This is a genomic window from Gloeocapsopsis sp. IPPAS B-1203, assembly GCF_002749975.1.
GTDB lineage: Bacteria > Cyanobacteriota > Cyanobacteriia > Cyanobacteriales > Chroococcidiopsidaceae > Gloeocapsopsis.
Map to the genome: position 1 here is coordinate 1 of NZ_PEIG01000003.1, position 115,343 is coordinate 115,343.

100 protein-coding genes, 1 tRNA gene, 4 pseudogenes and 1 riboswitch (1 of these 106 running past the window's edge) are annotated in these 115,343 nt (G+C 41.6%); of the genes and pseudogenes, 56 read left to right on the forward strand and 49 right to left on the reverse strand.

Annotation, left to right across the window (positions count from 1 at the left end; genetic code table 11):
* On the reverse strand, positions 1-937 hold a 937-nt coding region (gene nadA / locus CSQ79_RS06100; protein WP_099700313.1), incomplete at its 3' end, for a quinolinate synthase NadA.
* 167 nt (positions 938-1,104) lie between these two features.
* Here nadA and CSQ79_RS06105 point away from each other — a divergent pair.
* The 3 genes from CSQ79_RS06105 (at position 1,105) to CSQ79_RS06115 (ending at position 3,505) form a co-directional block, all read left to right on the forward strand.
* Positions 1,105-2,025, forward strand: coding sequence for a TIGR04168 family protein (locus CSQ79_RS06105; RefSeq protein ID WP_099700314.1), 921 nt, complete (start codon positions 1,105-1,107; stop codon positions 2,023-2,025).
* 47 nt (positions 2,026-2,072) lie between these two features.
* Positions 2,073-2,157, forward strand: a tRNA-Ser gene (locus CSQ79_RS06110).
* A 190-nt stretch (positions 2,158-2,347) separates the two neighbouring features.
* Complete coding sequence (locus tag CSQ79_RS06115) at positions 2,348-3,505, forward strand: NAD(P)/FAD-dependent oxidoreductase (protein ID WP_099700315.1); 1,158 nt, start codon at positions 2,348-2,350, stop codon at positions 3,503-3,505.
* A 201-nt stretch (positions 3,506-3,706) separates the two neighbouring features.
* Here CSQ79_RS06115 and CSQ79_RS06120 read toward each other — a convergent pair whose 3' ends face one another.
* The 3 genes from CSQ79_RS06120 to CSQ79_RS06130 all read right to left on the reverse strand — a co-directional run bounded on the left by CSQ79_RS06120 (position 3,707) and on the right by CSQ79_RS06130 (position 6,599).
* The gene (locus CSQ79_RS06120; protein ID WP_099700316.1) at positions 3,707-4,102 is read right to left on the reverse strand and encodes a YybH family protein; all 396 of its coding nucleotides are present in this window, start codon (positions 4,100-4,102) and stop codon (positions 3,707-3,709) included.
* A gap of 80 nt (positions 4,103-4,182) precedes the next feature.
* The gene (locus CSQ79_RS06125; RefSeq protein ID WP_099700317.1) at positions 4,183-4,524 is read right to left on the reverse strand and encodes a DOPA 4,5-dioxygenase family protein; all 342 of its coding nucleotides are present in this window, start codon (positions 4,522-4,524) and stop codon (positions 4,183-4,185) included.
* 80 nt (positions 4,525-4,604) lie between these two features.
* Positions 4,605-6,599 carry a protein-arginine deiminase family protein gene (locus CSQ79_RS06130; RefSeq protein WP_099700318.1) on the reverse strand — a complete coding sequence of 665 codons (1,995 nt, stop codon included), beginning with the start codon at positions 6,597-6,599 and terminating at the stop codon, positions 4,605-4,607.
* 586 nt (positions 6,600-7,185) lie between these two features.
* Here CSQ79_RS06130 and CSQ79_RS06135 point away from each other — a divergent pair.
* The 6 genes and pseudogenes from CSQ79_RS06135 (at position 7,186) to CSQ79_RS06160 (ending at position 12,954) form a co-directional block, all read left to right on the forward strand.
* Complete coding sequence (locus CSQ79_RS06135) at positions 7,186-8,259, forward strand: bifunctional transcriptional activator/DNA repair enzyme AdaA (protein ID WP_289500677.1); 1,074 nt, start codon at positions 7,186-7,188, stop codon at positions 8,257-8,259.
* A gap of 16 nt (positions 8,260-8,275) precedes the next feature.
* Positions 8,276-9,136: a DMT family transporter gene (locus tag CSQ79_RS06140; RefSeq protein WP_099700320.1), complete on the forward strand. Its 861-nt coding sequence runs from the start codon at positions 8,276-8,278 to the stop codon at positions 9,134-9,136.
* Between the two features lie 74 nt (positions 9,137-9,210).
* Positions 9,211-10,599, forward strand: a pseudogene (locus CSQ79_RS06145) (ISKra4 family transposase).
* A 356-nt stretch (positions 10,600-10,955) separates the two neighbouring features.
* The gene (locus CSQ79_RS06150) at positions 10,956-11,354 is read left to right on the forward strand and encodes a VOC family protein (RefSeq protein ID WP_099700321.1); all 399 of its coding nucleotides are present in this window, start codon (positions 10,956-10,958) and stop codon (positions 11,352-11,354) included.
* 70 nt (positions 11,355-11,424) lie between these two features.
* Positions 11,425-11,907 carry a DUF1579 domain-containing protein gene (locus CSQ79_RS06155; protein WP_099700322.1) on the forward strand — a complete coding sequence of 161 codons (483 nt, stop codon included), beginning with the start codon at positions 11,425-11,427 and terminating at the stop codon, positions 11,905-11,907.
* A gap of 132 nt (positions 11,908-12,039) precedes the next feature.
* Complete coding sequence (locus CSQ79_RS06160) at positions 12,040-12,954, forward strand: SDR family oxidoreductase (RefSeq protein WP_289500681.1); 915 nt, start codon at positions 12,040-12,042, stop codon at positions 12,952-12,954.
* A 244-nt stretch (positions 12,955-13,198) separates the two neighbouring features.
* Here the strand turns inward: CSQ79_RS06160 and CSQ79_RS06165 are convergent, their stop codons facing one another.
* The 3 genes from CSQ79_RS06165 to CSQ79_RS06175 form a co-directional block, all read right to left on the reverse strand.
* Positions 13,199-13,738: a DUF6022 family protein gene (locus CSQ79_RS06165; protein ID WP_099700323.1), complete on the reverse strand. Its 540-nt coding sequence runs from the start codon at positions 13,736-13,738 to the stop codon at positions 13,199-13,201.
* 73 nt (positions 13,739-13,811) lie between these two features.
* Positions 13,812-14,624, reverse strand: coding sequence for a helix-turn-helix transcriptional regulator (locus CSQ79_RS06170; protein WP_099700324.1), 813 nt, complete (start codon positions 14,622-14,624; stop codon positions 13,812-13,814).
* A gap of 67 nt (positions 14,625-14,691) precedes the next feature.
* A complete protein-coding gene (locus CSQ79_RS06175; protein WP_099700325.1) occupies positions 14,692-15,765 on the reverse strand; it encodes a DUF3616 domain-containing protein in 1,074 nt (357 codons plus the stop codon).
* A 353-nt stretch (positions 15,766-16,118) separates the two neighbouring features.
* Between CSQ79_RS06175 and CSQ79_RS06180 the strand changes: the two genes are divergently transcribed.
* Together CSQ79_RS06180 and CSQ79_RS06185 are read left to right on the forward strand one after the other, a co-directional pair.
* Complete coding sequence (locus tag CSQ79_RS06180; RefSeq protein ID WP_099700326.1) at positions 16,119-16,883, forward strand: hypothetical protein; 765 nt, start codon at positions 16,119-16,121, stop codon at positions 16,881-16,883.
* A 97-nt stretch (positions 16,884-16,980) separates the two neighbouring features.
* Positions 16,981-17,955 (forward strand): CHAD domain-containing protein, encoded by a 975-nt coding sequence (locus CSQ79_RS06185; RefSeq protein ID WP_099700327.1) that lies wholly within the window; start codon positions 16,981-16,983, stop codon positions 17,953-17,955.
* Between the two features lie 184 nt (positions 17,956-18,139).
* On the opposite strand, the gene CSQ79_RS06190 is transcribed toward CSQ79_RS06185, so the two are convergent.
* From CSQ79_RS06190 to CSQ79_RS06225, 8 genes and pseudogenes are all read right to left on the reverse strand, one after another.
* Complete coding sequence (locus CSQ79_RS06190; RefSeq protein WP_099700328.1) at positions 18,140-19,534, reverse strand: ferredoxin:protochlorophyllide reductase (ATP-dependent) subunit N; 1,395 nt, start codon at positions 19,532-19,534, stop codon at positions 18,140-18,142.
* 365 nt (positions 19,535-19,899) lie between these two features.
* Positions 19,900-20,179: pseudogene (locus CSQ79_RS28820) on the reverse strand (DUF5331 domain-containing protein); the annotation flags it as partial.
* A gap of 205 nt (positions 20,180-20,384) precedes the next feature.
* Entirely contained in the window at positions 20,385-21,251 is an 867-nt protein-coding gene (gene bchL, locus CSQ79_RS06200; protein WP_099700329.1) for a ferredoxin:protochlorophyllide reductase (ATP-dependent) iron-sulfur ATP-binding protein, read from the reverse strand.
* A 522-nt stretch (positions 21,252-21,773) separates the two neighbouring features.
* Positions 21,774-25,703, reverse strand: coding sequence for an ATP-binding protein (locus CSQ79_RS06205; protein WP_099700330.1), 3,930 nt, complete (start codon positions 25,701-25,703; stop codon positions 21,774-21,776).
* The gene (locus CSQ79_RS06210; protein ID WP_099700331.1) at positions 25,700-26,254 is read right to left on the reverse strand and encodes a PAS domain-containing protein; all 555 of its coding nucleotides are present in this window, start codon (positions 26,252-26,254) and stop codon (positions 25,700-25,702) included. Before CSQ79_RS06210 ends, CSQ79_RS06205 begins: the two co-directional genes overlap by 4 nt.
* 9 nt (positions 26,255-26,263) lie before the next feature.
* Positions 26,264-26,488 carry a helix-turn-helix domain-containing protein gene (locus CSQ79_RS06215; RefSeq protein WP_289500686.1) on the reverse strand — a complete coding sequence of 75 codons (225 nt, stop codon included), beginning with the start codon at positions 26,486-26,488 and terminating at the stop codon, positions 26,264-26,266.
* A gap of 366 nt (positions 26,489-26,854) precedes the next feature.
* Entirely contained in the window at positions 26,855-29,491 is a 2,637-nt protein-coding gene (locus CSQ79_RS06220; protein WP_099700332.1) for a bifunctional diguanylate cyclase/phosphodiesterase, read from the reverse strand.
* Between the two features lie 252 nt (positions 29,492-29,743).
* A complete protein-coding gene (locus CSQ79_RS06225) occupies positions 29,744-30,010 on the reverse strand; it encodes a TIGR02450 family Trp-rich protein (RefSeq protein WP_099700663.1) in 267 nt (88 codons plus the stop codon).
* Positions 30,011-30,289: 279 nt separating this feature from the next.
* Between CSQ79_RS06225 and clpB the strand changes: the two genes are divergently transcribed.
* Positions 30,290-32,908, forward strand: a complete 2,619-nt coding sequence (clpB, locus tag CSQ79_RS06230; RefSeq protein WP_099700333.1) for an ATP-dependent chaperone ClpB — start codon at positions 30,290-30,292, stop codon at positions 32,906-32,908.
* A gap of 120 nt (positions 32,909-33,028) precedes the next feature.
* On the opposite strand, the gene CSQ79_RS06235 is transcribed toward clpB, so the two are convergent.
* Positions 33,029-33,577: an SRPBCC family protein gene (locus tag CSQ79_RS06235; protein ID WP_099700334.1), complete on the reverse strand. Its 549-nt coding sequence runs from the start codon at positions 33,575-33,577 to the stop codon at positions 33,029-33,031.
* Positions 33,578-34,040: 463 nt separating this feature from the next.
* Between CSQ79_RS06235 and CSQ79_RS06240 the strand changes: the two genes are divergently transcribed.
* From CSQ79_RS06240 to rd, 3 genes are all read left to right on the forward strand, one after another.
* Positions 34,041-34,229 (forward strand): hypothetical protein, encoded by a 189-nt coding sequence (locus CSQ79_RS06240; RefSeq protein WP_099700335.1) that lies wholly within the window; start codon positions 34,041-34,043, stop codon positions 34,227-34,229.
* A 221-nt stretch (positions 34,230-34,450) separates the two neighbouring features.
* Positions 34,451-35,242, forward strand: coding sequence for a ChaB family protein (locus CSQ79_RS06245; protein WP_289500692.1), 792 nt, complete (start codon positions 34,451-34,453; stop codon positions 35,240-35,242).
* Between the two features lie 340 nt (positions 35,243-35,582).
* On the forward strand, positions 35,583-35,744 hold the full coding sequence (gene rd, locus CSQ79_RS06250) for a rubredoxin (RefSeq protein WP_099700336.1): 162 nt from the start codon (positions 35,583-35,585) through the stop codon (positions 35,742-35,744).
* A gap of 114 nt (positions 35,745-35,858) precedes the next feature.
* Here rd and CSQ79_RS06255 read toward each other — a convergent pair whose 3' ends face one another.
* Together CSQ79_RS06255 and CSQ79_RS06260 are read right to left on the reverse strand one after the other, a co-directional pair.
* Positions 35,859-36,248, reverse strand: a complete 390-nt coding sequence (locus CSQ79_RS06255; RefSeq protein ID WP_099700337.1) for a type II toxin-antitoxin system VapC family toxin — start codon at positions 36,246-36,248, stop codon at positions 35,859-35,861.
* Entirely contained in the window at positions 36,235-36,498 is a 264-nt protein-coding gene (locus tag CSQ79_RS06260; protein ID WP_099700338.1) for an AbrB/MazE/SpoVT family DNA-binding domain-containing protein, read from the reverse strand. The genes CSQ79_RS06255 and CSQ79_RS06260 overlap by 14 nt, the downstream gene beginning before the upstream one ends.
* A 181-nt stretch (positions 36,499-36,679) precedes the next feature.
* Here CSQ79_RS06260 and CSQ79_RS06265 point away from each other — a divergent pair, with 181 nt between their 5' ends.
* From CSQ79_RS06265 to CSQ79_RS06275, 3 genes are all read left to right on the forward strand, one after another.
* Positions 36,680-37,912: a BaiN/RdsA family NAD(P)/FAD-dependent oxidoreductase gene (locus CSQ79_RS06265; protein WP_099700339.1), complete on the forward strand. Its 1,233-nt coding sequence runs from the start codon at positions 36,680-36,682 to the stop codon at positions 37,910-37,912.
* Positions 37,913-38,225: 313 nt separating this feature from the next.
* Complete coding sequence (gene lpxD, locus CSQ79_RS06270; protein ID WP_099700340.1) at positions 38,226-39,275, forward strand: UDP-3-O-(3-hydroxymyristoyl)glucosamine N-acyltransferase; 1,050 nt, start codon at positions 38,226-38,228, stop codon at positions 39,273-39,275.
* 191 nt (positions 39,276-39,466) lie between these two features.
* The gene (locus CSQ79_RS06275; protein WP_099700665.1) at positions 39,467-39,985 is read left to right on the forward strand and encodes an Hsp20/alpha crystallin family protein; all 519 of its coding nucleotides are present in this window, start codon (positions 39,467-39,469) and stop codon (positions 39,983-39,985) included.
* 127 nt (positions 39,986-40,112) lie between these two features.
* Here the strand turns inward: CSQ79_RS06275 and CSQ79_RS06280 are convergent, their stop codons facing one another.
* Positions 40,113-41,015 (reverse strand): CoB--CoM heterodisulfide reductase iron-sulfur subunit B family protein, encoded by a 903-nt coding sequence (locus CSQ79_RS06280; protein WP_099700341.1) that lies wholly within the window; start codon positions 41,013-41,015, stop codon positions 40,113-40,115.
* A gap of 251 nt (positions 41,016-41,266) precedes the next feature.
* Between CSQ79_RS06280 and acpP the strand changes: the two genes are divergently transcribed.
* The 4 genes from acpP (at position 41,267) to CSQ79_RS06300 (ending at position 46,979) form a co-directional block, all read left to right on the forward strand.
* Positions 41,267-41,518: an acyl carrier protein gene (gene acpP, locus CSQ79_RS06285; protein ID WP_099700342.1), complete on the forward strand. Its 252-nt coding sequence runs from the start codon at positions 41,267-41,269 to the stop codon at positions 41,516-41,518.
* A 139-nt stretch (positions 41,519-41,657) separates the two neighbouring features.
* Positions 41,658-42,911 carry a beta-ketoacyl-ACP synthase II gene (fabF, locus tag CSQ79_RS06290; RefSeq protein ID WP_099700343.1) on the forward strand — a complete coding sequence of 418 codons (1,254 nt, stop codon included), beginning with the start codon at positions 41,658-41,660 and terminating at the stop codon, positions 42,909-42,911.
* A gap of 311 nt (positions 42,912-43,222) precedes the next feature.
* On the forward strand, positions 43,223-45,256 hold the full coding sequence (tkt, locus tag CSQ79_RS06295) for a transketolase (RefSeq protein WP_099700344.1): 2,034 nt from the start codon (positions 43,223-43,225) through the stop codon (positions 45,254-45,256).
* 1,036 nt (positions 45,257-46,292) lie between these two features.
* Complete coding sequence (locus CSQ79_RS06300) at positions 46,293-46,979, forward strand: hypothetical protein (RefSeq protein ID WP_099700345.1); 687 nt, start codon at positions 46,293-46,295, stop codon at positions 46,977-46,979.
* A gap of 215 nt (positions 46,980-47,194) precedes the next feature.
* On the opposite strand, the gene CSQ79_RS06305 is transcribed toward CSQ79_RS06300, so the two are convergent.
* From CSQ79_RS06305 to CSQ79_RS06320, 4 genes are all read right to left on the reverse strand, one after another.
* Positions 47,195-48,307, reverse strand: a complete 1,113-nt coding sequence (locus CSQ79_RS06305) for a sensor histidine kinase (protein ID WP_099700346.1) — start codon at positions 48,305-48,307, stop codon at positions 47,195-47,197.
* A 5-nt stretch (positions 48,308-48,312) separates the two neighbouring features.
* Positions 48,313-49,023 (reverse strand): response regulator transcription factor, encoded by a 711-nt coding sequence (locus CSQ79_RS06310; protein ID WP_099700347.1) that lies wholly within the window; start codon positions 49,021-49,023, stop codon positions 48,313-48,315.
* Between the two features lie 210 nt (positions 49,024-49,233).
* Complete coding sequence (locus tag CSQ79_RS06315) at positions 49,234-50,163, reverse strand: DUF5996 family protein (protein WP_099700348.1); 930 nt, start codon at positions 50,161-50,163, stop codon at positions 49,234-49,236.
* Positions 50,164-50,258: 95 nt separating this feature from the next.
* Entirely contained in the window at positions 50,259-50,855 is a 597-nt protein-coding gene (locus CSQ79_RS06320; protein ID WP_099700349.1) for a PadR family transcriptional regulator, read from the reverse strand.
* 433 nt (positions 50,856-51,288) lie between these two features.
* On the opposite strand from CSQ79_RS06320, the gene CSQ79_RS06325 reads away from it, so the two are divergent.
* A complete protein-coding gene (locus CSQ79_RS06325) occupies positions 51,289-51,708 on the forward strand; it encodes a hypothetical protein (protein ID WP_289500697.1) in 420 nt (139 codons plus the stop codon).
* A gap of 209 nt (positions 51,709-51,917) precedes the next feature.
* Here CSQ79_RS06325 and CSQ79_RS06330 read toward each other — a convergent pair whose 3' ends face one another.
* The 7 genes from CSQ79_RS06330 to CSQ79_RS06360 form a co-directional block, all read right to left on the reverse strand.
* Positions 51,918-52,427, reverse strand: a complete 510-nt coding sequence (locus CSQ79_RS06330; protein ID WP_099700350.1) for a hypothetical protein — start codon at positions 52,425-52,427, stop codon at positions 51,918-51,920.
* Between the two features lie 163 nt (positions 52,428-52,590).
* Positions 52,591-52,932 (reverse strand): HepT-like ribonuclease domain-containing protein, encoded by a 342-nt coding sequence (locus tag CSQ79_RS06335; RefSeq protein WP_099700351.1) that lies wholly within the window; start codon positions 52,930-52,932, stop codon positions 52,591-52,593.
* Positions 52,919-53,269 carry a nucleotidyltransferase family protein gene (locus CSQ79_RS06340; RefSeq protein ID WP_099700352.1) on the reverse strand — a complete coding sequence of 117 codons (351 nt, stop codon included), beginning with the start codon at positions 53,267-53,269 and terminating at the stop codon, positions 52,919-52,921. Before CSQ79_RS06340 ends, CSQ79_RS06335 begins: the two co-directional genes overlap by 14 nt.
* A gap of 168 nt (positions 53,270-53,437) precedes the next feature.
* The gene (locus CSQ79_RS06345) at positions 53,438-53,989 is read right to left on the reverse strand and encodes a peroxiredoxin (protein WP_099700353.1); all 552 of its coding nucleotides are present in this window, start codon (positions 53,987-53,989) and stop codon (positions 53,438-53,440) included.
* 36 nt (positions 53,990-54,025) lie between these two features.
* A complete protein-coding gene (gene sipA / locus CSQ79_RS06350) occupies positions 54,026-54,334 on the reverse strand; it encodes a regulatory protein SipA (RefSeq protein WP_099700354.1) in 309 nt (102 codons plus the stop codon).
* Between the two features lie 78 nt (positions 54,335-54,412).
* Positions 54,413-55,411 carry a sirohydrochlorin chelatase gene (locus CSQ79_RS06355; protein WP_099700355.1) on the reverse strand — a complete coding sequence of 333 codons (999 nt, stop codon included), beginning with the start codon at positions 55,409-55,411 and terminating at the stop codon, positions 54,413-54,415.
* A gap of 41 nt (positions 55,412-55,452) precedes the next feature.
* A riboswitch (cobalamin riboswitch) is annotated at positions 55,453-55,623 on the reverse strand.
* Positions 55,624-55,677: 54 nt separating this feature from the next.
* Positions 55,678-56,145, reverse strand: coding sequence for a Spy/CpxP family protein refolding chaperone (locus CSQ79_RS06360; RefSeq protein WP_143755428.1), 468 nt, complete (start codon positions 56,143-56,145; stop codon positions 55,678-55,680).
* Positions 56,146-56,445: 300 nt separating this feature from the next.
* On the opposite strand from CSQ79_RS06360, the gene CSQ79_RS06365 reads away from it, so the two are divergent.
* Both CSQ79_RS06365 and CSQ79_RS06370 read left to right on the forward strand, forming a co-directional pair.
* Entirely contained in the window at positions 56,446-57,651 is a 1,206-nt protein-coding gene (locus CSQ79_RS06365) for a sensor histidine kinase (protein ID WP_099700357.1), read from the forward strand.
* The gene (locus CSQ79_RS06370) at positions 57,648-58,340 is read left to right on the forward strand and encodes a response regulator (protein ID WP_099700358.1); all 693 of its coding nucleotides are present in this window, start codon (positions 57,648-57,650) and stop codon (positions 58,338-58,340) included. The genes CSQ79_RS06365 and CSQ79_RS06370 overlap by 4 nt, the downstream gene beginning before the upstream one ends.
* 191 nt (positions 58,341-58,531) lie before the next feature.
* Here the strand turns inward: CSQ79_RS06370 and CSQ79_RS06375 are convergent, their stop codons facing one another.
* The gene (locus CSQ79_RS06375) at positions 58,532-58,957 is read right to left on the reverse strand and encodes a nucleoside deaminase (RefSeq protein WP_099700667.1); all 426 of its coding nucleotides are present in this window, start codon (positions 58,955-58,957) and stop codon (positions 58,532-58,534) included.
* A 210-nt stretch (positions 58,958-59,167) separates the two neighbouring features.
* Between CSQ79_RS06375 and CSQ79_RS06380 the strand changes: the two genes are divergently transcribed.
* The 4 genes from CSQ79_RS06380 (at position 59,168) to fni (ending at position 62,978) form a co-directional block, all read left to right on the forward strand.
* Positions 59,168-59,950, forward strand: a complete 783-nt coding sequence (locus CSQ79_RS06380) for an ion transporter (RefSeq protein ID WP_099700359.1) — start codon at positions 59,168-59,170, stop codon at positions 59,948-59,950.
* A gap of 30 nt (positions 59,951-59,980) precedes the next feature.
* Positions 59,981-60,478, forward strand: a complete 498-nt coding sequence (locus CSQ79_RS06385; RefSeq protein ID WP_099700360.1) for a DUF4385 domain-containing protein — start codon at positions 59,981-59,983, stop codon at positions 60,476-60,478.
* Between the two features lie 656 nt (positions 60,479-61,134).
* Positions 61,135-61,719, forward strand: coding sequence for an adenylyl-sulfate kinase (gene cysC, locus CSQ79_RS06390; protein WP_099700361.1), 585 nt, complete (start codon positions 61,135-61,137; stop codon positions 61,717-61,719).
* Positions 61,720-61,925: 206 nt separating this feature from the next.
* A complete protein-coding gene (gene fni, locus CSQ79_RS06395) occupies positions 61,926-62,978 on the forward strand; it encodes a type 2 isopentenyl-diphosphate Delta-isomerase (protein WP_099700362.1) in 1,053 nt (350 codons plus the stop codon).
* Positions 62,979-63,165: 187 nt separating this feature from the next.
* On the opposite strand, the gene CSQ79_RS06400 is transcribed toward fni, so the two are convergent.
* The 4 genes from CSQ79_RS06400 to CSQ79_RS06415 all read right to left on the reverse strand — a co-directional run bounded on the left by CSQ79_RS06400 (position 63,166) and on the right by CSQ79_RS06415 (position 68,034).
* Positions 63,166-65,400 carry a hybrid sensor histidine kinase/response regulator gene (locus CSQ79_RS06400; protein WP_099700363.1) on the reverse strand — a complete coding sequence of 745 codons (2,235 nt, stop codon included), beginning with the start codon at positions 65,398-65,400 and terminating at the stop codon, positions 63,166-63,168.
* 434 nt (positions 65,401-65,834) lie between these two features.
* Positions 65,835-66,371: a bifunctional pyr operon transcriptional regulator/uracil phosphoribosyltransferase PyrR gene (pyrR, locus tag CSQ79_RS06405; protein WP_099700364.1), complete on the reverse strand. Its 537-nt coding sequence runs from the start codon at positions 66,369-66,371 to the stop codon at positions 65,835-65,837.
* 84 nt (positions 66,372-66,455) lie between these two features.
* Positions 66,456-67,418 carry an adenosylcobinamide-phosphate synthase CbiB gene (gene cbiB / locus CSQ79_RS06410; protein WP_099700668.1) on the reverse strand — a complete coding sequence of 321 codons (963 nt, stop codon included), beginning with the start codon at positions 67,416-67,418 and terminating at the stop codon, positions 66,456-66,458.
* A 172-nt stretch (positions 67,419-67,590) separates the two neighbouring features.
* A complete protein-coding gene (locus CSQ79_RS06415; protein ID WP_099700365.1) occupies positions 67,591-68,034 on the reverse strand; it encodes an RrF2 family transcriptional regulator in 444 nt (147 codons plus the stop codon).
* 737 nt (positions 68,035-68,771) lie between these two features.
* Here CSQ79_RS06415 and CSQ79_RS06420 point away from each other — a divergent pair.
* Positions 68,772-69,179, forward strand: coding sequence for an AbrB family transcriptional regulator (locus CSQ79_RS06420; RefSeq protein WP_099700366.1), 408 nt, complete (start codon positions 68,772-68,774; stop codon positions 69,177-69,179).
* Between the two features lie 86 nt (positions 69,180-69,265).
* Here the strand turns inward: CSQ79_RS06420 and CSQ79_RS06425 are convergent, their stop codons facing one another.
* Entirely contained in the window at positions 69,266-71,242 is a 1,977-nt protein-coding gene (locus tag CSQ79_RS06425; protein WP_099700367.1) for a chloride channel protein, read from the reverse strand.
* Positions 71,243-71,751: 509 nt separating this feature from the next.
* Here CSQ79_RS06425 and CSQ79_RS06430 point away from each other — a divergent pair.
* On the forward strand, positions 71,752-72,189 hold the full coding sequence (locus CSQ79_RS06430; protein ID WP_289500706.1) for a hypothetical protein: 438 nt from the start codon (positions 71,752-71,754) through the stop codon (positions 72,187-72,189).
* Positions 72,190-72,292: 103 nt separating this feature from the next.
* On the opposite strand, the gene CSQ79_RS06435 is transcribed toward CSQ79_RS06430, so the two are convergent.
* Positions 72,293-73,897, reverse strand: a complete 1,605-nt coding sequence (locus CSQ79_RS06435; protein ID WP_099700368.1) for an ArnT family glycosyltransferase — start codon at positions 73,895-73,897, stop codon at positions 72,293-72,295.
* Between the two features lie 559 nt (positions 73,898-74,456).
* Between CSQ79_RS06435 and CSQ79_RS06440 the strand changes: the two genes are divergently transcribed.
* On the forward strand, positions 74,457-75,173 hold the full coding sequence (locus tag CSQ79_RS06440; RefSeq protein WP_143755429.1) for a hypothetical protein: 717 nt from the start codon (positions 74,457-74,459) through the stop codon (positions 75,171-75,173).
* Between the two features lie 31 nt (positions 75,174-75,204).
* Here CSQ79_RS06440 and CSQ79_RS06445 read toward each other — a convergent pair whose 3' ends face one another.
* Positions 75,205-76,113: a LysR family transcriptional regulator gene (locus CSQ79_RS06445; protein WP_099700370.1), complete on the reverse strand. Its 909-nt coding sequence runs from the start codon at positions 76,111-76,113 to the stop codon at positions 75,205-75,207.
* A gap of 189 nt (positions 76,114-76,302) precedes the next feature.
* Here CSQ79_RS06445 and CSQ79_RS06450 point away from each other — a divergent pair, with 189 nt between their 5' ends.
* The 6 genes from CSQ79_RS06450 to dnaG all read left to right on the forward strand — a co-directional run bounded on the left by CSQ79_RS06450 (position 76,303) and on the right by dnaG (position 81,910).
* Positions 76,303-76,584 (forward strand): hypothetical protein, encoded by a 282-nt coding sequence (locus tag CSQ79_RS06450; protein ID WP_289500709.1) that lies wholly within the window; start codon positions 76,303-76,305, stop codon positions 76,582-76,584.
* Between the two features lie 32 nt (positions 76,585-76,616).
* Positions 76,617-76,772, forward strand: a complete 156-nt coding sequence (locus tag CSQ79_RS27475) for a hypothetical protein (protein ID WP_193933421.1) — start codon at positions 76,617-76,619, stop codon at positions 76,770-76,772.
* A gap of 151 nt (positions 76,773-76,923) precedes the next feature.
* Complete coding sequence (locus tag CSQ79_RS06455; RefSeq protein WP_099700371.1) at positions 76,924-77,742, forward strand: N-formylglutamate amidohydrolase; 819 nt, start codon at positions 76,924-76,926, stop codon at positions 77,740-77,742.
* A 228-nt stretch (positions 77,743-77,970) separates the two neighbouring features.
* Positions 77,971-79,296, forward strand: a complete 1,326-nt coding sequence (locus CSQ79_RS06460; RefSeq protein ID WP_099700372.1) for a glutamate-cysteine ligase family protein — start codon at positions 77,971-77,973, stop codon at positions 79,294-79,296.
* Positions 79,297-79,485: 189 nt separating this feature from the next.
* Positions 79,486-79,878 carry a hypothetical protein gene (locus CSQ79_RS06465; RefSeq protein WP_099700373.1) on the forward strand — a complete coding sequence of 131 codons (393 nt, stop codon included), beginning with the start codon at positions 79,486-79,488 and terminating at the stop codon, positions 79,876-79,878.
* A gap of 112 nt (positions 79,879-79,990) precedes the next feature.
* Positions 79,991-81,910 (forward strand): DNA primase, encoded by a 1,920-nt coding sequence (gene dnaG / locus CSQ79_RS06470; protein WP_099700374.1) that lies wholly within the window; start codon positions 79,991-79,993, stop codon positions 81,908-81,910.
* A gap of 7 nt (positions 81,911-81,917) precedes the next feature.
* Here the strand turns inward: dnaG and CSQ79_RS06475 are convergent, their stop codons facing one another.
* Positions 81,918-82,448 carry a pentapeptide repeat-containing protein gene (locus tag CSQ79_RS06475; protein WP_289500712.1) on the reverse strand — a complete coding sequence of 177 codons (531 nt, stop codon included), beginning with the start codon at positions 82,446-82,448 and terminating at the stop codon, positions 81,918-81,920.
* A gap of 1 nt (position 82,449) precedes the next feature.
* On the opposite strand from CSQ79_RS06475, the gene CSQ79_RS06480 reads away from it, so the two are divergent.
* Positions 82,450-82,911, forward strand: coding sequence for a YraN family protein (locus tag CSQ79_RS06480; RefSeq protein ID WP_099700375.1), 462 nt, complete (start codon positions 82,450-82,452; stop codon positions 82,909-82,911).
* 80 nt (positions 82,912-82,991) lie between these two features.
* Here CSQ79_RS06480 and CSQ79_RS06485 read toward each other — a convergent pair whose 3' ends face one another.
* Positions 82,992-83,381, reverse strand: coding sequence for a hypothetical protein (locus tag CSQ79_RS06485; RefSeq protein ID WP_099700376.1), 390 nt, complete (start codon positions 83,379-83,381; stop codon positions 82,992-82,994).
* A gap of 284 nt (positions 83,382-83,665) precedes the next feature.
* Here CSQ79_RS06485 and queA point away from each other — a divergent pair, with 284 nt between their 5' ends.
* The 3 genes from queA to CSQ79_RS06500 all read left to right on the forward strand — a co-directional run bounded on the left by queA (position 83,666) and on the right by CSQ79_RS06500 (position 88,471).
* Positions 83,666-84,769 (forward strand): tRNA preQ1(34) S-adenosylmethionine ribosyltransferase-isomerase QueA, encoded by a 1,104-nt coding sequence (gene queA / locus CSQ79_RS06490; RefSeq protein ID WP_289500715.1) that lies wholly within the window; start codon positions 83,666-83,668, stop codon positions 84,767-84,769.
* Positions 84,770-84,837: 68 nt separating this feature from the next.
* Positions 84,838-88,089, forward strand: coding sequence for a tetratricopeptide repeat protein (locus tag CSQ79_RS06495; RefSeq protein WP_099700378.1), 3,252 nt, complete (start codon positions 84,838-84,840; stop codon positions 88,087-88,089).
* A gap of 151 nt (positions 88,090-88,240) precedes the next feature.
* The gene (locus tag CSQ79_RS06500; protein ID WP_099700672.1) at positions 88,241-88,471 is read left to right on the forward strand and encodes a hypothetical protein; all 231 of its coding nucleotides are present in this window, start codon (positions 88,241-88,243) and stop codon (positions 88,469-88,471) included.
* Between the two features lie 214 nt (positions 88,472-88,685).
* On the opposite strand, the gene CSQ79_RS06505 is transcribed toward CSQ79_RS06500, so the two are convergent.
* Both CSQ79_RS06505 and CSQ79_RS06510 read right to left on the reverse strand, forming a co-directional pair.
* Entirely contained in the window at positions 88,686-89,759 is a 1,074-nt protein-coding gene (locus CSQ79_RS06505) for a spore photoproduct lyase family protein (RefSeq protein WP_099700379.1), read from the reverse strand.
* A 134-nt stretch (positions 89,760-89,893) separates the two neighbouring features.
* Positions 89,894-92,110, reverse strand: coding sequence for a phosphoketolase family protein (locus tag CSQ79_RS06510; protein ID WP_099700380.1), 2,217 nt, complete (start codon positions 92,108-92,110; stop codon positions 89,894-89,896).
* Between the two features lie 176 nt (positions 92,111-92,286).
* Between CSQ79_RS06510 and CSQ79_RS06515 the strand changes: the two genes are divergently transcribed.
* The 3 genes from CSQ79_RS06515 (at position 92,287) to CSQ79_RS06525 (ending at position 95,415) form a co-directional block, all read left to right on the forward strand.
* Positions 92,287-92,769 (forward strand): YqhA family protein, encoded by a 483-nt coding sequence (locus tag CSQ79_RS06515; RefSeq protein ID WP_099700381.1) that lies wholly within the window; start codon positions 92,287-92,289, stop codon positions 92,767-92,769.
* Between the two features lie 360 nt (positions 92,770-93,129).
* Positions 93,130-94,494 (forward strand): cytochrome P450, encoded by a 1,365-nt coding sequence (locus CSQ79_RS06520; RefSeq protein ID WP_099700673.1) that lies wholly within the window; start codon positions 93,130-93,132, stop codon positions 94,492-94,494.
* A gap of 174 nt (positions 94,495-94,668) precedes the next feature.
* Complete coding sequence (locus CSQ79_RS06525) at positions 94,669-95,415, forward strand: LmeA family phospholipid-binding protein (RefSeq protein ID WP_099700382.1); 747 nt, start codon at positions 94,669-94,671, stop codon at positions 95,413-95,415.
* A 363-nt stretch (positions 95,416-95,778) separates the two neighbouring features.
* On the opposite strand, the gene CSQ79_RS06530 is transcribed toward CSQ79_RS06525, so the two are convergent.
* Positions 95,779-96,576, reverse strand: coding sequence for a Crp/Fnr family transcriptional regulator (locus CSQ79_RS06530; protein WP_099700383.1), 798 nt, complete (start codon positions 96,574-96,576; stop codon positions 95,779-95,781).
* A gap of 343 nt (positions 96,577-96,919) precedes the next feature.
* Between CSQ79_RS06530 and cysC (CSQ79_RS06535) the strand changes: the two are divergent.
* The 5 genes and pseudogenes from cysC (CSQ79_RS06535) to CSQ79_RS06555 all read left to right on the forward strand — a co-directional run.
* Positions 96,920-97,468, forward strand: a pseudogene (gene cysC / locus CSQ79_RS06535) (adenylyl-sulfate kinase); the annotation flags it as partial.
* 179 nt (positions 97,469-97,647) lie between these two features.
* On the forward strand, positions 97,648-99,342 hold the full coding sequence (gene crtO, locus CSQ79_RS06540) for a beta-carotene ketolase CrtO (RefSeq protein WP_099700384.1): 1,695 nt from the start codon (positions 97,648-97,650) through the stop codon (positions 99,340-99,342).
* A 220-nt stretch (positions 99,343-99,562) separates the two neighbouring features.
* On the forward strand, positions 99,563-100,669 hold the full coding sequence (locus CSQ79_RS06545; protein ID WP_099700385.1) for a saccharopine dehydrogenase family protein: 1,107 nt from the start codon (positions 99,563-99,565) through the stop codon (positions 100,667-100,669).
* A 138-nt stretch (positions 100,670-100,807) separates the two neighbouring features.
* Positions 100,808-101,170 carry a hypothetical protein gene (locus tag CSQ79_RS06550; protein WP_099700386.1) on the forward strand — a complete coding sequence of 121 codons (363 nt, stop codon included), beginning with the start codon at positions 100,808-100,810 and terminating at the stop codon, positions 101,168-101,170.
* Positions 101,171-101,404: 234 nt separating this feature from the next.
* Positions 101,405-101,878 (forward strand): TspO/MBR family protein, encoded by a 474-nt coding sequence (locus tag CSQ79_RS06555; RefSeq protein WP_099700387.1) that lies wholly within the window; start codon positions 101,405-101,407, stop codon positions 101,876-101,878.
* A gap of 53 nt (positions 101,879-101,931) precedes the next feature.
* On the opposite strand, the gene CSQ79_RS06560 is transcribed toward CSQ79_RS06555, so the two are convergent.
* From CSQ79_RS06560 to CSQ79_RS06585, 6 genes and pseudogenes are all read right to left on the reverse strand, one after another.
* On the reverse strand, positions 101,932-102,429 hold the full coding sequence (locus CSQ79_RS06560) for a WGxxGxxG-CTERM domain-containing protein (RefSeq protein ID WP_099700388.1): 498 nt from the start codon (positions 102,427-102,429) through the stop codon (positions 101,932-101,934).
* 364 nt (positions 102,430-102,793) lie between these two features.
* Positions 102,794-104,041 (reverse strand): cation:proton antiporter, encoded by a 1,248-nt coding sequence (locus CSQ79_RS06565; protein ID WP_099700389.1) that lies wholly within the window; start codon positions 104,039-104,041, stop codon positions 102,794-102,796.
* Between the two features lie 211 nt (positions 104,042-104,252).
* Positions 104,253-105,203, reverse strand: coding sequence for a branched-chain amino acid ABC transporter permease (locus CSQ79_RS06570; protein WP_099700390.1), 951 nt, complete (start codon positions 105,201-105,203; stop codon positions 104,253-104,255).
* A 245-nt stretch (positions 105,204-105,448) separates the two neighbouring features.
* On the reverse strand, positions 105,449-106,669 hold the full coding sequence (locus tag CSQ79_RS06575) for an ABC transporter substrate-binding protein (protein ID WP_099700391.1): 1,221 nt from the start codon (positions 106,667-106,669) through the stop codon (positions 105,449-105,451).
* A 238-nt stretch (positions 106,670-106,907) separates the two neighbouring features.
* Positions 106,908-107,222: a hypothetical protein gene (locus CSQ79_RS06580; RefSeq protein WP_289500720.1), complete on the reverse strand. Its 315-nt coding sequence runs from the start codon at positions 107,220-107,222 to the stop codon at positions 106,908-106,910.
* 49 nt (positions 107,223-107,271) lie between these two features.
* Positions 107,272-108,609, reverse strand: a pseudogene (locus CSQ79_RS06585) (cytochrome P450).
* An 81-nt stretch (positions 108,610-108,690) separates the two neighbouring features.
* Here CSQ79_RS06585 and CSQ79_RS06590 point away from each other — a divergent pair.
* The 6 genes from CSQ79_RS06590 to CSQ79_RS06615 form a co-directional block, all read left to right on the forward strand.
* Positions 108,691-109,335 (forward strand): Uma2 family endonuclease, encoded by a 645-nt coding sequence (locus tag CSQ79_RS06590; protein ID WP_099700392.1) that lies wholly within the window; start codon positions 108,691-108,693, stop codon positions 109,333-109,335.
* Positions 109,336-109,402: 67 nt separating this feature from the next.
* Positions 109,403-110,140 carry a Uma2 family endonuclease gene (locus CSQ79_RS06595; RefSeq protein WP_099700393.1) on the forward strand — a complete coding sequence of 246 codons (738 nt, stop codon included), beginning with the start codon at positions 109,403-109,405 and terminating at the stop codon, positions 110,138-110,140.
* Positions 110,141-110,446: 306 nt separating this feature from the next.
* Positions 110,447-110,947: a 2-oxo-4-hydroxy-4-carboxy-5-ureidoimidazoline decarboxylase gene (gene uraD, locus CSQ79_RS06600; RefSeq protein WP_289500724.1), complete on the forward strand. Its 501-nt coding sequence runs from the start codon at positions 110,447-110,449 to the stop codon at positions 110,945-110,947.
* Positions 110,948-110,951: 4 nt separating this feature from the next.
* Entirely contained in the window at positions 110,952-111,761 is an 810-nt protein-coding gene (locus CSQ79_RS06605; protein WP_099700395.1) for an FAD binding domain-containing protein, read from the forward strand.
* Positions 111,762-111,765: 4 nt separating this feature from the next.
* A complete protein-coding gene (locus CSQ79_RS06610) occupies positions 111,766-114,483 on the forward strand; it encodes a molybdopterin-dependent oxidoreductase (protein WP_099700396.1) in 2,718 nt (905 codons plus the stop codon).
* Positions 114,476-115,343 carry the 5' portion of an XdhC family protein gene (locus CSQ79_RS06615; RefSeq protein WP_099700397.1) on the forward strand. 104 nt of this gene lie beyond the right edge of the window, so only the first 868 of its 972 coding nucleotides appear in the window; the start codon lies at positions 114,476-114,478; its stop codon lies beyond the right edge, outside the window. Before CSQ79_RS06610 ends, CSQ79_RS06615 begins: the two co-directional genes overlap by 8 nt.

Genomic DNA, 115,343 nt, shown 5'->3' on the forward strand with positions numbered 1-115,343 from the left:
TTCTCTGCATAGGTTTCAAGGCAGCTAAACTAATTTCTTGTCTTAGGTTAATTTCTGGAGTTTGATGTTTCATTGCCCAGTAAAGTTTTTCTAAAGTGTTTAACCGCATGTAAGGACACTCGTTACATGCACAGTTATTGACTGGAGGCGCAGGAATAAAAGTTTTACTTGGTTGTAACTTTTGCATTTGATAAATAATTCCTGGTTCTGTCACTACAATAAAAACTTGCTTTTCACTTTGCTGACAGTATTTTAATAAAGCAGTTGTAGAACCAATATAATTAGCATGACGTAAAATAGCGCTTTCGCACTCTGGATGTGCAATGACTTCCGCTTCAGGATACTCAACTTTTAACTGTACTATTTTACGTTCGGAAAATGTTTCATGTACGATACAACTCCCTTGCCAAAGTAGCAAGTCTCTCCCTGTTTGCTCCATCACATATCGTCCTAAGTTGCGGTCTGGGGCAAATATAATCGGTTGCTCCTTTGAAATTTGATTGACAATGTCAACTGCATTGGAACTAGTACAAATAATGTCGCTCATTGCCTTAATTTCGGCAGTGCAGTTGATGTAAGAAATTACTAAATGATCTGGATGTACCGCTTTGAATGCTGCAAACGCTTCTGGCGGACAACTATCAGCTAAAGAACATCCTGCAGCTAAATCAGGTAACAGGACAAGCTTGTCTGGGTTAAGAATTTTAGCCGTTTCCGCCATAAAATGGACACCGGCAAAGACGATGACATCAGCATCTGTGCTGGCTGCTTGACGAGAAAGCCCTAATGAGTCACCAATATAGTCAGCAATATCTTGGATCTCTGGCTCTTGGTAATAATGTGCCAGAATAACAGCATTCATTTTACCTTTTAATTCCTGAATTGCTGCAAATAAATCAACTGGTGGTTTCGTCGAGGCAGGTGCAATTGTAAACACAGTTAAAGATTGCCTAAGTTAACAAGTCATCTCCATAATTATAGTAAATTTCACTAAAACTGTAATTTGCACGGCAAATTTGGAAGTAGCTTTATTTGAAATCACTATGTCAAATATAGGCAAGCTTTTCTATCCTGGAAAAGGACAAGGCAAGGAATAAGTAGCACATGACCAGTCAGAAGACACACAAACAGTTAAAAATTGCTGTAGTTGGAGATATTCACGACCAATGGGAAGCAGCAGATGGCATTGCACTACAACAATTGGGTGTAGATTTAGTACTATTTGTGGGTGATTTTGGTAATGAGTCAGTAGAAGTAGTTCGGGCGATCGCTTCCTTAGATATTCCTAAAGCAGCAGTTTTTGGCAATCACGATGCTTGGTATACTGCTACAGACTGGGGAAGAAAGAAGTGTCCCTACAACCGAGAACAAGAAGACTGGGTACAGCAACAGATTGATTTATTCGGAGAAAACCATGTAGGCTATCAAAAACGTGACTTTCCAGAGTTAGGTCTCAGCGTTGTCGGTAGCCGCCCTTTTAGCTGGGGAGGGACAACCTGGAAAAATGCAAGTTTTTACAAAGAACGGTTTGGCGTTACAAATTTTGCGGAGTCTACCGCTTTGATGGTAGCAGCAGCAGAAAGTGCGCATCATAATAACATTATTTTTCTCGGACATAATGGTCCATTTGGACTAGGCGATCGTGCTGAAGATCCCTGTGGTAAGGATTGGCAACCATTAGGTGGCGACTTTGGCGATCCTGACTTAGCTGCAGCGATCGCTCAAACCCGTGCAGCAGGCAAAAACATTCCCTTGGTGACTTTTGGTCATATGCACCACAAACTCCGTCATACACAGCAAATGCGTAAAGCTATTACTGTTACAGAAGGAACAGTTTATTTAAATGCAGCTAGTGTGCCTCGTATAGTGCAAATAGGAAGCGATCGCCAGCGAAACTTTTCGCTTGTTGACTTACAAGGTGCTGTTGTCACTCAAGTTTCCTTGGTGTGGATAAATCAAAATTACAAAATAGCTTCTGAACAAGTTCTTTATCAAGAAAATAACTCTTTAATGCAAACCGTATAGCTGATAGAATGTATTATGGCTAATAGCCAAAAGCTAAAAACCGATTGGGAGAGGTGGCAGAGTGGTCGATTGCGTCCGACTTGAAATCGGATGAAGTGAAAGCTTCCGGGAGTTCGAATCTCCCCCTCTCCGTTATTACACCAATGCTGACGTCAATTAGATAATATTGAATAAGAATGCAAATCTATTGTTGACAAACCTTGCCAAAGCATAAACTTACTCATGATATTTTAGGATAGGTAATAAGTAAGGTATGATTCAGGAGCAATAGAGAGTTTAATCCATTTCACTCAGGTCAGTTAGTTAATAAAGAACACTCCTGATGAAAACTTACGACTGGATTGTGATCGGCAGTGGAATTACAGGTGCGGCATTAAGCTATGAGCTAGTCAAACAAGGCTTTAGTGTGTTACTTCTCGAAAAAGAAGCAACACCACACAATGCTACTTATTATAGCTATGGTGGCTTAGCATATTGGTCGGGGACAACAGATTTAACTAAACAACTATGTGATGAAGGCATTGCTCGTCATCGTTTATTATCTCAGGAGTTAAAGGCAGATACTGAGTTTCGCGAATTAGATCTGCTTCTAACCATTGACCGAGATGAAAATCTTGAAGTGATAGCAGCGTCTTATGCAAAGTTTGCTAATCCACCACAATTACTGAGTGTAGAGGAAGCTTGCGAGTTGGAACCACTACTGAATAAAGATGCGATCGCTGGGGCGCTTACAGTTAAACACGGTCACATCCATGCAGCAAAACTTGCTGAAGCATATATCCAAGCATTCTTACGTACTGGTGGGACAATGTATGTAGGGCAGGTGTGGGAGTTGCTGCGAGAAGGTCAACGCGTTACAGGAGTGAAGACGAAAACCAATACTTACCAATCTGCAAATACTGTAGTGTGTGCAGGTGGCTTTAGTCGCGCATTACTTAAATCAGCCGGAATTTCTGTTCCGGTATATTTTACTCATGCAGAAATTATTGCAACTCCACCTGTTGATATTGAGTTGCGTACTCTTGTTATGCCGGCGGATTTGCAAAGGTTTCGCTTAGAAGCTGAATCGACAACAGACAACATGTGGGATGTCATGGGGGAACCGTTACCACCAATTCTGGATGCAGGGGCAATTCAATTTCGCGATCGCCACTTATACCTTGGTCAAATCAGTCGTATAATCGCAGAACCCTTTGCACCCATTGATGCGATGAGTAGCGAAGCTGCCCTCAGAGACAGTATTGGCAAAATTTTACCAAAACTCAAAAACTTACCAGGAACGTGGCATCATTGCCTTGTTGCCTTTAGTAGCGATCACTTACCTTTAATAGGTGCTATTTCCAACTTCGAGGGTATCCACATCTTCTCTGGTTTTAGCAATCCTTTAGTCATCATCCCGCCTCTAGCACAACGATTTGCGCATTCAGTCGCAGGTCAACACGATGAAATTATTCTTCAGTTAAGTCCGCAACGCACATAAGTGCTCTGAATGTGTACACTCTTTGACAAAGATCGGGAAACATAAATCTCTACTGACCGAAAAGGGGCGAGTTTCTTTGAGAGATTCGTAGAAAAAATAGTCCCATTAAATGGTTTCAAGCCCCTGCTTAAAAGCCAGGCGAATTCCCTTGCCCCTCGCTCCTCATCCCTCTTAACTTCGTTTAGCGTACAACTGATAGAGCTAGCGCACAATTGGACTACCATGATGATGAATTAAGTACCATTGTTGTGCCATCTTTTGAAAGATATTCGTTGCTAGGGATGGTGCTTTTACCTTTCTACCTCGGCTCGACTGCAAGACGATTTCTTGAACGACTACGTAGGCAATGGCTTGGTCAATTTCTACTTTGATAACTTCTATATCTATTTCTAGAGAATTAGTATTGCGAAAGATAGATTCCCAAGAGGCTTGAATCGACTCCCATCCCATCAAAACTTTTCCACCTGGGTGAATGCACAAACTCGTTGCGCCTTGCCACCAGATGAGCCTCATACTACCGATATCCCTGTTGGAGAAGACACGGTAAAAAGCTTCATTGACCGCTATAATTGCTTCTTTATCTGATGAGTCAGTCATAGAATCATTTTACAACTGAGTGCGTCCTTACAGGAGCAAATAACAAGCGATCGCTTTTTCTTCTACTTAACCTTGGCACGCTAAAGCACATCAAGTTTTAAAGCCTGTGGTTCTCCCATCCACAAAGCATAATCAGTATGATCTTTTAAATCATTTCCTGTTAAAGGATGAATCAAAATCGTTAAACTTTTTCTATTGAGCGCCAGCCAAGATAGCAGATCTGCATAGTTGGTACGATCAAAAGCTAGCTGACAACTCCAACTTGGATGTGGTCCAACGTTTTTATGGTGCATCCGACCCACGGTTACTTGAAATAGCTTACCCGCTTCTTCACACAAAGCTTTTGCTTGCTCAACGGTTGTCTCGTCGAAGTATACATGGGCGTGATACCCCTCGATCAAACTTATATCTTGAAATTCCATTGTCTATTTTAAATAGAGAGTCATTAAAAACAAGAAACTTTACTCAAACAAGCTCTCGAACTATGTATCAAATGCACTTTTTATTCAGGATTCCTGAAAAATGTCGGTTCAATCTCCCACCATTTTTGAGTAAAAGGTTTTCGGCTAGTATTGGTACCACAATGAATTTCCCCTCCTCCTCGAAAATAAGGGTCCCAATCATCGATAAAGTGACAAATCAAACCCAAAGGTTCCAAAACTGCTTTAACATAAGCTTCAAATTGACATTGAGCATCAATATGAGGTCCAAATGGTTTAGGGATAGCAAGATGCTGATCAAGAACAATCATATTAACCATGTTGGGGAAAAAAGTTTCTGCTCGGTTATCACCATCATTCTGGAACAAAGCAGGTATATCAATAATATCTTCTTCACTTAAATCTAACTCGTGTTTAAGAATCTCTCGATTCCAGTTAATATGTTCTTGATATTGTTGGTTTTGATGAGCTAATTCCTGATTTTCAAGAATATCTACCACACTAATATCGGCAGGCTTTTTATAAAGTTGTTTTCCTTGTCGCAACAACACCTGAGAATGTCCTTCATCTCGTAAGTGGTAGAGAAGTTCATAGCACTTGTCAGGACTAGCTAAAAGCAGTTTAAATCCTTTGTACGTAGGAGCAGGAACGAAAGTCATAAATTCGTCTATGTGCCCTACACTTAGCCAATCAGAAAAGATTTCTAGGGGGGCTTGGATCTTCTGGGCAAAAAAGAAGTTTCGCAAAACTTTTAACTTGCGACGTGGTTTTTGAATGATGTCGTTACGCGTTCCTCCAAATATCAGACGACCAAAGGGATAATGAACACCTTTTACAGTGACTGGTGGAGAAACTTCTAAATTCCCAAAAGAGTCTAGCTTTGTTGCTGAATGACGACTTTTGCGAATCACATATCCAAAATCACTTCCTATTAGTTTGCGTTTGACAAAATGATCTAAACCGCGATCGCGCGGTGAATCAAGGACTACGTGAATGAATTTTCCTGGTGCTTGAGTGTAACCAATTTCAATTTCATCTCGCATCCAAGGATCGTCTTTATGAAACTCAAACGGAACAGGATCTAATTGTGCATTCGCTTTACCAACAACTTTTCTCAGTTCTTCGATAAATTCTTCATTATCTCCCTTAGACAAACGAGAAACAAAGACAGTTATTGGGGATAAGGTATTAGGAGTCATCATCCAAGGAGCAACTCGAAAAACCACGCGATCGCTATAAATTGTTTCTCCATCTTTTGCCAGAGTTAAATTAATTTCAACTATGCCATCGAAATCAATGTCAGGATAACTTAACGCCTTGACAGCTAATAGAATATCTCTATCAGTAACTTTAATTTTTGCTTTTGTCTTTGTTCCAATTAACTCATTACCCCTCTTACCAAGTTCATCATAAATACAAATTCTTTTTGCAACATCTTGGCTAATTGATAAATAAATTTCGCAACCACGAGGTAACTCTGTTAAACCAACTCTGCGAACGATCATAAAGCTCAAATCTTTCAGATCCAGTAGCCCACTAATATTATTTTCATCATATTGACCTCCAGAATGAACAAGATCGCGATCAGCGTTAACTATTAAGATTGCACCATGACCGTTACTTCCCCATTGCCAATCTCCTTTATGAGGATTATTTTCTTCAACAATCCCGTCTCGATCTGCATCCACATCCAGACAAATCTGAAGACAGGTTAGCTTAAGTTGAACTTGACTCAGTGGGTGACCAACATCATCTTGGAAGATGATCTGTAAACAGCGGTCTTTTGGGCGATCGCTAAAGGTTCTCGCTAAAAGGGTAATCTGTGAAATTTGCTTAAGAGGAATTATTGAGTTTGTATCAATAAGTTCTGCATTAGAGTAAACTTCAATTTCTCCCTGTGTTTTGAAACTAACAATTGCTTCCTCAAAAGGTGCAAGATTTTTTAAGGAGATTTGCCGTGGTTGACCAACAACCAATATATCTTCATATTCCCTGCTTTTTCCTTGAGAACGCGAACGACGCTCGTCGCGTGATTCAATTTTTCCTATGTTTTTCATACCTTGCAATCATAAAAGTCGTATTAATCTAGTTTTGCATAAAATTAGATTTGCAGATAATGATTAATCGCTTTTGAATTTATTTTCTAGCTACAGTGATGATTGAATATTTTTTATAAGTTTTAAGAAATATTTATTCGCTGGAATTCGTTAATTAATCAACTTAGCTTACTTTAATCTTATGTAAGAGTTTTAATCTTTAACCATTTACTGCTGTAAAATAACAAATACACTATTCTTCTTTGCACTTGTACTAATATTTATTCCTAGGCTTGCTTTAGCTACTACACCATAAGAATTGAGCCTACTATTTTCTCTAGTTGGATTAATAAGATATGGCACAGTACCAGAACTTTTTGTTGTGCCCTATGTTGCATAGATCTCATAGCGTGATACTTCTAGTCAGCTACGACACTTAAATACGGGCGTATCCAGCAGTTGGGGAAGTATAGCCGTCACTATTTCAATTCGATGGTGGTTGCTGAAGTTGCCGGTAATCTGAACGTCATGTCGCTTTTTCGGTAGACAGTAATTCTTTTGGGTTGTAAAAATAGCTGACATGGAATCAAGTGATGTAACGGTTCAAATGACTTTGAAGCTCTCGCCATCACACATCGAGATGGAGCAAGCGTTTTATCGTAAGGACGCTAGTTATGATGGTGTGTTTTTTGTGGCCGTCCGTACCACAGGTATTTTCTGTCGCCCCTCTTGTCCTGCCCGCCCGAAACCGGAGAACATTGAATTTTTTCCAACGATTCGGGATGCTGTTTTTGCGGGTTATCGTCCATGCAAACGATGTCATCCATTAGAAGTGTATGGGACATTGCCAGATTGGGTTGCAACGTTGATGCAGCGCGTGGAAACTTCACCCGATGCCAAAATCACAGCCACAGAGCTTCGTTCGCTGGGTCTGACTCCTGAACGAGTCCGACGCTGGTTTCGAGAGTATTACGGCATGACGTTTGTAGAATGGTGTCGCGGACGACGCTTGGCGAATGCTTTCATTCAAATCCGAGCGGGAACCACACTCGATGATGTTATCTTCACGAATCAATATGAATCTCATAGTGGTTTTAGAGAAGCCTTCAGTAAAGTCTTTGGTGTTCCGCCAGGGCAAAGCCAAAGCAGTGATTTTATTGCAACGCAAATGTTAGAAACACCGCTAGGAGCATTGCTGGTTGGTGCAGTCAGTGAAGGCGTATGTTTGATCGAATACACCGATAGGCGAATGCTAGAGCATAACTATGCCACAATTCGTAAACGGTTTGGCTATCCAGTTCTGCCTGTCACCAATTCTCATATCGAGTGTTTGCGAGATGAACTTTCTCGTTATTTTGTGGGTAAATTGACCAAGTTTACGATTCCTTTAGTGCTTGGCGGTACTGCGTTTCAAGAACAAGTTTGGTCAGAGCTACAGCGCATCCCCTACGGAAAAACAATCTCTTACGATGAGTTGGCGCAACACATCAATCAACCAACGGCAGTTCGTGCCGTAGCTAGAGCGAATGGAATGAATCGGATCAACATTCTTATTCCTTGCCATCGCGTGGTTGGCAAAAATGGACAGTTAACCGGATACGGCGGTGGACTGTGGCGAAAACGATTGCTGTTGGAACTAGAGCGTACTGGAGAATTACCAGGCAACGAGATCATTCAGTAATTCAACCATTTCAACAATGAAACCAATTGATTTAGCACGGCTATTTTTACTAGCCGCGCTCTGGGGAAGTTCGTATTTATTCATCCGAATTACAGTTCCTGCTTTAGGAGTGTTCTTCACCATCAGCTTACGAGTCATTGTTGCGGCATGTGCATTGAGTTTGTATGGATTGTTTACGCAACAACTTCCCAATCTCAAGACCCGTTGGCTGTCCTATTTTCTATTGGGTTTATTAAACAACGCAATTCCTTTCATATTGATTGCAATTGCTGTTGCTAATCTGAATGCATCGATTGCAGCAATTCTCAATGCGACAACTCCTTTGTTTACAGCAATCATAGCGGCTATTTGGCTTAAAGAACCATTAGATAGACGAAAAATTGTGGGGTTATTGCTTGGCATTGTCGGAGTTGCCATCCTAGTCGGATGGAGTCCTTTGTCACTATCGTTACCAGTCATTATCGGATGGATATCAGCCTTAATTGCAGCGCTCTTTTATGGTATTGCTGCTGTATATGCTCGTCGCAAATTCATGGATAATCGAGCAACTGAAACTGCAATCGGGCAGTTAATTGGTTCAAGTGTTTTGCTCTTTCCTGCTACTTTCGTATCTATTCCCAGTACTATTCCCTCTAGCGGAGTTATTCTTGCAGTAGTCACACTTGCAACTGTGTGTACGGCGTTTGCCTATTTACTCTACTTTCAACTCATTTCTAATGCAGGTGCAACTCCAGCAGCAACCGTCACTTTTTTAATTCCTGTCTTCAGTTTGTTGTTTGGAAAAATGCTACTTAGTGAACCTGTTAACTTTGGTGTCATTGTTGGGTTATTAACAATTTTATTGAGCATTCGGTTAGTTATTAGTAAAGAGCACTAAAGATTAGTTTCAGGAATTTTAATTGAAGCTAGATGACGAGAAGCTACATAAATCTTTAATTTCTAATGAAATTTATGATTATTACTGTCGAAGAGATGCTTCCCAACAGTGCAGAATGGCAAGCATTGTGTCAAAGGCTCAGAGCATCAATTACGCTGGCTACACTTGTGCTAATGGCATGGCAAATGGGGATGTGGTTAGCAAGAGAAATTATTTGTCAACAATTAGATGAACGTGCCCAAAGATTAACGCAATGGAGTTACTGTTCAACCTGTGGAACACAATTGGTGAGCAAAGGTTTAATGAAGCGAAAAATATTAACACTGGTGGGGCAAGTCGCATGGAAGCGGCGAGTGGGAAGATATCCCCATCGTTGTTTAGGAAGCCAGAGTGTACCGCTTGACAGTTTGCTTGAAGTTCACCCCTATCAACAAACCTCATCTGAACTTATGCGTTTGGGATGTCTACTTGCTGTATTTCTACCCTATGAACTCTCTGCTTGGCTGCTTGAGCAGTTGAGCGGCATTCAAGTGAGTGATGGTACCCCTTGGAACTGGGTACAAGCTGCTGGACAACAAGCAGTCGAAACCTTGAAATTGCACCTTCAACAGCTAGCAGAAGGGCAAGCAATTCAAGCAGAGTCGCTTGATGAAACGTTCCTAACAATGCCTTTGATGATTGCTGCCGATGGGGTAACTGTTCCGTTTCGTCCACATCCTAAAACCGCAAAAGGCAAGATTGTATGGCGAGAAGTGAAAATAGCACTATTAGCTCGTCTAGGCAAACATCAAACCCAAACAGATGCAACGGTAACTCGATTGTACCAGCGGCGGAGCGTGGCAAGTCTCGGAGATATTGATCACTTAGAACCTCGTCTACAACTCGAAGTGCTGCGGTAGGGCACGAAGCAACGCAAGTCGTTTGGATTTCCGATGGCGCACGCGGCTTTTGGCGGCTCTATCGAGACTATTTTGCTGGGTGTACTGTTGGCATCTTAGATTTCTATCATGCGGCACAACATCTGTGGCAAGTTGCAACTGCTTATCAAGATGGCAATCCTGCACGAACTCTTCAACAGTGGTTTGCTAGCTTGCGCCATCGGTTGCGTCACGGTTTCGGCAAAGGCATTATTAAAAAACTGGAAAGGTTATCGCAAGTCTAAAAATACCGCCGAAGCGACCAGATCCATTTTGTGCCAGGTGCGAGATTACTTAAAGCTCCACCTTGACCACATTCAGTATCGCTCCTTTCCTTCAAGCAGATGGGGTTGCCCATTGGTAGCGGCATGATAGAGAGTGCTTGTAAATGGATGATCCAGCAGCGCTTTAAGGGAACTGGGATGCGCTGGAGTGAAGACGGATTCAATCACTTGCCATCTACGACTCGCTTGGATTAATCAACGATTTGACGCTTTGTTCTCTAATGAAAATTTATCGCTTTCGCTGTACTCCCCTAACCGATAGATGCGCCCTTAAATACTGCTGCTGGAAAACGAACTGACTTGGTACGTCTTTCTTAAGAAATATTTCGCTGTTAAGTCAATCTCATATTTTATAGTACAATTGTACTATTCGGGTTTTAAGCAGCTACACCATTTTATGCAAGTAAATTCTTTAATAAATCTCTTGCATGAATGATTGATAAATGAATCCACCGCTACTAGATAGTCCACCACTATGAATTACAGATAATGGCTGCCTTACCGCTCAAGACTCTTATTTTAGCGTGCGGAGGCGTACTTATCGGTAGTCCTGGCTTCAGTCAAAGGGCATCTGTAATTCATCAAACCTAATCATCAATTAGTCATAAGGAGCGCACGATGCAGTTGAATCCCTATCTGACTTTCAACGGACAATGCGAGACAGCGTTCAAGTTTTATGAACAGTGCCTGGGTGGCAAAATCGAAGAGATGATGAGCTATGGCGAGTCACCAATGGCAGAGGAAGTGCCGTCGGAATGGCGCAACAAAATTATACATGCCAGCCTAATTGTAGACGACCGAGTTTTAATGGGTTCTGACTGCTCACCTGAACAGTATGAAGAAACAAAAGGTTGTTCTGTATTACTCGATATTGACGATCCAGTAAAAGCAGAGCGCATTTTTCAGGCATTAGTTGAAAACGGGACAGTGCGGATGCCTATGCAGGAGACCTTTTGGTCTGCCAGTTTTGGGATGCTTGTCGATCAATTTGGCATTCCGTGGATGATTAACTCCTAGCCAGCCGTCTGATGAATTAGAGATGACGGTGAAACGAATAGAGACAAAGAAAGCATAATAGGAGTCAGCAATGAAAACTGAACTACAGAACGAACACTACTGGCTACAGAAGCTTGTTGGCGATTGGACATATGAAACAGAGGTGAGGATGGAACTAGATCAGCCTCCGGAAAAAGCTACAGGAACTGAAAGTGTGCGATCGCTTAAAGGACTTTGGATTCTAGCCGAAGGGCAGGGTGAGATGCCTGGCTGTGGTACTGCAACAATAATGATGACACTTGGCTACGATCCGCAAAAGCAGCGTTATGTGGGCACTTGGATTGGATCGATGATGACTCACCTTTGGGTGTACGACGGTGAACTAGATGCAGCGGAAAGAGTGTTGACTCTTAACACCGAAGCACCTGCAATGAATGGTGAAGGAAAGATGGCGAAGTACAAGGATGCAATTGAGTTTAAGAGCGACGATCATCGAGTAATGACTTCTCACGTGTTGGGTGATGACGGAGAGTGGCACAAGTTTATGATTGCGAACTATCAGCGCAAGCAATAAGAGTTGCGCGCTGCGCTTGAGGATAAATTTCGTTGACAATTACCAGCGATCGCACTTGACAGTGCCTGACAACAGATAGTTGCGATCGCTAATTGATGTCTACTTCCCCAAGTAGAAACGGAGGAGGTTTAGATGATAAATCAAGCACTGAAGAACAAAGTGGCTTTAGTTGCAGGAGCAACGCGCGGTGCAGGTCGCGGTATTGCCACTGAATTAGGTGCAGCTGGAGCAATTGTTTATGCCACAGGTAGAACTACCCACGCTCAACGCTCCGAGTACAACCGTCCTGAAACTATTGAAGAGACGGCAGATTTAGTGAATCAAGCAGGAGGTCATGGTATACCTGTTCAGGTCGATCATCTCGATCCAACACAGGTTCAAGCTTTGGTAGCACGCATTGACAGCGAGCAAGGTCGGCTGGATATCTTGGTTAATGATATTGGTGGAGAATATCTGGCGGAGTTTCATCAGCCCGTGTGGCAACTTTCTCTAGAAAAGGGACTGCGGTTGTTCAGACTGGCAATTGACACGCATATCGTCACCAGCCACTTTGCGCTGCCGCTTTTAATCAAAAATCCAGGTGGTTTAGTCGTTGAAATCACTGATGGTACAGCAGAATACAACAACAAAAACTACCGACTATCGCTGTTCTACGATCTAGCAAAAACCTCAGTAATTCGCATGGCTTGGGCACTGGCACAAGAGCTTAAACCTCATCAATGCACAGCTGTTGCACTGACTCCAGGATGGTTGCGATCAGAAATCATGTTAGATCATTTCGAGGTAAGCGAAGCCAACTGGCAAGATGCAACTGCAAAAGAACCTCACTTTGTTATTTCTGAAACCCCTCATTACATTGGTCGTGCTGTAGCATGTCTTGCTGGAGATCCAGACGTTGCTCGCTGGAATGGTCAGTCGCTATCCAGTGGTCAACTAGCAAAAGTCTATGGCTTTACAGATTTGGATGGCTCGCAGCCTGATGCTTGGCGCTATATTTGTGAGGTTGAGGCTGTTGGTAAACCCGCAGATGCAACTGGATATCGTTAGCATCATCTAAATTCTGAAGATAGATCGCAGGAGACTAGACCTCCTGCATGAATCACAGATGCCCTACGACTGAAGTCGGGGCTATCCAGGCAAAGTGTACCTTCGTAAACTAAAAGCTGCGAATTCATTCGCAATTCTCTTCACGCAGGGTATCTACTATAGAGACTCATTAACCCTGAACCGAAATCTGTACAGCATTCCTTAACCTCTGCATCTGTGCGAAATGAGTCTACCCTTAACTGCTTCAACCTTGATTTTCTAAGCTTTGCAGATATTCTGCATATTCAATCTGAAATTCAAGTGCATTTTTGAAATCGGTGGAACGCTTTGACAGTGCTTCAACAACTGCTTCCTTGCTAGTTTCTGTTAAAGCAATTACTTGCGGTTGACGAGGGAGGCGAAACTGGGTGTGATCGTGAAAGATAATTGTGACGATTGTTCCTAGTGCCTTTCCTTCGTTTGATGTAATTGTGCTCCACATCCATCGCTGCTGATCGCTTTGGTTGGCATTACCCCATTCTCTTGAGATGTTGAAATCCCCAGGGAACCAAGGCATGGGGTGCAAACCAGCATGTTTAAGCTGTTGGTGAATAGGGCGAAACAGCTTGTAGCAATATGCTCCATATGCCATGTCACCCGCTTTGTTAAATGTCTTTAGCAACTTATCCTGATTTTTGAGAAGAAGAGTTTGCCAGTTTTCCGTAATATGATTCGCAATGTAGCGACCGATCGCATAAATATCACTATTTTTGTTGCCTGAGAAAACAATTGGTGATGAATTCATTAAGCGTTGCTCCCGTCTCAGCATCTTGCATTGTGGCGTATAACCAATACAGAAGGATTGTAAAAAAATGACCTCAATTAGGCAGCACTATATGTTGAGGATGAAGACCTCTGTGTTTGAGGTAATCCGTGGGAGTACAATCTGCAAAGCTACGAAAGTCATGAATGAAGTGTGCTTGGTCAAAATAGCCGCAGGATAGAGCTATATCTATCCAATCGGCAGATGATTCTGATAATAGATTGAGGATTTGGCGCAAGCGTTGCACCCGACAAAACAACTTAGGAGTTAGCCCAACGCGATCACGAAAGAGTTGATTAAAATGACGAGCACTAAAACCAGTTTGCTGAGTTACTGTAGCGACTGTAGATGTATGCGATCGCTCAAATTGCTGTAACGCAAAATCAACGGCTGCATGATGTTCGGGCAATTGGATCAAACTTAAGAAGAACTGCTCTAAAACGAGGAAACGAGTCTTAATGGTTGAGGCTTCGAGTAGGCGATCGCGTAGTGCTATAGCGCGGTGATTCCACAATTCGTCTAACGATAGAATCTTGTTATGTAATTCTTTGGCAGGTACAGCAAAAAACGGAATACCTCCACCTGGCTTAAAGTGGACACCCATCACGCAAACCTCACTGTTAACATTGACAATAAAGCTTTTGGAATGTGGTCCACAAATCATGCTGCCGCGTGCATTACCATACTGTACTCTACTAGATCGATCAAACAGAGGAATTGAGTTTTCGCGCAAGTTAATCACTAATTCCATTGAACCAGTTGGCAGTAACCGTGCTTGTGCCTTTGGCACGTTGTACCCTTCTCGAAACCAGAAAAACTCCACAAACTGCGATAGAGGCGATCGCGGAATATAAGTGCAGTAAATCATAAAACTCAACGAGCCTCAATTCTCAGGTTCTTATATAAGTAGCCTGCTCATCTTCTAATCAATAAAATTAATCATTTTCAAGTTCAAGATGAAATATATCTGCAACTACGTCTCCCTCTCCTTGTAAACGAGACTGCGCTGGTGCATCATACAAAACTAGTAAAGAATGTTTAGAATTAATTTCATCAAATAAAGTTATGCCTTCGGCATGATCGTCTCCATCTCCATACGGAATATCTAGCTCTATTGGGGGTTGTGACAAACTATTTTCAGACAAATGAACGCCATGCTCTAAACGATATATCCTTACAGGACCGTCTAAATCCATCGTGGGTCCTGCTAACAATAATAAATCTTCCCCATCTAAACACAAATCCCGAATTCCTAAACCGTTAAGATTAATAAAATGTTTTTTATACTGCTTGCCCTCTGCACCAATTGATTTTAGAGTTAACGTTTCTGGAGTGCTATTTTCTACTTCGATCTCTAACATGACAGCCCAACCACGTAATACTGGACCTCGCATTCCTAAGTAGATGCGATTTTCATAAATAGCTAAACCTTCAATATCAAATCCATTTTCTTTACCAGGAATTGTTGCATCTATATAAGAGCCTAGATGTGGATCGTCTACTAAAGCATCCATTAATAAATTGCCGCGTGGCGTAATTTCTAATTTAGCAGCAGTAATTTCAGTACCTTCTTGAGTGAAGGACTTATGTAATTCACCGTTGATTAAAGGAATCCGTCCTAGTAAATAACGATTTGCTTCTGACTCTAACTTTGTCAGGCGAGAAACGTTTTTTTCAGTTGTTTTATCAGGTTTTGGCTTTTTGCGTTTCCAACTGTGAGAACCAACAAACCATAAATAAGGTTCTACATAAGCCATCCCTTCTATATCAATTTCTTGATCTTCTGGTGCTGGTAAATCTAGATAATCTTTAACCCGAAATTGTTTGTGCTCCGTGAACAAATGTAAATCTGAGTTATATGTCAGACGCTCAATAGATGATGTTTCATCTGAACCTAACCAGAGATACTTATTAGAAGTTAAGCGCACTGCGGAGAGGTCTTTTCGATGTTCTCTAAATTCATCTTCAAAGCGAAGAATGATTTGATTTGAATTAGAGTTATTAATCATTTTTTAACTATCTTTAATTATTTAATTAAACTATCACTATTTTAGATAATGTCATTTAACTTGACAAAATAACTATCATATGCCGCAAATGGATACAGAACTTATATTTCTAAACTTTTAGGGTGTAATCTTTTAGCTATATTAATCTTTTCTCAAATCATAAAAGAACTAACTAAGCCTCGTTATTTTCTCAAGCCTATTAAATATACGCTGTTAGTATAAAGTAGTTTGCAGAACACTATTTTTGTATAAAATGCAACTTAAATTAACCTAAAAAGCTGTTCAGATGTGATAGAAATGCTCTAATCTTTAAAATAAGATAATATACCTCAGGCATTTACCGGAGACTCATTATGGTTGCAGGAGAACTGTTCATCGCAGAAGAGATGATGGCTGCGCCGGAACATCCTCTAGCAAATCAATTAGAAACATTTGTAGCTGCTCCTTTGCAAGAGTCACCTGCAACAATTCGGGAGAAGCAACAGCGCGATCGCATTCCAGGAATCGTTAAACGGATCATTCCCATCGACAATAATACAAACTGGGAATATTGGTGGTGTGTTCCAGGGCGAGTAATTTTACCAGAAGACTTAGAGGTATTGCAGAGCGATCGCCCTCGTGTAGAAGCAATTATCTCAAAGCTAATTTGGCTGTGGGGAGGACACTGTTTTGGCGAACAATCAACTCATAATCTTGCCGACAGCGAACCAGTTTACAATTGGCAGAAAGTTTTAGATTTTGCCCACACACAAAACCTCACACCAGAAATACTCGACATTGACTTTTTACCTGGAGCAGTGAATCAGTTATATAGTCAAGAATCAAATGCTACATCAAGATCGACTCCAGACTATGTAGGTGTAGAACCAGCGCATTGGCATATCGAATTTTTTCAACTCCAACCAGTTGAAGGTGGTTACGAATTAAAAGAACCAAAGCAACTGTGTAGTTGCCAAATCTGGACAAGTAAACCTTTTCTCAAAAACATTGCAACTGGTGAAGTCACAATTTCAGAACAAGCTTTGTGGCTGTCTCGTCCTCTCGACTTAACCAACCCGCCGTGGTCAGTGTCACAGATTACTACATACTCGCTAAGCAATTGGCAATCAGATGCATAAAATATCTATAATAAATGTCTTTGGCTATTGCCACGACCCCCGTTTACTCACACATTCTTATCGAGCTTGAGTCATTCCACTCAAGAGCGTACCTAAAATGATCACAAGTACAAACAAAGCTCATACCCTTGGAGATTGGGCTTCATTAGCAATTCAGAAACACTTTGAGAAGTTTCTCAAACACGAAGCGAACGTACTGAAAGACAAACATCCTGAAGACTTGCACCAAATGCGTGTGGGGATGCGTCGCCTCCGCAGTGCGATAACTGGATTTGCACCAACGATCGACTTACCCAAATCAGCACAAGAAAAAAAAATTGGTAGTATTGCTCGCACTCTAGGTGAATTACGCGACTTAGATGTCTTGCGCGAAGCATTAGAAAAGAAATATCAACCAACTTTGCCTGGAAAAGAAAAAAAATCTCTTGATAAAGTCCTCACTCAGCTAGATAAAAAACGTACTCAAGCGTTTGCTCAAGTTAAAACAACTTTAGAAGGCGACACCTACCAGTCACTCAAGCAGTCTTTAACAAAATGGCTCAAGCAACCTACTTATAATAGAATTGCTCAAATGCCAATTCAAGAAGTCTTGCCAGATTTGTTGTCACCACAAGTCAGTCAATTACTATTACATCCTGGCTGGTTAGTTGGTACTGAAGTGAAAGACGGTGAGATTCATATTTTAGAAGACCTCTCGCCTGCTATGGTAGAACAGCAATTAGCAGATGATGGTCATCTTCTCCACAGTTTACGCAAAGAAGCAAAGCGTACCCGTTACCAAATGGAAGTTTTCAATGACTTTTATGGCGAGACTTACAATACTTATCTCGAAGAAGTCAAGCGGATTCAAAGTATTTTAGGTCAAATTCAAGACAGCTTTATTCTGTCTGAGTTTATGACAGACTCTTTGCGTTCAGAAATGAAGAATCATCTCCCCAATTTAGCAAACCAACTCACAGGCGCAAACTACCAATCATGGCAAGAGTGGCAAAGTATCCATCAGCGGTACTTGAATCCTGAAACAAGAACTAACTTTCGGGCAATGATTTTGCAACCGAATGCAGGAATATAGCAGAGGTCAGGGATCAGAGGTCAGAATTAAAAGCTCGTTAAATCAACGATTCTGAGCTTCCATCATCTGCTAACTATACTGACCTATAACTCATTAACGTAAAGTGGCGCAGGCATTCTCACCTGCGCCACAGTTTAATTTAAGCAAGCAGCTAAGAGCTAATAGCTAATGGCTAACCGCTTTACTAAACCTTAGCTTCTTCTTTCACAAGCTTTTCCCAACCCAAATCTTTAAGATTATTGTTACGACGTAATGGACGAGTTACTAACTCTAGAATGTCACGCGCATTAGTAAAGCCGTGAATTTGAGCAAAAGTAAACTCAACAGACCACTTAGTATTAATTCCCCGTGCTTCTAAAGGATTGGCGTGCGCCATACCAGTGATCACTAAATCTGGCTGGAGGTCTTTAATTCTTTGAATTTGGTTGTAGTTATCCGGCTTCTCCACAATTTTAGGCAACGATACGCCCATTTCGTGGCAAGTTTTTTCTAGCAAAGCCAATTCCGCAGCTTGGTAGCGTTTATCCATGTAAGGGATACCAATTTCTGGCACTGTCATACCACAGCGAATTAAGAAACGCGCTAGCGAAATTTCTAGTAAATTATCGCCCATAAAGAACACTGACTTGCCGCGAATTAGCTGAAGATAATCTTCCAAGCTTGCCCAAATTTGAGCTTCGCGTTCTTCTAATCCTTGAGGAGTCACACCAAATACTGAGCAAATTTTCTCAACCCAAGCACGACTTCCATCAGGACCAATTGGGAAAGGCGCACCAATCAGTTTACACTTGCGTCGCCGCATGAGTGTTGTTGCTGTACGACTGAGAAAGGGATTCACGCCAGCAACATAGTAACCTTCTTCTAAAACAGGTAGTTCAGTGTAACGCTTTGCCGGTAGCCAGCCAGAAACTTTAATTCCCTGTTTTTTCAGTTCTAACGTTAACTGTGTAACCACAGGATCAGGAAGCGAACCGAACAATACAAGTGGTGGATGATCGACGTACTCAGATTCTTCTTGGGCAACTTCTTCTTTTTTCTTGCCGAAGTGTAATAGTTTTTGAATCGCGTTACGGTCATTCTTTTCAGCTTCGGGTGCTTTGTCAGGACACCGCACCGCCATTGCAGCTAGTACTGTATCTTCTCCTTGAGTAAAGGCGTAGTCTAAACCATTCGCCCGCGCTACTACAATGGGAATTCCAATTTCAGACTCAAGTTTGGGGGCTAAGCCTTCCAAATCCATTTTGATAATTTCGGTGGTGCAAGTGCCAATCCACACAATCACACTTGGGTTGCGATCGCGCTTAATCTGCTCGCACAATCGCTTTAATTCGTCATAGTCATTCAACTGCGCTGAAACATCACCTTCTTCTAACTCAGCCATTGCATAACGGGGTTCTGCAAAAATCATTACCCCCATAGCATTTTGCAAAAAGTAGCCGCAAGTTTTTGTGCCAATGACCAAAAAGAAACTATCTTCAATCTTCTGATACAACCATGCAACACAGCTAATCGGACAAAAAGTATGATAATTTCCGGTTTCGCACTCAAAATTTAATGCTTCAGTTTGAGCAACGCTCATAAACTCTCCCCTTTTTTTCTTATATCGGCACACAAAAACAATCAGCTATTAGCCGTTAGCTATTAGCCATCAACTAGTAGCAGTATGAAATTATTAAAAGTTAGGAAATAAACGCGAAATTACATCACCATTACTACCCCGACTGCCTTCAGGCTCGAATTCTTCTTGGCTAGGTTCATAATGAGGGTCAGCGATCGCTTCTTCGTAAGGCATCTCACTCAGCTGTGTCAGCGTTTGAATGACAGTAACAGACTCTGTTATGCCTTCATCTTGAGGTGGTAGCATTTGTGCAATTTCTGCATCCGACAAAGGTACTTCTTGTTGAATTTGTTCTGCTTCTGGCTGTTCGGTAGCTTGTATCGGGCTATTTTCTAGTGCTATGTTGGGGTCAAAATTTAACTCTAGTACCTCAATTAAGCTATCCACGTCAGGATTCAGTTTAGAAAACGGTAGCATCAATTGTGCTACTTGTGGTTCAAGCGCATTGACAACACCCAGGATGAGGTATGATGCTGGTCTTTTGCCACCATCTGGAGTTGCTACAGACGCTGCATCCGTATACAAGTTAAGCCAAGAACGATTTGCTTGAAAGAAACGCAACCACTTTTGTCTTAGAGAAATTTTCAAATCTTCAAAAAAAGCCATGATCTCCTTACCCCATCCTGAGCACTAGCTTGATAATAGCGACTGGAGAGTCACAATTAGCTGCTTACGATACCACTTAGTAGGAGTTACTAAGTAAAAATCAACATATCTTAAAGACTGGGAATTATTAGCCATTGCAAGCATAATAACTCCTATTACTTATTTTCTCCTTGCTAAAAGCTAACAGCTAACTGCTATCAGCTTTTTAGACCATCATTAAATCTAATTCTTCTTCTTGACTCACCACTTGTGGTTTAGTGGGATTGAGATAGAAATCAGACAGTAACGAAAATAACTCGCGATCTGGAGCATCATTGGGCACAACACCTTCTGGACGTGCCAAAATTTGATCTGCAACATTTAAGTAGTAGTCGCAGACATACTCCAACGATGGATCGCTTTCTGCCATTTCAAATAAAGTTTTGCCTTTAACACGAGACACTCGAATATCTTCAATTAAAGGTAGAACTTCCAAGACTGGCATTGGCACTGATTCGATATATTTATCAATTAAATCCCGCTTTGCTGTCCGGTTGCCAATCAAACCAGCTAGACGCAATGGGTGAGTACGAGCTTTTTCTCGAACCGAAGCTGCAATTCTATTCGCGGCAAATAAGGCGTCAAAACCGTTATCAGTGACAATCATACAGTAATCTGCATAGTTGAGCGGTGCTGCAAATCCACCACATACCACGTCACCTAAAACGTCGAATAAAATCACGTCGTACTCATCAAAGGCATTGAGTTCTTTGAGTAACTTGACTGTCTCACCAACAACGTAGCCACCACAACCTGCACCGGCTGGAGGACCTCCTGCTTCAACACAGTCTACTCCACCGTAGCCTTTGTAAATGACATCTTCAGGCCACACATCTTCGTAGTGGTAGTCTTTTTCCTGAAGTGTATCGATAATTGTGGGAATCAAGAACCCAGTTAGTGTAAAAGTACTGTCATGCTTTGGATCGCAACCAATTTGCAAGACTTTTTTGCCGCGTTTAGCTAGTGCGACCGATATATTACAGCTTGTTGTGGATTTACCGATGCCACCTTTTCCGTAGACTGCAAGTTTCACGTTGAGTTGGCTCCTATCTTTGTATGAATGCTTTTGACTAGAGAAGGAATTTTTAACTAGCTTGTTTGATCGCATTATTGTCCAACTTATATGGAAATGAAAGAGGTCTTAAGGATAAATACAGGTTTAAATTAAAGTATTTAGCCGCTTAATCTTTAATTTGTAATTAAAAAATCTAAATAATCGACTAAGTTTAAAAATAAATCCTTCAAAAAGAACTTATGTACACTTTTTTATAAAAAGAGTAACAAAATAAAAATTAAGTATTTATTCTCAAAAATTGTTTTTTCTGGACACAACTGAGAAAGGCGAGTGTCAGTGAATAGATATAAGAGGCAAAAACCAACCGTGTAACCAATAGCTTGCGGCTTTACAGGTTCACAAAGCGCGAAGCAAAATATATGCGAATAGCGTTTCTTTATTGAAAAAAGTTTGAGGAAATGTCAACAAAACACGATCGCGCACGAGTTAAGTTAAAAATAATAAACTTTTGCCCAACAGCCACTAAAGATGTCATTGTTGTTAGGTGCTAATGTCTGATCTCATCATCCTTCTAAGCAGTGTAGTAATAGCCTTAACTAACGCCTGAGGTTCGATTGGTTTAGTAAGATGCTGTTGAAATCCAGCCTGCAAAGCTTGTTGCTGGTTGAAATCACCAGCGTAGGCAGTCAGGGCGATCGCCAGAATTTCTCCTCCCTGTTCCGGCGGTAATGCTTTCACCTGTCGCATTAGCATGTAGCCATCCATATCCGGCATCCCAATATCGCTCAGCAGCACATCTAGCCGAGATTGATCGAGTATCGCCAAGGCTTCGCTTGCGGTTGTTGCAGTGACTACGCTAGCGCCAGCCTGCTCTAGGACAAAGGTAATGAATTCTAGCGAATCGGGTTCATCGTCTACGACTAGAACTTGAACCCCACTCAAATCGAGTAATAGTTCTAATGAATGAGAGTTCAATTTTGGTGTTGACTGCATCATCATGAGCGGCAGTTTTACCGTAAAGATCGCTCCCCTGCCTTCACCCTCACTGTTTGCCTCAACCGTGCCCCCATGCAGTTCCACGAGATGACGTACGATCGCCAGTCCTAACCCTAACCCGCCAAACTGGCGCGTCGTTGAACCGTCTGCTTGTCGGAAATAGTCAAACACATACGGCAGGAAGTCAGGATGAATGCCCTTACCCGTATCGCCAATGGTAAGACACGCCTCATCGCCTACCTGTTGTAATTGCACGCTAATATGCCCACCGGTGGGAGTAAATTTGACCGCATTAGAAAGCAGATTCCATACTACTTGCTGCAAGCGAGTTGCGTCACCTGAAACCTGTCCAACTTCAGGATCAAGGTTTGTTTCTACCGTAATCGACTTGGCTTCTGCGGCGAGTCGCACCGTTTCGATCGCTGCTTGAATTGTAGCTGCGAGATTAACAGGACTCACATGCAGGCTAAGTTTCCCTTGCAGAATTCGAGAGACATCCAGCAAGTCTTCAATCAGTTCGGATTGTAATTTCGCGTTCCGTTCAATTGTGGCTACAGCTTGTGCGGTTTTAGCTGTGTTCAGATTGCCAGTTTTCAGGAGCTTTGACCAGCCCAGAATCGGGTTGAGGGGCGATCGCAACTCATGGGACAGGACGGCTAAAAATTCGTCTTTGATGCGGTTGGCTTGCTCGGCTTGTTCGCGTGCCACTTGTTCTCGTTGCAGCAGTTGCTCTCGTTCGGCTTCGGCTTGCTTGCGATCGCTAATCTCAGCCACAAAAACGGTCAGTCCATTGGGCGAAGGATAAACTCGATGGTCGTACCAACGATTCCAGGGGGCGTATAGATTCTCAAACTGGAGCGGTGTTTGCTCGCGCATCGCTCGATGAAAATGCTCATAAACATCAGTGTCAACCGCAGCGGGAAACAAATCCCAGATATTGCGTCTCAGAATTTCTGCTCGTGGCATTGCAATGATTTCGCAGTGGCGATCGTTGACATAGGTAAACCGCCAATCGCGATCGAGGACATAAAACCCATCCCTAATGCTTGACAAAATGGTTTCAAGTTGCTGTTTTGCCGTTTCTGCTTCCAGTCGTAACACCTGTTCCTGTTGAGTTGCTTCCCGCCGCAATTGCGCTAGCTTCAAGGTTGCCTCCACTCGTGCCAACAATTCACGCGCAGAAAAGGGCTTGATCAGATAATCGTCGGCTCCTGCTGCCAGTCCTTCAATACGAGCCTCTTCCCCAGCACGAGCAGAAAGCATAATAATCGGAACTTCCCTCGTTTGCGGCTCGGATCGGATCGCTTGCAGCAAACCAAATCCATCGAGGTTAGGCATCATCACATCTGTTAAGATCAAATCTGGAACCTGCTGACGAACCGCAGACAGCGCCACAAGACCATCTGACACGGCTTCTACCTCGTACTGCTGACTTAACAACCGCTTGAGGTAGTCGCGCATATCTGCGTTGTCGTCTGCCACAACAATCCGAGCAGAAGAAGAGGACAAGGGAACAAGGGGGCGAGACAAGGAGAATTCCTCAGTAATACTCCACTTGTCTTCCTCTCTCGTTGTCTCCCCCTCATTTTCTTCCGGTAGCCAACGCAGAGCTTCTTCCAAGTAAGGATGCGCGACCAATGCAGTTGAAGCTAAAGTGCAACTCGCCCCGATTCGATCTTGGGGTAAATGAGCCGTTCCCGTGGGAATCGAAATGGTGAAACAAGTGCCAGTTCCCTCTACGCTGGTTACGTCGATCGCACCTTGATGCAGCTTGACCAATTCCTGCACCAGCGATAGCCCAATCCCCGATCCTTCAATGCTGCGCCCCTGTGCCCCTTTTACCCGATGGAACCGCTCAAACAAGTACGGCAGTTCTGTGGCTGGAATGCCAATTCCCGTGTCGCGCACCGCTAACTCAACATAGTTTTGAATTTCTCGTAAAGAGTTTTGAGTTGAATCTTCTAATTCAAAACTTTCTTTTTTGCATTTCATTTTTAGGGAAATTTCAATTTCCCCGCTAAAGGTGAACTTGAAGGCATTGGATAGTAAGTTGAGAACGATCTTCTCCCACATTTCGCGATCAACATACACCGCCTCTGGCAGGGGTGGACAATCTACAACTAGCCGGAGGTTTGCCCGTTCGATGCAAGCGCGAAACACCGATGCGAGTTCGGCGGTAAAGGCAGCTAAATCAATGGGTTCATAAACTGCCTGCACTCGTCCAGCTTCAATGCGGGAAAAGTCCAGCAGAGTATTGACCAGCTTTAACAACCGTAACGCATTGCGTTGCACTAATTGTAATTGTTCGCGTTCTTGGACTGGAATCGTTTCACCCAGATTGGCGATCGCATCTTCTAAGGGAGCCAGCATCAGCGTGAGCGGAGTCCGAAATTCATGGCTGACATTGCTAAAGAACAGCGTTTTAGCGCGATCAAGTTCGGCAAGTTGTTCAGCCCGCCGCCGCTCTTCTTCGTAGGAGCGGGCATTCGTAATCGCCATAGCAATCTGTGCGGTAACTTGACTGAAGAAGTCACAGTAGTGATCGTCGAGTTTACGGCGCGGGCTAGCGACAGCAACCAGCACTCCGGTCACTCTGCTTTGCCCAGTGGCGGCGATTGGCAGTACCATCGCCTCTTGGGGTGGCTCGGAGCAAGGACTGCCAGGAAGTTCTCCGAAGCGTGACACGAGGTCATCAATTACTTGCGGTTGCGCGGTACGAACAGCGCGGGCGATCGCCCAACTATCATTACCATTCTCCTCAGTAAGATCCACAATCTCAGGACTCACCGAGCTATCTAAAGCAAACTCGGTGCTGCCATAGAGACGGGCATATCTGCCATCTGAGTCAATCAGGTAGAGGAGCGCCATCGGGATATCAGCAGGATCGGATCTGAGAGTTTCTACCATCAAGGCGCACACATCTTCGGCAGTCTTTGCCGTTCCCGTTCTAGATGCAACTTCGCGCAGCAGTCGAGTGCGGCGATCGTTCAAAACACGGTAGGTGGTTTCAGTAACGATGTTAAAAACTCCATCAACGATACCTCCCTGTCCTTGAATGGGATTGAATGTGTACTCAAAGAAGCACTCTTCGGTGTATCCAAATCGATGCATCGCCAAAAGTTCGTCGTTATGAAAGGTGCCCTCACCCGTCGCTAAAACCCCCGCAAGTTCTGGTCCAATGTCGCCCCAAATCTCAGACCAAACCTCGCGGGCGGGGCGTCCCAATGACCAGGGGTGCTTATCACCAACGATCGGACGCCAAGCGTCGTTGTAGAGCAGCAAGCAGTCTTGTCCCCAGTAAATGGCGATCGGGAAGCGTGAGTTGAGGCAAATACTCAGCGCCGATCGTAAGCTTTGAGTCCAGCTTTCAATTGACCCCAGTGGCGTTTGCGACCAGTCGAGCGATCGCATCCGCATTGCCATCTCACTATTGCCTGTAAAAAGCTGTTCAGCCGCTTGACAATCCTGGTTCATGTTCCTGTTCCTTCACCTTGCCCGCATAACTGCACGATTGCTTTCACTAACACCTGTGGCTTTACAGGTTTCGTCATGTGAGACTGAAACCAAGACGCGATTGCTACCACTTGCTGTAAGCAGGCAACATCACCGAAAACTTGGAATTTTGGATTTTGGATTTTAGATTTTAGATGACTGAGTTGCTCGTCAGCGTCTGTAGATTTTGGGCTGCCATCAACATCGTCCAATCCAAAATCTAAAATCGTAAATTGTAAATCGATAAGCTTGGCTTCTGCTGCTAAACGTACAGTTTCGAGCGCCGCGGCGCTCGCAAACGTTAATTCGACCACTTGGGTTTGTCCCGATTCCATAATGTAGGGGACGAAAATGGGCGTGGGCGCTGATTTGTTAATTGCGTTCAAAATCGCATTGTTTTGCCGCAGTTCTGCTTCAACTTGCTTGCGTTCGGTAATGTCGCTACTTTGTAACCAGTCGTGACACATGAGTGCCGCCATCTCGCGATCGCCAAAAATATCTTCAGGAGCAGTTGCTTTCATGTCAGCAGGCATAGATACCTTTTACTTGGGAAAGTATTTAGCGAGTAGGTCTGTGCCGCGATCGCCCAATGAGTGCAGGAGAGTTTCAATTTGTTTCATTGCCAGCGGTAAAGGCTTTGTCCGTCCGTTCTCCCATCGATTAACGCTATGGAACGAAACTCCTATCTTCTCAGCAAACTTGAGCTGCGAGAGTTCAAGGCGCTGCTGAAATATACTATATGGACTAGCTCTTATAGCCTCTATCAAAAGAAGTAGAAATAGTTACGTTGCCAAAATTTGTTCGCTACAAAAGTTTGTACCAATTCCTCGTTTAAGAGGGTTTTGTTACCTATTTCATAACTAATAAATGTTTCATCAATTCCCCTTCACTTTTTTCTGCAATATAGCAAGAGGCAGGAGGCAGTTATGCTGGAGGTGAAAACCCTGTGCTTGCTGATGTTGAGATTTTAAAACCTAACCAGCTCTTCGACTGCAATACAATGAAATGAAACAAATTTCGTTATGCCTTACTCGTATGTGTTGAGTTATGAGTTTAAAAACTCTTTTATTTTAATTCAAAAGCTTGCCCTTGAGCGAAGCGAAGGGTCAAAATTCAAAACTTTTCTAACCTAGTTACAAATTACCAACCATTAACTGTTGCTGGCAAAATTGGATAACAGCTTCAGCAGGTAAGGGTTTGCTAAACAAGTAGCCTTGCATTCCGTCGCACTTCACCGCGTGTAAAAACTTCAACTGTTTTAGTGTTTCGACACCTTCAGCAATGACATTTAACTCTAGCCCATGTCCTAACGCAACGATCGATTTAATAATCGCTGCGTCTTTTTGATCTGTTGTGATATCGTTAACAAACTCGCGAGCCACCTTGAGGGTATGTAAGGGGAAACGTCTGAGTGTCGCCAGCGAGGAGTAGCCAGTTCCAAAGTCATCCATCGCAATGTAGACGCCCATATCCTGTAACTCTTGCAGAACGCAAATTGTGAAGTTGACATCATGCATGGCAATACTTTCTGTGATTTCAACTTCCAAATAACTCGGATCGAGTCCTGTTTCTGCAAGAACGCGAGCAATCGTTTTTGATAAGCTTTGCTGTTGAAACTGTCGCGCTGAGAGATTCACCGCAATCCGCATTGGTGGTAGCCCTGCGAGTTGCCAAGCACGGTTTTGGGTACAAGCAGCTTGGAGTACCCACTCGCCAATTGCGCCGATTAATCCCGTTTCTTCTGCTAAGGGAATAAACTGATCAGGAGAAACTAGCCCTAACTCTGAATGTTGCCAGCGAATCAAAGCTTCAAGTGCGACGATCTGACCAGTTTTTAAATTAAGCTGTGGCTGATAGTGCAGCAAAAACTCATCGCGGTTTAATGCTTTGTAGAGATGATTGGCTAAAACAAGTTGCTCTAGTGCTTTTTTATTCATCTCCGGCGCGTACAACTGAAAGTTGTCTTTTCCCTGCTGCTTAGCGCGGTACATTGTCGTATCCGCATTTTTAAGTAGCGTTTCTGTATCTTCGCCGTCGTAAGGAGCTAATGCAATCCCAATACTTGTTGTGATGTGTAATTCGCGATCGCCAATCCGAAACGGAGTTTTGAAAGAAGATAAAATTCTTTGTGCTAGCTTAGCAGCTTCTTCTGGGCAACTAATTCGTGGCAGTAGCAAGGTAAATTCGTCGCCTCCCCAACGGGCGATTGTATCGCCTTCACGCAAACAGCCTAGCAATCTTTGCGCCACACTTTGTAATAGCGCATCTCCCACCGCATGACCCAGCGTATCATTGATTGTTTTGAAGCGATCTAAATCAAGAAATGCTACGGCAAGCATTTCACCGCGCCGATAGGCTTGAGCAAGAGCTAGGGAAAGACGATCTTCAAAAAGTATCCGATTTGGTAGCCCTGTTAAAGGATCGTGTGAAGCTTGATGGCGGAACATATCTTCCACGCGTCGCTGCATCACAGCCATGTATAGATGATTTCCTAAAGCTTGAGCAAGTTTAACCTCATTGAGACGCCACTCTTGTGCTTGTCCTTGTTTGATTTCTCGCCACGCTGCAAACGACTCACGCGGACGAACATTGCGTTCGTCATGATTCACTCTCCCCGCCCACAAAGTCTCAGTTTCGATTTCATTGCGGAAAATCGTAAAACATCCTACACAATCTTGACGATATTGCAGCGGCATAATCAAAATTGAACGAATTTTCGTTGCTGCAAAAGCCGAGACTAAATCAAAGTGTGGTTCTTGATACAAGTCGCTAATCGTTCGGAAATGGGGCAGTTTTGACACATGGGCACTATTATGGTCAGCAGATAAATTTTCAAGGTTTTCTGCTATGGAAAAATTCTGCACGCGCAGTTCTTCATAACTGTATTGCTGATTGGGGGAAGTAGATTGCGGAAACCCCATTATTTGCTGCCAATATGAACTTTCTTCAAGTTCACAGCAAGGTTGTTCTCCGTAGGTATAAACTTGCGCTAGCTTACCTGTAGGTTCTGCGGTGATATAAAGTCTACCTCCAGAACCTTGTAAAACTTTGACAATCTCTTCTAAAACGGTTTGGCGAATTTCTGTGACACTAGCAGGAGAGTGAAGCAAGCAACTAATTTGATTGAGTGTTGCTTCGTGCTGCACTTGTTGTCGTGTCTGCTTCAATAGGTTTGATTGAGAAATTGCAATTGATAGCTGATCGACAAGCAACTGTACAACTTCTAATTCTTTTTGAGAAATCTGTCGCGGTTGACTGTGGTGCGAAACAAGCAACCCCCAAAGCTGGTTTTGGTATAAAATGGGCAATGTTAGCGAGGAAGACACACCCATATTAGACAAGTATTGGGCATGACAAGGATCGATAGGGCAATAGCGGATATCTTCTACTAAGAGGCTTTCTCCTGTTTCCGAGCTATCGAGTTGGTTTAGTGCTTTTCTTTGAGCAACAACATCCACAATGATCCGCTGACGAGTTTTCACAAACATTTCCCGCGCTTGTGGTGGGATATCATCAGCAGGAAAATGTAGCCCTAGAAGTGATGGAAGCCGCTGACCGTGAATTGATTCAGCAATCACCTCACCACTTCCATCAGGATGAAATCGGTAAATCTTAACTCTTTCTGTGTTTAGAAACCTACGTACTTCCTCGACAGTCGTTGTTAGAATTTCTTGCAGTTCTAAAGATTTACGGATGCGACTGGTAATGCGATTCAGTACCCCTTCTTGAACGCAAACATGGCGTGACTTTTTGCCTTGCGATCGTTTCATAGACACAGCAACCTCTCTGTTAGGATAATTCTTACCCTATTTTTAAGAAAAATTAAGTTTTATCTTATACAATACCAGCAAATCATAAATAAAATTAATCTATTACTTGCTGTTAAGAGAATACTTATAAGAAATGTCAATATTCTAGTAATATTTTGTAACCAAAAAGCAACAATCTAAAACCGAAATATTACGGATTTCACTCAATAGTGTTAACTGTGCGCGGAGTTATGGGTAATAAATGAAATTAACTCAAAACTCACCCGTCGCAAGTTCGTTAAGTTCGGCAATATCTTTTAAAGATTGCCAGCCAGCTTGCCACTGCGATCGGTCTTTGAGTAATGTAGCATTCAGCCAAAACCGTACATTAGGATCGCACGCTGCAACCATTTCTGCAAACAGCCACTTGCCTTGATTTTTGCGGTTAACCACGACAAAATGACGCCAACCATCAATTTTTTGCTGTGCAGTCCACTTAGAACCAACTAAATAAGGAAATTTCTGCTTTTTTTTAGCCATTAGAGGAGTGAAGGGTGAGGGGTGAGGAAAAAATAGTCGAAACCTTTCTACGTTGATCCAGCACCACGCACAAACTAGATAATTACGACCAGAAATTCTAGGATACCCCATTGACCGGAAATACCCACGCAGAAATACGTAAACACCGATCTAAGCACAAGCCGGCTTCTTTCTACAATGACCTATAGGGATAGCAGTTAGCCTTTTTTATATTTACCACTCTGTGCTCTCTGCGTCTCTGTGGTTGAATCACACCAGCACTCAGAGGGAATTCAGAATATGCAACCAACAAATCCAAATCAGTTTACAGAAAAAGCGTGGGAAGCGATCGCCCACACGCCAGATATCGTCAAAGCTGCACAGCAACAGCAGATCGAAAGCGAACACTTGATGAAAGCACTGCTAGAACAAGAAGGTTTAGCCAGTAGTATCTTAAACAAAGCAGGAGTTAACGTTCAGAAAGTCCGAGAACGCGCCGAACAATTTATTCAACGTCAACCGAAAGTTTCTGGTAGTGGAAGTTCTGTATTTCTAGGACGTAGCTTAGATACATTACTCGATCGCGCCGAAAACTATCGTAAAGAATTAGCAGATGAATATATTTCAATTGAACATTTATTATTAGCTTACGCTAACGACGATCGCTTCGGTAAAAGCCTATTTCAAGAATTCGGGTTAGACGAAGCAAAACTCAGGGGTATCATTAAACAAGTTCGAGGAAGTCAGAGAGTGACTGACCAAAATCCAGAAGGCAAATACGAATCTCTAGAAAAATATGGGCGCGATCTCACTGAAGCCGCCCGTCAAGGTAAACTTGACCCAGTAATTGGGCGTGACGATGAAATCCGCCGCACAATTCAAATTCTGTCCCGCCGTACTAAAAATAACCCTGTCTTAATTGGCGAACCTGGCGTCGGTAAAACGGCGATCGCTGAAGGACTCGCCCAACGAATTGTTGCAGGTGACGTCCCGCAATCGCTCAAAGACCGTAAACTTATCGCCTTAGATATGGGTGCATTAATCGCAGGTGCAAAGTTTCGCGGCGAATTTGAGGAACGTCTCAAAGCAGTACTTAAAGAAGTCACCGAGTCGCAAGGTAAAATTATTCTCTTTATTGATGAGATTCACACCGTTGTTGGTGCAGGTGCAACACAAGGCGCAATGGACGCCGGAAACTTGCTTAAACCAATGCTGGCACGAGGTGAGTTGCGGTGTATCGGTGCAACCACTTTGGATGAATACCGCAAGTATATCGAAAAAGACGCGGCGTTAGAACGTCGCTTCCAGCAAGTGTATGTCGATCAACCTTCGGTAGAAGACACAATTTCGATTCTGCGCGGACTCAAAGAACGCTATGAAGTCCATCACGGGGTAAAAATCTCTGATAGTGCGGTAGTTGCAGCTGCAACACTGTCGAGTCGATATATTAGCGATCGCTTTCTACCCGATAAAGCAATTGACTTGGTAGACGAAGCCGCTGCGCGCTTGAAAATGGAGATCACTTCCAAACCGGAAGAACTTGATGAGATTGATCGCAAGATTCTTCAACTTGAAATGGAGAAACTATCACTCCAAAAAGAAAGCGATCCTGCTTCGAGAGAACGGTTAGGAAGACTCGAAAAAGAACTTGCAGATCTCAAAGAACAACAACGCGCCCTAAATGCACAATGGCAGTCTGAAAAAGATGTTATTAATCAAATTCAGGCAATTAAAGAAGAAATCGACCGCGTTAATGTTGAAATTCAGCAAGCCGAACGTGACTATGACCTAAATAAAGCAGCGGAGTTGAAATACGGTAAATTAACTGACTTGCATCGTCAGCTAGAAGAAGCCGAAACTAAACTCTCGCAAACTCAAACTACTGGTCAATCACTTTTGCGTGAAGAAGTCACCGAAGCAGATATTGCGGAAATTATCTCGAAGTGGACAGGAATTCCGATTAGCAAGTTAGTGGAATCGGAAAAAGAGAAGCTGCTACATTTAGAAGATGAACTTCACCGTCGCGTGATTGGGCAAAATGAAGCAGTCACAGCGGTTGCAGATGCGATCGCGCGATCGCGTGCAGGTTTAGCCGATCCAAATCGTCCAACTGCGAGTTTTATCTTCCTTGGTCCTACAGGTGTTGGTAAAACCGAACTTGCCAAAGCACTTGCAGCATATCTATTCGATACCGAAGAAGCAATGGTGCGGATTGATATGTCGGAATATATGGAGAAACACGCAGTTTCGCGCTTAATTGGTGCACCTCCAGGATATGTCGGTTATGACGAAGGTGGACAGTTGACTGAAGCAATTCGCCGTCGTCCTTATGCAGTGATACTATTTGACGAAATCGAAAAAGCTCACCCCGACGTGTTTAATGTCATGCTGCAAATTCTGGATGATGGGCGTGTCACCGATGCACAAGGTCATACGGTGGACTTTAAAAATGCGATCATCATTATGACGAGTAATATTGGTTCGCAGTACATTTTGGATATTGCTGGCGATGACTCGCGCTATGAAGAGATGCGTAGTCGTGTCATGGATGCAATGCGTAATAGCTTCCGTCCAGAATTTCTCAACCGGATTGATGAGATTATCATCTTCCATGCTTTGCAAAAAGCAGAACTACGCTATATTGTACAACTGCAAATCCAAAGGCTTGAAAAGCGTCTTGCAGAACGTAAGATGTCACTGAAACTCTCTGATGCCGCACTTGACTTTTTAGCCGAAGTAGGATATGATCCTGTATTCGGTGCAAGACCTCTAAAACGGGCAATTCAGCGCGAATTGGAAACTCAGATTGCTAAATCGATTTTACGCGGTGAATTCAACGACGGTGACACAATTTATGTCGATGTTGAAAACGAACGTCTGGCATTTAAGCGTTTACCCGTTGAACTACTCACAATGTAATGGATTAAACAAGGTGGGTTGCCCCACCTTTTGTTTCATATCAAACCTGTTTTTACTCTGAACCGTAGTAGGTCTACGTAGCGTTCCCTGAACCCTGACCTCCGACTCCTGACCTCTTTTTTATCTACCACAGATAATTCGCCGCATTTGCCGCATATTTTCCGGTAGTTCTAGATGCATTGCTTGTTGAATAAACATTGTTGGTATGGGCATATTTGGTGTCGCTTGCACCGCATAAGTCAAAACTGTCCCAATGCCACAGTCTTGTAATTTCAACTCCGCAGTAAAATCATTAAACGTCCCTTGCTCTAAACGAAACTGAATTCGCTGCTGTAGAACTTCAATGACGTTGAGATAAACCTCTACTTGGGCAGTAAATAGAAAGAAGGCTTTTTTCGCAACTTGATACACACGTTTGGTTTCACCACGCTGCAAAACTTCGCTTTTAATCACATCAGGAAAGTATTGCACCCAGCGCGGATAATCTGTCACCTGCTGCCAAACTTGCGATCGCTTTAATGGTAAGTACATCGAAGCTATTACCGCACCACCCCACGCTGAATGCGATCGCGTTTCTAGTAAAATTTCACCTTGCAAAAGTGCTGTTTGCTGAACTTGACTCCATGTTCCTGCAGGCTCGACTAAATTTGTTACAGAAAGTGTATCCATCTGACTTCAGCTACTCCTCAACACCTAAAAACCGATCTAAGTATTACTACTTAGTTAACCTTTGTTTGCAGCAGTCGCTCATACTGCCCAATTTACCTACACAAATATAAAGAAATAGTAAACTTAGTGTAAAGGTTCAGAGAAATTACAGAGCTTCGACTTGAAAATTGGATGTTTATGAAATTTCAACTCTAATAAATCACAAGTTTTGAAATTTAGCTACTATTGTTATAAATGTTATAAAATATACAAAACATATTGTGAGTCAATTAGTAAAAGTTGGAAAAATAACTTATCTTGATTGCCACTGCCGGAGTTATGAATGATTAAGTGTTGAATTATGATATGAAAATTCTTTGAATTTAAATCTCTTTTACTAGTCACTAAACACTTTTTTTAATTAAAAACTCTTCAAAATTCAAAACTTAAAATTAAAATAGATAAGTACATTAAAGAGGAAAAAGTGAGTCGAACTCGTCGCAATCATAACATTCGCACTGTACAACTTTTTTTTGTTTTTGCAGGAATTACAATCTTTGTTTGGGTACTACGAGGCTTAGGAATTTTGACTTTTATTCCTGGCGGAATTATATGGATATTAATTTTGTTATCTGTGGTAACAGGAGTTTGGAGCCGCTTACAAAGAGGATAAGTTTGTTTTTGAGCTTTATAGCATAGCTATCACAGTATTTTTGTTGGCTGCAACTCAAACAACATGATATTTCTTATTAAAAGAAAGAAAGAATGCACATCTACTTAAAAATATAAATAGATGTAGCTTGAGATACAGTACAAGAATCAATCTTATGGATGAAGATGTTATTTTCAGTCACTGGTATTCTTCCTGATAAGTAGGAAATACAAGGGAAAAATATGACTGCAACTGATACAACTATCACACAGCAGAATGCTGCTGAGTTTCGTAGCGTATCTGCTATTTTCAACAATCGCGAACAAATTGATAGTGTCATTCGCCGTTTACTCGACCGAGGAATTTCTCGCGATGATATTTCTGTAATTGGAAAAAACTTTCACTCTGAAACTAAAATTGCTGGTTTTATTACTAAAAAAGATGTCATCTTAGGTGGATTGAAACAAGGAGCAATCTTTGGATCAATCTTTGGTTCTGCGTTAGCTTTGTTGACCGGAGTAGGTGTCTTATTTGTACCTTTTATTGGGACATTAGTTGCCGCAGGACCTTTGGGCGCAGCTTTATTAGGTGCTGCAGGTGGCGCGATCGCAGGTAGTGCTGGTGCAGGTTTAGTCTCTGCCTTAGTCACATTAGGAATGCCAGAAGAGAAAGCAGCAGTATATCAAACTCGAATTGAAGCGGGCGACTTTTTGGTAGCAGTAGAAGTCCCTGCAGACAAAACAGGTGAAATTCAGCTATTGCTTGAAAGTGCGGGTGGTGAAGAAACCCATGTTAACGAAAAATCCTTACCCCGCAGACGAACTGGACAAATTGAAAGTGCAGCAGACTTGTCGCCAGAAGTGCGATCGCACCTTTCAGAGGATGCACAGCGAGCGTTTATTGCTAACTATAACAAGGCGTTATCAGAAACAAGTGACGAAGAAAAAGCAGAACATCAAGCTTGGGATGCAGTTTGCGAACAGTACGAACAAGACGAAGATGGTACTTGGTCAAAAGCAAAATCAAGTATTTAGCAACTGTTAGCTTGTCAGCTAATTGACTACCAGCCTCTGAAATGAATCAGAGGCTTCTGATCAAGAATTAAGCCTAGCAAATGAATTCGCACACTATAAACAAAGTTCACCAACTTTTAGAGTTTTGAGTTTTGAGTGTTGAGTTATGAGTTTAAGAGAGTTACTCGTTAAGAGTATTGAGCATAAGAGAGTTTTGAATGTTGAGTGTTGAGTTAGCCAAATTCTTGATAATTCAAAATGTGCTAAGGCACCGCTACGCTAACAAAACTTGCTGGGATAGCCCCGAAGGGAGTTGGAGAGCATCTACAATTCATACAGAGGTCTACATCAGGTAGTCGTTATGCAAAAGTATATTTGTACAACTTGTGGCTACATTTACGATCCTGAAGCGGGTGATTTGGATTCAGAAATTGAACCAGGTACGCCATTTGAAAATATTCCTGATGACTGGGTATGTCCAGTATGTGGTGCAACCAAAGATCAGTTTGAATTGGAATCCTGAGGATTTAGTTTATAAAAACAATAGTTCAACCGCTTGGGTTATCTGGTTAGAGTGTGGTGAGAAAATTACTAGTGGAATATAAAGCCCAAGCAAATATCAATCTACTGCTCAATATTAGGGCTGCTGAACTTTACACTGAGATAGTCCTTTAGCTCTGTTTGCGAACTTGGTATCAAAGGTATAGATAATAGAGCAACTTTTGCTTTGTGATAAATGAAGTGCATCAGCAAAATCCAAACCATTTTCATGCCACTGCAAAGCCTGCGCTACCAAACTGGCGTTTCTAAGCTGAACATTAGGTAAACCCAAAAGGTTCCTGAATGCTTGACAAATTTCACTCGGTTTGAAACTGTAAGCAAAACGTAATACCCATTCAGTTTCCAGAAGAACTGTGTCTGGAATAAATATGTCTTGTTCTTGGAATAGCTGGAGACTTTTGTTGTATTGCTGTTCATCATCTTGTGTTAAGAGACGTACAACAATGTTGGTATCAACTGCGATCATGCCACTGTTGTATCACTCCTTGGCGAATTGCATCTTCTAGCTCATCGAGACTTTTCAGTTTTCCCTGATAGCTTAAACAGCCTGCAACCTGCGCTAAAGTTGTTTCCGCAAAAGGTTTTTTAGGTTTTAGGAGGATACCATCGCCGACATCAATCGCAATCAGTTCTTGACCTACTTCCCAATGATGAGCAGCACGTAAGGCTTTTGGAATAATCACTTGCCCTTTACTTGACAAACGAGTGACTTGCATCAAATTTAGCGACGAAATAGTAAGAAATATGTAAGAATTATAGCAGGAAACGCACTTGATTGCGATAGTTACATTGACCGTTATGCGACAAGTTCTTAGCAAAAAATAGCCATTGAAAGCTATCAAAACGTTAGGCTGATATGTAGAACTGTCTTGGATTGCTTTGTAGGAATTAGGTAAATTGCAACCGTTAATTGTTGTTATTGGAGGAGGCGCAGCGGGTTTTTTTGGTGCGATCGCGGCAGCACAAGCTCATCCTTATACCCAAGTCATTATTTTAGAAGCAAGTCACCAACCGTTAGCCAAAGTCCGTGTCTCTGGCGGTGGGAGATGTAATGTTACCCATGCGTGTTTTGAACCAGCTGCCTTAGTACAAAATTATCCCAGAGGTGGCAAAGCCTTACGCGGAGCATTTACCCGATTTCAAAGCCGCGATACTGTCAATTGGTTCGCCGCACAAGGAGTCAAACTGAAAACTGAAGCCGATGGCAGAATGTTTCCTGTCACAGATGACTCTGCTACGATTGTTGATTGTCTAATGGAAAAAGCGATCGCTTTAGGAATCGAAATTTATCAGGGCGCAGCAGTGGTTTCTGTAAAGAAGCTGGATAGCGTGACTTCGAGATTTGAAATTCAGTTGAAATCAGGAGAAATTATTACATGCGATCGCATATTACTCGCAACAGGTAGTAATAAAGTCGGTCATCACATTGCCGAAACTTTAGGACACCATATTGAATCGCCCGTACCATCGCTGTTTACATTCAACATTCTCGATCAAGAACTACGCGCACTAGCTGGGGTAAGTGCCGATACTGTCCGTTTACGGTTGTCAGTTGGTAGTCACAAACTCGAACAAACAGGTTCATTACTTATTACCCACTGGGGTTTAAGTGGTCCTGCGGTGCTGAAACTTTCGGCGTGGGGGGCGCGGATGCTATATGACGAGAAATATCACGCAACTCTAACAATTAACTGGCTTCCACAATCTAACCCTGAAGATATCCGCCAAAAATTACTGACAGTTAAAACTGAATGGGCAAAACGGGCGATCGCGCTTCACTGCCCTGTTGAATTACCGCGTCGTTTGTGGCAATATCTAGTGTCGCGGGTTAACCTCAGCAGTGAAGATCGTTGGTCAGGAGTATCGCACAAAAGCTTAAATCAACTTGTTCAAGAACTGACTCAAGGACAATACTTGATTCAGGGTAAGGGAGTTTTTAAAGAAGAATTTGTCACTTGTGGCGGCGTTAGCCTCAAAGAAGTTGACTTCAAAACAATGGAAAGTCGTCTTTGTCGAGGAATTTATTTTGCTGGAGAAATTTTAGATATTGATGGTATTACTGGAGGCTTTAACTTTCAGAGTGCTTGGACAACGGCTTGGTTAGCTGGTCAAGCAATGGGAGTAGTCTAGTAGTTAGTTTTGAGATTTGAATTTTGAGTTTTGAGTTATGAGTGTTGAGTTGAAGAGAGTTATGAGTCGAGAGTTTTGTTAGCGTAGCGGTGCGTTAGCACGTTTTGTTCGCCAAGAAAGGTGCCGGAGGCAATTATTTTCAGTTGTTCGCGAAGAAAGGTGCCAGAGCATTAGAATTCCTTAACTCAACACTCAACATTGAGAACTCATAACTCTTCCTCCCCCTGACCTCCGACCTCTGACCTCTGACCTCTGACCTCCGACCTCTACTATAAAATGGTTCAATTAGTTTTTGAAACTATAAAACTCAAAAATGAAATTTAGCGAAGTTGTTCAAAAACTTGGTGAAACTGCTGCCAACAATAGCCTTAGTCTCAATAAAGACTGCGATCCGGATCTTCCTAGATTAGCACCAGTTGAAGAAGCTGTTACAGGAACTTTAAGCTATATCGAAGGTGCCAAATTTGCCTCGCAAGTTGCCACAACTGGTGCTAGTGCATTGATTTTGCCGCAAGACGAAGCATTACAAGCACAAGCACAATCACGGGGTATTGCTTGGATTGCAACTTCCCAACCACGGTTATTATTTGCACAAGCGATCGCACTATATTATCAACCATTCCATCCTGCACCTGAGATTCATCCTAGTGCAGTGATTCATCCTTCAGTAAAACTCGGCGAAGACGTATACATTGGCGCGCACGTTGTCATTCAAGCAGGTGTTAGCATTGGCGATCGCGTTTGCATTCACCCTAATGTTGTGGTTTACCCTGAAGTCAAAATCGGCGATCGCACAGTTCTTCATGCTAACTGTACAATTCACGAGCGCAGCCAAATTGGTGCGGACTGCGTGATTCATAGTGGTGCCGTCATTGGTGGAGAAGGCTTTGGTTTTGTGTCTTCACCGACGGGGTGGGTCAAGATGGAACAGTCAGGCTACACCGTATTAGAAGATGGCGTCGAAGTAGGTTGCAACAGCACGATTGATCGCCCCGCAGTGGGAGAAACACGCATTGGTAAAAATACAAAAATTGATAACTTGGTACAAATCGGTCATGGTTGTCAGGTTGGTGCTAACTGTGCATTTGCCGCACACGTTGGCTTAGCTGGCGGTGTAAAAATTGGCAATCAAGTTATTCTTGCAGGTCAAGTGGGAATTGCCAATCAAGTAAAAATTGGCGATGGGGCTGTTGCTTCTGCTAAAGCTGGGGTTCATAGTGACGTTCAGCCAGGAACAATTGTCTCAGGGAATCCTGCCATATCACACAAAAATTTTCTCAAAGCATCTGCTGTTTACACGCGCTTACCAGAAATTTATCAAACTCTCAAGCAGTTACAACGCAGCTTAAGTAGAGAAAAATAAATATGCTAGCAACACTACTTTTATAGTAGGGTTATCCTTACTCACTTAGATTTTTATTAGCTAATATAGAAGTAAAGGTGCAAGTAAAAAGCTGTTAAACGCACCTCTGTTCAACTTTTATATTGAATAGTTCATCGTTGAGTGACAACTTGATTCAGTCTTTTTTACTGAACTATGGAGGTGACTTGACCGTGGCATTAGTACATTGGCAACCATTTCAAGAAATTACTGCCTTACGGCGTCAAATGGATCGGATGTTTGACGAAATTGCAGGATTTAATCGAGAGTTAAAGATAAACTGGATGCCTGCGATTGAAATGAAAGATAGTGAAGAAAGCATTATCTTACGCGCTGAAATTCCTGGAATAGATGCTAAAGATCTTGATGTACAAGTCGCCCGAGATGCAGTTACAATCACGGGTGAAACTCATCAGGAACAACAAACAGAAGATCGGGGATTTTGGCATTCTGAATTTCGCTATGGGAAGTTCCAAAGAACGATTCCATTACCAGTAGCAGTCGAAAATGAACGAGTCGAAGCAAGCTACAAAGACGGAATTTTGACTTTGACACTACCCAAAGTTGCTGAAGCAATTAACCGTGTAGTCCACATTAATTTAACAGGAGATACAAAAGAGGCGATCGCAGGTTCTGATACTGCTCACACAGTAGATGTGTCGAGCGAGATGCAAGACAAAGACAACAATTAACCTGATGACTAAAAGACTAACTAATAATAATTAACTTTAGTTAGTTGATACTTGTTACTTCTAAATAATTCTTGCGCTGAGTAGAATTTCTCAAAATATTAATCTACTCAGCTTTTTTATGCAAAACTTAAAATCCTAACTTTTCTAACAAAGGACGAGTGGAAACAATATGTCTTTCTAAACCTAATTCTTTAGGTTTAATACCTAATGCCAAAGCAATGAGTTGAGGGAGATGCAACACAGGTAAACCCAGTTTTTCGCCCACTACTTTTTCGACTTCAGGTTGACGAGAATCAAGATTGAGATGACACAAAGGACAAGGAGTGACCATACAATCTGCACCAGCTACGAGAGCTTCTTGAATATGCATTCCTGCCATTTTAAAAGCTTGAGTGGTGGCATAACTAGAAAGAGGCCAGCCACAGCACTGAGTTCGCCCGCGATAGTATACTGGTGTTGCACCAATTGCCCGAAAGACATTTTCCATTGATTGGGGGTTGTAGGGGTCATCGTAGGGCATGGATTTTTGGGCACGCAGTAAATAACAGCCATAAAAAGCAGCACATTTAATCCCGCTCAAGCGTCGCGATACGCGGTTTTGCAGTTCTTGTAAGCCGTAATCAGCAACAATTGCATACAGCAGATGCTTGACTGTAGAATTACCACGATAGGGCAAACAACCTTCTTGGGTAAGTAAGCCATTAATTTGCTCAAGGTAAGCAGGGTTAGTCTGCTGAGACTCTTTTAAACGCTCATCAACACGCCCAATCACGCCTTGGCAAGTGCTGCAATGTGTCAGTAAGGGAAGATTTAATTCTTCAGCTAACGCAATATTGCGGGCATTTACAGTATCTTCTAGTAGCAGTGAATCTTCTTTAAAAGTACCAGAACCGCAGCATGCGGCTTTCTTCAGTTCTATAAGTTCAATACCTAAAGCTTGAGTTAATGCTTGCGTAGATTGATAAAGTTCGCGGCAGGCTCCCTGGGCAACACAACCAGGAAAATAAGCATATTTTAAATGGGAAGACATAAGAAATTAGGGACGGGCAACTAGAATAAGGAATAAAACTTAAAGATAACCTTTTCTATCCTAACCTCAGTCCACAATTGCTTTTCTTACCTTATTCAGTCTCTTGTTCCTAACTCCTCTTTTAGTGACAGTAGGAAAACAGACCATTTGGAGTGTTTAAGCGATCGCGCTTTTCGATAAGATAAATATGCCTAAAATCATGTCATCCCAATCGAGGGATTTTTTTGCAACTGCTTGAGGACGTTATATTTATGAGCGAAGCGGAAATTTTTGAAAAAGTCAAGAAAATTGTGACTGAGCAACTGAGTGTTGAAGCTGAAAAGGTGACACCACCAGCAAACTTTGCGAACGACCTAGGAGCCGATTCGCTTGATACTGTTGAACTTGTGATGGCTTTAGAGGAAGAATTTGATATTGAAATTCCCGATGAGGCAGCTGAACAAATTACAACTGTACAGCAAGCTGTAGATTACATCAGCAACAAAGTGACTGCATCCGCTTAGGTGTGAGGCACATCTGACAAGGTGGCGCCAGGAATGCGATCGCACTCGTGATTAAATCGTCTGAAGATCGCGCCAGCGCCCAAAACTAAAAATTCATTTGTTCTGCGTTATTCAGTCAGGAAGCTGGCTCAACTGAAGTATGACAGATAAGGAAAAAAAACGTGTTGTCGTAACGGGTATCGGTGCTATCACGCCGATTGGCAATACTCCAGATGAGTACTGGGAAGGGTTAATAAATGGACGCAGTGGGATTGGTCCGATTACCTTGTTCGATGCCTCCCATCACAAGTGCCGCATTGCTGGTGAAGTCAAAGGATTTAATCCTCATGACTACCTTGACAGCAAAGATGCCAAGCGCATGGATCGATTTGCTCAGTTTGCGGTTTCAGCCAGTTTACAAGCGCTTGCAGACGCACAGTTTGTCATCAATGAACTGAACGCAGAACAAGTGGGCGTAATTATTGGTACTGGTATTGGTGGGATTAAGGTACTAGAAGACCAACAAACAGTTTATCTCAATCGCGGTCCTGACCGATGTAGCCCGTTTATGGTGCCAATGATGATCGCAAACATGGCAGCAGGATTGACAGCAATTCACATTGGTGCGAAGGGACCAAATACTTGTCCAGTTACAGCATGTGCTGCTGGTTCCAATGCGGTTGGTGATGCGTTTCGGATGATTCAGCGTGGTTATGCCCAAGCAATGATTTGTGGCGGCGCAGAAGCCGCAGTTACACCACTATCTGTAGCAGGTTTTGCTGCAGCTCGAACGCTGTCTACCCGTAATGACGATCCGGCTCGTGCTAGTCGTCCTTTTGATCGCGATCGCGATGGATTTGTTATGGGTGAAGGAGCGGGAATTCTGCTACTAGAGGAACTCGAACACGCCCGCAGTCGTGGCGCACGCATTTATGCCGAAATTGTCGGCTACGGGATGACGTGTGATGCCTATCATATGACATCACCTGTACCTGGAGGCGAAGGTGCAACTCGTGCTATGCAACTTGCACTCAAAGATGCTTTGTTAGATCCAATGCAAGTCAACTACATCAATGCCCACGGTACTAGTACCGCAATGAATGACACGACTGAAACAGCAGCGATGAAAAAAGTGTTGGGCGATCATGCGTACAAAGTCGCAATCAGTTCAACTAAGTCAATGACTGGGCACTTATTAGGCGGTTCAGGTGGAATTGAAGCTGTAGCAACAACTCTTGCGATCGCACATGACCAACTACCACCAACGATTAACTTAGAAAATCCCGATCCAGAGTGCGATTTGGATTATGTACCTAATGTTTCTCGCGCCCAAAAAGTAGATGTTGCTTTGTCAAATTCTTTTGGCTTTGGTGGACATAATGTCACTTTGGTATTTCAGAAGTTCACTGATTAGTGAATGAAACGTGATGCCTCAAGAGCAAAGCAGTTGAGAAGTCAGCAGGGAAAAGGTGAAGCAATGGCAAGTATCTTAAAAATACCTTTGCTCCTCAGCTGGTTTTCTGTTTAATCTATTGGCTATCAAATCAACGTTGGAACAAAAATTGTCAAGTGGAGAAACTTATTAGCCATTGTTTGGGCAAGAATGCTTGCCTGTCAATCCCCAAGAATGGGATGATCGTTAATAAGTGCTTAGGGCAATCTCTGAGGATTACAATTTCAGCCCACTCCATGAGCGTGCTAACCCGTCGTTAACAATAAGAGACTATGGCTGTTGCAACCCAATCCCTCGAAGAACTTTGTATTAATTCAATTCGTTTTCTAGCAATCGATGCTGTAGAAAAGGCAAAGTCTGGTCATCCAGGGCTGCCGATGGGCGCGGCTCCAATGGCATTTGTCTTATGGGATCGATTTATGCGATTCAATCCCAAAAATCCTGCTTGGTTCAACCGCGATCGCTTTTTGCTATCAGCAGGACACGGCAGTATGTTGTTGTATGCCCTACTGTATCTGACAGGCTATGAAGATCTGACGCTTGAAGATCTTAAGCAGTTCCGTCAGTGGGAATCAAAAACTCCTGGACACCCAGAAAACTTTATGAACCCTGGGGTGGAAATTACAACGGGTCCTTTGGGTCAAGGTATTGCCAATGGAGTTGGCATTGCTATGGCGGAGGCTCACTTAGCTGCTAAGTTCAATAAACCTGATTTCTCTATTGTTGACCACTACACTTACGTTATCTTAGGTGATGGATGCAACATGGAGGGTGTTTCCGGTGAAGCGTGTTCGTTAGCTGGACACTTAGGACTTGGTAAGCTAATTGCCTTGTACGACGACAATCAGATCTCAATCGATGGCTCGACCGATCTTGCGTTTACCGAAGATGTTGGTAAACGTTTTGAAGCCTACGGCTGGCACGTCCAAGTCGTGGAAGACGGTAACACTGATTTAGATGCGATTCACCAAGCAATTGAAGCTGCCCAGGCTGTAACGGATAAACCCTCCTTAATTAAGGTACGCACTACAATTGGCTATGGTTCTCCTAAAAAAGCTAACACTCGCCATGCACACGGTGAAGCGCTAGGTGCAGATGAAGTTAAAGCAACCCGCGAACATTTAGGGTGGAATCATGAACCGTTTGAAGTTCCTGAAGATGCCTTAAATCACTGGCGTCAAGCGATTGATCGCGGTGCAAAGTTAGAACAAGAGTGGAATCAATTATTCGAGCGCTACAAGCAGCAATATCCTGAAGATGCTCGCCTTTTAGAGCGGATGCATCAAGCTGAGCTACCTGAAGGATGGGATGCGGTGCTACCTACCTATACACCCGAAGACAAAGGAATTGCCACCCGCGCTCACTCAGGTAATTGTTTAAATGCGATCGCTGAAGTTCTTCCTGAACTGATTGGTGGTTCGGCTGACTTGGCTCCTTCTAACAATACTTTGCTCAAAACTTCCGGAGACTTCCAAAAAGGTCAATACGAAAATCGCTACATCCGTTTTGGAGTGCGCGAACACGGTATGGGCGCAATTTGCAATGGTCTAGCGCTCGATGGTTCTGGACTGATTCCTTACTGTGCAACGTTTCTCGTGTTTACCGATTATATGCGGGCAGCAATTCGTCTTTCGGCGTTGTCTGAAGCTGGCGTGATTTATATCATGACTCACGACTCGATTGCACTGGGTGAAGATGGTCCGACACACCAACCTGTTGAACACGTTGCTTCTTTACGCGCTATTCCTGAGTTGTATGTCATCCGTCCTGCAGATGGTAATGAGACTTCTGGTGCTTACAAAGTCGCAATTAAAGCTGCACGCGGTAAGCGATATGGCAACAAGACAAGACCTTCTGTACTTGCGCTGACTCGCCAAGCTGTACCCAATCTTACCGGTTCTTCAATTGAAGGAGTCACGAAAGGTGCTTATATTCTATCTGATAGTGATGGCACGCCGGACTTAATTTTAATTGGTACAGGTAGCGAAACTCAATTGTGTGTCAAGGCAGCCGAGCAGTTGCAGAGTGAAGGCAAGAAAGTCAGAGTTGTTTCTATGCCTTGTTGGGAAGTATTTGAAGAGCAAGATGCTGAGTACCGAGAATCTGTATTACCTAAAGCAGTGAAAAAGCGGGTGTCAGTTGAAGCTGGTACGACGTTTGGCTGGTGCCGTTATGTTGGTGATGAAGGTATTGCGATCGGTGTTGATCAGTACGGCTCTTCGGCTCCAGGCGGAGTCTGTATGGAGAAATTTGGCTTCACAGTCGATAATGTGGTATCGAAGGCAAAAGCAGTTTTAGGGGAATAATCTATAGATTGTTCTCAAGACACTAAAAGTTTATAGCCACCAGATTAGGGGTTCTTACAAGAGCCCCTATTTTATTGATTATGAAAACACGACTTTGTATCCTAAACATCAGACTTCTTGCAAAAGTACTTAAACTGTCATGTTGAGCCTTGCGAAACATCTCGCGAGATTCTACGTTACATTACATAATGACATTCATAATTTTTCGACTTTTGCAAGAGTTCTACCCTACATAAATGCAAGCACAAATATATTTGTAGCTAAATAAACATACTCTACAGAAATCATCTTACTGATAAAACTGCCACTATTGAGTGTGTCACTTTTAACTTAGGGTACCTGTGATTCATGCGGGAGGTCTACTGTTCTTCTATAAAGCTGCTAAAAGGATAGAAATCACAGCATTTCGCTTCAAAGCTGATTATAAATAGGTAATCAAAGCACAGGAGAAAAGAATACAAGAAGAATCATTTGCCTAGCACTTTTATCAAAGGGTACTGAAAAGTTATCGCTTAATACCAATTTCCTCAATGCTAGCTACAAATCAATCTCCGCGTTTCCGTGTTAGCCATTGTCTTGGAAACTTCGTGAACGTGACGGGAACCGCCTGCTTTTTTGCGAGTTTCCCCCTGTAGCAATCTTAAAGTGAATTAGCTCTCTACCTCCTATTTTATTGAGCTGACTTGATACTTTAATTTCATGTATTCAAAACCAACTTTTTGGTATTTAGTATACAATAGCTATTTTGATAATAAATGTAGTTTTAAATACTTACAAAAAAAACTTTAAGTGATAGTTTAAGTGCCAATTGTAGTGACTTTATTACTCAATTGATTCGTCTTAGATTAACCACAATTATATCAGTAAATAATTTTGTTATGAAAAAAATGGTTTTTGGTATAAACTGTCTTGTTAATCTAAGGCTCTTCTCAGTAACTCACAACAGTGTAATACTGTGGCTCTGATACTGATATTACAATGAGTTTTTTAGTAGATTTATGAGTTAATTGTCCACACTTACACACGGGAAATTCAAATGATTCAACTACTTATCCGCTTATCTCCTCCGCGATACAAAAAGACAATCAAAGCAGCTTGGTTAAAGTATTTGTTTTATCGCACAGTAAGACAAATTGCTCAACTACCTGTAGGACAAATTCCTACACGAAAAATGTTGAAGAACTTGCACCTCAGTTGGGGGAATTACGGATTTGTAGCTAACTTAGACTATCTTGAAGAAGTCGCCAAACAAGCAGTTCAGACATCTGGTCCAATTTTAGAGTGTGGTAGCGGATTAACAACAATTATTTTGGGCTTACTTGCTGGTCGTCGTGGAGTTGAGGTTTTCTCGCTGGAACATCTACCAAGTTGGCGATCGCACGTTCTTGATGTATTGCAAAAACACCGAATACCAGCAGTCAATGTCTGCTTATCTCCCTTACGAGACTACGGTGATTTTTTTTGGTACGACCCACCTTTGAACATTTTGCCTCAGCAATTCCAGTTAATCATTTGTGATGGTCCTCCTGGAAAAACGCCTGGAGGTCGTTACGGACTGTTACCTGTAATGAAGCAATACATCTCCAACGAAAATACGATCTTACTCGATGATGCTCATCGTCCTGGTGAAATGGAAACATTGGAAAAATGGGTAAAAGAGGCAAAAGTCAAGGTACAAACGCAGTCAAGGTCTCAAGGAACTTATGCCTTAATTACTTATTGATTTTTGATTGAGGTATCACTTAAAGTAGGCTGCGAAGGAGTATGTTGCCTAAATGACTTGCTTGGCGTTACTATTTTTGGAGCATCAGGTGCAGATGCAGCAAGTCTTAATTGTGTAACTATGGGTGCATACATCTGCTAACAGGTCTTGTATAGATTCAGAAATTAACACTTATCAAGCGAACTTGATGTAAGTATCCGTCTCATAATCTTTCGTCAAGCTAAGGGTAGAAAGAAGTAAAATGTACTACCCTTGCCGAGTTGACTCTCAACAAAAATTTGACCATCTTGTAGTTCGATTAAACGACGCGAAATTGCTAGCCCAATTCCAGTACCACCAGAATGGCGATCGCGCGATCGATCCGCACGCCAAAAGCGTTCAAATACGTGAGGCAAGTCTGCTTGTGCGATACCAATACCAGTATCACTCACGGCAATCCACAATTTACGCGATTGAGTCGAAGTACGAATAGTAATTGCACCTTGAGTTGTGTAACGAATTGCATTACCTAACAAATTAACGAGAACTTGCTCCACGCGATCAATATCTGCAAGCACAGGTGGTAATTGCGATGGACATTTGAGTTGCAAAACTGGACCATCTTCTAAAATCTGATCTGAAAACTTTTCTATCAGCGCTTGCAATAACGGGGAAAGATTGACTGGTTGTAGATTGATTGGTAAGTAACCAGCTTCAGCTTTCGAGAGTTCTTGTAAGTCATTAACCAAGCGCTCTAGACGTCGAGTTTCTCTAGCAAGACGTGTATAAATTTCAGTTGACGGTTCGACTCCGCCATCCGCTAGTTCTTCTAGGTAGCCGCGAACAACGGTTAATGGAGTTCGTAATTCGTGCGTAAGATCGCTAATCAGTTCGCGTCGCCTTTGTTCTACGTCTTCCAAGCTAGCTGCCATGCGGTTAAAGCTAACACCAAGGCGCTGTAACTCTGGAATATCGCTTGCAGGTAGTCGTGCATCTAGTTGTCCAGCAGCAAATTTTTGAGTAATTTGTTCCATCTCCGTTAGCCGCTGCATGATGCGTTTGGATACCCAGTAACTGAGTCCTCCGGCTGCTGTAGTACTCACAACAACAGACCACACTGTACCGCGAAACCAAGCACTCTCGAATCCATGAAGTAGTTCAGTACGGGCAAAGCGCAAACGAAATCCAGTGCCTTCGAGTTCTTCAAGACGGACAACGAAATAGCGGGGAGAAGACACTTTACCAATAATGACAAGACTCATGACTGCTACCATCACCACCAATAAGTGTGAAAGGAACAGACGAGATGCTAATGGCAAATTTCGCTTACGTAAATCTACTTTCGTCATAAGCTTCAAGGTGTTGTTGCGTCTTCAAACTTGTAGCCGACACCAACAACAGTTTTAATAAAAGTAGGATTAGCAGGATCGGGTTCAATTTTTTTTCGCAATCGGGCAACGTGAGTATCAACAACGCGCTCATCACCAAAAAAATCACTTCCCCAAAGTTTGTCAATCAACTGCGTGCGATTCCAGACACGACCAGGATTACTCACAAAGGTGCTAAGTAAGTTAAATTCCAAGGTTGTCAGATCTAAATCTTCAGTGCGATCGCTGCTGATTTGACGACTGGCAGAGCGTTGTTCTACATCTACTATAAAATGCTGAGTTCGATGAATTTGATGTTGTCCGCCTTGGCGTAGACTCCGCCGTAACAATGCTCGTACTCGCGCAACTAACTCTCTAGGGCTAAAAGGCTTGGTAAGATAATCGTCTGCACCAGTAGATAGACCAATGACACGATCAATTTCTTCGCCTCTTGCTGTGAGCATGAGGATGTAAGGATCTTTAGTACCAGGTTTTTGCCGAATTCTGGCACAGACTTCCAGTCCATCTAAGCCAGGGAGCATCAGGTCAAGGATAATTAAATCAGGTTGTAGTTCTTGAAATAAGCGCAAGGCAGCTAAACCATCACGACAGCTTTGACAAGAAAATCCTTCTTTTTCGAGTGCAAGTTGAATCAATCCGGCAATTTCGGCTTCATCCTCAACAATTAATATATCCATCTCCACCAAGGGTAAGCGACATCACTTGATTGTTATTTTGGGTTTATTCTTCCAGCTTAATCTTTGTGCCTCAAGATCTACAGTGCCGAATTTGGTATTAGCTTTTAATCAGAACTTATACTACTTCGTAATTTGTCATTTATTGATTACCCTAGATTCTGTATTCTCCCCTGCTGCCTACATATATCAACCTTAAAGTAGAACAGATTACTACCGCTCCAGCGCTGCGCGATCCCAATTAGCTAGATTTGCAGCCGCCTCGTATGTACTTTGAAAAAATGCAAGAATCATTGCATCAGGCTCGTCCGCGTGCTGTACTGCTTCATAGGGCAAAATGAATTCACGCATATCTTTGCTGTAGAATGCCTCTTGTGGTTGAACGAGGTAATCGTGAAAACCTTCAGGTTCGGGATAAGCGTAGGAGTAGAAAATTGGTTCTGCTACTGCCCCACCACCAAACCAAAAACCACAGCTACTGACTTCGTGTGAATATGCCTCGCGTGTCACCCAGTCTGCCATATTGGGAATTCCACCAGGATGTTCTGGAGCCACACGCCCAGAAAAGCGAGTCACTGCGAGGTCGAAACTACCCCAAAAAAAGTGTACGGGGCTTGATTTACCAATAAAGCGCGAGCGAAATGTTGTCATTATGCGGTTAGCTTGCACAAGAATTTGCCAGAACTTTTGTGCAGCCTGCGGATCGTAAGCTGCGTGTTGGCGATCGCTCTCAAATGGAATAGGATCTGCCACTTCTTGGGGCATTGTCCAAATACTTACTTCAATGCCACTGGCACGAAGTTTCTCCATCACTTCTTGATAAAAGTCTGCTACCGAACGCGGAGCAAGGGCAATTGTTTGAGTAATACCGTCACTTATTTCAATGTCTAAGTTGTGCTCTAAAAAATCGAAGCTCATTGCAAAGGTGCGCGTGTTATCTGGAATGCAACCAGTTGTTAGTCCGCGTGGAGTTACGTACAAAGTAGAATGCCACCAATGATTGAGTTTGGGAGCTAACGCTAGCCGAATTTTGCCGATAATTTGAGTCCACAGATGTAGTGTTGCATACGTATCTTGCCAAGCTGCAACAGGTAAGGTTGACCAAGGAGTGTTTACATGCTTGTCATGCAGCAAATCAGCCATGATAAAAACCTTTGGTTGAAGAGTAAACAGAATCTGCTTTTAAATCAAATCAATTGAACTAATGACCCAAATATAAGTCTTGTATTAGTATTGTGCTAGTTTTCTTCAATGCGATCGCCTCTCATGCTGTGCTGCTTACAATCGCGTTGTTCTTGCAGATGACTAACAACATCAATGGCATTACACAGCCAGTCAAGGTAAGTCTGTTCTTTTTGCTTAACCAGATCTACTACTAACCGTTGCATAACTTGCTCGCGACTGACATCTGTAGCATCAAGCGGTGATGATAATGTAATTTTGTCACAATCGGCAAGCTTTTTTCGATGAGCCATGAATTCTTGTTTTAGTAGATAGAGAATTTCTGCATTCGATAATTCAGCCGCAAAAAATAACTGAACAAGCAAAGGTTCGCGAATTGTTGGCAAGGGCTGATGACATTGCAGCCACTGTAAAAGTGCTGCTTTTCCTGTCTCTGTGATGCTGTAAACTTTACGATGTGGGCGATCGCGTTGCATCTCAACGGTACAGGTAGTCCAACCGTGTTCTACTAACTTGTCAAGGGTCTTGTAGATTTGCGCTTGATCTGCAGGCCACAAATGAGCAATGGTTTGATCGAAGCAGTTATTTTTGAGATCGTAGCCGGTCATCCCTTCTTTTTGGAGAAAACCTAAAATTGCATACGCTAGCGACATCAGGCGGTTTTCCGTATCTCACGGCTTATTTAGTAGTAGTGTTGTCACCCTCTTATATACAACTATTTTAATATATGATTAATCATATAAACAGCTAAATTTAATGAAGAGAAATGTAATCACTGCGGTGTTCTCTTATTGAGGAATTGTGGACTATTGCAAAGATGGAATAATTTGTAACGGTCGCATAAGATACTCCACTCATGTACTAAAAAGGGAAGGCTTATTTAGAATAGGCGAGAAGTGTGTGTGAGATAGGCTATTAATCTTTGCACAAAATGGGAAAAAAGTAGCAACCGCCAATAACACAATACGTGAAATAAGTTAATTACTTGGTAGTACACCAATTAACGAGCTTGTCATCCGCTATGGTGCCTCGTAACAAGAATATCTCAAGTTATTGAAGACTATCGTACTGGGAGGATGGATTCCATTGACTTCTAATCAACTTATCCAAAGAATACGGCAACATCAATATCTGCGCAATTTACGCAACAAATTGCTACACCTCCACGCCTGTTTGCTGCAAGCAGAACGTATTAGCTACGAACAAAGACGCGGGCGAGTATCAAGTGGAGAGCTACTACAACTTGTCATTGAGCACGAACAATTTGCCTGGCTACATCGTATTTCTGAGCTAATTGTCTATATTGATGAAATGCTTTCGGCAGATGAACCAATATTGCAAGACGATCTTCAGGATTTGATGGCTGATGTTCGCGAACTGCTGATGCCATCAGAAGTAGGTAATGCATTTGAGCGGAAATACTATCATGCTCTCCAGCAAGAACCTGCTGCGGTATTAGCACACGCAGAAGTGTCAAAACTCCTAGCATCCGATGTTGAAGCTTAAATCAACCTTCGCAGTGCGATCGCGATCGCACTGCGACAAATGCGTATTGATGAACCATGACAACACATAAAAATGTCACAGTATTGCAATCTTACTGCCACTGTACTGCCATATGCATTTAATATGCTTATCTATAAGTAGACATAAAGTCTGCTCCTCACACCACTAAATGCTTTGCCATAACACAATGGTAGGGCATTTTTTTTTGCTTAATTCCAGCTTGATTGATCGTCCCAAGGAGCCTTTTGTGATGACGTAACATTGAGGCAATGCGATCGCATAGCTTCTCTTCCCAATACAAATAATCCTGCCACACCGAGACACACAAACCAGATGTATTGATACCAATAGCGTCGTATTTGTGCAGTCGAGTTAAGTTCGGGATGCAATGTAGATACGTAAAGTAGTAAAAAGGCAGTAAATAGTGCTCCAAACCCGACAAAGCTCAAGCCAATTAGAATACGGGCTGATTGCAATTCAGTATCACTAATCGTATCAAGATCAATTTCTGCCAACTCCAATAATGATTCTTCTGCAAGTTTTGATGCTCGCCGTAAACGATATTCTACCGACAACGGCACAATAGGCATGAGAATTGCTAATGTATTGCGGCGTAGTAACGCTTCTGTATTTCGCCATCTAACTAGAGGCTTAGACTGCTGAAGTTGAAATTGAGTATATGCCTTTTTTGCGGTAAGGGGATCTGGTTCCCATTCCATATACAGTCTCCGAGGAGCAAGTATTGTAGCAATTTAGAGATATTGTACATAGAGATGACAATAAGGTACGTATGGAAACCTGCAAAAATAAATTAAAAAGCTGCTTTGAGCATCTGTGTGAGAAAGCGATCGAGATCGGTAAGTTTTGCTCATTGTGCGATCGCTACATTGGTTCTTCAGGTAACAATGGCGCAATCATTGCCAGCAATTCAGGAATATTGTTTTGAATGACTTGCCAGACCATGTCAAAATCAATTTGATCGTAGCGATGAATAATAATGTCTCTCATTCCTGCAATATCCTTCCAAGGAACCTCAGGGTGTTGGTTGCGAAAAACAATAGACAATCGTTTTGTTGCCTCACCCATGATTTCAATTTGATACAAAATCGCAGAATGCCGCATCACATCTGTTTCAAGTTCAGATCTGTCCAAACCTTGAGCAAAGGTTAAGGCGCGTTGTCCTGCAAGAAATATGTCCAGTACCGACGCACTATCCCTGGACATAGAACAACCTCGCTGTCCCTAAAATTTCCTTGCGGCGAATCCAATTTTTACTCTGTTCAATTGATTTTTTGGTCAGAATGTCTACTTTACGCCCAAACATTTCTTCCAGCTCTCGCTTCATGCGAACTAATTCCAACAGTCCCCAATGAGCATCTGGCGCAAACTGCACCATCACATCGATATCGCTATCGGGACGAAAATCATTCCGTAGCACCGAGCCGAATAAATAAAACTCTTCCACCTTCCAGCGTTGACAGAATTGAGCGATCGCGGCTTCTGGTAGTGCGATCGCAGTTGGGACAAATGGCTTAAATCCTGCCACATCAGTTTGTTTCATCAGAATTATGCAGCGAGTGATTTTTATCTTTCTTCAATTTTAGTTTAGAGCTGATCAACAACTCAGCAATTCATCCTTGAAATCCTACTGTGAAAGCACTTGTCCGATTACCCATATCAAGTTTTGCTCCAACCTCGATCAAAAGTGGAGGTGTTTGAGCCTTATTCCTTAAGATACAGTTGCCTGTAATTCGGTGAGACGGCTAAGTACTTCTGTACTGTGAATGACAGGATTTACCTTAACAAAGGTAGCTCGTAAAATTCCCTTCGGATCAATGATGAAACTATGTCGTACCGAGAGATTACCTAGCCAAGAGCCATATACTTTACTGACTTCGCCTGTTGTATCTGCAAGTAAGGGAAATTTTAAACCTTCTGTGTCACAAAATTCAGCATGGGAATCAACAGAATCAGCGCTCACACCAATGATTTGAGCATTTTGAGCTATATATTTTGGTAAGTCTTGCTGAAAACGTCGCGCCTCTAACGTACAACCTGCTGTAAAGTCTTTGGGATAAAAGTACAGTACCACCCACTTACCGCGTAGATCAGTAAGTGCAATTTCTCCGTTTCCTGTGTTAGTGGGTAAAGTAAATTCTGGTGCAGGTTGATCGAGGGAGGGAAGTTTACCGCCAATTGCAAAGCTAGGCGAGGCACAAAAAGTAGTAATAGCAAGACATAAGCAGACAATTGTCTGCAGAAAATAGCGACGAGACAGCATGATGCAAATGACAAATTAACTTAACATAAGTTTACATTAAGTACTACCATCTTCGTCGCTTTGTGTTGTGTCAATTTGACTCATTGTTGTTGGCTCTAGATGGCTAGCAGATGGTGGCTCATTTAAACTACTCACTGCATCAATGTATTGACTGTCTATCAGAAAAGTTCCGCGTGTAAAGCGAATGCTCCAATACCCACCTGGACGCCGATCCATGACAATTCCTTCTTCACCAATTTGAATAATGTCTGGTGGGCGCAACATCGGCATGGGATCAGATGTTTTTAAGTAAGGTGGTAGTGCGACGACACGCACAATTTCTCCAATGGCAAATTCTTTAGACATAACTGGGCTTCAGCTACTAGCTATCAGCATGACAGAATATATTTATTTTTGCTGCTGATAGCCAATTACTGATCTCTCTTAAGGAACTTGCCAAATTTTTTGGTGATATTGTTCGAGATCGGCGTAAGGATCTACTGTAGGGTGCGAGTGGTCGTGACTATGATGGTGATGATGGTGGTGATCGTGGCTGTGTGCGCGATCGTGATTACTCACAGCAGCTAGCCGAAACTTACACATTTCACAGTTCATTTGCACATTACCGAGTTGAGTTTCAATTTCGCGATCGCGGAGAATGGAAAACAACTGCGGATGTAGCCCCATTTCTGGTAAACAGGTGACAGCGATATCTGGATACTGTGCTTGTTGCTGGGCAGCGACATCAAAGATTTTATTGACTAATATGCCAGTGAAGAGAAAGTAAGGAAGTACAATAATTCGTTTGGGGTGATAAAGTCGCGCACGGCGAAAGCCTTCTTCGAGGCGAGGATGGGTAATACCAATAAAGCAGGTTTCTACAGTTTGATAACCGCTACCTTCCCAAAGCATACGTGCTAGTTTATAAACATCGCCATTGGCATCCGGATCGCTCGAACCGCGACCAACAAATAGCAAAACAGTATCAGCGCGCACGGGTGGATCGTCTACTTCAGCAAGACGCGATCGCCATAAATCAATAATTCCTGGTGTGATACCAAAATGTCGCCCGTAGTAAAATTTAACTTGAGGATGACGTTGACGCGCGCGGTCAAGTTCGTTCGTCACATCGAATTTATTATGTCGCGCTGCAAATAACAAAATTGGCAGGGCAGAAAGTTCAGTATAACCTTGGGCGACACACTGATCGACACCTTCTTGAATCGTTGGACCTGTCAGTTCCAAAAAACAAGGGACAACAGGTCGGGATGAATCTAAAGCTTGATAAGCAGCAGCAAAGTCTAAGACACTTTGTCGCCCTGCTGCATCTCTGGTACCGTGACCAATCATCAGCAAAGGACGACGTAAAGGTAAAGGAGGTAACTCGATTGTACTAACTGGGTTCTTCAGTAGAGTGGAATTTACTGTATTGATGGTAGGCATCCTTGTTTTAGTGCTCCGTTCCTGTGCAACGCAGGAATATAGTGTGAGCGAGTCACAGTTAGGCATTCTGGCTTTAGAGAGTTTTGAGTTTTGAGTTGATATCTAGATTCATACCCCATGACTCACAACTTCTTTTACAGCTGCGGCACAGCCTCGGATTTACACCGAAGTTTCCCTATACCGTGACAGATCACTTGTGCCTTGTTATCTTAGCTGATTCTTCCCAGTTCAAAAATACTACCGGAGGGGTTGTTGGTGGCGATTAGCTAATTGCTTGTTTGGTTGCGTTGCTGACGCTGTTGACGCCATTGCTGCATTCTTTGCTCAATTTGTTGGCGTTGTTCGGGGGTAAGAACTGCTGTTGCGCGCTCTTTTGAAGATTGCATAATCTGGCGAATTTGAGTTCTTTGCGCTGCGGATAAATTTAAAGCAGCCATTGCACCACGTCGTCGTTGCCCGTTTTGTGTAGCAGCTTGCCATTGTTGACGTTGTTCGGGGCTAAGCACTCCTTCGATTTGAGTGCGCGTTTCATTGCGGATTTGTTCCATTTGAGCTTGTTGTTCCGCACTAAGTTCAATACCTGCCATTTTGCCCATACCTTTGCCAGCGCCTGCACGTTGTCCTACTTGAGGTGCAGCAGGTTGTGCATTAATTGATAAAGGTGCGAAGACAGTAGAAAGTGCTACTGCTCCAGCGAACAGCGACATAAATTTTACTTTCTTTGATGGCGACATTAATTGTTTTCCTCATGTTTGATGTTTCTATCCTATAAACTTGCCTTCTTGAGTAGCATGAGGAAAAAGTCACGAATTGAAGTATGACTAAAGTCATGTATTGCTGATGCTGAGCGTCAATAAATTCACTGTACTGAGGACAATCATGGGTAATAGGTAATAAGTAAGTGAAAATAAATGTAACTTAGGGCTGTTATAGGTCAGTGGAACAATAATTAAGCATTAAGTATTAACAAGCCTAAAATGTGTGAGCAATAATTACACTCACCTACTCAATATTTAGCAAAAAATTTAGATGAGATGAATCGTCCAATTCATATTCACACACATCCTTTCCGGTTTTTACTACTACTAGAGTGGCTACTTTTACTAGCGGTTGCTATTACAGAAGCTTTATCAACTCACTTTCGCCGATTTCATGCTTTGCCAACTTTAACGATTATTAGTTTAGTGTTTTTTGGGTTGCTGGGTTTACGAATGCCCAGAGATAAACTCATCTCTAAAATACTTTATACGGCACTAGAAATTTTCTTGATTCTTTTCGCTGGAGTTTTTGTTGGAAGAGGCATTCGACTATTTTCGTTTCTTTATATTATTCTTGTCATTCGTAGTTGTCTTATTTTTCAACTACCAGGTCGTATTGTCGTCACAACTTTATCTTTTACTTTGTTTATTTTGACATTGAGTCATCGATTTCAACATGTTCCTGCTGTTCCCATGTTGCAAGAACGATTGCGATTTACATTGTTAAGTTTTGCACTTTCGTTTGGATTAAGCTTAGTATTTGTATTGTTATTGATGAATGCTGTGCTTGCAGAACGACAAATTCGTGAAAAACTTGCGATCGCAAATGAGCAACTGCGACAATATGCACTACGTATTGAAGATCAAGCAACATTACAAGAACGCAACCGCATCGCACGAGATATTCATGACTCACTCGGACACTCTCTAACAGCTTTAAACTTACAGCTTGAAACTGCTCTAAAATTATGGCAATCTAACCCTGCTAAAGCACAAACATTTTTAGCGCAAGCCAAAAACTTAGGTTCTCAATCATTACGTGAGGTGCGACAATCTGTTTCAGCAATGCGCTCTGATCCGCTGCATGGTCAGTCTTTAGAAGTAGCGATCGCAGCTTTAGTGACTGAGTTTCATCATTCTACAGGATTTTCTCCAATTTATCATCTATCACTGAATCATCCGATTCCTGCTGATGTCAAAACTGCAGTATACCGAATCGCACAAGAAGCACTTACTAATATTTGGAAACACGCACAAGCAAATAAAGTCAAAATAGATATCCAAACATCAGTGGAATCTTTACACTTGAAAATTGCAGACAATGGCAAAGGATTTGCATTAAACAAGAATACTACAGGATTTGGGTTACAAAGTATGCGCGATCGCGTCCTCGCGTTGGGAGGTGAATTTCAAATCAACAGCGCACCTAGTGGTGGTTGTTGTATTACTGCGACAATCCCCTTACCGAGGTTATTGACATGATTCGCCTAGTATTAGTAGACGATCAAAATCTTATTCGTCAGGGTTTAAAAGCTTTACTTGAGTTAGAACCAGATTTACAAGTTGTCGGAGAAGCAGAAAATGGACAAGCAGCAGTGCACTTGCTGCAAAAGTTGCAATCTGATGTCATACTTATGGATGTGCGCATGCCAGTCATGGACGGTGTTGCTGCAACACGAGAAATTACTCAGCAGTTTCCCCAAATCAAGGTGCTTGTACTCACAACTTTTGATAACGATGAGTATGTTGCCGCCGCATTGCGTAATGGTGCGATGGGCTATTTGCTTAAAGATACACCCTCAGAAGAGTTAGCCGCAGCAATTCGGGCAGTTTATAAAGGTTATACTCAGCTAGGACCTGGTTTAGTTGAGAAAGTTATTGCAAAAGTTCCAGAATCTTCCGTAATAACACCCTCAGGTTGGACAGAACTTACACCAAGAGAACGCGAGGTGCTACAGTTGATTGCTACAGGTGAAAGTAATCGCGAGATCGCCCAAACGCTTCATATCTCAGAAGGAACTGTCAAAAATCACGTTACAAGTATTTTGAATCGACTTTCTCTACGCGATCGCACGCAAGCAGCTATTTTTGCTAATTCGTTCCTCCACCATGTAGAACCTGATAGAAAAGGAGCGAGGAGTGTTAGCGCAGCGGGACGAAGTCCGGAGTGAGAGGCTAGGGAAGAAATTAGACAAACTTTAGTTGTAGATGTTAAGCCCACTAGAGAACCAATAATTTATATTGAAATTTGCATGAAGAGATGTAAAACATTATCTACTGCCCTTGCTGTTCTATATTTTTAACATAAGTTCATAACATCAAATATTCAATATCAAATAAGTATTTTGTCTACTCTATCGAACTACTTGAATAATTCTAAACACTCTTCTTTCAATAACCCCTTTGTCACTTTAATATCTCTAAAACTCCTGGCAATAACTTCATCACAAGATATATCAATTTGCGATTGGTTTATACGAATTAAGTCTTCAATAGAGATTGCACAAATAATTTCAGATATACCAGCCCAAACACATACGGTTGCACACATCGGGCAAGGTTCACCTGTCGTGTATATTGTGTATCCTGTCAAAGAAGGGCTTTTTATTTGAGATGTCAGTTTGCGAATGACATTCATTTCTGCGTGGGCAGAAGGGTCATGATCTTGCTGCACAGTGTTGTGTGCTGCTGCGACAATCTTATTATCTTTAACTATTACCGCACCATAGGGCGCATCTCCTTGTTTTGCTTCTTCTAGCGCGAGTCGCATAAAATTTTCTGCAGTCATCTTGTTAATCATGCTAGTAGGTGTATTTCAACAATATAGAGCTTCCCTAGCTTTATTACTATAAAAAATATGCTAAATTCTAATTACATAGAGTTATGATTTCTTGTAAAAATATCATCTATTTAGTGTAATACAATCTTTATTTATGAACAACGCGCCATCATCCAAACTAATATTATTGAGTTCGTCTAATACTAGCAAGTAATGAGTATGTTGCTAGCAAGAAAAGTTATTGGATTTTATTTAGAAGATATAGAAACTCCTCTAGGAAGGTTTATTAATTTAGCAATTACAAGCCTAGTTTTAGTATCTTCAGCTATTTTCGTTATAGAGACATACCCAATCTCTAATAACTTGAAAGAAATTTTAGATAGTGTAGATATCATTATATTAGGTATTTTTGCTGTAGAGTACTTATTGCGTTTCTGGTGTGCAGATTCTAAAGTAAAGTATTTTTTTAGCTTATATTCGCTCCTTGACCTTTTAGCAATTTTACCTTTCTTCATAGGCTTGGTCAATATTAGTTTTATCCGAATTCTACGTTGGTTTCGGATTCTTAGACTAGTGAGGTTTATTCAAAAAAAATTCTTATTTGAACGCATTAGCAGTGAAGATAGCATTATTTTTGCTAGAATTCTGTTTACTTTATTTGCTATTGTTTTTATTTATTCAGGGCTAATTTATCAAGTTGAACATCCCATCAATCCTAATTTTAATACATTTTTAGATGCAGTTTACTTCTCTGTTGTCACGATGACAACCGTCGGTTTTGGAGATGTCACGCCCGTATCGCAAGTAGGGCGATTACTGGCGGTATTAATGATTATGACTGGTGTTGCATTAATTCCTTGGCAAGTAGGTAATTTAATTAGACAATTTATTAAAGCAAGTAACCAGGTAGAAACTCTTTGCCCTATTTGTCAATTATCTCTACATGATGCGGATGCTCAGTACTGCAAGATTTGTGGTACAAAACTGGCAAAGAGTTTGTAGGACTATTGGTTATTTATATTTAAAGTTGCTATGACATTTGATTATTCTTTAGATTTTAAAAATATTGATTTTCGCTGTTCGCCTGAACTGTACCGTGTAGGTAAAGGTGAGCAAGGAGTGTTGCTAGTAGAGCCTTACAAGTCTGAGATTCTACCATACTGGCGCTTTAAAACTCCTGAAATTGCCAAAGAATCGAGTGACAAGATTTATGAGCTATTTCTCAACTATTTAGCACAAGATGATTTTGTTGGTGCGGATATGGCGCGTAAGTTTTTGCAGATGGGGTACACGCGATCGCGTCGCTATGCTAATCATAAAAGTGGCAGAAAGTATAAAGCTAACCCCCAAAAAGCAGGTTCCCCAGAAGCTGAAAAGCAAGCGCGAAAAGAAGTTTTACCTTTAGAGATTGATCCTGTCAAAGCTGAATCAGCTGCAATCTTTAAAGAGAAATGGGCTTTAGCAAAAACGCATGAAAAATATCTTCAGCTAATGAAAAAACATCAACAGATGTACGAGCAGGAAGAATAAAACTCTGGATTGTACAGTAATAACTTCAGGTTATATGACTTCTGTTATCTGTGTAACTAAATCATCGTGACTTGAAGTAAGATAATGCGACAAAGTTACAACACAAGAAATACTAGGAGCATGGTGTCGTTGCTATACATAAAACTCACAAAACTCTGTTGATTGTAAAGATATTGCTAAGTCACTTACTCCAGTCTTGACAGAATGATAATTATTACTGAATAAGTGAGTAGATAAAAGCAAGCTCAACTTAAAAGCGAGTAATTGGTAGCTGTTACCAAGCGAAGATTGGCTATTAGCTTTTGTTTAGCTCAATACCAACTGCTAAATGCTTTCTCATTACCCGATCTTGAAAGGTATGATTATTTATCACGCTTGCCTACTTGACATATATATTATTTTCTAATAAAACTCAATTCCTACTATCAGTTAATAAAATTTTAATATGTGTGTATAATCTGATAGATTTTGTTTACAATTCAGCCAGTGTATATTCCTGAACTATCAAGAGGTAGTAATGCAATAGAACCCAGCTTCATGTTAGTTATATTGCCGCAAGAAACTATGACTTACCCTATCTAGTCTAGGAAGTTGATTGCAACTGAGGAAAAGGTTTGAGAGATTTCCACGTCGATTTGTTTGACTGTGTGGAACACATGAATAGCAATAAAAGTAAAGGTAGCAGGAAGATGAAACATCAAGGAATGACTTTGTGGTTTACTGGGTTGAGTGGTGCAGGAAAAACAACAATTAGTAAAGCGGTAGAAGAGCAACTGCGCGAGCAAGGTTACAAAGTTGAAGTTCTTGATGGTGATATTGTTCGGGAAAATTTAACGAAAGGGTTAGGTTTTAGCAAAGCCGATCGCGATGAAAATATTCGTCGTATCGGGTTTGTGGCTCAGTTACTAACTCGCAATGGAGTGATCGTCATTGTTTCTGCTATTTCTCCTTATCGTGAAATTCGTGACGAAGTACGCGGTAAGATTGGTAACTTTCTTGAAATCTATGTCAACGCGCCTTTAGCTGTGTGCGAAGAGCGTGATGTTAAAGGGCTATACAAAAAAGCCCGCGCTGGAGAAATTAAGAGTTTCACTGGAATTGACGATCCTTATGAACCGCCACTCAATCCTGATGTTGAATGCAGAACAAACCAGGAAACTTTGTCTGAAAGTGTCGAGAAAGTGATGGCGAAGCTCAATCAATATGTTCATGCAAACAATAGTGTCTCAAAAGTTGCTTAGTTATTAGGTGCGTATAGCACACTTACACTGTACCCACGATAATATTCAGTGTCTAAATAATAATCGACTGCTTCTAATCTATGGATGAGTGAGTGCGAGAAGCCACTTGTTCATCCTTTTTCTTATTGGGTAAAGTTTGAATAATATCTTGCTAATAGAAGTATGACTAGTTGTACAGTCGTAAAAAATCGCTTTTAAATTAACCTGTGATCCCTTCAAACTCGTTAGGACAAACACAGACACGTAAGGCAGAACACTTGCGCATTTGTCTCGATGAAGATGTCCAATTTTCGCAAACGACAAATGGATTAGAACGCTATCGTTTCATACATTGCTGTTTACCAGAGATTAACCGCGATGAAATTAACCTCAAAACTGAGTTTTTAGGAAAACAGCTATCATATCCGCTGTTGATTTCTTCAATGACAGGTGGTACAGAATTCGCTGGAACAATTAACCGTCGTCTTGCAGAAGTTGCCCAGCATTACAATATCGCTATGGGAGTTGGTTCGCAAAGGGTAGCCCTCGAGAAACCACAAGTTGCTCCAACTTTCGCTGTGCGATCGCTGGCACCGGATATTTTACTATTAGCTAATTTGGGTGCAGTACAACTCAATTACAAATACGGATTAGATGAATGTCGGCGCGTTGTTGATTTATTGCAAGCTGACGCTTTGATTTTGCATCTCAATCCATTACAAGAGTGCATTCAACCTAGAGGTGATACGAATTTTCGCGGTTTGCTTGACAAAGTAGAAGAATTATGTTCTAAACTACCTATACCAGTTATTGCCAAAGAAGTTGGTAATGGGATTTCTGCGGCTATGGCAAAAAAATTGATGAATGCGGGAATTAGCGCAATTGATGTTGCAGGTGCGGGCGGAACTTCTTGGGCAAAAGTTGAAAGCGAACGCGCAGAAAATAGCCTACAACGTCGTTTAGGGATGACATTTGCAGATTGGGGATTGCCGACAGCAGAGTGTATCAGGAGCATTCGAGCGCTAGCACCCGAAATTCCTCTAATTGCCTCTGGCGGTTTGCGTCATGGATTAGATATTGCTAAAGCGATCGCTCTCGGTGCAAATCTTGCAGGTTTAGCATTACCTTTCTTACAAGCTGCTGCCGAATCTGAAGCAGCGCTTTACGAGTTAGTTGAAGTATTGATTGCCGAAATGACTACAGTTCTGTTCTGTACTGGCACAGCAGATTTAGAGGAGTTCAAACGTTTAGAAGTATTGCAGTGTGTAAAAGAGGGGTAAGGAGGAGCCGCTTTTTTCGTGCGGAGGTGTCCTCCGTTGAGGAGCGGATTCGTTGCGGAGGTTCCCTCCGTTGTAGAACTCCGCGTGAGCCACTGCGCCCTTGGGGGTTCCCCTCGTTGTAGCAAGTGGCGTCGAACTGGCGTTGAGGGGTGAGGGATGAGTGGCAGTTTGCTAATTGCTAATCGCTTTAATAAGAAGTCCGTTCTGCAAGAGTTTTGACGACTGTCATTAATTGCACTGGATCGATAGGTTTGGTTAAGTGTGTTTGAAAACCTGCTTGTAGTGCCTTGGCTTGATCTTCTGCACGTGCATAAGCAGTAATTGCTGCGGCAGGAATTTGTTTTCCGGACCTAGTTTTTAAGTGCTTGGTTTTTTGGATTAAAGAGTAACCATCTTCTTCTGGCATACCAATATCACTTAATAGGATATCTGGTTGAAGTTGCTCAATTAAGTTTATTGCTTCGCTAACTGAACTAACTGCCGTGACATTTGCACCTGCTTGCTCTAGCATGATTTTGAGAAGTTCGCGAGCATCAGCTTCATCATCAACAACTAGCACTTTTAAACCAGTAATTCCTGATTCTGGAGAAAATTCTGGATCATTCTTAGTTTCAGGGAGGTCACTCTCTCGTGGCAAAGGTAATCTCACCATAAAAGTTGCTCCTGTACCGCTTCCTTGACTTGTCGCACTAATTGTTCCACCGTGTAGTTCTACCAAATTACGAGCGATCGCTAACCCTAATCCTATGCCACCCTGTTTGCGACTACTACTACTATCTGCCTGACGAAATTGTTCAAAAATATGGGGCAGAAAATCTGCACTGATACCTTGCCCGTTATCAATTACATTTAGCTCAATATAGGTGTTCTGTTCTATTAATGATATTTCTACACGTCCACCATGAGGCGTAAATTTAATCGCATTTGAGAGCAAATTCCAGATGATTTGTTGCAGGCGATCGGGATCTCCAAAAACTGATTTAGTTGTTGTCAGTACAGAATGAATTTGAATATCTTTTGCTGCTGCTGCTAGTTGAATCGTATCAATCGCTGCTTCAATGAGATTTGTCAGATGAATAGGGCGACATTGTAAGCGTAACTTGCCACGCATCATGCGGGAAATATCAAGAAGATCTTCAATAAGTTGGGTTTGGGCTTGGGCATTTCGCTCTATTGTTTCTAAAGCACGTATGGTAGTTTGTTCATTAAGCGATCGACTGCGCAGTAACCGCGACCAACCAAGCATTGCATTAAGTGGTGTACGTAACTCGTGAGATACAACCGCGAGAAATTCATCTTTCATGCGACTAGCTTCTTCAGTTGCCATCCGTACTTGCTGTTCGCGTAGCAGCAGTTTAGCTAACACCTCTTCTACTTCTTTGCGCTGCGTGATATCGCGCTGTACAGAAATCCAATGCGTATACCAGCCAGTATCATCGGCGATCGGCACAATGCTTAGTTCTACCCAAAATTCCGAACCATCCTTGCGGTAGTTGACTAGCTCAAAAACATCAGAATGCCATTGTTGTAAAGTTGTCCGAATCCGAGTTAAAGTTTCTTTATCAGTTTTTGGTCCTTGCAGTAACCGCGGCGTTTTCCCTAAAACTTCTTGCAAGCTATAACCTGTCATGCGCGTAAAAGCTTCATTGACATAGAGTATACGCGGACCTGGAGATTGAATTGGTTCTGCTTCGGTAATCACGATCGCATCATTAGCATTCACGACTACAGATTCTAATAGCCGTAATCTTTCTTCTTGTTGCTTGCGTTGAGTAATATCTTTGACAAAGCAGTAATGACCGCTCACACTATTTTTGTGATTAATTTTGACAAGCGTAACTTGTTTATAAAAGTGCGATCCATCTTGGCGAATACCTCTTGCTTCACCTTCGGCTTTACCTGTCGCTAACATCTGTTGATAAGTCGCTGTGAGTTTAGCAACATCTTGAGGATGAACTGTAATCTCCCAGTTTTTACCGATCAAATCTTCTGGCTTGTAGCCTAATAAATGAGCATAGGCATAATTTACCGTTAAATATTGTCCTTGGGAGTCTAACCTAGCAATGCATTCGACAGCAGTTTCCAATGCCATCGTGACTTCCCCAAGTGTTGTTTCGGATACTTTTACTGATTGACGTTCTAAGTTATTGATAACGCCAAAGACAAACGCTCCTCCTCCCCATAATCCTAGCTGCCAATAGGCTGCATTATCTACCCCATTCCACTGCAACAGCCCAATAGCTAAACTGATAACAGCAAGCCTTAAAATGAGATGCCAGGTGCTTGTGATTAGGACTATCACAAATAACGCTAGCCCAAAATCCAGTTGAGTTGTCGGCTCTAGAAGTAGTTTGCCAAAGACAACAAGTGCGATCGCAAATAAGGTTATGTTATGGCTTAGTCTGGAATAGAAAAAAGTCATTAGTATTTTGTATAAATCATTTATCCAGGTTTTGCGGCAAGATGCTTAGCTTGCCTTAAGCTTCAACCAATGAAATTTCATTTCCATGATGCGGCTATACCCATAGCAGTAAAATTTTTACTCAGTTTGCATAACAGCCGCTTAGTATAAGGACTATTCGCAGTAACTCGTAACGCTACACGATTTGAATAGTCGTAATATTTTTCACAGCTTTCATAGCGATCGCCCCCGATTATTAAGAAAATATAAAAAGCGTTAACACATTAACATCGCTGTTTACTGCTGTAAGCTACATCTATCCTAAGGGTGAATACTGAGAAATGTAAGTTAACTAAATAAAACAAATTAGATATGGGCTAGGCAAAATGCCTGTTCATCGCATTTGATTAAGTAGACAATGAAATATAAAGGTATTTTTTGTTACTGAAATTCATTTAATTACCGATCAACTCCACAGCATCACGCCCATCAAAATCTTGAAGGTACACCCTAACTTGTTCTTCTTTCGCTGTAGGTAGCTGTTTACCTGTAAAATCTGGATGAATTGGTAACTCGCGATGACCGCGATCAACTAATACTGCTAGCCAAATTGCCGCAGGTCTACCATAATCGTTAACAGCATTCAAAGCTGCTCGTACAGTACGTCCTTTATAAATCACATCATCAACGAGCAACACAGTTTTTCCTGTTAAATCAAAGGGAATTTCTGTTTTAGCTGGAGTGCGAACACCAATCTGATCCAAATCGTCGCGGTAAAATGTAATATCCAACGCCCCTGCAGGAATTGTTACACCTTCAAGTACCTCAATTTGACGCACCAACAGATCTGCTAAAAATGCACCTCTAGTGTAGATACCTAAAATGACGAGTTGTGACAAATCCCGCGATCTTTCTACGACTTGGGAAGCAAGGCGCGTGACAGTGCGACGGATCTCCTCAGCAGAGAGAATTTCAACAACTTTAGCAGGCATATGGAAGAGGGGTGAGGGGTGAGGGGCGAGGGGTGAATGATTAGTGATTAGTGACTAGAAATATTGATCTAAATAGACTTAAGTTTAAATGTGCAACAAAAGCAAGGGAATCGCAACACCCAGCCAGATCAAAAAGCAATGTCGCGTTAATTGCAATGCTTGGTAAACCTTGACTGAAGTAATCGAATGAATGTTATCTCCAAGTAGAGGCTTGTGTTTGGCAACTCCTTTGTACCAATTTGTGCCTCCCATTTGTACGCCAAGTACAGCCGCATAAGCGCATTCACTCCAACCTGAATTAGGGCTAGGATCTTGCACCGCATCTCGACAGCAAATGCACCAAACATAGCGAGGCTTACCTGATAAAATTGCTAAAGTTAACACGGTCAAACGACACGGTAGCCACGTTAAGGCATCTTCCCAACGAGCGCTAAACCAACCTAAATAAGTATAGGGTGCTTCGCGATAGCCTACCATTGAATCTAAAGTACTTGCCGCTTTGTAAGCTAAAGCAACCGGAACACTACCAATAAATGGGATGAAAGCACCAGCGATCGCATAAAATAAAGGTGCCATTACGCCATCCGTAGCATTTTCACTGACAGTCTCTAAAACTGCCCGCAAAATTTCAGTCTCAGAAAGATTTGCTGTATCTCTCCCAACATATTTACTAAGGCTAGAACGTGCTTGCGTGATGTTCCCAATGCTGAGTGGCTGTAAGACTTCTTGTGCAGCTAATCTGAGGCTTCTTGCAGCAAAACAACTTGCCAAGAGAATGCTTTCGACAACAATTCCAAGACTAGGGTGAAGTAGTTTAGTAGTTTGTACAATTAACCATCCGACTAAACCACTGCCAGTCACTAATCCAATGCCTAAAATGATACCAGCTAAGCGTTGTGTCCATTGACTATTAAAGTATTTCCAAGCAATTTTATTAAAGCGGGCGATCGCCCAACCCATAACGCGCACTGGATGAGGAAAACCCCAAGGATCGGCAATCAGGAAATCTAAAAAAGCAGCGAAAACTAAAACAACAATTGAGTTAATATTGATTAGAAATTGGCTCAAAAGCAAGGTAATAATCGTAAGTCAAAATTTAATCTTAAGTCAGTCAGTGCAAAGAAATGTCACTTACTGGTAGTCATGCGGGCATGAGCAGGCTAGATGCCTACCTTAATATTTCATCTCATTAATCTACTCATAGCTGAATCACCAGCCACTAGACAACAAAGCTTGTTGCTTCTCCTTGGGCTGCTTGCCAACTGCGAGCATCATAGTAAAGGTCTGCAAGAGTAATAGTATAGAGTGCTTCTTTGAGTTTTTGGTGTAATCGCTGCCACAAGGTAAAAGTTACCCAATCTTCTGCTTGAGCTGGTGCTGGAGTATGGTGAGGTAAAGGTTCAATTGTTTCGCCAACAGATTCTAGTATTTGTCCTAGAGAAATTTGCGCAGGCGATCGCGCTAATTTGTATCCGCCCTGAACACCGCGAATTGATTCTACTATTCCGGCACGGCGCATTTCAATCAGTAATTTTTCTAAGTAAGGAGCGGGGATATCTTGGCGTTGAGCGATCGCTTTTACTGATACAGGTCTATTCTTGGGCTGTAAACTCAAATCAAGTAATGCTTTAACGCTGTAATGCCCGCGAGTTGTTAGCTTCATGCTGTCAAGTTAGACCTCATGTTAAATTTTTTACTATTTTCAATTATCAAAAAAATATTTGCTAGACTCAAATATTGTTCGTTGAACGAGCAATACTCAATAAGACGATGCTCTTCACTTTTTGTGCAATCCCAATTCATAAGTTTGTCATCCTAAGGAAGCTCAATTTATTTTCCTTATTTTTGAATACCAGACTCGATCACTAGAGTTTTGAGTACAACCAAAATAAATATGATGTGTGGATTAGTCATCTTGCCTACCCACACTCGATAGTCGAGACAGCTATTTTACATTTAATTAAATTGACAGATAGACGTCAGAATTGTTGTCTTTCTCTGACTTTAAGAAAGCTTATCAGGTTAATAAATAGCTATGTAGTAGAAGTTATACTCCAACTTATTCGCCTACTCAGTTTCTACCTTAGCATTGCCTCCTTACCTTATCAGTAACTTGAGATAGTTGCTGTATTCATTCTTTTTTAGTGTGCTGCAGTTAGCGTCAAGAACTTAAGTGGATCAAGGTATGAACAACACTTAGATAGTTATCATGAATACCAACAGTGTTTACAACTGATTAACTTAACAGTAAGGTAGCTACATAAGCGCAAATATTGATTGAATTCAGTGTAAGATATTTTATTGAGCTGATATAAATCTAAGTGTTACTCCTATTAAGCGTTAGTAAGCTAAGATCAAACTCAGTTATTTACTTCATTCATTCGTTTTAGTACTAAGTTGATGAGTAAAAAGAAAAAAATCGAGCCACTAACTGGTGAAGAACTCCTGAAGAAAGTCAAGGAGCTAGAAAACCTAAGTAAAGAAGAAAAGGCTAAAGCCTGTGGCTATTATACCGTTACTAAAAATGGTATTGAGCGTGTTAACATGATGAAATTTCTTAATGCCTTAATTGATGCAGAAGGCATTGAGTTAGACAGTACAGCAAATGCTAATGGACGTGGCGGACGGAGTGCTAGCTATAGAATCAGCGTGCAGTCAAATGGTAACTTACTAATAGGTTCTGCTTATACAAAACAAATGGGTTTAAAACCAGGAGATGAATTTGAAATTACTCTAGGTCGCAAGCACATTCGTTTGAAGCAACTTGACGAAGATGGCGAATTTGGTGAAGTCGAAGTTGCATCCTAAGCAATTTTATATATGATTTTGAGAGGAGAATTGAGGTATTTGCCATTATTCTCCCTCTACTCGAACTTTCTTAATTTAGGCAAGACTCATTGCTGCAAACTAGCCAAGGATAAGTCCTGAGATTGTGGTGATGCTGGCAAGACTTGGTGCAGTGCTTGACGCATCAACTCTAAATTGCAAGTTAATCCAATTTGTTCTCGTTCTAGTAAACCTAAAATATGCTCGTGGTTGTTGCGTTCAACTACAGGTAACTGATGTAAACCTCGTGCTGCCATACGGGCTAAAGCATCAGATAAAAGTTCATCGGGGTAAGTGTAAAGTAGCTCAGTTGTACAAATGTCAAAGAGTTGAGATAAAGAAAAATTCGGCTCATTAGATGGATGTACCAAACTGGAGTTACTAACACTTATTCTGTGCTGTTCCCAGAGAGAAATTGCGCGGGAAATGTCTTCTGACGTGACAATCCCAACCAATCTTTGAGTTTCATCAATAACCAACGCACTCCGGCGGCGATCGCGAGTCATTGCCAAGCCTGCTTCCCAAATAGGCAGTGTTGCAGATAATATCAACGGAGTTTGGTGCATTGCCTCGGCGACAGAAATTTGTTGTAAAATTTCTTGTTCGCGATCTGTCTCCACACTCAAATTCAATTGTTGTAAATGCGAGTCAGAAGTTGCACTAGGCTTCATGCGCTCAACAAGCCATACACTTAAACCTACCGCTGCCATCAACGGTAAAACAATGCGATAATCTCGTGTCAGTTCAAATAATAATAGAATAGCCGTCAAAGGCGCTCGCGCACTTGCTGCTAATACTGCTGCCATACCTACCATTGCATAAGCTGGAGGTGCTGCCATATAAGGAGTCATCCCTGGTAAGACAATTGCCAAAATTTTGGCATAGGCTCCTCCTAATGAAGCGCCGAGAAACATTGCTGGAGCGAATATACCCCCAACTAAACCACTCCCTAAACTAATTGCAGTTACAACTAACTTTACTACCAATAACACCACAAGCAATTGCAAAGAGAATTCCACATCCTGCAACATTGCTTCTACAGTTTCATAACCGATACCCAAGATTTGGGGATACTGTAGTGCGACTAAACCAACACAAGCACCGCCAATAACAGGATGAATTGCTAAAGGAATTTTTGCCAACCAAGCGAAACCAGGAACTTGTCCTTGAAAGCAAGCTCGCAGTAACTGTAAAGATTGAGTGTAAGTTATTGAAACAAGACTAGCACCTAATCCCAAACCAACGTATAAGGGAAATTCTAACGGACTGCGAACTTCGTAAACTGGCAGTGTAAAAGCAGGTTGTCCTCCTAAGCCAATTTGAGCAATTAAGGCTGCTACGACTGCTGCTAGCAGCACAACACTCACAGCAGAAGTAGCGAATGTAGTTCCTAAAACAACTTCTAACGCAAAAAAAACACCTGCGATCGGAGCGTTAAATCCTGCTGCTAACCCTGCTGCTGCTCCAGCCCCCAACAACAAGCGACGTCGCTCTTGTGACATCTGTAGGGTGTGACCCAGCCGTAAACTAAAATTAGCACCAATCTCCACGCTGGGTCCCTCTGGTCCCAATGAAGCCCCACTGCCTAATGAAACTGCAGCCGCAAGCATCTTAATAATTGGTTGTAATTCTTTACAAGTAACATGAGGAGCATGACTACCTTGCGTTGCGGCAATTAAAGAAGAAAGCCCTGGACCAAAATCTTGTTTAGCACCGCGCATTAAACCAACAACTAATCCCCCTAATAATGGGACACACGCAAGTGTCCAAGCTCCCCAACGAGAAATAATTCCCATCAAATCTTCTAGCATTAAATGGTGGATTAGCTCGATTAAAAAGTGAAAGAAAACGACAGCTAAACCAGTGCTCCCGCCGATCAGCACAGCTAACATGAGCACAACGCTTTCTGGGGATAGCTGAAAACGGTTCAGTAAATGAGTTAAGCCAGTAGAAGGTGTTGATACTGCAGGCTGTATCGGCACCTTCCGTAATTCAACAGGGAGACTTGGTGGCTCCTCTGGGGATTGGGGAGAAAGGGCAGTCATGAAAAATGTGAGGAAATGTGATAAAAGCTTTAATTTTTATTGCTTACTTTTCATTTTGATTGATCTTTTGGCTCGCCGACAAGTATGTTTTGCCTGAGTGCAAGAGGATTTGATTCATAATTGTAATTACTGAGAAAAGTTCATTTCTACCTCATTTAGATGAGTTACAGCATTGGTCAATGCGCTAGCGTTGTGACAAGTTAGAGATAGGAGTGCAGTGCCTAGTAGCTAGTGGCTAGTGACTGGTTTTGAGTTTTGAGTTTTGTTAGCGTAGCGGTGCGTAGCACATTTTGAGTTTTGAATAATAAAGAGTCTTATTAACTCAACACTTCGCGACTTTCTTAAACTCATATCTCTCCTGCTCCCCCTGCTGTCTCTGCTCCTCTGCTCTGTTTGTGCTACAAGCCGCTTCTTAAATGTTCATAAATATATGTACTGCGAGTATGGCTATCTATCACAAAAATGGGCAGACTAAGATTTGGGGCGTATAGAAAATACAACTCAGACTAATGGCACTCCGCTGTAAAGCGAGAAAAGAACTGATTCGACGCGCTATGAACACTCACACCTTTGATCACCACTCCGTAACCTGTCCAATTTGCCAACGTGTTGGCAATCTCAAACAAATCAAAAAGTGTAATGGACTATTTACATGTCCTCATTGTCAAGAGCGATTGGTAGTGAGTTGGAGCGGGCACTATGTACGCGATCCGCATAGCTCTAAACAAGTTGAGATGACTCATTTACTTCGTCGTCAAAGTCGTCCTTGGGCAAGAATTCTACGAGATTTTAGCTTTATTAAGCGTACCGCAGCGATCGCCGCAATTGGTAGTGCCATTCTTTTAGGTATTAGTGTTGTTACCTTAGAAACATTGAAATCAGGACAGGAATCAAATTCAGAACCATCAAAGGAAATTGTTGTCGATCCCCCACAGGAGCCGTCATAAGAAAGCTGGGGAGTTATGAGTTTTGAGTTATGAGTTTTGAGTTTAAGAGAGTTATGAATTAAGAACATTCAAAACTCATATCTAGTCACTCGCCCCTCACTCCTCACCCCTTACCCCTTCTTAGTAGCGTCAAACCTTGCGTGCTGCCTAAGTGATGTGCTGCAGGAAGTTGGAGATTTTTAAGGGTTGGGGTATCGAGGAGCAAATAGGATGGTGAATTTTGTTGCCATTGCTGCTGAAGCTCGTTGTGAGTAGCCGTAATAATTTGGCGATCGCTATAAAAATTGAGCGAAGGACGATCGTAAGGAAAGGATGTATAAACAATCTGTCCTACGGGTGTCATCTTTTGGATCATCACAGCAACAGGTTTTACAGGATAAGCTTCGGCAAGTTCCCAAACCCAGTGGGAAGAAGTCATAAATAGTACAAGCGAGACATACATTCCCCAAATTAAAATTATCAAAAACTGGCGATCGCCTCGTCTAGCTAAGATATTTGCCAAAATCATTGTGCCTGCAACTGCAGCTAAAATCATTTGTAATGCGCCATCCTGCGCAGAACTCCAAGGGCTAAAGTAGAAGCTGCCAATAGTGGCTCCTACAGCAAGTAGCCCCAAACAGACAACGACAGGGCGCGGATATGATGCATCAGATGTACACCAGTAATCAGCCAGCTGCGCTCCCACTGCTAAAGAAATAGCTGGATATATCGGCAAAACATACCAAGGAAGCTTGGTTTGCATCACAGAAATTATTACGAAATAAAAGCTAATCCACACAAGGATCAGTTTTGCCCAGCTCCAGTTGCGATTTTCCCATGCTTTACGCAAACCTTGTGGTAAAAATATCAGCCAAGGAAAGCTGTACTTTAAGATTTCTAATAAATAATACCAAGGTGGTCCAGCGTGATTTTCTACACTTGCCCAAACACGACTCAAAGATTGAGCCATAATTGCTGTATTGGTGAAAGTGTTACCGTATTCCAACCATTGAGCCAAGTACCACCAAGCTACAGGCGCGGCACCAACAAAAACACCTGCCCACAGGTAAGGACTCGTTAGTAAGCGGGGCGTATCCCAAAACAAAAATAACAGTGCGATCGCCAGCAGCAATAATCCAATGATTCCTTTAGTCAGACAAACTAAGGCAAACCCAATACCAATACCTAAGCAGTAACGCAAATTACGACGCGATCGCAGTACACACAACATCATCAACAGAAAAAAACACACTACTGCCCCATCCAACATTGCTAATCGCCCATGACGCACCATCGGTAGCAGTGTGAGGTAAACTAACGCAGCAAAAATCGCAGGCGTCCTAGGAAAAATTTCCCGCCCGACACAATATAGTAGAGGTACAGAAACTGCACTCAGCATCGCTCCTGGCAAACGTGATGTCCATTCATTAACTCCACCAAGCGAGTATGCCCCAGCTATTAATAAATGCATGAGTGGTGGTTTATTGAGATAAGGTGCGTTTCCTAATGTAGGATACAACCAACGCCATGAATTGACAGGCGATCGCCAAATTTCGCGGGCAACTTGGGCGATAGTACCTTCATCCCAATCGCGTAATGGTAATCCTCCTAGATTGATGCTGTAAACTAGCACTGCGGCTAACAATAACGCTAGAATCCACGACCAATCAACCTTACTGTTGCGTCGGTAATCAAATTTTGGAAACTCCCAATGAAAGCGATCGCGCATATTTTAGAATACTTGATAATTCTGATTTTCAAGTCTAGCTTCAACCAAATATTGATGGTCAGTTTATTGACTTTTTTGCTGTTCTACTACTTACTTAAATCTGCTACGAAGCATTGGAGCGTTGTATCAGGAACTTTGCTCTAATTCCCTGATCTCTGATTCTTGACCCTTCTTCAATCAAATTTTCTAAAAAATAACTATAGTTTAAGGATTATGAGGATTTTCTTATCTTTTTTACGATTGGCTCACAAAATCTCTTGATTTATCAATTTTATTCAAAGATTTACCTGAAAGTATTGTAATTTAAGAAGAATTACTTAGGCTAAACTACGTAAGTATTTTTTCTATACATATGCTACTGATACGGAATAGACTTGAGTACAGTCGTAGTAGACTGCGACATCTGTTGGTAAGGATTAGTCTTAAAGTCAAACCTTACTATAAATATGCCGTTCAAAATCCGAAGTGGCTTTTGATGTTTTTGTTCTCGCGGTTTCAGATAGTTCGTTCTCTAATCGACATTTTTTATCCAAAAGTAGAACTTGAGCAATATTCAGAAGTGTCTATATTTGAAGATCTTGATGTAGAAAATGTTATTCAAGTATTACAAGAGGATGGCTTATATTTAGGTATTCAACTTCCGCAAGCAATTGTAGAAGAGATTTTGGAATTTACAGAGCGCGAGCAGTGTTATGCCAATCTCAACCCACAACTTATGTTTCATACAAATAGTAAAGAAGTTTGGCAAGAAAAGTATGGTTCTCTTGTCGTTAGCGACTATGTAGATCCTGAGAGAAATTGCCGCGCGATCGAGAGAATTATTCAAGATCCTAAGTTACTTAAAATAGCAGCTGCTTACTTAAATGCAAAACCAGTGTTTACAGGATCGCGGCTGTGGTGGAGTTTTGCAACAAATACCAGTTTTGAGGAAAGATTAAATTTTGCCCAAGAGTTATTTCATTACGATCCTATTGACTATCGTTCTCTAAAATTCTTTTTCTACTTAACTAATGTAGACTCAAGTAGTGGACCTCATGTTTGCGTTCGTGGAAGTCACAAAAACAAAAAGATTACTCATCAATTGACTTTATTTATTGGTCGTAGCGATCGCGATATTAGTCAATATTATCAACAAAAAGATATCCTAACAATCGGCGGAAATGTAGGTTTTGGTTTTGCTGAAGATCCCTTTTGCTTTCATAAAGGAACTCCACCCCAACAAGGCGATCGCCTGATGTTACAAATCGAATTTTGTTTAAACAACTACCATTTTTAAATTGCTCAGCACATAACCACTTGGGTAAGTTTTAAACTGCAGTAAGTACAAATTGCTTTGACTTCATGAGAACATCTAAAAAGGCAAAAACTGCAGGGCTTTGTAGTGCATCTGCTAACACAGCTACTCCAATGATCCTTTCGAGAGGAATTGGTAGAGTAAACGCTTGCAACCCTAGTGGTACTGGTTCGGCGGCTAATCGGGGAAGAATGGCTGCACCTAAGCCTTGAACAACCATGCTGACAATTGTGGAATCTTCCCTGACTTCATAGGCAATATTCAAGGGACAATCAGAGAATCTCAGATGATTGCGAATTCTAATTGAGCAAGTATTTGTCGATGGCACAATTAAAGGATATGCAGCTAATTGCTTCCAGTTGAGTTTTTGAGTAGTGGTTGAAGCAGTTGGAGGTAGTAATACAATGTAATCATCGCGCAATAACTCCCAAGTTTCAAATTCATCACTAGCAGGAAGATATGTGAAGCCCAGGTCGGCATGACCTTCACGCAAAGCTTGTTCTACATTAATGTAATCGTAATGCTCTGTAATTGTGACTGCAATTTTAGGAAAGTCACTGCGAAACTGGGCAATCACTGCTGGTAGAATATGCGTTGCCACACTACGAAAACAGGCAATTTGCACTTGTCCTCCATCTAAGCCTTTTTCGAGGTTTGCTTCTTTAGCCATTGTGTCGAGTAACTGTAGTACATGCTGGGCATGAGCAATAATTCGTTTTCCTACGGGTGTAGGATGGGCACCATGGCGTCCACGCGCAAGTAAGACAACGCCTAAGTCTTCCTCTAAAGCAGCGATCGCATGACTCACTGCAGACTGTGATATTTCCAAATGCAATGCAGCTGTACTAAAGTTTTCATGTTCTGCGACTGCAACTAATGCCCGCAACTGCGAGATCTTGATTTTGTTAGTCATGTCACTCATAGCACTTTCAAAGCAATTAGCTAAACCCTACGGATAAAACTCAAAGCTTCTTCATCGTGACATTCCTTGACATATGAATTCTATTCATACATTCCATGCATAGTTTACTTTGATTGTCAAGAAAAACATTGTTAAAGTGGATTTATTAAGAGAAGTAAACGATGTGATGTGAGGTCATCAAGATTTGGTATGAAGTATTCGATTAGTACCTTTGAGCGAGAGAAATTAGAGTTTCTCTATCATCAATCACCAAAAAAAGCAAAACGTACTGACGTTTTTGCACCTATAAAAAGCATTTGGCAACAAGTAGTTAACTATCTGAACGCCAAGAACGAACTACAAGTTTGGCAAAGTTCAGATCGCAATGGTCGTACATGGTGGAATGCTTACGATCCAATAACAGGACGCACGACAAAACGCGATTCCGAATCTGAAATGCGTACTTGGATTGAAGAGCGATATTACCAATAACTAAAGTTCACTATTAAATAGGAGGAATAAGAATGATTTTCTCTAATCGCAATCAAGAATCTATCTCGGTCAATCAAGCTAGCAATAAGCAAAAATCTTTCCATCCATTGCTGCGTCCGCTAGTTAATTTCTGGAAGTTTAGCTGTTACTATGCAGATTACAAAGCACGTGTTTGGGATCTCAAATAAATTTATAACAGCAACCAAATCCCCAGTCCGCACTGGGGGTTTTTATTTATGGTGTGCCACACCTTGTTACTATAGTTACATTTATTTACCTTGATTTGCGAGAAAATGAAGCTTCGGATAATGAAGATATATTTATAATTTGGGGTAGTAAATGACGTTAAGTAGCTGGGTATTAACGAAAGGAGATGGACCTATTGTTGCTGTTACGCTACATGATGGTCATGATATCCGCGAAGAAGTTGCCCCCCTACTCAGCGTCACCGAAGCAGATCGCTGGCGGGAAGAAGATCCTTATACTGCACATTGGACAAAGATCGGTGACACCAGAATTGTTGCACGGCGATCGCGTTTTGAATTTGACCTCAATCGTCGCCGTGATAAAGCTGTTTATATTAAGCCTGAAGATGCATGGGGATTAAAAGTGTGGAAAAAAAGACCACCCCGTGCTATTATCGAGCGCTCTTTGGCAGAACATGACGCCTTTTATGCAACGTTAGAAGGAGTCTTGAGCGATCTTGAACGTCGTCACGGTCGCTTTATTATATTTGAGTTGCATACCTACAATCACTTACGTTTTGGACCTGACTCATTACCAGCCGATCCGCGATACAATCCTGAAATTAACATTGGGACAGGAACACTCGATCGCCAACGGTGGGCACCTGTCATCAACCGTTTTACCAAGGATTTACAAACATTCAACTTTTTGGGTAGACATTTAGATGTCCGCGAAAATATTAACTTCTCTGGCGGTTACTTTCCTCGTTGGGTGCATCAAACTTTTCCCGACTCAGCATGTGTTTTATCAATTGAAGTCAAGAAGTTTTTTATGAATGAATGGACGAATGAAGTAGACATCGTGCAGTTAGATGCAATTCGTCAAGCACTGCAATCGACTGTCCCAGGTATCCTCGAAGCTTTAAATCAAGTTGATGCAGGTGTTACCAGTAACGCGTATCAATTAGTTTGAGTAAAAATATTGATGTGCGAGGATTGAAGAGTAAAATCAAAATAGCACCACGCGGATGAGATCGTGGATGCATTAAAGAGGGCTGAGGAAGCGAGAGACGGAGAGACAAGGAGTTCTGAACTAGAAGATTCAACTCAAAACTAGCTACTAGTTACTGGCTTCTCTTCGGCTACCAACAGTAAGTTATACCTTCTACCCTCTATATTTGCTTGCTTTGAGGTTTAAAGCATGAGTGTAGAAGATCGGCGGATAGGGCTTGAGCAAGAGTTTTTTTTGGTAGATGAACAAGGTGTTATTTCGCAGCGCGGTGATGAGTACTTGCAGTTTTGCCAAGAAGTAGCAACATCAGAAGGACGAAATCCGCAGCATTTTGCCCCTGAATGGGTAAAAAGTATGGTGGAGATTAATACACCGCCTGCGTATAGCGTAACAGAGCTAGCAACAGAGTATTTAAGTAATCTTAAGGTAGCACTCAAGGTAGCCAAGGAAATGAGTCTTAGGCTCTATCCTTTATCTACCTATCCATTGCACGTTATGCCGACAATTCGTAACAAGCCCTGGTATCACATTCAAGTCCGCACCGTAGGTTTTGATCGCTTTATGCACGCGGCGCGATGCACGGGAACGCACATTCATTTAGATCTTCCTGAAGGAATTATTGATCGGCGTGTAGGTGTATCTTACGATTCTACCCCAGAGGCACGTACTGAACTACTTAACATATATAACTTAGCAACAGCTTTAGATCCATCACTGATTGTATTATCGCGGGCGTGTCCTTTTTACGAAGGACGAGTTATGAAATTTGCGGCTCATACCGTACGTTATCGCGGTAGTGAGGTTTTTGGCTGGGAAGGAGTGTATACCCATTTGCAATCTGTGGGTGGATTACAGCCTTATGCAGCAGATACAGAAGAATTGGTTGAGTTACAGTTTGCGCGGTACTACTCTTGGTTAGCAGCGATGGATAAAGCAGGAGTAGAACGACATTTGTTTAAAGAAGCTGGGGGAAACCTGCTTAAAGCAGCGTGGAATCGCGTGCGACTCAACGGTATTGGTACAGTAGAAATGCGCGGTACTGATAGTAATTATCCTCAGGTCATTTTAGCGATCGCCACATTACTTTATCACGCAGCACATCGCGTGCGAACTGAGCAATTGACAGTGAAACCAACTGAGGGAGTGCGTACATTTGAATTACATGGCAATATCCTGGCTGTACCAGATTTCCACTATCTTGATGGGGAATTATTGTATGCTGCTGTTACTGAGGGTGTTAAGAGTGCCGAAGTTGTTGCTTACTTAGATTCGATTCTTGATTTTGCTGTGCAAGAAGGTGGTGAAGGATCGCACTATCTAAAAACTTTGAGATCTTCATTAGGGCAATATCAAACTACTGAAGCGGAAATTTTACAAGACTTTTTGCCAACGACTGAAGAAATCTCGCAAGAAGACGGGCTACGTTTGGTACGTCAATGCTGCGACAAGTTAGAACAGCAAGTTACATTTCTAGAACAATCGCATTTAGAGATGCTTACGGAGTCCTCTGACTGAAGTCGGGACTACATAGGCAAAGTGTACCTTCGTACACTAAAACAAAACTTTTGCAGCAGCGAATTTATTCACCTTCGCATTCATACAGGCAGTCTAATGAATCAAAAACTAGCATAAAGCCGATACAATCTCTGATGGGGCAGTAGGAAGTGTAACTACTGCAGATTAATCCAAGATAGGCAGATTGTTATGGTACGTTGGTTGATGGCGATCGCTTTATTTGTGTTACTCACAGCTTGTAGTGGTGAAGTCGAACCAAGTAATAAACTTGTACAACAGGCGATCGCACTTCAGCTAGAACAAACACAACAGCAATTAAGTCAACAACTCGGCGTACATCTCCAAGGAATAGAAATTCGACACGTCACCGTTACACAGCGCGAACTAGTAGAAATTCAAAGCTTACCTGTCTCTCATGTTCGTGGTACATACGATCTGACGCTCAAACTACCGCGCAAAGTCACTCAACACAATTCCTTTGATGTCTACTTGCAACGTCAGCAAGAAGGTAAAACATGGCGGCTTTTGATTCCGCAAGCAGAAAAAGATAAATTGACCTGGTTGAGTTATTTGATTCGATAATGGTATTTAGGGCAATGGGTAATGGGTAGTGAGAAACAAAAAGATATTTACCAATGACCAATTACCAGCCTCATACTCACGCTCAAACACTACTGAATCACCAGTTAATTCAATGCAAATCCCGCGCCTGCACCCAGACACAATCGAGGAAGTTAAGCAAAGAGTTGATATCGTCGATGTGGTATCAGAACACGTTGTTTTACGCAAGCGGGGAAAAGATCATGTTGGTTTATGTCCATTCCACGACGAGAAAACTCCAAGTTTTAGTGTTAGTCCTAGTAAACAAATGTATTACTGCTTTGGCTGTAATGCTGGGGGAAACGCTATCAAGTTCTTGATGGAAGTCGGGAAAAGTTCTTTTAGTGAAGTTGTCTTAGATTTAGCACGGCGCTACCAAGTACCCGTACAAACACTAGAACCTGCACAACGACAAGAATTACAGCGTCAGTTATCGCTACGCGAACAACTCTACGAGATTCTAGCGATCGCCTGTCAATTTTATCAACACGCTTTACGTCAACCGCAAGGAGAAGCAGCATTAGAGTATCTTCAATCTTCACGAAAACTGAATTTAGAAACGATTCAGCAATTTGGTTTAGGTTACGCACCGACAAGCTGGGAAACTCTTTACCGCTATTTGGTAGAACAAAAGCACTATCCTGTACAACTCCTCGAACTAGCAGGATTAATTCGTCAGCGACAATCAGGAGATAGTTATTACGATTACTTTCGCGATCGCTTGATGATTCCCATTCATGATATCCAAGGGCGCGTGATTGGTTTTGGCGGAAGAACCTTAGGGGAAGATCAACCGAAGTATCTCAACTCACCAGAGACTCAACTCTTCAACAAAGGGAAAACACTATTTGCCTTAGATCAAGCAAAATCAACAATTTCTCACCTCGATCAAGCTGTTGTTGTCGAAGGCTATTTTGATGCGATCGCACTTCACGCCGCCGGAATCACGAATGTTGTTGCTTCTCTGGGCACTGCTTTGAGTTTAGATCAAGTTCGCCAACTGTTGCGCTATACCGAATCAAAACAACTCATTCTCAACTTTGATGCTGACGCCGCCGGAACTCAAGCAGCAGAAAGGGCGATCGGTGAAATTGCCAATCTTGCCTATCGTGGTGAAGTGAGTTTGCGGATTCTCAACTTACCCGAAGGCAAAGACGCTGATGAATACTTACACACTTACACGCCCGAACACTATCGCGAACTGCTGCAAAATGCCCCATTATGGCTAGACTGGCAAATTCAACAAATTGTGGCAAACCGCGACTTGAAGCAAGCCGATCAATTTCAGCAAGTTGCCCAAAAAATGGTTAAACTACTCAAGCTGATTGATAATAGCGATACAAGAAATCATTATATTTTTCGTTGTGCTGAGTTACTGAGTTTGGGCGATGGGCGTCTGATACCTATACAAGCTGAAAGTTTGGTATCACAAGTTGCACCTAATTACAATAACCGTACGCCACAACCATTTAAAAAGCAGCAGCAAAAATCTTCATCTTCAGTTCCCCTCACAAGCGATCGCAGTCTTTTAGAACAAGCCGAAGCCTTACTCTTACGCATCTACTTACATTGTCCCGAACATCGTCAAGCAATTACTGAAGCTTTACAAGCACGAGATCTTCAATTTAGCCTCTCCCACCATCGGTTTTTGTGGCAGCAAATATTAACAGAAATCGCTGGTAGCGATCTTGCTGATTCTTTAGTTTCTCGTCTGCAAACTCGATACTTACAGTTGGATTGCGAGATGACTGTGGTATCGCATCTGTTTTATTTAAATGAGAAAACCGAACGCGATCTTTTACGTGCTACTCAGGGAGTACAAGCCGCAATTGCGTGTATGGAACGTGTTATGTGTGAGAAGCGCTATCGCCTTTATCTTGAAATGTGGCAAGATACTGATCCACAAGTTGATTTAGAGCGATCGCAGTCATATTATGAATTACTTTACACCGAACAGCGACGCTTACAAGAGTTAGATCGGCAACGGCAATTTTCACTGACTGATTTAATCTAGTCTCATATTAAAAACACATTAGTGTTTCCCGTGTTTCTCGCCCTGTTGTTGGATTGGTTCCTTTGGCAACCTTACACAGCTTATCTTGCTCATCGCGTCGTAATAACACGTCAGTAAAGTCAGCCCCATCAATCACTGCTTTGTCAAACTTGGCATTTGCGGCAAATGCACCTTCTAACACAGCGTCTTTTAAATTAGCATTACTCAATCGCGCTGAATCTAATGTGGCATTCGTTAAATTTGCGCCTTCTAGATTTGCTGACTCTAAATTAGCAGCAAATAAACTAACGCCTGCTAAATTTGCATGGCTGAAATTGCTATTACGGAGATTAGCATGATTAAAACTTGAGTCTGTCAAGTCGCGCCCTGCAAAATCAGAGTTAAGTAAATTTTCTTTGTTGTAATCTAAAGCTAAAGCTGGGGGAATACTGAGATACAGGGGAGACGCGATCGCACTGACAACTAACACAAAGATCGCTATCTGGCGGCATAACTTGAATATATTTTCAATCATCCAATCCTCTTGAGTGTGAATCATTATGACAAACCCTCCTTCTTCTTATTATCCCGATATTGGTGTACTAGGAGAAGATCTCGTTGCACAATGGTTACAATCACAAGGCTGGCAAATTCTGCATCGTCGCTGGCACTGTCGTTGGGGAGAAATCGATATTGTTGCTCAACACACTACCACACCTCTACTTGCCTTTGTTGAAGTGAAAACTCGTAGCAGTGGTAATTGGGATGAAGGAGGCTTGCTATCTTTAACACCACAAAAGCAAGCGAAACTTTGGCGCACAGCTACTTTTTATTTAACGAAATACCCCCACTTAAATGATTATCCATGTCGTTTTGATGTTGCTTTAGTTTATTCTCAAGGCTTTGCTACTCACCCACCACAAACAAAAAAGCCCGCGATTCTCAAGTCGCTGGCAATACAAGTTGGCAATGTTAAATTTCAATTGCTGCTACAAGAATACATTCCTGCTGCATTTGGATAAGATTTAGTGACTCGTAAAAGAGTTTTGAATTTTAAAGAATTTTCTTAATTCATAACTCAAAACTCAAAACTCATAACTCTCTAAGCCAGAGTTTCTGGGCAGTAGCCTAATCCTCGTACAAACTGTTGGCGAAAAGCTTCGATTTCTTCACGTTCTGGGCTACCATGAGAGACGATCGCAACTTGATAGCGACGCATGACGTCAATGGGAGATTGTCCAGCCTCTAAACTCCAGAGTGCCATATTCACTCGCATGGGAGGTTCGTAGGGAATTCCCAACTCATTTAAAAATGCCCGAAAATCTCCATCGTCTTGAGGATTCAAAGGCGAGTTCATTTTGACTTTTACCACCCAGCCATCAATCTGATGGATCACGGTTATAAACCTAACCGATAGATGCTGTACTTTATGTAGATATTCAACAATCCTCAGGGTGAGGCTGGCATTTGCAAGGTAGTAAAGGTATTCCATTTCCGTGGTTGGGAGACGCACCAATCCGACACTTATATTGTGCCGAAGGTCTACCCTCCTTTCATAGGGGAAAATCACCCAATTTAACCTGGGTAGGTTCACCCAATTAAGTATGTAAGTACGAATTGTCAAAAATTATCAGAAAATCTGTATAACTACGGTGTCTAAAAAAAACAAAATATGGCTTAAGAACAATATAGAAGAGACAAAAGCAAAGCGATAACCGTAATAACACGGATTTTTGATTCAGAAACGGCAATGCTGTGATGTTGATACCCAAGACTATGTTTAGTGGATCGTTACCTTCTCAAGAAGACTGCTTATTATCTGCATACGATTATGAGTTACCCCAAGAGTTAATTGCTCAAAACCCTGCTGTACCTAGAGATAGTGCGCGGTTATTAGTTGTTGATTCTACACACTATAGTCATCAGCGATTTTTTGAATTGCCTCAACTACTGCAACCAGGCGATTTATTAGTAATGAACAACACCAAGGTTATACCCGCACGATTGTATGGGCGAAAATCAAGTGGTGCGTCTATTGAGGTATTGCTTTTAGAAGAACGCCAGCACAATCAATGGCTAGCTTTAGTAAAACCAGGAAAACGCCTACCACTAGGAGCAAAAATTGTCTTTGAAGGAAATGCCTCTTATTCTTTAAATGCAACAGTATTAGCAACGGATGCAGCAACTGGAGGGAGACTACTGCAATTTGATGTTCCTGGAGGAATGTCTTTGATTCAAATATTAGATAAATATGGGCAAGTACCTTTACCTCCTTATATTACTGATTCTCAAGCAGCAGGCGACCAATATCAAACAGTCTATGCCCAGCAACCTGGTGCTGTTGCGGCTCCGACAGCAGGATTGCACTTTACTCCAGAATTACTTATACAGCTACAAAACAAAGGAATCAAGACAGCATTTGTCACGCTACACGTTGGTGTGGGAACCTTTCGCCCTGTTGAAGTTGAAGACATTACAACACATACAATGCACGGAGAATGGGTAGAAGTAAGTGCAGATACTGTTACTCAAATTCACCAAACACAAGCTCAAGGTGGGAGAGTTATTGCCGTGGGAACAACTGTAGTACGTTCGTTAGAAGGTGCTGCAACAAGTGGACAGTTGCAACCTTTTTGTGGCAAGACAGACTTGTTTATTTATCCTGGTTATCGATGGCGTGTTGTTGAGGGATTAATTACTAACTTTCATTTGCCTAAATCGAGTTTACTCATGCTTGTAAGTGCCCTAATCGGTCGTCAGCGCCTGCTGGCATTGTATCAAGAAGCGATCGCGCATCGTTATCGCTTTTACTCTTTTGGTGATGCCATGTTGCTGTTACCAGTTGATTTATCGACAATTGAGCGTAAAGATCGGAAATAGACGTCAATTTTGATTACCCTGGAAAAGATACCGCGATATCTTTTCCTGATCAGCAGGCAAAAGGAACTATGAAGCGCAAGCACAAACAGATTTTAAGAGCTTTATCACACGGCAGTGGTCTTTTGCTGTCTACTGTGTTACTGTCAATTGGTGCTGTTACTCATGCTGAGGTGACACCTAGTGCTTCTGAATCAAGGTTGGCGCAAGCAAATGCTTTCAAGCGATCGCCTCAACTAGCTCAAGTACAGCCACAAGCGCCTACTACAGCATTTGGTACGCAGTCGATAACGCTGTTTAATATCTTGCTAGCAACTTTAGTAGTACTATTGGGTGCGACATTGCTAGCACTATTTTTCTTACGTAAGTCAGTCATTCGTGGTGTCGCTGATATTGTGATGATGCGGCTTAAAGAAGTTGAAGATATCCAAAATGAAATTGCTAACGCCGATCGCAAAATTCAGAACATTTTGCAAGATGCTGAAGAAATCTTAGACGAGATTAACCAAGAAGCAGAAGAGCTACAACAAGAAATTGCAGCGCAACGTGAAAACTTATCGCAGATAACGCATCTCTCACAAACACAACAACAACAAGTAGTTACAAAACTTGAAAATCAATTCAAAAACTCAGAACAATCGCTAAAGAAATTAGCAAGTGAATTTGGAAATGAACTAGTCGGCTTAAAACAACAAACAAAACAGCAGCAAGCTGCTGTTTTACAAAATATTGAACAATTAAAAGAAGAATTTTCTCCGCATCTTTTAAAAATTCGAGCAGAAGTTCAAGAAAGAAAAGATGCAGTACTACAAAATTTAGAACAATTTCAAACAGAATTAGCAAGCCAAATCAATCAAATTCACCAACAAGCTCAACAGCAACGCGATACAATTTTACAAAATATTGAACAACTGACATCTGATTTTACCCCGCAACTTGCGACACTACACGTAGAAGTTGAAGCACAAAAGGATAGAATTATTCAAAACTTACAACGCTCAGAAAGTGACTTTGCAGAACAAGTCGAGCAAATTCAACAAGAGTTAACAACACAACGCAGTAGTGTTTCACAAGAATTTGAGCGAGTACTAACAGTTTTAAGCCCACAAATATCAGAGATGCAAGCTGATATTCAATCACAAAAAGAAGCAGCATTACAAAACATTAGACAATCAGAAATAGAATTAGCTGCACAATTAGTCCAGATTCAACGGCAAGCGCAGCAAGAATACGATGCTACATTAGATAACTTGAAACAGCTAGCACTAGGCTTTGACCCAGATGCAACAGAAATTCAAGCTGATATTCAATCACAAAAAGAAGCAGCATTACAAAATATTAGGCAATTAGAAATAGAATTAGCTGCACAATTAGTCCAGATTCAACGGCAAGCGCAGCAAGAATACGATGCTACATTAGATAACTTGAAACAGCTAGCACTAGGCTTTGAACCAGACACAACAGAGATTCAAGCTGATATTCAAGCAGAAAAAGAAGCCATATTACAAAATATACAACAATCTAGAAAAGAGTTTGCAGTGCAATTAGCACAGTTGCAACAACAAGCGCAAAAACAACGTGATTTATTGTTAAAAAATATAAAACAACTTGCCTCAGAATTAGCTCCACAGTTGGCAGAATTACAATCTGATGTTCAAAATCAGAAAGATGCAGTCATCCAAAATATTAGACAAACAGAAAGTGAATTTGTCACGCAAGTTTCTGAGTTGCAAGCAGAAATGCAAACACAAAAAGGTGAAGCTGTTCATCAACTAGAAGATATCAAAACTGAGCTAGAAGAACGAATTACAGCTTTGCAAGCCGAAGTACAAAAACAACAATCTACTTTACAAGAAAGCATACAACAGCTAGAAGCTAATTTAACACCACATCTTGCAGAAATTCAAACTGAAGTTATAGCAAGACTGCAACAACAAAAAGATGTCACATTAGAAAATTTACAACAGATTCAAATAGAAGTCACCACACAGATTCAAGAGTTTCAATCGCAAACTCAAACGCAACTAGAACAAGAGATTCAAAACTTGCGATCGCAAGTCGCAGAATTTGCCACTCAACTTAGCAATTCTCGACTAGGAATTCAATCGCAACAAGACACTACAATTGAAAATCTAGAAAAATTAGCCTCTGAGTGTTCAAATCAACTGACAGCATTGCAGTCAGAAATTACAAATCGTAAGGAAGTAACGCTAGAAAATCTAGAGAAACTAGAAAACAGACTAGAAACAGAACTAAATGAGGTAAAATCAGATGCTCAAGCCCGAAAAGAACAAATTCTCAAGCAAATAGCCGAAATTACACCAGCAACAATTGCTCAAGAAGCATTCTCTGAAGTATCCCAACAACTTCAAGCCTTATCCGAACAAATACAACTGTTGAAATCAAACTATCCACAGTTATTCATGCGTCCGGATGATTATATCAATCAGGGAAATGCATTATTTTCTGCAGGACATTATCAAGATGCGATCGCATCCTACGAACAGGCGTTAGAAATTCAACCGAATAATCCTGATGTATGCTATCAGCAAGGCTTAGCATTATGGGAATTAAACCAATACGAGTCAGCAATTGCTGCATTTGATAAAGTACTGGAAATTAAACCAGAAGATGTCGCAAGTTGGTATCAACGTGGTATCCTTTTGAAAGAACTAAAACGCTACGAAGGTGCATTTGCAGCTTTTAGCCAGGTGATTCAAATTCAACCAGATCATAGCGATGCTTGGTTTAATCGCGGTATTGTTTTAGGAAGACTAAAACGCTATAAAGATGCGATCGCATCCTATGATAAAGCCATTGAACTCAATCCTAATCATCATCTCGCGTGGGTAGATCGCGGCGTAGCATTAGGCAAATTACAAAACCATGAAGAAGCTTTTCAATCGTTTGATCGCGCAGTACAAGTCAAACCAGATGATGCTGTAGCTTGGATGAATCGAGGTATGGCGTTAGAAGTTCTAGAAAGAATAGAAGATGCGATCGCATCGTACGATAAAGCGATTGAACTCAATCCTGACTACTATAAAGCTTGGAACGCTAAAGGATATTTACTCATTCAATTAGAACGCGATCCGGAAGCCTTAGAAAGCTTTGATCGAGCTTTACAGATTCAACCAGATTATCCTAATGCTTACTACAATAAAGCAATTTGCTACACCTTCCAAGGAGACGTCAAATTAGCACTAGAGAACTTACAAAAGGCGATTGAACTAAATCCGAAGTATCGCGCTGAAGCTAGTACTGATCCTGATTTTGAGAGTATTGCTAATAATCGACGTTTTCGCCAGTTAGTAGAAGATTAGGGGAAAAAGCTGATGCGGTTGAAATCATAAAGACAAAAACCTATCTTCATAAGTTTCTCTAAGCCTTATTCTTATATTAGTCCACGCAGGTGGATATGGTTTGTTAAGCCGCGAATTTATTCGCCAGGCGTTTTTCATTGAGGGTAACAAAATGCAGCGGGACAAAATGTTGTGGTTAATTAAAGGAGTTGCGGGCTTACTGTGTGTTGGCTTTGGTTTGAGTGTCTTTGGTGAGGCTTTAAGCCGCAAGATTAGCGGTGATGGTTGGTTTTGGATTGGAACTTTAAGTCTTGTACTCTTTAACTTTGGTTTGTGTTTAATGTTTGATAGTCACAACCATCAACTCCAAATGAAGCATAGAAGCAATACACCTCTTACATAAATCACAGACGCCTAGCGAATAAATTCGCGGCTAGCCAAATAAAGTGTGCCTGCGCACACTAATATAAGAATTTGATCAGTGATCATACCATTTCACCAAATAAAAACTACAAATCATTTCTCCTCTGCTGCCTATTTGTAGTAAATTCAAAGTGACATGGTATTACACGGTAGTAAACTTGGCTTGTTTAGCTGCGAATTTATTCGGCAAGCTTCTACGTCCAATATAATATCTGAGCATCAGGGAAACGTTTGGCAATCTCGCGTTCAAAGAAGCGACGTAGTGCTTTCATGTTGTCGGTATCATAGACATACTTCGTTCCACCAAACTTATTGCGCTTGATGCTGCGGTTCTCTTCTTCCATGTCAAGTTTTGAGTGGGGATACCATGTTTGCAATACTTCTTTTGACTTGGGCGTGAAGCGATGAGAAATTAACTCAAAGGTCAAGTCGCAATTGAAATCTAAAGTAGCACTGATTTCATCAAAAAGTCGCGTGTAGTGCAATTCCCAATCGTCAATTAACATAATCGGTGCAATGACAATACCCACAGGATAACCGCCACCGCCTTGATTGCGTGGTAACGCTAAGCGTCGTAGTGCTTGTAATCGAGAGGATACTGATGCAGTACCGCCTTCAAACTTCCCTGAAACAGGTGCAGCATTGATACTGACACGACAACGAGTATGACTATTGTGTGGTAAGTCAAGTAACTGATCAACAGCATCAAACTTAGACACCCAACGCAAATGAGCATTGCTGCGAGTACCAAAGTAACGAATACACTCAGCTAAGCTACCTGTAAGGTGTTCAATACCAAGTGGATCGGTGTAGCAACTGACTTCAAATGTTGTTGCAGTGTCAGGATGTTCGTAAGTTGCCAAATTGTCCAAAATTTGGGGTAAATTAGCAAAAACACGAATCACTGGTGGACCTTGTAAGCTACCTGCAAGATAACAATATTGGCAGTGCGCTGGACAACCTTCTGCAAGATGAAATTGCCAATCTGCTGATGGAGGAATTGGACTCAGTTTGAAATGACTTGGTGGTGCGGTGACAACTGCAAGAGTACGTTTAGCGATTTGATACGTCTCGCGTTCAGAATCACCACGTAAACCTGAAAGGCGATTCTGAGAAAGTTCTTCAATAGGTAAATCTAGTGCTTGGATGCGCGATAAAATCTTTTGTCCCCACGGCTGATCGAGTGCAGCAGGTGTAAACAACACGCGTTCTGGCATCCACAAACGAGAAGAGGAGGTTTGTGTTGCTGGTTTGGTTAAAATCGTCATTAAGAAGCTTGTCGCTGTTTATTTGATCGTAACGACTACGAAATAGAGTTGTCAGTCAATCTAGAGAGGGGATTTCCGATACTTTTTGTAGCGATCGCTTCCTAGATTTTGGCGATCGCTACCCGAATCAACACCTATTGATTAATTAATTCCATAGCACGGTTGACGAGATTTTCAGCAGTTAAACCATTTAACGCCATCAGTTGTGCAGGGCTAGCAGTTGTTTCTCCCCGCTTCCAAGCGAAGGTGTCGCGTTTAGCGTTACTGCGTAGCATAATCGGTTCTAGCATACCACTTGCCCCAGCGGTAACACCAATTAAAGCATCGCCACCAAATAACTTATCAAATTCCGCATCATCTAAGAAATCACCATCAGGTTCTGCACAGCTATCCCACGCTACATCTGTAGGGCGATATAAGCGACGAGGATTAACAACAGAGACAACCCGAACGCCAACTTCTTGCACAGCTAATGCAGATGCAGCTTCTAACACGGGTAACAACACCATGTCACCCACGACAGCAAACACAACCGTTTTATTTCCAGAGGCTTCTTGCAAGACAATTGCGCCATCTGCAAGTGCTTTTCTACCTTGTTCAAATGTGGTGCGAATTGGTAACGGCGACTTACTAGCAGTAATCACGATACCTTTATTCTTTGTTGTCAATGCCCACTCATAAGCAACTTGAATACAGTTTGCATCTAGGGGAAAGATGGGAAATACATTGCCATTGCGCATCATGGCGGCAAAATACGCTTCAACTTCTGGGCGTTGGTGTGTCCAACCATTACGACCTTGTTCTAATGCCCCAGCAGTGAATAAAGTAACAGTAGCAGGAGTAGGACGGCGTAATTCTGCCATCGCTTGGGTGACTGTTTGCCAAATTGGTAAACCGTTAATGGCAAATGATTCGTAAGAACACCACAAAGTCCGGCTACCCATAAGGGCGGAACCTGCAGCTAAACCGGCGCAAGCATCTTCGCTGAGTGGTTCGTAAACTTGTCCGCCAGGTTTTTGGTTATACAGCGGATCTTCAACTGGGTGGATAATTTTGAGGGCTTGGTTGATATTGGCAATTCCTGAGGCTTCGTTTCCATCAGCATTTGTGACTAAGAAAGTGCGATCGCATTCTCCAACTTTGCCTACCAGTCGCCCCATTGCTGTTGTAGCAACTTTGGGATCGCCACCTACTGCGTATTCTTCTAATGGTAAATCTTTAATTTCTGGTAATTCTAAGACAGATTCTGTCACAGCAACACGACTTGCTGAACCACCACCTGCACGTTCAAAATTAGTCCGCACAATTTGCCAAGCTTCTGGGGCTAATGCACGGGCTTTGAGTGCGTTCACGATATCTGAATTATCTAGTGTGTGCATGGCGTAGAGGTTATGTGATTTTGCTCCTCTAGCGTGTACTCCAGCGCCTTTTAATTGTTTAATAATTAAGACTGTGCGCGTTCCACTCAGTGCAGATTTTGTTGCTTCATCGGCGGCGATTAAGACAGCTTCCGTAAATGCCAATCGTTGCTGGAAGGAAAAAGTAGTGCTATCGACAAAGTTGCCTTGCTGATCTCGATCGTCAAAATCTTTGGCATCAACTAAGACAACTTCTTCAAAGCCGTTACCGTGCCAGTATGCCATCATTTGCTCATTTGATTGTGTGGAAACCATACTATGATGCTCTTGGCTAAAGCCGTTCCACACTAGCACTGGTAAAAAATTGGTCATTCCTGGATAGGCGGTGTGAAAATGCGCCATACTGCTCATAATGTATGGTTCGCCTAAACCACCGTCACCAATTGTCACAGGAAACAGTTTATCAGGATTCAGTCTGGCGGCTGCCATAGCGAAGTGTTGCCCTTGCCCTAAAGGTCCCGCAGGAGAGAGAATTCCTGGAATGTAACCGGATAAGTGTCCGAGTAAACCGTGATGTTCGCGGAAGCGATCGCGTAGTTGCTGTACGGTTTCAATTCCCATGTCCTCTAAAGACCGATCAAGAAACATTGCACTGTAAAATCCTGGTGCGTGATGCCCAACTTCAGTAACAATATTTTTATGCCCCAACATGACTAATGCAGCATAGGCTTCAACTTGACTGGCAAATCCGCCTGGATGACCTGAAGCTTTACTGGCAGTAACTTGTAATGTAAGGTAGCGCAATGCATCAGCAGCTAGTAGCGTTTGGAAGACGACAGCCGGATCTTTAGGATCGCTAATTGACTTACTACCAGAGGCGATCGCAGCTTCTTTGCCATACTTCTCAAACTCTGGCAGCATTTCGCCAAAATACTGAATTCCTTGACAGAAGTCTGGAGTTGCTAACTTTGCCGCTTGGGTCGATGCCGTCATGCTCAATTTCCTCTGTAATTACAGTACTGTTGTTGAAGTGCCTTATCTAACGATTCTACAATTTCCCTAATTCCGAAATCATTACTTCTACTTCTCACAAAAATCAAATATGGCAATCTAATCTGGCAAAATTGTTACACTTCTGTAGTTTTCATAGCAAAAAAGATGAAACATCTATGATGCGCCGCCTACTATCTTCTTCAAAATATATTATGATTTTGCCTGCTTTGTCTAATGTCATGGCAGCTTTAGTCTTGATGATTTATAGTACTATACAAACTTGTATTGCTGTTGTTAATCTGCTTAAAATAAGTTTCTCTGGCAGTTTATCTAAAGATGTTATTTTTGATGCTGCTATTAGCTTTCTAGAAATTGCTGATATTGTCCTTTTAGCAACTGTTATTTTAGTCATTGGTCTTGGTTTGTATGAGCTATTTATTAGTCAGCTGAACTTACCAGGGTGGTTATTAATTCGTAATCTTGACGATCTTAAAGATAAACTTATTGGCACTGTCGTTGCTGTCATATCTATTCTGTTTCTTGGCGCAGTTGTTAATAATATTCCTAATTTGTTACCTTTTGGCGCATCAGTAGCATTGGTTATCGTTGCTTTGGCTATTTTTAGTAATTGGGTTCCTAGTTTTAAGAAAGATTCGTGAAAATAACTATGGTAAGTTATATTGACTATTTTTTACGAACTACAGAGGAGCCAGACGAAAGGTGCGGGGGTGGCGAAGAAGGTGCGGACTTCGTCGCCCTCCGTTATAGCAAGTGGCATCGAACTGGCGTGCACAGAGAAGGCAGAGATTAAAATTGGGAGAAGTGCTAATTAGGTGAACAAAATTAAATATCATATACAATATTTTTTGCTGATGGATAATAGATTATTCTTTCCAATGACAAACTTTATAGTTAGGTTTATTTTCACACGAGTACTTATTAAATGAGTGAAAATCGCTATAGCATTTTCAAATATCAGTTACTAAAATGAATGAATAGAAAAGTAACTTAAAGTGGAAATACAAGTGATTTTTCAAAACAAAACTCCTGCACTTTGGCAAACTTTGCAATTAATTTCTCAACCAACAAAGTTTTTAGAAAATTGTATAGAGCGATATGGAGAGCCATTTACTGTCAGAGTACTTGGCTTAAATTCTCCTCCAGTTGTCTTTTTCAGCGATCCACAGGCAATTAAAGAAATTTTCACTTTACCAGGTGAGAAGTTTGATTTTAAGAAAGCTACTCATGTTTTTAAGCCATTGATGGGTGATAAATCAATTATCTTACAAGAAGGTTGCAGCCATCAACGACAGAAGCAATTAATGATGCCTCCGTTTCATGGCGATCGCATGAAAACTTACGGAGAAATTATCTGTCAAATTACTACAGAAGTTATCCAAAATTGGACTCCAGGGAAAGTTATTTCACTGCAACAAGAAATGTCAAATATTACTTTGCAAATTATTTTACAGGTTGTATTTGGTATTAGTCCTGGATCTCGTTATAACAAAATCAAAGAATTACTCAGTTCTTTATTAGATGATGTGACTAAACCCTGGTACTCTAGTTTATTTTTCTTTCCACCTTTACAAAAAGATTTGGGTGCGTGGAGTCCTTGGGGACAGTTTTTACGTCGCAGACAAGAAATTGATGAGTTGATTTATAGCGAAATTTCCCAACGGCGGCAAGAGCAATTTCGGACTGATATTCTTTCACTACTCATGTCAGCACAAGATGAAGATGGGCAACAGATGACAGATGTAGAACTGCGCGATCAATTAGTTTCACTGTTGTTATTAGGATATGAAACAACAGCAGCCGCTTTATCTTGGGCTTTTTACTTGACTCATTCTGCCCCACCAGTGCTAGCGAACTTGTCATCAGAATTAGCACAAACTTCTTTGGAAAATCCTGAAAAAATTACGGCGCTTCCTTATTTAACAGCGGTTTGTCAAGAAACTTTGCGAATTTATCCTATAGGCTTAATTTGTACGCCACGCATGGTAAAAGAAACAGTACAAATTAATGGGGAAAGTTTTGGTATTGGAACAATTATCGTGCCCTGTATTTATTTAGCTCATCGTCGTCGAGAAACTTATTCACAACCCGACAAATTTCTACCAGAAAGATTTTTAAATCATCGATTTTCTCCTTATGAGTACTTGCCTTTTGGGGGAGGTATTCGTGGCTGTATAGGAGTAGCTTTTTCAATGTATGAAATGAAACTTGTACTTGCGACAATTCTCTCAAACTTTGAACTTACTCTTGCAGATTCTCATCTAGCACATCCAGTACGTCGTGGCATTACTATTGTGCCTTCTGCTAGTGGGATGAAGATGATAGTTACAGCCCAAAGGCAGTTTGCTAAAGTTCCAGTACTGTGATTTTTTCTACTAAGGTTTTATTCCGTAATATAGATTTTTGTTCCTGGGTCAGCTTATAAAGTAACGATTATAGGGCTTACTTTTCTATTTCTGCGAGGCTGAAAAACAAGCTAAGCAGTTTGATGGTTTACCGCATAAGTTCTAAATTGAGTAGCACCTGAGACAATCGCGATTATGTTAGACGACGAACCAAGAATTGAAGAACAGGCAATTAGCAAAGCCGCTGAGATTGGGCTTTCTAGTAAATTGGAGCAAGCAGAAGTCATTGAGGTTGATGTTAAAACTGATTTGTTCAAGATTGTCCAAGGGCAAGTAGATTCAGTTGCGATCGCAGGTGAAGGCGTGGTACTGCAGAAAGATATCCGCGTTCAGCAGATGGAATTGTCTACTGATAAAATTGATATCAATCCTTTTAGTGCTTTACTAGGGCAGGTCGAACTTAAGCAGCCGGTACAAGCTAATGCCCGACTTGTGATGATTCAAGAAGATCTCAACCACGCGTTAAATAGTGATTATGTTCTTAATCAAGCGCAATTTGATTTAGATGTAGATGGAGAAAACGTTAACTTGCAGATGCAGCAAATGCAACTAACGTTACCAGGTGGCAATAAAATGGTGTTTGATGGCAAAGCTGTGTTGCATGAACAGAACACTACCCGCAAACTTGTTTTTCATGCAACAGTACGTCCACGTACGCAAACTGAACCAGTGATGCTAGAAGGATTTACCTGTACTGAAGGCGATGGTATTTCTTTAGAATTTACAGTTGCTTTGATGCAGAAAGTTAAGGAACTTGTCAATTCAGCTTACATCGATTTAGACACGATGGCACTGCGTATTAGCAATATGGAAGTACAGCAAGGCAGAATTTTACTCCAAGCTCAAGCTTTTGTCCGAGAACTGCCAATGATGGAACAATAATATTACTAGCGATCGCCCGTACACTATATCATAGAAAACTACCAAGTAAGTAGGGTTAATTCTCGATAAGACTGAGACAGAAATCTGTTAATAACGCTACTTAAAAATGGCGATCGCACTCTCAGAAGCAAGTTGGGATTAACTATGGACAAATTGGCATTATCCATACCGTGCTGAGGCAACAGACGAAGGTTATAAGCTAATTAAGTTACGTAATGGTATTACTCTAACGCTACACAATCATCAATTTCACGATAATTTGACAGCTATTGGCACACAACCTCAAGCCACAAATGTTCATCGAAGACTTTTAAAGATCGCCTTGTTGATCCCGATTCTGCTTAGATCAATTAACCACCAATTTTACTTATCACGCAATGGCCACCAATATACTTTGTCTCTAGTTGCACTATAAGTTTCTTTTAACCCTTCAGCATCAATTACTTTTACAGTATCAGTTGAAGGATCGCTTGACTTTGCCGCTGCAAGTAACTTAACTTGCCGCATTCCCTTAAGTACCTGCTCGACAGTACGATGGTTAAGCTGACTAGCGCGGGCAATCACATCTATAGGCAAGTCAAACACATAAGTTCCATTAGATGGTTGATTACCCAGTTCTCGTTCTTGATACACCAGCGCTCGTAATAAAGCTGCAACTGCTTGTGGTGGATATGTGCTGCAGTTAAGTAAATGGTACTGAAATTTTTGTTGTAGTTCAAATAAGCGATCGTAGCGTTGGCGAAATACTTCGCTATCTTCGTAAAGTGCTTGCACCGCTTCTACTGGAATCTTAACAACATCTGTTGTCTTATAAGCTTCTACCAAGCTAGGAAACGCTTTACCTATCAATCCGTAGCTAAAAGGTAGACTTTGCATACCAAAGCAACTGCCAGGATAACTGACACTAATGACTCGATCTAAAGGAGTGCTGCGGATGACTACAGGTCCACCACCCATGATCGCATACAAAACATCTAGCGGTTCTCCCTTCTGAAAAGCCGTATAAATTGGACGACTAGCATATAGCTTAACTTGCTGTACTTCTTCAACAGGTAAATAGCTGGTTAACCAGGCTTCATCCAAGTCTCGAAACAGATAGTTGCTTTGAGTTAACACCTTTACGGTGTCAGATTCTGTGAAATGCCTTGCTTGTGTTGCCATGCGGAAATATAAACAGGCGACCTTTTTATTTTGACATGAAATACAAATCAATCTCAAAATAAGTTTGTACTTCATTTGTTTTGAAATTAGATTGCGTTTTTATTGAGTTATAGATATGATTGAATTTCATTAAAACTAAGTTTTAGCTCCATTATGTGAATAAAAATTCAAGGAGTCTTCTATGGTTTTTGCCCAAAGTCTTCAATGGCGATCGCCTGTATTAGAATTATTAGCAATGTTTTCTGTGGGGCGTAAGATGCAAGAATGGATTCGTTCCGAAGTCGTTGATGATGCACCAGTAGACAACGAGGAACTTCTTCCTGAAAGAAAGTACCCAGCTAATCAAGGCTTTGTTCTCTGGTTAACAGGGTTGAGTGGTTCAGGTAAAAGTTCGATTGCCAAGAAACTCGCACAAGAACTGAAAGAACGCAGTTGTTTAGTAGAAGTCCTTGATGGTGATGTTGTCAGAACCAACCTTTCTAAAGGCTTGAGTTATAGCAGAGAGGATCGCAATACTAATATTCGGCGCATCGGTTTTGTCGCTAATCTTCTCAGTCGCAATGGAGTTGCAACAATAGTAGCGGCTATCAGCCCCTACCAAGAGACACGGGAAAACCTGAGAACAACAACAACAAACTTTATCGAAGTGTTTGTGAATGCACCGCTTGAGGTGTGCGAAGCACGGGATGTTAAAGGATTATATGCAATGGCACGTGCAGGCGAAATCAGAGCTTTCACAGGCATTGACGATCCTTACGAAGCACCTCAAAATCCAGATATTACTTGTCATACATCCGAAGAAACTTTAGAAGAAAGCGTGGCAAAGATTCTTGCTGAACTAGAACAACGCGATTACATTCCACCTCAGCCACAGATAGAATTCTTTATTTAAAATTAAGTTTCAGCAAAGAAAAAAGGATCTCTACTCCCTGTTTCCCGCTTCCAGTATGGTATTCCTGATTTTGGCTAACTCAACTGCCAACATGATTAAGCTCTCTAACTCGCGAATGATTCTATATCATTTAACTTATTTCTAATATCGGGAAGGTACCCGATCGCTGGAGTTCGTGCATGGAAGCTTATGATGTTGTCATTATTGGCGCTGGACATAATGGTCTAGTATGCGCCGCGTATCTGCTAAAAGCTGGTTATAGCGTTTTATTGCTAGAGAAACGTTCGATTCCAGGTGGCGCAGCGACTACTGAAGAATCGCTACCGCAAGAAGCACCTGGTTTTAAGTTCAACTTGTGTGCGATTGACCACGAGTTTATTCACTTAGGACCAGTTGTGGAGGAACTTGAACTGGAAAAGTATGGCTTAGAGTACCTAGAGTGCGATCCTGTTGTTTTCTGTCCGCATCCAGATGGCAAATACTTTTTAGGTCACAAATCACTCGAAAAAACCTGTGCAGAGATTGCGCGTTACAGTGAGCGTGATGCTAAAAAATATGCTGAGTATACGGACTACTGGCAACGAGCGCTAGGTGCAATGATTCCTATGTTCAACGCACCACCCAAATCTGTTATTGATATTCTCGGTAACTACGATATTAAAAAAATTAGAGATTTACTCTCGGTGATTGGTGCGCCGTCTAAAACTTTAGACTTTATTCGGACAATGCTCACAAGTGCTGAGGATCTCCTCAATGAGTGGTTCGATTCGGAATTTCTTAAAGCACCACTCTCTCGATTAGCTGCTGAACTTGGTGCGCCACCTTCGCAAAAAACGATCGCTGTCGGTGCAATTATGATGGCAATGCGTCACGATCCTGGCATGGCAAGACCGCGTGGTGGAACTGGAGCACTAGTACAAGCCTTACTTAACTTAGTCAAAAGTAAAGGTGGTGTTGTGCTTTGCGATCAGCAAGTTAAGAAGATTTTAATTGATGATGGTAAAGCTGTTGGCGTTCGCGTTGCAGGTGGTAAAGAATATCGTGCCAATAAAGGTGTGATTTCTAATATTGACGCGAAGCGAGTTTTCTTGCAACTCGTGGATAATAGTGACATCGATCAAGTTGAGCCTAATTTACGCGAACGTTTAGAACGCCGGATTGTCAACAACAATGAAACAATCCTCAAAATTGACTTGGCGTTAAATGAAGCACCACGCTTTGAACGATTCGACCACAAAGATGAATATCTCATCGGTTCAGTCTTAATTGCTGATTCAGTCAGTCATGTGGAGAAAGCTCATAGTGAATGTACGTTAGGTAAAATACCTGATGACGATCCATCAATGTATCTTGTTGTTCCAACGATGCGCGATCCTTCAATGGCACCTCCTGGAAAGCATACTGCATGGATTGAGTTTTTTGCACCGTATCAAATTGCAGGTGCAGAAGGAACTGGGTTAAAGGGTACAGGGTGGACAGATGAACTGAAAAATAAAGTCGCCGATCGCGTCATTGATAAATTGGCAAACTATGCACCAAATGTCAAAAACGCCATTATTGCCCGCCAAGTAGAAAGCCCTGCGGAACTCAGCGAACGTCTCGGTGCATACAAAGGTAACTATTACCACGTTGATATGACATTAGATCAAATGGTATTTTTCCGCCCACTACCAGAAATTGCTAACTACCGCACGCCAATTGACAATTTATACCTGACTGGTGCAGGAACCCATCCTGGTGGTTCAATTTCCGGAATGCCAGGGCGCAACTGTGCGCGGATATTTCTGCAAACACAACAACCATTTGCCCAAACACTAAGAGATGCACGAGACTCAATCAAATCTACTGTCGAATCAGTATTTAAGAGTAACTAAATTCTTGATGCTGCATTTTTAGTGTCAGAGGGGCAGAGGGTAGTAGGGTAGGCGGGTAGTTGGGTAGTAGAGTAAGAGGGAATAGCAATTAAATCTCTCCCACACTCCTACACTCCCACTCTCCTATTAGTCATTCGCCCCTCATCTAATACTTACTACAGAGGTAAACAAACTACAAATTTGTTGGAATAATTACTATGATGTGACCAATTCATAACCAATGACGGCTAGGGTGCTAATTTTGGGAGGTCGAGGGCGGATTGGCAGTAGTATTGCTCAAGACATTGCCACTCATACTCAAGCAAATATTACAATTACAAGTAGGGATCTATCTGCTGCTACAGCAGTTAGTCAAAGTATTGGGTCGCAAGTAGATATTTTACTCCTCGATCTAGCTGATACCGAGGCGTTGAAGAAGGCGATCGTTGCAGCCGATCTTGTTATCCATAGTGCAGGACCTTTTCATTACCGCGATGCTAGTGTTTTAAAGACTTGTATCGAGCAAGGTGTTAACTATCTCGATGTCAGCGATCACCCGTCGTTTACTCGGAAAGCTTTAGCCTATAAGTCAGCAGCCGAAGAAGCAGGGATTACGGCAATCGTCAATACAGGCATTTTCCCAGGAATTTCTAATAGTATGGTACGTGAAGGCGTCGAGCAGTTTGACCAAGCTGAACGCATTCATCTAAGTTATCTCGTCTCAGGTTCTGGTGGTGCGGGAGTAACAGTTATGCGCACTACCTTTTTAGGTTTACAAAAGCCTTTTGATGCTTGGCTTGATGGCAAATGGCAAGAAGTAAAACCTTATAGTGATCGCGAAGCAATTGAATTTCCAGATCCTTACAGGCGATCGCACGTCTACTGGTTTAATATGCCTGAGGCATTTACGCTACCAGAAGCTTTTCCTACCGTTAAAACGGTTATTACTAAATTTGGTTCCAAACCTGATTTTTACAATCATCTTACCTGGATTGCCGCACATTGGTTTCCTAAGCCTTTGATGCAACAACGCAGTGCGATCGAATTTTTAGCTCATGTCAGCCATGCAATGACAGATGTTACTAACCGTTTTAGTGGTATTGGGGTTGTGATTCGTTCTGAGGTTAGTGGTATCAAACAAGGAAAACAAGCTAGCTACTGTTCGACTTTAATGCATGAAAACACAGCGATCGCCGCAGGTTGTGGGACTGGTAGTTTAGCTCAATTTCTCCTTGAAGGAAAGCTAAAAAAACCTGGAGTTTGGGCTGTAGAACAAGCTTTACCAACAAATTTATTTCAAGAAGCTTTGAAGCAGCGTAATCTTAAATTACATCAAGAATGGTTGTAAAACTTTAAGTCAATAATTAGCAATTTAATCTATCCCTAGACAGAAGGCAGTCATAATTTTATCAAAGTACGATGCGAGTCTACAAAACATTAGCGTTGGTATTAATATATACTTACACTAACAACCAGAGGAATTTCTATGCGTAGTCTTCTCAACTTATGCCAAGTATCTGCAAAGAAACTTTTAGCCACTGCCTTAATTGCAATTGTTATATCTTTAGCACTACTGAGTGCACCTAGTTACGCTGGTACATATGCTGAACAAAAATTAGTACCTCCAGCGGAAAGAATATTGACACCAGAAGAAAAAATAGAACGTGCCTATGATTTGGGTGAAGGGGCTGGAATGCTTGAGGAAAGCAAGCAGCGATCGCCAAATGCTAATACACTCACAAAACCTAATGAGAAAATGAATGTGAAAACTGTCACAACCCCTAAATCAGAACAAGGCTTAGTAGAAAAAGCAAAAGAACTAGTAGAAAAAGTAAAAGGTAACGAATAAGAAAGATACGCAGTTAGTGAAAGTTGTTTAAAGCTTGAAAATTGGTAGTTAGAGATTAGTTTTAGCAGAATTATTTATCAATAACTACCAAGAAAATTTTATCTCTCCAATTATTAAAGTAATTCTTTCTTACCAGGGGATGATTATTTTTTCCAATTGAGTTGACACGATAAAACCAAATCTAATGATTCATAAGTCAACTATAAAAAAATAGCTACCACCCTAGATAGAAAAATGCTTGAACCTTGGATGATTATAGGTATAATAACTTTCTTAATTGCTTTAGCTAGTCTTTTTTTTAGACCACGAGATACTCAATGGGCAAAAAATTTAAATCGACCAAAGTGGTTAGTTTTTGAACCACTAATTCCTGTCTTCTGGACAATTGTCTTTACAGGTGGAGCGCTATCGGCTGCTAATATCTGGGAAAACGAGCCTGGTACGTTGTCAACGTGGCTATTGATGGGGCTTTATTTAGTATTAGAAATTATAACTGTGGCATACATTCCTGCTACGTTGCGATCGCGAAATCTCAAAGTAGGGACAATATTAGGGGGCAGTGGAGTCATTTTAGGAATAGTCCTCACACTTATCGTTTGGAATATTTCAGGTGTAGCAGCTTTATTTCTATTACCATACCTTCTTTGGAGTCCAGTTGGTACTTACACCACTTGGGAAATGATGCAGCTTAACCCAGAAGCAGTGTAATTAAAAGCTATTGATTCTTGTGAGGGTGGGCATTTCAGCTCACCCTTTTGATTTTAGTATCTGGTAGTTCCTGTACCTGTATTCACTGTGTTGGGATCGCGATAAGCTGGTTCAGCTGGTTTGCGAAATAAGTTAGCTAAGCCCAGTAAACCTAGTAAACCCAGTAAACCCCAAGAACCTCCACCTGTTCCTTCAGTTTGTGTTTCTGTAGCAGTACCAGTTGTACCGCCGTATGTAGGTTCTCCAGGAATTGTATCGCCGGTTGTTGCGTCAGTATCTGGTGTAGTTCCAGTGCCAGGGGCTGTTCCACCTGGAGTAGTACCAGGGGTAGTTGTACCTGTTGTACCACCCAAGCCTGTATCTGTACCAGGTGTTGTCGTTCCTCCGGTAGTACCACCAGGGGCAGTTGTTCCTAATCCCGAACCTGTGCCCGTACCAGGAGTTGTGCCAGTAGTACCGGTATCTTGTGCGATCGCAGGAACGCTTAAAGGCACAGCTAAACTAAAAGTAACACCTGCCAAAATAGCTTGAGTTAGATAAGAACGTTTCATAAGTCTGCTTCCCCCTGAATTGATATGTTTTCTCGACAGTAATTACCAAAGCCAGCAATAATTAATTTTTGTGTTACTCACTCAAAATCTTTGTGCTTTTCTAGACGAGAAATGTTGTGTAGCAAACACTTGTCTATATGTAATGCTTTAAGAGGCAACATTAGTGGACTTGATAGACATAAACGTGATCGCTACTTCAACTTGCATACACACCTCTTGACTTAACTACCATTTTTCTAGTTGCCATTACCCTTATAAAAGTTAACCGCTTCAATTCACAGCCACTTCTACCAGAGGATCGAGCTATTGTTAAGCAAGGTAGTATTTGCGAATACAAAAAACGAGCGCTTAAGACTGGAGTGGATTAGGTAGAGGCATTAATCTTTTTACTACGATTTTTGTATCCGTTATAGGCACTCATCAATGGTGTCGTACTAATTCCATGAAGAATGACAGACACCACAATTGTGATATAGGTAATCCAAGCAATTTGCTCTCCCAATGCGCCTTGCAATCCATGACCAAAGGCATAGGTGAGGTAATATATGGAACCAACACCACGGACACCAAACCAGCCAAACAACCAACGAGTTACCTGACGATAGCCACCGCCAATTGTACTGAGCCAAGTTCCTAGAGGACGAATAACAAACAATAAAGAACCCCCAACAATCAACGCAGCGATCGCGTGTTCTTGAATTGCAGATGCTCGTAACATTGAACCTAAAATTAAGATTGTTCCTACTTCTAGGAGTTTTTCAATGCGCTCAGTAAATTCGCGTTGAGAGAAGGGTTTATCAGGGTCATGATAACGTCGTTGGGCTACTATTCCGGCAACGAAGACTGCGAGAAATCCATAACCATTGACAACCTCAGTCAAAGAGTACGTGAGGAGAATGATACTAAGCGCAACAAAATCCTCCATCAAGTCATCAACTTTAGTATGCTTCTGGATGTTTTGGTCAATCGTAACTACGATCAAAGGAATCACAATTCCCATCACTAAACCAATAGCGACTGCCCAAATTAAATCGATAGTAACCCATTCCTGAAACCATGCTTGCCAGTTGTTGCCATCTTCAAACCAGTGAATGCCAAAACATACAAAAGGAAAGGCTAAAGCGTCATTTAAACCACCTTCGGAAGTTAACCCAAAGCGTAACTCATCGCGATCTTCAGTATGCGTTAGTTGCACTTCTGAGGCGAGTACTGGGTCAGTAGGTGCGAGAATTGCTCCTAGTAAAATTGCGGGTCCCCATTCCATGCGCAGAAACCAATGTGCGACTGCGGCGATCGCAAAGATTGATAATGGCATCAAAAAACCGATCAAGCGAATAGTGGAACGCCAAGCACCTGTATTGAGAGGACGATTCATTTTCAAGCCACAACTAAACAGTGAGACAATGACAACGAATTCGGTTAGCCGTTCTAAAAACTGTGCATCAGGGCGTAGCTGAACGATATTGAGTGCATAAGGACCTAGGAAGATACCCACTACCAGATAAATCAAGGCAAAGGAAATTGGTAAACGGGAAATCCATCCTGAACCTAGAGTGACGCACAATAATAGTAGACCTATTACAAGTAGGTCTAGGATGTAAATATCTACCATTACCTACAAATATTAATTGAGGGGTGTTATGCAAGTCTAATGCGATCGCCCTAAGCTCTCAATCAGCTTGTAGTGGTATTTACCATCTGGTAATTGGTAAATAAGTGGGTAAAAATAAACATAACTTAATGGCTGGTAACTGGTAATTGGTCAAGCAGTATCTATTACCTATTACCATTTAATTATGCCCATCTACTTAATTGAGTCTCAATTAAACTTTTTGGACAAACCGTCTTCCTAATAAACCTTGGGGTCGCACTAATAACATGATAAACAAGATACCAAAAGCAACAGCATCTTTATATGCAGAGTAATCTCCAGGAACAAACGCTTCAACTAAACCAATCAATAAACCACCCAACACCGCACCAGGAATACTCCCTAACCCCCCAAGAACAATCACTGCTAAACCTTTTAAACCGAAAGCAATTCCAAAATAAGGTCCTGCAATACTCACACTCGATGCCACTAAAGTTCCTGCAAAACCTGCGAGAAAACTGCTGATAAAGAATGTGAGAACAATAAAGCGATCGGTGTTAATTCCCAATAAACTTGCAGTTGTTGGATCTTCTGCAACTGCTTGCATTGCTTTGCCGTATTTGGTGCGGTTGATAAACAATGTCAAAATGGTCAAAATGACAACAGAGACACAGAAAATGACTACTTGTACACTACGAATTGGCACAGGCTGTTCTGCTGTTCCGAAGTTAATTGCAGAAGGGAGATTACCATATGTTCCTGCGGGAAAAGTGTAACTTTCTGCGCCGACTAAATATTGAATAACATTCACAATTACGACTGCTACACCTAAACTAGAAACAACCGTTAATAGTGGATCAGAACCTCTGCGCCGTAACGGGCGAAAAGCAATACGTTCGACTGCGACTCCTACTAAACCAGCAAGCGTACTTCCCAAAATTAAAGCGATCGCAAAAGGAAGTTGAATCGGTAAAACAGCATTAGCAAGCAAACCATTAAATCCAAATGCACCACCCATAAGTGCATACGTAAAGTATGCACCTAAAGTAAAAATTGCTCCATGCGCAAAATTAATAATACCTAAAATAGAAAATATGAGAGTATATCCTAAAGCAAAAATGGCATAAGCACTACCAATCGACAAACCGTTGAGAACTTGTTGTAAAAATAGCGTAATATTCATTTTTTGTACTTAATCTTCTAATTAAAATTTAAAATTTGAGGTAGTCATTAGTAATTTTTAATAGAAGAATTCCAACTTACTATAACCGAATATCTGCCCTAAAACATCTATGTGTTCTGTTTGTTTTTGCTTATGCATATTTTTTTATGGCAATACATTATTAATTGAATAAGTCCACGAAGGTGGACTTTGTTTAGTTAGCTGCGAATTTATTCACCAAGCTAAATAAATATGAGTTCTATATCTTATTTCAAAAAGGCAAATTGACCGCTATTACCATTATTATTCATCTTAATTTGAGCAACATAAAATTCTTTTTGTACCACCTCACCTTCAGGAGTAAAAGAAATTTCACCTAAGGGAGTTTGATAGCTTCCTGCTAATATTTGCTTATTGAGTTCTGTTCTTAGTTGTGGTAAGGATAAAGTACTAATGTCAGTTTTACTATCTAAGGCTTTGAGGGCTTCTACATAAACTTGCACAGCGGTATAAGCTTGAGCGCTAAACTGAGGTGGTTCTTTTTTGTATTGACTGCTGTAAGCATTACGAAAAGCCGCATTAATTTCACCTGGATGTTCTGGACTATAAGCTTGGGCGATTAATACGCCATCACAGTGTTCTTGACACACAGTAAACACATTTGATGTGTTCAACCCGTTACCACCAATAATTGAGCCTCGATAACCTAATTCTCGCAACTGCTTAACTAAGTTTCCACCATCTGCAGCTAGCCCAGAAATAATAACTAAGTCAGGATTTAGATTTAATGCATTAGTTGCTTGTGTTTGAAAATCTGTATCAGTTGTCTGAAACTTTTGCACAGTGACTAATTCAAGTCCTTGTTCTTTAACTGTCTGTTGAAAAACTTCAGTTTCTGATTTGCTAAAAGCATCATTTTGTGCATAAAAAACAGCAACTCGTTTAATATTAGGATTGCCCTTTAATGCTGCTTGAACTGAGTTTGGTGCAACAACCGTCACTGGTGCAGAAACTCGTGCTATGTAATCACCAATTTGAGGAATACCTTTAGCGGTATTTGATGGTCCTATAACTGGAACTTTAGCTCTTTCTGCAATTGGATCAGCACTAAATGCTTGTTGTGACAAAGTAGGTCCCACAATACCAACAACGCGATCGTTATTGATTAAAGTTTGGAAAGCATTGATTGTACCAGCTTCATCACCACCAGTATCTTGAAACACTAACTTAATAGGCGTACCGTCGATACCCCCTTGTTCGTTAAAATACTTTTCAGCAATTCTAGCCCCTGCAACTTGTTCTTGACCAAGTAAGGCAACATTACTAGTTTGCGCTACTGCAACACCAATAGGAATTGCATTAGGAGATGTTGAGGCTGTATTTGTTGCGGTATTAGTTGTATTTGTACCTGTATTAGCTCCACCACAAGCCGACAGCAATAGAGTCAAAGTAACAAATACAGAAGTACGTGCAGCAGTTTTATACATAAGTATAGTGAAAATATGGGCGATCTTAATTTGACCATGCATAGGCGATCGCGCCAAGTATTTGTTAGCTATTATTTAGTTACTATTTGTTGCTATTATGGTTCCTAATTTTTAGAAAAGTTAAAAAATAGGAAACGCGCTCTATCCTGCAATACCAACTAAAGTAATTAAGAACCAAGGCTGCTAGTCAGGGGTTTTCTCTACAGTTCACTTGCATAAACTACCGATTACTTAGCTTTTAGCGACGATTTTTAAGCAAATGACACAACTCACCAGGATCGTTGTCACTAAAAGGTAAAACTTTTTCGCCTTGTTGGATGAAGCGATCGCGACAATTATAGATCTCTACTGGTCTTGTCACACCATCCACGCTAATTGCTGCTCTATATTCCCAGTATTTTTTGGCACTGCGCTCTATACTGATAATACAAATTTGATGACCGTCATAGTTGCGACATATGGACGCCCAAGCTGGCGGTATAAACAACAAAGTCAATAGTAATAGCAACACAAAGGCTATGCTACTTTGAATGAGCAAAATTGCTTTTAGCACAATACTTAGTAAATTGACGAGTTACAGCCATTTTAAATAAATAGATTACTTACTTTGAATCTCTGCGCCAAAACTTGACCTTCAAACCATCACGAGGATGTGGTGTAGGAAGCATTACCATATCTACATTTTGTCCTGGAAGCAATTCCCAATCGTAATCGCGAACTAATAAGGCTGCAAATAGCTTCATTTCTAGCTTGGCAAACTCTCTACCAAGACATTCTCTCACTCCACCGCCAAAAGGAATATAACTCATTGATTTTTGCTTATCTTCAGATCTAGGGGGTGCAAAGCGTTCTGGATCAAAGTCTTCTGGCTGAGTGTAAATGCTACTATCTTGATGTGTTGCAGCAGGGTGATAGAAGACTTGCCAACCTTGAGGAATCAAGTAACCATTAAACTCACACGACTTGATAACTTTTCTAGGTCCACTTGCTGGAGAATAAAGGCGGAGTACTTCTTTTAAGACTTGTTCTAGATAAGTCATTTGTTTAAGCACTAATGTCAGTGGTTGGTCTAACCCTAATTGCATTTGTTCTGCACGCACAGCCTTTTTGACTTGCGGATTTTGAGCTAGTAGTAAACATAGTGCAGTTAAAGATGATGATAAAGTATCATGACCGGCAAATAGTAAAGTTAGCAGTTGTTCTTTAAGTTCCTCTAAGTTTAAACTATTTCCATTTTCGTCTCTTGCTTGTAACAGCAGTCCTAAAACATCTTGTTTTGTGGTAGATTCTTGCTGACGTTCTAAAATAATAGCTTCAATTTTTGCTAGTAATAATTTGCGACTGCGGAGGGCTTTACTAAATTTTGTCCAAGGTAAGGGAATAGGAAATGAAAGTAAGCCTTTACCCTAAGTCTCATAAAGCTTACCAAAATCATTATCTACATCAATTCCTACTAATAACTTGCAAGCAACATCTAGCGTATATTTGCGAATTTCTAGATACCAATTAAAGTTTCCTGTGCGCTCCCAAGTTTCAAGGTAATTATATGTAGTTGCTGCCATAATATCAACATATCCTGCTAAAGCTCGTGGCTGAAAAGCTTGAGCAAGAAGTTTACGCTGCTGGAGATGTTTATCTCCTGTCTGCATAATAATTGCGCCAGTTCCCATCAATAATTTTGCCTGTGGTGGCGCACTCTGAGAAACTCCATCAGCAAAGTAGCGATTTTCATTACTGAATAAAAAACGATTTGCCTCAGCACCAATCATGACGACGGTGGGACAGCCAAACACATGAGTTTTGTAAATTTGTCCGTATTGTTGCTGTCGCTGTTGTACAAAATTTGGATTGCGTAAAAAACTGAAAGTTTCACCAATAACGGGTAAACCAAAACTTCCAGGAGGTAAGGGAAGCGATCGCAAATCATCAGTAATTGTCATAAATTCCCTCTTGGAGCTTTATAGCAAGCAGGTTACTACAATTAATTCGCTAAAATACGTCTATCTAAAAGCTACAGCAATATGGTGACACTGCAACTCAAGCAAATCCGAGTTCCGCCAGGCGATCGCGTGATATTAGAGGATATTAGTTGGCAAGAGTTTGAAACAATTCTTATTGAGTTAGGAGAACATCGTGGCAGTCGAGTTGCATACAATCAGGGCTTATTAGAAATAATAGTTCCATTGCCAGAGCATGAAAAGGCTAAAGTCATCATTGGGGACTTAGTAAAAATTTTACTGGATGAACTAGATCTAGACTGGGAACCTCTCGGTTCGACAACATTTAAGCGTGAAGATATAGCTGCGGGGGTAGAACCAGATGATTGTTTTTACATTCAACACTATAAGTTAATGATCGGAAAAGAGCGGATAGATTTAAGCGTCGATCCTCCTCCTGATTTAGCAATTGAAATTGATGTTACCTCTAAAACTAAAATAACTGCCTATCAAGCATTGCAAGTACCAGAAATTTGGCGTTATGAAGATGGTGTTTTAGAAATAAATTTATTCCAAGGAGATGATTACACCAAGTCAGAGACAAGTGCAATTTTCTCAATTCCAGTTAAAGATGAAATTCCTCGATTTGTACAAATGGCAATGACAACAGGAACAACTTCTGCAGTTAAAGCATTCCGTAAGAGGGTGCGAGAATATATTGAATCATAAGTTTGTTTTAAATGCGATCGCAATATCCAAATTAAAATAGCAATAAGCACAAGTTGGGTAACTTACTATGTCACAATCAATAGCAGCAGATTTCTTTTCCCCAGAAGAACAAGCTGAGTGGATAGAAGAACCTGATATTAGCCATTTGGTGACAGAAGACGATACTCCTGTGGACAACCTGCTTGCAGAAAAACAGCAACGACTGTTGACAAGTTGTTTATATAGTTCGTGGAAACCAGGTGTTCCTTTTTTAGCTACCGCAAATGTTGGTTTGTTCTATACAGTTAATCAACCAGCCATAGTACCTGATGTCTTACTTAGCTTAGATGTAGAGGTTCCCCAAGATTGGCAACAAAAGAAGAACCGTTCTTACTTTACTTGGATAATTGGTAAGCCACCAGAAGTTGTGATTGAAATTGTCTCAAATAATGTGGGCAACGAACTGGGGAGTAAAATGAAAGACTATGCCCGTATTGGTGTGGCTTACTACGTTGTTTACGATCCTTTGCCGCAATTAGGCGATCGCTTATTACGAGTTCATGAGTTAAGAGGTACAAGTTACACTCCTTTGGAAACAACTTGGATGGAACCAGTGGGTTTGGGATTAACGCTATGGGATGGAATCTTTGAAGGAAAACAAGATACTTGGTTGCGTTGGTGCGATCGCGATGATAGTTTGATTGCCACAGGTGATGAACGTGCTGAAACTGAACGTCAACGTGCCGAAACTGAACGCCAACGTGCGGAACGCTTAGCAGAAATATTGCGTTCTCAAGGTATCGAGCCTAACGAATTGCTGAGTTAAAAATTTTACAAAGAAGGGGCGAGGAAAAGAAGAGTAAAGTTTCACCTCGTTAAATGGTTTAAAGCCCCTGAATTTATTCATGCCACTTTCATTAAAAGTTTGATTTAGTAAGTCCACGAAGGTGGACTTTGTTTGTTTAGCTGCGAATTTATTCGCTCTCTCATCCCTAGTGAATGATTACCAATTACCTAATACAAAAACCTGAGTTGGTAAACTGTATAAAATCATCCAAATAGATCGTGACTTTTGTTGTAAAGTCAAACCTTGACTCTCAAATAATATTGGTAAAGATCGAGGTTGATGTGGATGACTTCGCTATCTGAGTTAAATCAGATGAATCAGGATGACTTTGTAGCAGCGTTGGGATGGATATTTGAGGATTCTCCTTGGGTTGCAGCGAAAGCTTGGGCTAAAAAACCGTTTACTGATGTATCATCTCTACATCAAAGTATGGTAGATGTCGTTCGTGAGGCGAATGATATAGAAAAACTTGCCCTTGTTTGTGCCCATCCTGACTTAGGTGCTAAAGCTAAAATGGCTGAAGCCTCAGTAAAAGAACAAGCTGGAGTTGGTTTAGATAGACTTAATCCAGAAGAGTACGATAAGTTTAACTACCTCAATCAAGCATATAAAGAAAAATTTAACTTTCCTTTTATTGTTGCTGTCAAAAATCACACCAAAGAAAGCATTTTAGCAAGCTTTTCTCAAAGGTTAGAAAATTCAAAAGAAACAGAACTACAAACAGTTTTAGCAGAGATAGAAAAAATAGCTTTGTTTCGCTTACAGGAAGTTATTGATGATAAGTAATTAAATGGATTTACATAATATTCAGACTTACTTACGTCCCCAAAGTTTAGATACAGTTGAAAACTGGTCACAAGGATGGTCTTGGCTAGCTGGAGGAACGTGGATTTTTACTCAAGCACAGCCTGATTTAAAAGTATTAGTCGATTTAGAGAAGTTAGATTGGTCAGAAATTGAAGTAACTCAAGAGGGATTAAACATTGGTTCAACTTGTACGATGGCAAAGTTGCGTCAATGGCATTTTCCAGAAAATTGGACAAGTCTTAAAGCTTTGTTTCGCGCTGTAGACGAACTGGCTTCTTTTAAAGTTACAAATATAGCAACTGTCGGAGGAAATATCTGTTTAGCGATACCAGCAAGTACATTTGCCCCAGCAATGGTAGCACTAGACGCAAGCTATGAAATTTGGCATCCTCAAGCTGCGCCGCGTTTTGTTCCTGCGAGAGATTTTCAAACTGGGGTACAGCAAACAATTTTACAGCCAGGCGAAGTTTTACGCAGAATCTCAATTCCGCAAGAAAGTTTAGAATGGCAAATTAGTTATCAACGAGTTTGTGTCGCGACTGCGGGAATTGCAATATCAATCGTAGTTGCAGCCTATAATCCGCAAACATCACAAGTAAGATTTGGTTTAGGTGCTTGCGTACCCACACCACGAATTGTCAATTTTCTCCATATTCCTACACCAGATGAAATTGGGGAAATCCTTGACGCGCAAGTACCATTGAATAACTTTATTGAAGACTATGCCGCAAGTGCGGCTTATCGGCAACACATAACCAAAGTTTTGATGCAGCGATCGCTTTTGGAATTTTAGATTTATGCAAGAACCACTAACTTTTCAAGTTAATGGCAAAACATACACTGAAAGTTGTCCTCCAGGGACAAGCTTATTAACTTTGTTACGCGATCTTGGTTGGGTAGGCGTACATCGCGTTTGTGAATCGGGTGATTGTGGAAGTTGTACGGTATGGGTTGACGATAAACCTGTTCATAGCTGTATCTATCCAGTCATGAAGCTGGAAGGACACGATGTTACAACTATTGAAGGATTAGCAGCGGATGAACTAGCACCAATTCAGCAAGCTTTTCTCGAAAAACAAGGTTTTCAATGTGGATTCTGCACTCCAGGAATGATTATGAGTGCAGCAAAATTGCAATACACTTCACTAGCTGAACTACGTCAAGCTTTAGATGGTAATTTGTGTCGCTGTACAGGCTACGAAGCAATTCTGGAAAGTATTCTTGCAGCTAAAGAACAACGATCGCAACCTTGTATAGTTCAAAATCCTGTCGGCAAAAGTGTTCCTAAACAAGATGGACCAGCAATTGTTAAAGGTACAGCAGATTATACAGCAGATTGGTCGCCACCTGGGTTACTACATATGAAAGCGGTGCGATCGCCCCATCCCCACGCCCGTATTCGTCAGATTAATACCGAAAAAGCCCAAGCCCTTCCTGGCGTTCATGCAGTTTTTACCTATGAAGACGTTCCCCGTAAACCTTATACAACAGCAGGACACGCCGATCCAGTACCCGATCCTTTAGATCATTATCTATTAGATCATAAAGTCCGATTTATTGGCGATCGCGTTGCAGCAGTTGTTGCAGAATCGGTAGCGATCGCAATTCAAGCGTGTCAACTCATTGAAGTTGATTATGAAATTCTTCCTCATGTTATCGATCCTCTTGCAGCAATTAATGACTGCGGGATTGTGATTCATGATGAACCAGAATCATCGCAAATTTACGATGCTCAACGCAACATTGCAGCTAAAGTCATGCTGGGAACGCATGATATTGCACAAGGATTTGCTGAAGCTGATTTAATTGTTGAAAATACTTATCACTTGCCAGCAGTTCAACACGTTCATTTAGAACCTCATATTAGTACAAGTTGGCTAGAAGCAGACGGAACATTAGTAGTGCGTTCGAGTACGCAAGTTCCATTTCACACGCAAAGAGTGCTAGCACAGCTATTTAATTTACCACAAGATAAAGTTCGCGTTTTTAAAACTCAAATCGGCGGAGGATTCGGTAATAAACAAGAAATTCTCACTGAAGATTTATGTGTTTTAGCAACTTTGCATACAGGAAAGCCTGTGCAATGGGAATTTACCCGCGAAGAGGAGTTTACCGCAACAAATAGTCGTCATGCAATGCAGGTTAGAGTAAAAACCGGAGTCAAGGCTGATGGTACATTGGTTGCACAAGAAATGGAAGCGATCGCAAATACAGGGGCGTATGGTAATCACGCGCCTACGGTTGTTTTCCTGACAGGTTGCTATCCCCTAGGTTTATATCGGTGTCCGCATCAACGATTTCTGGGATTATCAGTTTACACAAATACAATGCCTGCTGGAGCGTTTCGCGGCTACGGTGCAACACAAGGAACGTTTGCGGTTGAGTCGCAAATGGACGAAATTGCCGAAAAACTGGGAATTGATCCGATAGAACTGCGTCAGAAAAATATTATTCAACCTCAAGATATCATTCGCCTCGGACGCGAAGGAGCGCATGACCATTTTCACTTGATTGGTAGTTATGGCGTACCCGAATGTTTTGCCAAAGTGACGCAAGCATTAAATTATGTTCCTGGAACGAAACCTACTGTCAATGAACATCTCCGGCGTGGTGTCGGATTTGCAGTGTCGATGCAAGGAAGTGGTTTAGCAAAAATTCATAGCGCAGGAGTGAAGTTATCGCTCACAAGTGATGGGTATGAATTAAGAACTGGGGCGATTGATGTTGGTACAGGTGCAGATACATCATTACGACAAATTGCCGCGCAGGTTTTGGGTGTTACAGTTGCAGATATTGAGCTGATTGCAGGTGATACACATCATACACCCTTCGATGCAGGTTCTTATGCATCAGCAACGACATATATCTCAGGTAAAGCCGTTAATAAAGCCGCTGTTGCTATGCGATCGCAGATCTTAGAATTTGCAGCTAAAGTTCTCGATACTCAACTAGAAAACATTACGCTTACGGCGGATAAAGCGATCGCCTCACAACAAGAAATAACACTACAAGAACTTGTCTCTCATAATCAACAACCTTTTGTTGTCGAAGTCGAACACGCTGCGAACGAATCATCTTTAACCTTTGCAGTGCAAGGCGCAGAAGTCGAAGTTGACACCGAGACAGGTAGAATCACAGTTCTGCGTTGCGTACAAGCTATTGATGTTGGTACAGCAATTAACCCAAGAATCTGTCACGGACAAGCGACAGGAGGGATTGTGATGGGTTTAGGTTATGCTTTGTCTGAGGAGTTAATCATCAATGAGTCAGGGCGAATTTTAAATCCTGCATTGCGGACATATCGCTTACCTACTGCCAAAGATACACCGCAGATGGAAATTATTTTAGTTGAACAACCAGATCCTTATGGTCCTTTTGGTGCGAAGGGCATTGGAGAAATTGGCACTAATTGTACCGCAGCTGCGATCGCCAATGCTGTCGCGCACGCAACAGGTGTGCGGTTAACGCAAATTCCGATGACGCCCGAACGAGTTTGGCAAGCCTTGAATGCTTGAATTCTATCAACAAATGGCGCAAGCCTTACAACAAGGTGCAGCAGTTCTTGCCACGGTTGTAAATGTCACAGGTTCCGTTCCGCGTGAGGTAGGGGCAAAAATGTTAGTGTGTCGCGATGGCACAATTGGAACGATTGGCGGTGGGGCTGGGGAAGCTAAAGTCATTTACCAAGCTTTACAAGTTTTGGCGACGGGTGAGAAGCAATTTGTGGAAATCGATTTATCTGGGGCGTCGCAGCGCGAAACTCAGGGAGTTTGTGGTGGTACGATGCAAGTTTGGCTGGAACGTTGGAGTGGCAATGAGGCGATTGAGTTAATAGAGCAAATTATTGAGATTTTGTCAAGTTGCGAGTATGGTGCTTTAGTGACGCCGTTTTTAGAAGACTCGCAGCCCTATTTAGATGGGGATAACGAACCACAAAAACACAAAGAAAATGAAGCTTTTAGAGAGATTTTGATGCCGTTACCAACGTTGTTGATTGTAGGTGCGGGTCATGTTGCGGTTCCTTTGGCAGCGATCGCGGCAATGATTGGGTTTCGGGTAACTGTTGTTGACGATCGCACTGAGTTTGCTTCACGCGAAAGGTTTCCCCAAGCGAATGCGGTTATTGCTCAACCCTTGACATTGGCGTTAACTTGTGCGTTAAATTCACAATATATTGCACTAGTGACGCGGGGCATCCAACACGATCTAGAAGCTTTACGGTTTCTACTGAAAACACCAGCAAAGTATATTGGGATGATTGGTTCGCGCAAGCGAGTACACCTTGTACGTCAGCAATTGCAACAAGAAGGATATCCTCCAGAGGTTTTAGCATCACTCTATGCACCCATCGGGCTAGATATCGGTGCTTTGACAC

Excerpts from the sequence above, each read along its gene's own strand:
- CSQ79_RS06105 (WP_099700314.1), top strand. The coding sequence starts at position 1,105 with ATGACCAGTCAGAAGACACACAAACAGTTAAAAATTGCTGTAGTTGGA.
- CSQ79_RS06115 (WP_099700315.1), top strand. The coding sequence starts at position 2,348 with ATGAAAACTTACGACTGGATTGTGATCGGCAGTGGAATTACAGGTGCG.
- CSQ79_RS06120 (WP_099700316.1), bottom strand. The coding sequence starts at position 4,102 with ATGACTGACTCATCAGATAAAGAAGCAATTATAGCGGTCAATGAAGCT.
- CSQ79_RS06125 (WP_099700317.1), bottom strand. The coding sequence starts at position 4,524 with ATGGAATTTCAAGATATAAGTTTGATCGAGGGGTATCACGCCCATGTA.
- CSQ79_RS06130 (WP_099700318.1), bottom strand. The coding sequence starts at position 6,599 with ATGAAAAACATAGGAAAAATTGAATCACGCGACGAGCGTCGTTCGCGT.
- CSQ79_RS06135 (WP_289500677.1), top strand. The coding sequence starts at position 7,186 with ATGACTTTGAAGCTCTCGCCATCACACATCGAGATGGAGCAAGCGTTT.
- CSQ79_RS06140 (WP_099700320.1), top strand. The coding sequence starts at position 8,276 with ATGAAACCAATTGATTTAGCACGGCTATTTTTACTAGCCGCGCTCTGG.
- CSQ79_RS06150 (WP_099700321.1), top strand. The coding sequence starts at position 10,956 with ATGCAGTTGAATCCCTATCTGACTTTCAACGGACAATGCGAGACAGCG.
- CSQ79_RS06155 (WP_099700322.1), top strand. The coding sequence starts at position 11,425 with ATGAAAACTGAACTACAGAACGAACACTACTGGCTACAGAAGCTTGTT.
- CSQ79_RS06160 (WP_289500681.1), top strand. The coding sequence starts at position 12,040 with ATGATAAATCAAGCACTGAAGAACAAAGTGGCTTTAGTTGCAGGAGCA.
- CSQ79_RS06165 (WP_099700323.1), bottom strand. The coding sequence starts at position 13,738 with ATGAATTCATCACCAATTGTTTTCTCAGGCAACAAAAATAGTGATATT.
- CSQ79_RS06170 (WP_099700324.1), bottom strand. The coding sequence starts at position 14,624 with ATGATTTACTGCACTTATATTCCGCGATCGCCTCTATCGCAGTTTGTG.
- CSQ79_RS06175 (WP_099700325.1), bottom strand. The coding sequence starts at position 15,765 with ATGATTAATAACTCTAATTCAAATCAAATCATTCTTCGCTTTGAAGAT.
- CSQ79_RS06180 (WP_099700326.1), top strand. The coding sequence starts at position 16,119 with ATGGTTGCAGGAGAACTGTTCATCGCAGAAGAGATGATGGCTGCGCCG.
- CSQ79_RS06185 (WP_099700327.1), top strand. The coding sequence starts at position 16,981 with ATGATCACAAGTACAAACAAAGCTCATACCCTTGGAGATTGGGCTTCA.
- CSQ79_RS06190 (WP_099700328.1), bottom strand. The coding sequence starts at position 19,534 with ATGAGCGTTGCTCAAACTGAAGCATTAAATTTTGAGTGCGAAACCGGA.
- CSQ79_RS06205 (WP_099700330.1), bottom strand. The coding sequence starts at position 25,703 with ATGAACCAGGATTGTCAAGCGGCTGAACAGCTTTTTACAGGCAATAGT.
- CSQ79_RS06210 (WP_099700331.1), bottom strand. The coding sequence starts at position 26,254 with ATGCCTGCTGACATGAAAGCAACTGCTCCTGAAGATATTTTTGGCGAT.
- CSQ79_RS06220 (WP_099700332.1), bottom strand. The coding sequence starts at position 29,491 with ATGAAACGATCGCAAGGCAAAAAGTCACGCCATGTTTGCGTTCAAGAA.
- CSQ79_RS06225 (WP_099700663.1), bottom strand. The coding sequence starts at position 30,010 with ATGGCTAAAAAAAAGCAGAAATTTCCTTATTTAGTTGGTTCTAAGTGG.
- clpB (WP_099700333.1), top strand. The coding sequence starts at position 30,290 with ATGCAACCAACAAATCCAAATCAGTTTACAGAAAAAGCGTGGGAAGCG.
- CSQ79_RS06235 (WP_099700334.1), bottom strand. The coding sequence starts at position 33,577 with ATGGATACACTTTCTGTAACAAATTTAGTCGAGCCTGCAGGAACATGG.
- CSQ79_RS06245 (WP_289500692.1), top strand. The coding sequence starts at position 34,451 with ATGACTGCAACTGATACAACTATCACACAGCAGAATGCTGCTGAGTTT.
- rd (WP_099700336.1), top strand. The coding sequence starts at position 35,583 with ATGCAAAAGTATATTTGTACAACTTGTGGCTACATTTACGATCCTGAA.
- CSQ79_RS06255 (WP_099700337.1), bottom strand. The coding sequence starts at position 36,248 with ATGATCGCAGTTGATACCAACATTGTTGTACGTCTCTTAACACAAGAT.
- CSQ79_RS06260 (WP_099700338.1), bottom strand. The coding sequence starts at position 36,498 with ATGCAAGTCACTCGTTTGTCAAGTAAAGGGCAAGTGATTATTCCAAAA.
- lpxD (WP_099700340.1), top strand. The coding sequence starts at position 38,226 with ATGAAATTTAGCGAAGTTGTTCAAAAACTTGGTGAAACTGCTGCCAAC.
- CSQ79_RS06280 (WP_099700341.1), bottom strand. The coding sequence starts at position 41,015 with ATGTCTTCCCATTTAAAATATGCTTATTTTCCTGGTTGTGTTGCCCAG.
- acpP (WP_099700342.1), top strand. The coding sequence starts at position 41,267 with ATGAGCGAAGCGGAAATTTTTGAAAAAGTCAAGAAAATTGTGACTGAG.
- fabF (WP_099700343.1), top strand. The coding sequence starts at position 41,658 with ATGACAGATAAGGAAAAAAAACGTGTTGTCGTAACGGGTATCGGTGCT.
- tkt (WP_099700344.1), top strand. The coding sequence starts at position 43,223 with ATGGCTGTTGCAACCCAATCCCTCGAAGAACTTTGTATTAATTCAATT.
- CSQ79_RS06300 (WP_099700345.1), top strand. The coding sequence starts at position 46,293 with ATGATTCAACTACTTATCCGCTTATCTCCTCCGCGATACAAAAAGACA.
- CSQ79_RS06305 (WP_099700346.1), bottom strand. The coding sequence starts at position 48,307 with ATGACGAAAGTAGATTTACGTAAGCGAAATTTGCCATTAGCATCTCGT.
- CSQ79_RS06310 (WP_099700347.1), bottom strand. The coding sequence starts at position 49,023 with ATGGATATATTAATTGTTGAGGATGAAGCCGAAATTGCCGGATTGATT.
- CSQ79_RS06315 (WP_099700348.1), bottom strand. The coding sequence starts at position 50,163 with ATGGCTGATTTGCTGCATGACAAGCATGTAAACACTCCTTGGTCAACC.
- CSQ79_RS06320 (WP_099700349.1), bottom strand. The coding sequence starts at position 50,855 with ATGTCGCTAGCGTATGCAATTTTAGGTTTTCTCCAAAAAGAAGGGATG.
- CSQ79_RS06330 (WP_099700350.1), bottom strand. The coding sequence starts at position 52,427 with ATGGAATGGGAACCAGATCCCCTTACCGCAAAAAAGGCATATACTCAA.
- CSQ79_RS06335 (WP_099700351.1), bottom strand. The coding sequence starts at position 52,932 with ATGTCCAGGGATAGTGCGTCGGTACTGGACATATTTCTTGCAGGACAA.
- CSQ79_RS06340 (WP_099700352.1), bottom strand. The coding sequence starts at position 53,269 with ATGAAACAAACTGATGTGGCAGGATTTAAGCCATTTGTCCCAACTGCG.
- CSQ79_RS06345 (WP_099700353.1), bottom strand. The coding sequence starts at position 53,989 with ATGCTGTCTCGTCGCTATTTTCTGCAGACAATTGTCTGCTTATGTCTT.
- sipA (WP_099700354.1), bottom strand. The coding sequence starts at position 54,334 with ATGTCTAAAGAATTTGCCATTGGAGAAATTGTGCGTGTCGTCGCACTA.
- CSQ79_RS06355 (WP_099700355.1), bottom strand. The coding sequence starts at position 55,411 with ATGCCTACCATCAATACAGTAAATTCCACTCTACTGAAGAACCCAGTT.
- CSQ79_RS06360 (WP_143755428.1), bottom strand. The coding sequence starts at position 56,145 with ATGTCGCCATCAAAGAAAGTAAAATTTATGTCGCTGTTCGCTGGAGCA.
- CSQ79_RS06365 (WP_099700357.1), top strand. The coding sequence starts at position 56,446 with ATGAATCGTCCAATTCATATTCACACACATCCTTTCCGGTTTTTACTA.
- CSQ79_RS06370 (WP_099700358.1), top strand. The coding sequence starts at position 57,648 with ATGATTCGCCTAGTATTAGTAGACGATCAAAATCTTATTCGTCAGGGT.
- CSQ79_RS06375 (WP_099700667.1), bottom strand. The coding sequence starts at position 58,957 with ATGACTGCAGAAAATTTTATGCGACTCGCGCTAGAAGAAGCAAAACAA.
- CSQ79_RS06380 (WP_099700359.1), top strand. The coding sequence starts at position 59,168 with ATGTTGCTAGCAAGAAAAGTTATTGGATTTTATTTAGAAGATATAGAA.
- CSQ79_RS06385 (WP_099700360.1), top strand. The coding sequence starts at position 59,981 with ATGACATTTGATTATTCTTTAGATTTTAAAAATATTGATTTTCGCTGT.
- cysC (WP_099700361.1), top strand. The coding sequence starts at position 61,135 with ATGAATAGCAATAAAAGTAAAGGTAGCAGGAAGATGAAACATCAAGGA.
- CSQ79_RS06400 (WP_099700363.1), bottom strand. The coding sequence starts at position 65,400 with ATGACTTTTTTCTATTCCAGACTAAGCCATAACATAACCTTATTTGCG.
- pyrR (WP_099700364.1), bottom strand. The coding sequence starts at position 66,371 with ATGCCTGCTAAAGTTGTTGAAATTCTCTCTGCTGAGGAGATCCGTCGC.
- CSQ79_RS06415 (WP_099700365.1), bottom strand. The coding sequence starts at position 68,034 with ATGAAGCTAACAACTCGCGGGCATTACAGCGTTAAAGCATTACTTGAT.
- CSQ79_RS06420 (WP_099700366.1), top strand. The coding sequence starts at position 68,772 with ATGAGTAAAAAGAAAAAAATCGAGCCACTAACTGGTGAAGAACTCCTG.
- CSQ79_RS06425 (WP_099700367.1), bottom strand. The coding sequence starts at position 71,242 with ATGACTGCCCTTTCTCCCCAATCCCCAGAGGAGCCACCAAGTCTCCCT.
- CSQ79_RS06430 (WP_289500706.1), top strand. The coding sequence starts at position 71,752 with ATGGCACTCCGCTGTAAAGCGAGAAAAGAACTGATTCGACGCGCTATG.
- CSQ79_RS06435 (WP_099700368.1), bottom strand. The coding sequence starts at position 73,897 with ATGCGCGATCGCTTTCATTGGGAGTTTCCAAAATTTGATTACCGACGC.
- CSQ79_RS06445 (WP_099700370.1), bottom strand. The coding sequence starts at position 76,113 with ATGAGTGACATGACTAACAAAATCAAGATCTCGCAGTTGCGGGCATTA.
- CSQ79_RS06450 (WP_289500709.1), top strand. The coding sequence starts at position 76,303 with ATGAAGTATTCGATTAGTACCTTTGAGCGAGAGAAATTAGAGTTTCTC.
- CSQ79_RS27475 (WP_193933421.1), top strand. The coding sequence starts at position 76,617 with ATGATTTTCTCTAATCGCAATCAAGAATCTATCTCGGTCAATCAAGCT.
- CSQ79_RS06455 (WP_099700371.1), top strand. The coding sequence starts at position 76,924 with ATGACGTTAAGTAGCTGGGTATTAACGAAAGGAGATGGACCTATTGTT.
- CSQ79_RS06460 (WP_099700372.1), top strand. The coding sequence starts at position 77,971 with ATGAGTGTAGAAGATCGGCGGATAGGGCTTGAGCAAGAGTTTTTTTTG.
- CSQ79_RS06465 (WP_099700373.1), top strand. The coding sequence starts at position 79,486 with ATGGTACGTTGGTTGATGGCGATCGCTTTATTTGTGTTACTCACAGCT.
- dnaG (WP_099700374.1), top strand. The coding sequence starts at position 79,991 with ATGCAAATCCCGCGCCTGCACCCAGACACAATCGAGGAAGTTAAGCAA.
- CSQ79_RS06475 (WP_289500712.1), bottom strand. The coding sequence starts at position 82,448 with ATGATTCACACTCAAGAGGATTGGATGATTGAAAATATATTCAAGTTA.
- CSQ79_RS06480 (WP_099700375.1), top strand. The coding sequence starts at position 82,450 with ATGACAAACCCTCCTTCTTCTTATTATCCCGATATTGGTGTACTAGGA.
- CSQ79_RS06485 (WP_099700376.1), bottom strand. The coding sequence starts at position 83,381 with ATGGAATACCTTTACTACCTTGCAAATGCCAGCCTCACCCTGAGGATT.
- queA (WP_289500715.1), top strand. The coding sequence starts at position 83,666 with ATGTTTAGTGGATCGTTACCTTCTCAAGAAGACTGCTTATTATCTGCA.
- CSQ79_RS06495 (WP_099700378.1), top strand. The coding sequence starts at position 84,838 with ATGAAGCGCAAGCACAAACAGATTTTAAGAGCTTTATCACACGGCAGT.
- CSQ79_RS06500 (WP_099700672.1), top strand. The coding sequence starts at position 88,241 with ATGCAGCGGGACAAAATGTTGTGGTTAATTAAAGGAGTTGCGGGCTTA.
- CSQ79_RS06505 (WP_099700379.1), bottom strand. The coding sequence starts at position 89,759 with ATGACGATTTTAACCAAACCAGCAACACAAACCTCCTCTTCTCGTTTG.
- CSQ79_RS06510 (WP_099700380.1), bottom strand. The coding sequence starts at position 92,110 with ATGACGGCATCGACCCAAGCGGCAAAGTTAGCAACTCCAGACTTCTGT.
- CSQ79_RS06515 (WP_099700381.1), top strand. The coding sequence starts at position 92,287 with ATGATGCGCCGCCTACTATCTTCTTCAAAATATATTATGATTTTGCCT.
- CSQ79_RS06525 (WP_099700382.1), top strand. The coding sequence starts at position 94,669 with ATGTTAGACGACGAACCAAGAATTGAAGAACAGGCAATTAGCAAAGCC.
- CSQ79_RS06530 (WP_099700383.1), bottom strand. The coding sequence starts at position 96,576 with ATGGCAACACAAGCAAGGCATTTCACAGAATCTGACACCGTAAAGGTG.
- crtO (WP_099700384.1), top strand. The coding sequence starts at position 97,648 with ATGGAAGCTTATGATGTTGTCATTATTGGCGCTGGACATAATGGTCTA.
- CSQ79_RS06545 (WP_099700385.1), top strand. The coding sequence starts at position 99,563 with ATGACGGCTAGGGTGCTAATTTTGGGAGGTCGAGGGCGGATTGGCAGT.
- CSQ79_RS06550 (WP_099700386.1), top strand. The coding sequence starts at position 100,808 with ATGCGTAGTCTTCTCAACTTATGCCAAGTATCTGCAAAGAAACTTTTA.
- CSQ79_RS06555 (WP_099700387.1), top strand. The coding sequence starts at position 101,405 with ATGCTTGAACCTTGGATGATTATAGGTATAATAACTTTCTTAATTGCT.
- CSQ79_RS06560 (WP_099700388.1), bottom strand. The coding sequence starts at position 102,429 with ATGAAACGTTCTTATCTAACTCAAGCTATTTTGGCAGGTGTTACTTTT.
- CSQ79_RS06565 (WP_099700389.1), bottom strand. The coding sequence starts at position 104,041 with ATGGTAGATATTTACATCCTAGACCTACTTGTAATAGGTCTACTATTA.
- CSQ79_RS06570 (WP_099700390.1), bottom strand. The coding sequence starts at position 105,203 with ATGAATATTACGCTATTTTTACAACAAGTTCTCAACGGTTTGTCGATT.
- CSQ79_RS06575 (WP_099700391.1), bottom strand. The coding sequence starts at position 106,669 with ATGTATAAAACTGCTGCACGTACTTCTGTATTTGTTACTTTGACTCTA.
- CSQ79_RS06590 (WP_099700392.1), top strand. The coding sequence starts at position 108,691 with ATGGTGACACTGCAACTCAAGCAAATCCGAGTTCCGCCAGGCGATCGC.
- CSQ79_RS06595 (WP_099700393.1), top strand. The coding sequence starts at position 109,403 with ATGTCACAATCAATAGCAGCAGATTTCTTTTCCCCAGAAGAACAAGCT.
- uraD (WP_289500724.1), top strand. The coding sequence starts at position 110,447 with ATGACTTCGCTATCTGAGTTAAATCAGATGAATCAGGATGACTTTGTA.
- CSQ79_RS06605 (WP_099700395.1), top strand. The coding sequence starts at position 110,952 with ATGGATTTACATAATATTCAGACTTACTTACGTCCCCAAAGTTTAGAT.
- CSQ79_RS06610 (WP_099700396.1), top strand. The coding sequence starts at position 111,766 with ATGCAAGAACCACTAACTTTTCAAGTTAATGGCAAAACATACACTGAA.